Raw genomic sequence first — 115,343 nt, 5'->3', positions numbered from 1 at the left:
CTTAGGTTTTCTAAGCACAATGAAGTGCGTGAGTTTTTTGTCGAAAGTGATGATTGCTCTTTAAAAGAGCTCATTGTTAAGACTCTTGAAAGAGCAAAGAACTCTAAAAGCCAATTATTAATTGAAATTGAAGATACTCTTAGGCAAAACGCACAAAAGTCACTAGAGCTATTTAGCTTATACAAAGAAGTATTAAGTTACTTCTCTCCTAATCAACTTATGGCCATTGATACAGAGAATACTCTGTGTCGATGTTTTGGTGTTAGTCGCAGTGAAGTTGCTGCGCTAATAGAAAGGGGAGCAAGTGATGCTTTAACTGTTACGAACCTATCAAAGGCCGCAGGTGGATGTGGTTCTTGTCTTTCAGATATCATCCCAATGTTTAAAACAAGCCGCGAAGAAAAAGTAATTCCAGCTGTGAGTTTCAATGCCTTTAAAAAAGATATGGTAGCAGGTAAAAGGCCCTATCAATTTCTATTAGAAGATATTTACCCTTTAGCTGAAAAGCTTGGAGGAATTAGTATCGAGGGACTTATTGGCCATCATCTCTATATTATTGGTGACGAAGAGGCCATGAGTTCTAAAGAGTTTGTTTCTCAAATAACGGCACAGGACTCTGAGTTAAGTATTTTCTTTATTTAGTTTTTTTACATTTCTTTAATATGACATCAATATTTTCTAGAGAACCATAAATTTTTAATAGGGACTCCTTTGAGCCTTTTAGAGTTGAGAGACCTACTTCTCCTTCAAGGTAGCGATAGCGAGCATAGAACTCTTTTAATCCTGGAATATTTTGTTCAAGGCAATCAGGACTGCTTGCTTGTATTTGAATTTTCGCAAGGTATTCGATAAGAATCTTAATGGACTTCAGACGAAACTCATTATAAGTCGACATCGAATATTGAACACCAATACCTCCGTCTTCTTCTTTAAAGTCAAAGATTTTTCTCTGGCCTGTTGTTAAGGCCTTAAGAAGCTTTAAAGTTGGTGACTTACTTGGCTCAGAACAGAATTTATTGAAATAACCCTTTGAGAACTGAGGGTTACCAACAGAAGAAATCTCATTGATCATAATTTGATTTAAATGATAACGTGGCCCCGTATCGTGCCTCTTGGCATAGTAGCTTTCTTCTTGTCCTAGACATAGTAATATCGTCTTGGCCTGGGCCGGAAGAGTAATCATTAAATTAACAATAAAAATTAATAATGGGTATTTCATTTGTTCTAACTGTGTTAAATTATTAGTATCAATTTATTTTACTTTAAGTATGGATGGAAAACTAGGGTAAGTTTTGAAAGAGATGGGATTAATTGACCATTTAGAAGAGTTACGCTCTGCGCTTATTAAGATACTAATCATCATTTTAGTATCTTTTGTTGTTTGCTATGCCTATGGTGACCTTATCCAAGAGATTTTACTAAGACCACTTAGAAACGCTTTAGGAGATTCAGGTGGGGGCAAAGTTGTTTATCTTGGACTACTTGATAAGGTACTTTCTCAATTTCAGGTAGCATTTTACTCAAGTGTTATTGTTTCTTGTCCTTTATGGTTTTACCAAGTTTGGAAGTTTATCTCGCCTGGTCTCTACGATCATGAGAAGAAGGCCGTTAAGCCTTTCCTTATTATAGGCCTCTTTCTTTTCGCTACTGGTGTAAGCTTTGGCTACTTCATTGTCTTTCCTCTCACATTTGAAACGTTAATGGGATTCGGAGTACAGAATGTAGAAGCAACAATTGGCCTTAAGGATTATCTCGTTCTTTCAAGTAAGGTTCTCGTTTTTCTAGGACTTATTTTTCAATTACCAAATATACTTCTTATTCTCGGTTTTATGGGAATAGTGACTAAGCAGTCGTTAGCAAAAATGAGACGCTATGTATACGTTGGTTTTGCTCTGGTCTCTGCCATGCTGACTCCTCCTGATGTAATTACAATGATGGGGCTTTGGGTTCCACTTGTTGCTCTTTTTGAATTGGGGATCTTGGCCGTTGCGTTAATTGTTCACCCATATCTTTCTCGTCATCACATGAAATAGGCGGTATGATTTCTTTATGAAATCACTACTAAAGAAACACGTATTATTAAGTTTAATTTTTGGCGTCTGCCTTTCATGGTTTTTTGCAACGGTCTTTATTGACTTCATTGCAGCTCCTAATATCTTTCGAAATGTTAGCTCTTTAAAAGAAGCGGGGACTCTCGGTGGGATTATTTTCACTTCATTTAATATCATTGAAATGATCTTTGCCGTGCTACTTATCATCGCTACATTTCTCTATAGGAAAAAAGGTAAGACAACTTTTATTATGAAGTTCATCGCTGTAACAACTCTCGTTCTAGCAATCGTGTATACGACTCAGCTTTCTCCTGGTATTCGAGACTCACAGATTGCGAAATCAAACTACACTCATACTGATGAAGAGTATCAGGTTTTCGAAGATAAACTAAGAGGTTATCACAAGCTCTATGTTCGTCTTGATAGCTATAAACTCCTGGCCCTTTTAACAATGTGTGGAGTCTCTCTTGCAGCTCTAATGAAATTAGAAAGCAAAGAAGGTGAGGCGTGATTCTAGTAACTGGTGGCGCTGGCTTTATCGGAAGCGTTCTCGTTGCTAAGTTAAATGAGCTTGGACGTGATGATATTATCATTGTTGATCGTTTTGATCACAATGAGAAGTGGAAGAACTTAAAAGGCGTAAAGTATGCCGAGTACTTTCACGCCGATGAGTTTATCGATATTCAACTTGAAGAAGTTCATAAACAAATTTCTTGCATCTATCACATGGGTGCCTGTTCGTCGACAACTGAAATGGATATGGACTATTTAATGACTAATAATGTAGGACATTCAAAATTCTATTTTGACTTGGCCTGTGATTTAAATATTCCTTATATCTATGCTTCCTCTGCCGCTACTTATGGTGATGGTGAGCTTGGCTACGAGGACAAGGAAGAGGAAGTTGGAAAACTTCGTCCACTAAATCCTTATGGATATTCAAAACAATTATTTGATGAGTGGGTTCTAAATCAGACTGATCGTCCAAAGCATTGGTTTGGATTAAAATTCTTCAATGTCTATGGCCCTAACGAGTATCACAAAGAAGAAATGCGCTCTCTTGTTCATAAGGCCTTTGAACAGATAAATGAAGTTGGTAAAGTTAAACTTTTTAAGTCTCATAAAGAAGGCTATGAAGATGGTAAGCAGCTTCGCGATTTTGTCTATGTTAAGGATGTAGTTAATGCGATTATCGAATTATCAGAGAGGGAGATGGCCAAGCACTCTGGTATTTATAATATCGGCACTGGCCGTGCAGACAGTTTTCTTAATTTAGTTAATCAAACATTCATTGCTATGGGACGAGAGCCTAATGTCGAATTTATCGATATGCCAATGCATCTACGTAATCAATACCAATACTACACGCAAGCTGATATGGATAAATTTAGAAAGATTCTTCCTAATTTCGAGTTTCGTATTGTTGATGAAGGTGTTGCCGACTATGTTAAGAATCACTTGATGAAGGACAATCCATATGTCGAAAAACTCTAAAGAGTCTGGATTTGAAGCAATTCTTGAGGCCATCTCTTTAATGAATAAAGAAGAGAAGGAAACCTTAATTACAAATATTACAAAAATGGATTTTGATTTAGCTGATAAATTGCGTGCAAGTATGTATCGCTTAAAAGATTTACAATTCATCACACCACAAATGATGAGTGAATTCTTAAGGGAAGTTAAGACTGAAAGCTTAGCAAAGGCGTTAAAGCTTGAAGAAGAAGAGGTTCGCGATGGTATTCTTGCAAAGCTACCTAAGAGTATTCGTGAAGACATTCTTTTTTTTATCCAAAAAAAACTTCCCAAGTCTCAGGCCCTAGAGGCCCATCAAGAAGTTATGTTAATCTATTCAAAGATGATTGATGACGAACGTCTAATTATCTCGCGAGATGATAAGCTCGTATAAACTCAACTAAAATTAACGACTGGTGCGTTCTGACAGTGTCAATACTGGCCTTGTAAAGTCAGACTGGCACCAAAATCCTCTCTTGCACCATCTAATTCCATAAAATTTATCCGAATAACCGACTAAAAAGTTGGCACGGTCATTGCTTTATAAATAGCAGAGAAAGGAATCTCTCTAAAGTTATCAGGAAGAAGGCTTTAGGAAAGATGTAATGGACTACTAATTTTTAGATTGAATGGAGATATTATGAACAATGAACAAAAAGAACATTTCAAAAACTTATTCATTAATCTTAAAAATCAGCTGGTCAGTGCAACAGGAAGTGTCGAGCAAGTACTAACTAATCAGACCAGTGGTGACATTATCGACCAAACTTCAAATGAAAGAGATGCTCAACTAAAACTTAAGCTTATGGGAAGAGATAAATTTCTACTGAACAAAGTTGATCGTGCTCTTGAAAAAATCGCTAGCGGTACTTTCGGGGAGTGTGAAGAGTGTGGTGATGAAATCTCAATCAAAAGACTTCATGCAAGACCAATCGCAACTTGTTGCATTTCTTGTAAAGAAGAGCTTGAAAGAGAGGAGAATTCTCGTACATATGAAAAGCGTTCTCATACAAATGGAAATGCAATGAGTGCACATAATAAGAATGTAGCTTTTAAGCATGCCGATGGAATGGATGAAAATACAAATGTTGTTTCTATTGAAACATTCGCAAGAAGCTTTGATGAGAAGAATGCAGCATTTTAAAAGATAACTTTAAGCAAAGGATACATATAAAAAAGGCCAGTTTGTAACTGGCCTTTTTTTATTTGAAAATTTATTTTGATAGTACAACATAAAGAAGAATATCTGCTTCTTCATTACTTAACTCTTCTCCAGAAGAAATCTCACCAGCATTCTCTAATTCGTATCTAATAAGATCTCTTATCGAATCTAGAGTGTCTTGATCTTCTCTTTCAATTGCTCTTTCCACCTCTTCTCGATTTAGGTTGTTAATTGTATTTGCTGTAACCTGTAGGGAAGAGACACTTACTGCAAATGAAGTTTGAAGCCCTAGTGTTACAGTCATCTCAGTATAGAGGCCAGCTGCATAAACCCAACCGGTTGTTACCATTGAGCTTGTATCAAGAAAGTCTTTTGTTGCCTCAAGGGCATTGGCCGAGTTAGTAATTGTTAATGCCATAAGAATTGATAAAGTAAGTTTTTTCATTTTATCCCTCAAATTTATTCTTCTGATTCGTTTGGTATATAAAGCGCGACATTGATAAGCTGATCAACATCTTCATCAGATAGCTGCTCAAGGCTTTCAATTTGTCCCCCTGCTTTTAGGTCTTCTCTTACCATGTCTCTAAGAGAGTCAATAATATCGATATCGCGTCTTTCAATAGCACGCTCAATTTCTTCTCTGTTGTAAATTCCTAGGGATTCTTTTGTCATCTGAACTGCCTCAGATGGATTAAATACTGCAAGAGAAGCTAGAAATGTCGCATGAGTTACCGAGCCTACTGCTTGAATAGCAAATCCGATTGGTGCCACTGTTATAGCTGTCGCAACAGATGTAGATGGCATATCTTCATACATTAGACTTGGCATTGCTTGCGCACTATTAGTTAAAGTAGCCGATACTACAGTTGTAAGAAGTATTCTCTTCATTAATCGTCCTCTCTTGATATTGCATCTAGATTTATATACGGCCAAATATAAACGAAAAGACTGTGGAAGGGGTAAGTTTTGAAAATTATATAGAGGTACACGCCACCTTTTTATATTTTAAGCTATTAACTTCTTAAAATCACGAAAAGGTGGCGCGTACTATTTAATTGATTTGATTAGATAATTCGCTAATAAGTTCTTGCGAGCGTTTAACGAATACATCTCTTTCTTCTGGCTTTAGCCCCTCGCTAGAAATTCCCGCTAGGTCTTCAACATGCTGACAAAGCTTCTTTGCTAGGTTTTCATTCTTTCCACTGGCGTGGATTTTAAATGCACTTTGAACAAGTGGGTTCGATGTATTTACAACAAGAGTTTTCTTTACCGGGAACTGCTGCCCACCACCCATTGATTGCGTCATTTGAGCAAAACGCTTCATTGACTCATCAACTTTAAAGTATGCAGGAGTCTGAGCATTGGCCATACGACCGATTTCAAGGCCCTTGCTTGCTGGCGCTTCACCTTCTTTTTCTTCAAGCTTGATATCAAGAAATTTTGCAAACATCTCTTTAACTTTTATATCGTCTTCAGAAGTTGTTTCGCTTCCTAAAAGGTTTTCAATTTCTGAGTCAACACTTACGAACTTGATTTCAATTTCTTCTTCACCCTTCTTGAATTTCTTCATCTCCGAGTGTTGAATAAAGTGTGGATCAATATGGTTGTCTGTTTCAAGTGCCCAAATACCAGCTTCTTTAAGTTGAGTTAGTAGAGATTGGTTTGCCGCATCCTTTTCATAGTATAAAATTTTTCCGGTCATTTTCTCTGCGTACTCTTCAGGTACTGACTCTAGGTATTGGTTAAGTGTAACAAATTTTCCCTCATTTGTTTTAAATAGGGCGCGTTCACGCATAATTGCATCAAATTTTTCATCAGATACACAACCGTATTTTACAAAAAGTCCAATGTCTTCCCAGATACTCTCATACTTTTCTCTATCTTTCTTATTAAGAAGTTTAAGTGCTTCGGCAACTTTCTTAACGATATAATTAGAGATTTTTCTTACGTTTGGATCACCTTGTAAAGAAGAGCGAGAAACGTTTAGAGGAATGTCATGTGAGTCAATAGCACCTTTTAGAAGGCCAAGAAACTCAGGAATAATATTTTTTACGTTATCTGAGACAAAGACCTGACGACAGTAGAGACGGATATTCTTATCTCCAACTGGCTTCATTGGATTGTACTTAGGGAAGAATAAAATACCATTTAATGTAAACGGGTGATCAACATTTAGGTGAATCCAAAATAGAGGCTCGCCATCCATTGGAAATAGTTTGCGATAAAGGCTCTTGTAGTCTTCATCTGTTAATTCTTTAGGATCACGCTTCCAAATTGGATTTGTATCATTGATAACTGTTGCGGCCTTCTGAGTTCCGTCTTCATCTTTCTCATTAACATCACTTAGTGCAATTTCATATGGCATGAAATCACAATGGTTAGAAAGAGTTTCATTTAGCTTCCATTTATTTAAAAACTCAAGAGAGTCTTCGTTAATATGGAGAGTGATTGTTGTCCCAATTTCTTTTTTATCTGAATCTGAGAAAGTGTATTCAGTATCACCTTCACAAGTCCACTTTGTGGCCGTAGCGCCTTCTGTCATTGAGAGTGAGTCAACTTCTACTTTTCCTGCAACCATAAAGGCGGAATAGAAACCTAGACCAAATTTACCTATGATATCTTTATTCGATTCGCCACCAGCATCTTCCATTTTTTTGATAAACTCTTCCGCACCAGAGAAGGCGAGTTGTGCAATATACTTTTCAACCTCTTCTTCAGTCATCCCAATTCCGTTATCTGTAACGGTGATGGTCTTTGCTTCTTTATCAACGGCCACCGAAATCTTACCTGTTGGTAGTTCTGCTCCTGTTTGACGCGCTAGAGTTGACCTCTTTGTAATAGCATCACTTCCGTTGGCAATTAGCTCGCGGATGAAAATATCATGCTCTGAGTAAAGCCATTTCTTAATAATTGGAAAAATGTCACTTGTAGCAACGGAAATTTGTCCTGTGCGATTAGTCATCGATACTCCTTCATATATAATCAAGTAGATAATTGTCTTATGTTTCAAAGATGGGAGCTAAAGCATCTACGTCAAGGGTAGAGAGTAAAAAAATTACTTAAATTCTTAAAATCATTTAAAAAATTAGGTATAAGATAGGTATTCATAATTTATAGAGAGGAAAGCACATGGAAAACCATGTTCACGATATACAATTAATTTCAACAGGTGGAACAATCGAGAAGTCATATAGTGAAAGTGATGGATCTTTAAAGAATCGCGATTCCTTTATACGCCAGACCATTATTGATCGCCTTAGGCTTCCATACACTAAGCTTCATATTACAAATATCATCAATAAAGACTCTTTGTATTTTACAGACTACGACCGTCAAGTGCTGCTAAAGACAATTAAGGCACAGTTGGAGAAAAATATTCCACTTATCGTTCTTCACGGAACTGATACTATGGCAAAGTCTGCTAAATTTGTTTATGACGCTCTAGACGGTGCAAAGGACCTTCAGGTACCGATTATTTTTACTGGTGCTATGAAGCCAATGGGCTTTGTTGATAGCGATGCATTTCAAAATGTTACAGAAAGCCTATATGCTGCTAAAATAGTAGAAGCTGGTATTTATATTTCATTTCACGGCCAACTATTTAAGGTTCCTGGTGTTAGAAAGAATCATGCTAAGCGAACTTTTGAATATATTGAAGATTAGATCAAAGGGGAATGCAAATGGACATGGATCATGAAGAGGGATCAATTGAAATAAGTAAGAATTTTTCTTTTATTGATTCAATGTACGAAGCAATAAGTGGGATGAAGGGAAAGCTTCCTCATTATCTACCTCTATTCTTCCTTTCATTTGCGCTTAAGGCCTATGGCCTTGCATACTTTAATGTTCGAGATGATATGACAGTTATCACTGTCGCGGCCGTTAATGTCATTGGGACAATTATTCAATCAGTGTTTATTCTAAACTTCTTTTTCTTTGCTTTTGAAAAACTACAATATCGCGTATCTAAAGTTCTCTGGGATATTCCAACATATATGTTCTATGGCTTTTTAACATCTCTTTTGATGTTTTTAGGTGCCGTCTTCTTTATTATTCCTTTTTTCTACGTGGCCTACTTCTATAGCTTCGTGGCCATGACGGCAATTCTCTTTGATAAAGAAGGTGAGTCAAATTTTGCTATCACAAAGAAGAAAGTTTCAACTCTTGGGGGAACGTACTTCTTTTATCTGGTGATGGTTTTTATCATTTCTGGGGTCTCTCTGGTTGTTACGAATTATGCTCCAGGAACAGGGATTGCTATTGAATTAATTTACGTGATTTGTCTGTTATTGACTCTTATTCAAGATGTTCTTACAGGTGTCATTGTATCTTTATTTAGAAAAGCCTAGTTTTTTACACAAACTCTAAAATTTACCCATATTTTGGGCAGCTTACTAAGGATATAGTTCGTAAACTCAGTTACTTAGAGACTCATCGGCATTTTTTTCAAGTTCAGGGTTAATATTTACTAAGGGTTAACTTAATTTTTGCTCATTTCGATAAGTAGAGTGAAGATTATTAACTTAAGGCCTAATTAATGATGAAGAATGTCTTAGTCTACCTATTCACACTTTCCCTTCTTGTCTCTTGTATGGAGCAGCCTCGTTCTGTGCGCGATCTTGTGGAGAATCCTTCAGAGGAAGTAGGTAGTGGTGATAATGGAAGTGGTGGTTCATCTGGTGGAAATAATGCTACCGATGGTGACAATGATGTTGTGACAAGTATTCCTGAATCGACGGCCGTTGAAATCACCCAAATTATTGATCCAAATACTGGATCTTTTAAAAAGAAAGTTTCGATCCCAAAAGACTTTAGAGGAAAACTTCACCTAACAGGTCTAAATATTTCGTCACTAAAGAATCGTGTTGTTAAAGGTCGTTTTTACTTTGGACGCGAGAGAACACCAATTGTTTTAGATGGTGTTGTTGGACAAGTTCCTGGTTCTGGAATTACTGAATTTTCGACAATTAACGTTATCACATTCGATTTAGCAGACAAGAAGTTTAACGATATTAGACTTCTGTATGACCTATTTGACTACAATGATTATGATAACGATACGGCCGAAGACATTGAAAGTGATGCAACAAATGCTGGTCTTTACTGTCGTGGTCTCCGCTTAGAAGATGACCCAACTTTTACCTCTTCAATTAGTCATCCATACTGTAACCAAGCAGGGGATGTATGTCTTTACTCTTATGCTAAGATTAAAGATCAAACTCTTTGGTATGATGAAATTGTAAATGCGGAAACTGTTTCAAAAACAAATACTCCTGTTTTTGAACAAATTGATATTGAAGGTAATCTTCTTGCAAATGAATCACTAGAAACAAATCTTTATAAGTGTCTTCCTGATAAGAAAGACTCGGCAATGTTTCAGAGTCTGTTTGGTGTAAATCATCCATCGGCCGTAGGGACAGCTCTGGCCCTAGGTGGTGGAGCATATGACTACAGAGGTCCATATCGTATTCATAACGAAGACGAGTGGGAAATTAAAGGAGCAGCAGTTTATCAGTCGGGTACGACTCCTAGTGCAATTTTTAAAGCTCCTCTCGCTGGTGCAGCAGACTTTACAAATATTGCTTCAGGTACTCAAGCATACCTTTTCCCACGTGCTGGTAAGATTAATTATCAAACAACAGGAATTCAATACCTAGGCTCTCAAGAACCATTTGCAAACCGTTCAGTTCAAACTTTGAATGCGGCCGGTGATACATACTATATGGATGGATGTAATATTAGAGCTAAGAATTATAACGCCACAACAGGTGAGACCGTTTCAAGTTGTAATGTTACAGGAACTATTGAACTATTTACAATGGAAGATGGCTTCGAAGTTCAAATTGCTGAAACAAAAGAGATTAAATTACAACTTCTAAAAACTGGTCTTGGTGCCAAAGATGGTTACGATTTCAATTCTCTTAAGTCATGTAGTGCAAACCGTGAATGTGGATCAGGAGAGTGTTGTTTTAATAACCGCTGTTTTTCACGCTCAATTGTAGGGCAGTGTAGTGATGATTTTGATCCAACAGGAAACCTTCCAACTGGAAATAGTTGCGGTTCAGATTTTGACTGTGCTTCACTCTGCTGTGATGGGACGACTAATACATGTCGTGATCATATTAATAATGACTTTGAACAGGTTCTTTGTTCAAAAGTTCCAAACCAGAGTTGTGTCTCGAAAGAGTTCTGTCGTATCGAATACGTTAGGCAGTGTTACCTCATTCGCGTCAACGACCCTAATAACGCTCTTTCTTGTGAGAAGAGATGTTATTCAGTTCCAACTTTTGGCGATTGTGTAAATGGCCTTTGTAAGCCACCAATTACACCTCAAGAGCCAGCAACTCCAACGACACCTGCCGATTGTTCGGGTGAGAATGTTCTGGATTCGCCACCATTTAACTTGAGTGATCTGTAAGGTTGCTCAAGTTTGCTGACTTTTCTATAATACTTAAAAACGATTAAGTAAGAAAAGTGGAGAAATCATGTTTAATAAAGATTGTTTCCTAGATCATATTGCGATTGCAGTTGAGAATCTAGATAATGCCGAAAAAATTTATCGTGACTTAGGTTTAGAGTTTAATCACCGAGAAGTGGTTGAAGATCAACAAGTGACGACTTCTTTTGCTCATATTGATGAAAATGCTCATGTTGAATTACTTGAACCAATTAATGGTCAGGGCCCAATTGCTAAGTATCTTGAGAAAAAAGGCCCAGGGATTCACCATATGTGTTATCGCGTTCCTGATGTTGTAAAAAAGTCACAAGAGCTTAGGGACTTAGGTTATAATCTTCTCTATGAAGCGCCACGCAAGGGAGCGAATAATTGTTTAGTCAACTTTATTCACCCTAAATCAACAGGTGGAGTTCTCATCGAAATTGCTCAAAAAATGTAAGGAGAAAGAATGCAAAATATTTATCTGCCGCCATTAACAAAGGTAAACAAGTATCTCATCGGGATTATTGTCGCATCCTTTGTCATTAGCGCAGTCTTTGCACAATTTCTAAATATTTCTCTTGTTAATATTTTAGGCCTCAATGTTTCGGCACTAAGGATGGGCCTAATTTATAAGATGGTAACTTATCCATTTGTAAATACGGGCCTATTCAATGTCGTCTTCACAGGACTTCTTTTCTGGTTTCTTGGAAGTGATCTTGAAGCACGCTGGGGAGTAAGAAGATACGTTCAGTATCTTATCATAGCAGTTTTTGTGAATGCTTTTGCTTACACTCTCTTTGCACTTTTTATGGGTGGGGCAACGATCAACTATCCATTTCACGGGATGGCATTTTTATCATCTGCAATGTGTGTGAGCTATGCTTGTATTTATCCGGATCGTATTTTTCAATTCTTTATGATCATCCCGGTTAAGGCCAAGTACTTCTGTTTAATTCTGGCAGGAATGAATGTATATCAAGGCTTCTTTACTCCTGGTGGAGCACAGGCTTTTGCAAATATCGCTTCGATGATCTTTGGTGCTGTGTTTGTCTTAGGTTTTAGGGCCCTTGGTAATTATATTCGTAATCAAGGTCCTCGTATTTCCCCTAAGAGAGGTGGAAAGAAGGCAAGCAAGAAAAAGAAGAGTCATCTGCGTCTCGTTGATGATGAGGAGCGTCCAAATCCTGATGAGCCTAGGTTTTGGCAGTAGGCTTTTTAAGTCCCTGATATTTTTAGGGGTTTCCAAAGCAAATAACACATGATATAAAGCTACATTAATATAAATATATCAATCGTTAATTTTTTAAATAAGGAAATTCAATGAGACTTTCAAGAGCGTTACAAGAGAAAATTTTAGACCTAAGATTAAGAGATAAGCTTATCGCAGAAGGTAAAGTAACTAAGGCTCAGGTTGAAGAATACCTAAATGGATTAGCTGACGAAGAGTCAAATGTTACGACAACTGACGAGTCAACAGCTCCAGGAATGAAGCAATAATTCAAATTAAATTTTTTATATAAAGGCCGCTTCTCAAGCGGCTTTTTTTTATTCTTCTTAAATATTTTTTGTTAAAAATTCAAACAAACTAGAGGCCACTGGACCAAGCTTTCTAGCATTTAAGTAGGCGAGGTTTAACTCGTTTATCATATGTTCTTTTGAACCCTTAAAAAGCATCAGTCTTGATTTGTTATCAGAGCGCTCAATTACGTGCAGAGGTAAAACTGAGATACCAACACCTGCAAGCGTAAGACGTAGTACCCCTTGAACGTCCATTAGTTGGGCCTTTGGCTGTTTGTGGAAGTTCTTATTTAAGTGGTACTTGAACCAACTAGTGATAACGGGAGAACCTTCAAGGTAAGCAATGAAGTCTAACTCGTCTGCTTTCTTAAATTTTGCATTCTCACTCAATCCATGTTGGGTTGCATATTCATTTGAGCAGCAAAGAATAAGTCGCTCACTTGATAAATTCTTTGTTGCAATCTGTTTTGGAAAGTTAAAGCTATCCGTGATAGCAAAGTCTAATCCACCATTTAAAAGAAGTTGGCTTTGTCTAGCGGCATGATCATAGTTGATTTGAATAGATACTTCTGGGTGTAATTTTAACCAATCGGCTATAATAGGTAAGAGTCTATTATTACCAAATTCAATAGGCATTCCAATATGAAGTGTCCCTTTTAGAGTATTTTTCTTTGCAGAAACTTCTCCAAGCGCCTTCTCTAAATTTTCAAGAATTTGGCGACACTCTCGGTAAAGCCAGTGGGCCTGCTCTGTTGGCAAAACCTTTTTATTGATTCGGTCAAAGAGTGATATTTGCAGTAGTCCCTCAAGGGATTTAATGTGCTGAGAGACTCCAGGTTGAGTCATGGAAAGGTTTTTCGCCGACTGAGACATATTCATCGTTTCATAAACTTCGATGAATACACGTAAAGTAGGAATAGAAATATAGTCAATATTCATAAATTCAGTACCTTAGCTAGCGTGGCAGTATTAAAGCATAACATATCTTTATGGATAATGATTATTATATATAATTTTTACTAATTTATTCTTTGGTCTATAACTCCTTTCACAAGATAAGACTTTGAATTTTTAAAAGTGTTTAGGGAGTAGGATTATGAGTAAATTAATTTCAGTTATTTTTCTTGCAGTAATAGCAATGAATGTAAGCGCAAAAGAAATTATCCTTAATGGTGATCTATTAGATTCTCAATCATTTAGAGGAAGAATCTTCAAAGTTATTATCACTGAGCAAAATGAAGAAATCGAATTAGTTAATGAGTACTTTGAAGCTCAAAGCTGTGAAGATGGACAATTTGCTCTTAAGCAGCAAGGACTAGGTAAGTATAAGCTTGAGGCCGTTCTTAACTGCAAGAACTGGGTTGATGAGCCAAGACAACTTAAGGTATGTCCTGAGATTTTCGCTCCTGTTTGTGGTGCTGTTAGTGGTATCGACGGTGAAGCGTATATTAGCTTTCCAAATTCGTGTGAACTATATCGTGCAAAGGCCATTTATGTAAATGAAGGCCGCTGCGAGTAATTTAAAAATTCCTTTTTTAAATTCCCATGTGTTGTTGTCTTAAGGCCCGCTTCCCTCGCGGGCCTTATTACATTTAAGTAAGCAGTTTACATATTAATAAACATTCTTCGAAGCCTATTTCCGTTGCTATAGCGTGAGTCCTTCGAGTTTGTTCCTTTTATCGCAAAGTGCTTTTGACGAAAATTTTCTTTTTGACGTCGCTTTCCTTTTTTATAAAGCCGAGTTTTCTTTTTTAGTTTTTGCTTTCGCGCGGCCAAGTCGTACTCAGTAGAAATATTTTCTTTATTTTTTCTTCGTGTATCAAAACGAGCTTCAAATACAGGAAGCCCTAGTCCTAGATAGAATAGTAGTAAGTAAGATCGCATGGAGACCTCTCAATTTAAAATTGTGTAAATGGAAAAATGAATTTTAAATGTGAGAAGTGTTCACGATAATCACCTCGGTTAATTGATTGAAATAAAGGAATGGATTTCTAAGTGATTATAGATTCATGATTTCTAAACTATAGCATAGATTTGAGTATCGTGGTTATTGAACAACGAATTTTGAATAAAATACTTCTTTAACAACTTTCTTCTTCACTAAGTAGTTGATTCGCTTTTTGATTCTTCCTTCAAAAATCAATTTACCTGAAAGAGAGTTGAGCTCATCTGGTTCAATTGATGCAGCAACATCAATAATGATATCGTAAATTTGAGGCCTGATTGAATCAAGAACCTGAGAGTCTTCTTCGCTGAAGAGAACGAGGTTTATTTGAACATCGAGAAATCTAAGACGACGAGTTGCTGAGTCGAGGTTTAGCGTAATTTTGTCCAAGACATATGTTGTCGGGAAGTTAATTTGCTTGAAGTCAGTCTTTAATGCTTGCATTTCTGTTGCACTATTTGGCAGTTCTTTTTTGTAGATAATATTGGTGTAAACGAAGACACCAACAGTGGCCAATGTCGTTAATAGCAAAAGTGCAATAATAATTTGATCAAGTAATTTTCTTCCTGTCATAATACTATAATATCATAGTTATTTTGGTGATTTAACTCGCTTGTCGCTAGGTAGAAAATACTTTTTTATGGGTGTCGTATTCCGAGTGGAGCACTCGGTCTATGCACTTGCTATAAAATTTGTATAAAATACTTTGCCTGTGATTATTTATGGAGGATGAAATGGGTAGGTCTAATAAGAATAAACGCAATAAGAAGTATGTAACAAATCGCAAAGAAGTTAAGAAAAGCTCAGCAATAAATACTTGGATTCTTCTGGCAATTACTGCAATTGGTGCATCTGTCGTTATTTACTTGTCATAAGTAATTTAAAAATTAAACAAAATATTCAGCACTTGACGCATATCTAATGTGTGCGCATCGCTTCATTTTGTCTTAATTTTTGTGATTATGGTTCAAATTTGCTAGCATTTCACCCTTCACATATGAAAAGAATTTAAATTAAAAGAGGGAATATGTTTAAAACTTTACTCGCAATCGCTGCGGCCATTTCTACTTTCTCAGCACAGGCCGAAATCTCAGAAATTTCAGATTATCAATCACTTCAAAAAGATTACGTAGGTACAATCAATCCTAATACATTCGTGGAAGATGAAATTACTGCTGGTGGTTTTAATGAGTTAATGAAGTACGTTGTTGCGGCCCCGGCTCAAGAAGATGCTGGCTCATGTCTTTATATGTCCCACACTGGTGTTGTGGAGTGGTGGTATAACCGACTTAATAACCTCGAGGGTGAAAAGAAAATTAATTTTGCAGAACGCTACTATATGTCTTTAAAGACAAATAAGACCAACCAAGAAGAAATCGAAAATTGGAGAACTGATAATATCAGAAGAATTAATAAAAGTTCTGTGATGTTTTCAAATAAGGACTACCGTTTCACAAAAGGTAATTTTAAGAAGGTTGATGGTAAACGTGTTGTAACTGATGCTAAAGATGAAGACGGATCATATGGAACTCAGTTTAACTGGATTGATTTAACAGATACAATTGATAAAAATGCTGTTGAATATAAGCTTCCAAATTTTAAAAGAGAAGTAATTCACGTTGATTCTGATATGGACCAATGGGCCGTAGCAAAAGCTCCTGAAGATATTGTAGAAAGAATTAAAAAAGCACTTCATAAAAGAAATGCACCAGTTTTGGTAATTTATAATCATAAGGGATTTTGGCACGCAAATTATATCTTTGGCTATAATGACAAGGCCGACACTAAAGGGTGTCCATTCGTTTCTTCTTTTAAACCACGTATGGAAGAAAAACGTGACTACTACCTGGAAAAGGCAGAGAAAACAAAGAGTGAAACTTGGCGTAAGAAATACTTAGCTAATGCTGAAAAAGTTATGGCAAAGGGAAATGCAGTTCAAAAACGCTTTGAAGAAGTAGGGTGTGCTTCTAAAGGTGTTTTCTACGTTCGCGATTCAATCTATCCAAATGAGAATATGCCAAAATATGATTACGACCTTTTTCAAGAAGGTGAAGAAGATTTCTTAAATGCTCCACTTATTGCAAGAGAATATGCTTGGGTACAAACAACGCTAAATCATGCAATTCAGATCTACCCAGAAGGTATGGAGTAATTTGAGATTATTAGTTCTATCTTTACTATTTCTCTTATCTTTTAATACTAGTGCTACTTGTGGCACTAGTGACTCTCATGAAATTCATGACGTGGTCTTTATTCACGGGATCGCTAGTAATAAAGGGGCCTTCGGTTACTGGGCCGAGTACCTCAATAAATATCATCCGAATGAGTGCATAAAGTCGCACTTTTTTGAATATGATACCGGTAATAATAAGTTAAATCTCGATGATTTTATTCAAAGTTTTGATTCTTTTATTCACGATCGATTTGAGAAGAGTCATTCTAAGATATCAATAGTCGCTCATTCTCAAGGTGGTCTGATAACGTTGTTTTGGCTTCGAAATATGTTTCAGGCCCAAGACCCCATCCATCATAGAGTAAAAAATATTATGACGATGGCCACACCATATTTCGGGGCAATCATAGCAAACCTTGGCTATTCCCTTGGTACATTTATTTTGCCGATTCTTGGAAAAAAGGAATTAAAGAATATGAAGATCGGCTCTAAGAAAGTCGTCGAAACCATGGAGTACTTTAAGAGTTATCAATTTTTTGAAATGATTACAGATAAGAATTATGTGACTATTTCTGCAACCTTGGCACCGAGTCTCTTTGATATTGAAGGTGATTTTGCTGTTGCTCCATCAAGCTCCAATCCCAACTTAGTAGGTGAGGATAAGGTTTCAACTCATTATAATATTGATGGTGTACATTTACGCTTTCGACTATTTGGGACTCCGGCCACAACTCTTGTTTCAAAAAAATGTCTTATTTCACCATCGCGTTGTGAAAATTCAAGTTTAGCAATTTTTGAAAAAGAATTTTTAAGTAATCAAAAAGTTAAAATAAATTATGCGAAAGATATAAATACGTTTGCAGTGTATTTAAGAACTAAGGAGAGGGGGCCTATTTGGGTTCATTCTAAAAATATTCAAAGAGGCATGCGTTTTAGCTTTATACATATTAGAGATGATCTCTACTTTTATAAGGGCCACTTGTCAGATGGTGACACTAGTGGCGAGCTCGTTATTACTCAAGGTCCAAAAACTTCAATAATTAAAATTAGCTCGGGGCAAACGAGTTACCTTACTCATTAACATAAAATTGAAATTCACTATATTGTGAACTAATTAAATCAAATACTTCTTTTAGTCGGTAATAATCTTGACCTAATTTATTTTGCGCATCTTTAGTATTTGACCAGTATAAACTTAAGTTTTTATCTGTATAGGTTTGAATGAATTCGTAGAGTTCATCGATATTATTCGTATAAAAGCTTGGGAAATCAAATAAGCGACCACACTCAACTAAGTAGTCATCAAGTGTATCAAGTCCATTGGAATTTAATTCAATCTCTCTGCGCATTTATTTCTCATTGCTAAAGGAAAATATATTGTTAGAATCAATTTATGACTAAGTTAATGAGTTTATTCGTATCCTGTCAATTGCTGTTTGGCCTAAGCTCTTATGCTTCTCATTCAAAGCATGAGCTTGCGAGTAGATATCTCAAGGCCCGCAAGCAGTATTTATTAGAGTACACAACTTTTGGTGTTGATGAGTGCTTGAAGTTGCATGCTAGTAAAATTACTCCTAAAGAGGATGGTTCCGGCCGTATTGTTATTGGGACACCTCGTTATTTTCAATTACTTAGCTCTTGTTTTAAAAATATCACTGATTCTTGCTACGGAGAGAATTGCATAGTGTCACGTTCTATGTCCAAACGTTTGAAGAATGTCGACCATGTGGATTCGATTTTGAACACCCTATAATTTCAATTGTTTTTCCCGAAAAAAATCGACTTAGAAAGTGTCATTTCCTATTTATAAAGCTATAATATCGCTCAACTATATTATAAAAAAATACGTTTAATTACCCAAAGGAATTTACATGACTGTTCGTGTTCGTTTTGCACCTTCTCCAACTGGCTACCTACATATTGGTGGCGCTCGTACTGCTCTTTATAGCTACCTATTTGCTAAGGCAAATGGTGGAAAATATATTCTAAGAATCGAAGATACTGATCTTGAAAGATCAAAACGTGAATATGAAGAAGCCCAGATTGCAGACCTTAAGTGGATGGGGATTGAGCATGATGAAGGTCCAGATAAGGGTGGTGACTTTGGTCCATATCGTCAGTCTGAAAGACTTGAAATCTATAAAGATATTGCTTGGGACTTTGTTAAGCGTGGACTAGCTTACCCTTGTTTTCTAACAAGTGAAGAACTAGAAAAGCTAACTGAAAAAGCAACAAATGAAAATAAGGATCCACACGCATACCATGGCCAATACCGTGATCTTGATCCAACTCAAGCGCAAAAGAGAGTTGATGCAGGTGATGAGTATGTGATTCGTTTTAAGAATCCTGGAAAGACTTGGGAGTTTACGGACCTTGTCAAAGGACACGTTAAATTTCCAGCGAATATGGTAGGGGACTTCGTTATCTTAAGAGCTAATGGAATGCCTGTTTATAACTTCTGTTGTGTTGTTGATGACGCAAAGATGGAGATGACTCACGTTTTCCGTGCGGAAGAGCATTTAAACAACACATGTCGCCAGTTAATGATTTACGATGCAATGGGAGTAACTCCTCCAAACTTTGGACACGTTTCACTCCTAATTGGTTCAGACCGCCAAAAGCTTTCTAAGCGTCACGGAGCAACTTCAGTTACTCAGTACAAGGATCAAGGCTATTTACCAGAGGCCCTTGCAAATTATCTTTGTCTTCTTGGTTGGTCACATCCTGATGAGACAGATATTTTTGACGTAAACGAACTTGGTGAAAAATTTGGCTACGAGAGATTTTCAAAATCATCAGCAATGTACGATATTACAAAGCTTAACTTCTTTAATGAGCAATGGCTTAGAAAGTTAGATGATAAGGATATTGCCGCTGGCTTTGATCGCTTTATTCCAGAAGCAAGTGAGTATCACAAGCAAGATGAAGCTTGGAAAGTTAAATTTGCAGGCCTTATGAAAGAAAAGGTTCAACTCTTTAGCAATATCAATGAGCACCTGCCAATCTTCTTTGATGCATCTGCTGAAGCTGATGATCAGTACAATGAAGCTATTGGATGGGAGACAACTCCGCAGATTAAAGAATACTTAAAGGCTCAATTAGCTGATCAGGCAACGAATGTTACTGAAGAACAAGTTGGCGAGTGGATGAATTACCTAAAGAAAGAATTAAAAATTAAAGGGAAGCCACTTTTTATGGGGACTCGTGTTTGTCTAACTGGACGAGCTCACGGGCCAGATTTAAAAACTGTTGTGGCCCTTACGCCAATTACAATTATTAAAGAGAGACTAGTATAATGAATTTTTTTGAAGAATTAGAAGCAAGAGGAATCGTTAATCAATTTTCACATGAAGAGTTAAAAGAAATCTTAAATGATAAGAAGATTTCTTTCTACTGTGGTTATGATCCGACAGCAAAATCTCTTCAATTAGGGAATCTTTTCGCTGTTATCACAATGATGCGTCTACAGAAACAAGGTCACAAGCCTTACGTTCTTGTTGGTGGTGCTACTGGAATGATTGGTGATCCAAGTGGTAAGAGTGATGAAAGAAACCTTCAAACTGAAGATCAGGTTCAAGAGAATCTGGCCGGTCAAAAAGCGCAGCTTCAAAAGCTTTTAAAATTTGAGGGTGAGAATGCTGCTGTTATGGTTAATAATATTGATTGGATTGGAAAGTTCTCTTTCCTTGAGTTTTTGAGAGATGTTGGAAAGAAGTTTCGCGTTGGTGAAATGCTTTCAAAAGACTCAGTTAAGTCACGTATTAGTTCAGATGCTGGTTTAAGCTATACAGAATTTACTTATCAAGTAATTCAAGGTTACGACTTTGCGCACTTAAATGAAACTTATGATGTAAGCCTGCAAATTGGTGGAGCTGACCAATGGGGGAATATGACTGCTGGGATGGATCTAACTCGTAAGATGTATCAGAAGCCAGCTTTTTGTATGACAATCCCTCTTCTAACTGACTCAAATGGAAAGAAGTTTGGTAAGTCTGAAGGTGGTGCGATTTATCTTGATCCTACAATGACGTCTCCTTATAAGATGTATCAATTTCTACTAAATTCTGATGACTCTTCAGTAATCAAATATCTTAAAACTTTGACTTTCTTAACTCTAGAAGAAATTGCTGAGTACGAAAAATTAGTAGAAACTGAACCTCACTTAAGAGCAGCGCAAAAGCGTCTTGCTGAAGAGATCGTAACTCTTGTTCATGGGAAAGAAGGTATTGATGCAGCTCTTAAAGCAACAGACTTCTTTTTTGGAAAGGTTATTGAAAATACAACTGATGCTGAACTTGCTGGTATTTTTGATGATGTTCCGTCGGTAGAACTTGAAAAATCACAATTAGGTGAGATTAATTACTTAGATATGTTAGCATCCACTCCTTTATTTAAATCTAAAGGAGAGGCAAGAAAAATGGTCTCTCAAAATGGTGTTGCTATTAATAACATTAAAAATGCAAATGTCGAACACATAATAACGACCTCGGATTTGGCGAGTGAATCTTGCTTAATTCTTAGAAAAGGGAAGAAGAATTATTGTGTAGTAAAATTCGTATAAGACGTAATTAAACAATATATGAACACACAGCAACTCATTAATTTATTAAAACTTGGTAGTTTTGAAGAACAAAATGTTCGAGTTGCTGTATTTGATGAAGAGGCACGCTTCCTCTATGTTTCAACAACTCTTTTTGGCTTTGCTGAAGATTATATAGGCATGAGTGTCTATGATTATTACAAGGGTCACTTAAGTGAAAGTGAAGTAGAGAAAGTTCGTAATGCTTTTGCAAAGGCCTTGAGAGGTGAAGTCGGACGAGAAGAGATCGTCCTAACAAATCGTCTTAACCGCGATAGTATTACTTGGGATGTCGAATTTAACCCCTTTGTTGACGACGAGGGAAATAAACGCGTTCTCTCGCAAATTAAACCTCGTGAAGTCAACCTCACAACGAGTTCAACGAATTTCTTTATACGAGAAATGGTTGAACAAAGTTCTGATGTTTTCACTGTATTTGATAAAGATTATAATTTTGTCTATGTCTCAAAAGTCGACGCAACTTGGAATGATAGGCCTTTAGTAGGACAGAATATCAAAGACGTCGTTAGTGGAACGAATCTTAAGAAATTCTACCAACGTGCAGAACTTGCAAAAAAATCGGTTGGAGAAATTATAACAGATACTGTCTTTATCGAAATTGATGAAGATGAAGAATCTGTGTTTGAATGCTCGATGGAATATCATGATTTTAATCAACTCGGGCACTTCTTTCTTGATCGCACTGCCGATGTGACAGATAAGTTTCGTCGAAATCGAGAAATCGATTCACAGAAAGCTACAATTGATAAAATGAGCAAGTGGACAGCTCTTGGTCAAATGGCCGCAAATATAGCCCATGAGGTAAATAACCCTCTCGCTATCATTGAGCTTCAAGTTCAGGCAATTGAGCGCCGTGGTGAGAGTATTACTTCTGAACAACTACTCGATAAAATTCGCTCAATTGGTGAGCAGAAAAATCGTATCGCTAATATTGTTAGTTCTCTAAATATTTACTCTCAAGATGATCGTTCAATGCGTGAGATGACCAGTCTCTCTTCAATCATTCATGATTCAATTGCATTATTTAAAACAGGCCTAGTTGACGAGAGTTTGCGTATAGTTTTTTCAAATGATGCGGACTCAGATCTTGTTACAATTAACTCTTCAGAAGTTATTCAGGTTCTGATCAATTTATTTAATAATTCACATGATGCTATTGCTGGCCTTAAGGAGCAATGGATTGAAATCAACCTTCTTGATGATCGAGACCATGTTATTGTTGAAGTTCTCGATAGTGGGCAAGGAATTGAAGAGGAAGTTGCACAGAAAATCTTCAATCGCTTTTACACTACTAAGAGTAAAGAAAAGGGGACAGGTCTCGGCCTAAATATCAGCCGTGAGATTATAATGGACCACGGAGGTACCCTGACTTTCGATTCTGACTCAGAGTACACTACTTTTATGATCACTTTACCTAAGTCTGAACTTCTTTAGTTCGTACTGCCTGTGTGAATCCCTAGTACTGAGCAAGAGGCATTTGCCATAATCTGGTCGTCTTCAGTTCCAAATACGTGAAACCATCTATGCTTTTTATTTGAATTGAAAACAAGTAGATCATACTCGATAGTCAGAGTTTCTATGGTATCGACTTTGTCGTTGTATTTAATAATATGCCCAGTCGTTCGAACTGTCATATCATCACTAATTAAGCGAATATATTTTTCAACTTGTGAAGTCTCTTCAATCGTTAAGTCCTTATCTATAAGATAAATAAAGGTAATCTCTGCTTTATGAGACTCTGCAATTTGCTGTGCCGCCTGAATCAGGGTGACATCATTAGAGTTCTGATCAATGAGAACCATAATCTTTCTCATGTAGCGAACACCGTTGTCTCTAAAGATAGCAAGGTGACAATTAAGGTGCGACCTAAGCCATGCAACCGGACTTTGAGTTGTAAAAGTGTCACGAAGTCGTCCTTTCCACTCCATAAAGAGCCAATTACAATGAAGTCTTTGGCCAATCTCAAAAATAGACTTAGATAGGTCGTGAGTAACGATAGGGTCAAAGTTAATAGGGGTGCTCTTTTCAATGGCCATCGCAATTACTCGACGCCTAAGTGATCTTAACTTAGGGTCCTCATCAGTAAAGTCATTTAGGTCAGTTTGTTCAGGTGCCTCCGTTAAGTGGGCGACTTCAATATGCTCTCCACCAGCTAGAGTTGTTCCCATATCTATTAGCATTTCAGGGGATCTCTCGTTACCAATAAGGGCAACGACAACATTGGCATCTTGATCAAGGCTTAGCTTCTCAGACGCTGCGGGTGCTGGAAATAATGCTTCATTAACGAGATCAGTTCTCTTTCCTCTTATTCCAAGTACTCCTTTTCGACTCACTCGTCCCTTCGCGTAGAAGAGATAGATTAAGATGCCTGGTACAGAAATCGAGACGAGGCCAATTACGGCAAGATCCTTCATCATAACAAGTAAGTAGAGAGTTGAAAGAATTCCAAAAATTTGAACATATGGATAAAGAGGTGATTTATAAGTTGGCTTATACCATTGAATATGCGTCTCTCTAAGAGCAATTACTGCGATATTCTCAATCATGTAAATTGTTAAAATAAAGGCCGAAGCAAGCTTTGCAATTTTAGCAATATTTAAGAAATAGATTGCGCAGGCGACAACTAAGCCTGAAGCAAGAATACTCCATACAGGTGTTAAAAATCTGCGATCAAGGTGACCAAATAGTCTAGGGATTAGGTAGTCACGACTCATGGCAAATGGAAAACGAGAGGCTGCAAGTAGGCCTGCATTTGCCATTGAAGTCATTGTGAGAATGGCAAGTATGGCCATTATCATCCCAAACCCCTTACCACCAAATTCAAAGGCCAAAGTATAAATAGGTCTTAGATTATTCTTTAGCTGTTCTATTGGTAAGTACTTAGCAAGGGCCAGAGTTGTGATACAGTAAAGGAGTGTGACAATTAAAAGTGATAGCAGGATACCTCTAGGAAGGTTTTTTTCTGGTGTTTTTATTTCTTCTGCAATGGCCGCAACTTTCGTTACGCCTGCATACGAAATAAAAACAAGACCTGCTGCCAAGAGGATAGAATCCATATGAGAGAATGAAAATGGAATACCTGTGATTACTTGGGCCGTTGAGAGAGTTCCAATATTTAAAACAGTAAGGCCAATTGTAGAAAGAAGGACAACAGCGATAAGAAGCCCACTAACTTTTCCAACACCGACAATATTTAAAATCGTAATAATTGCTGTGAGAATGAGGGCGAAATTTTTTAGGTCGAAACCTGCACTAATAGCGCCAAGATAGGCACCAAATCCCATTAGAGCAAACGCTGCCTTAAGCAGGAGTGAGATCCAAAGGCCTAGTCCAGCAATCGTTCCGGCCATTGGCCCAAATGTTCTTTCGATATAAATATATGTACCACCAGAGGCCGGCATGGCCGTGGCAAGTTCTGACTTTGAAAGTGCTGCCGGAAGTACACAGAGTCCGGCCAGTAAATATGAGACCCATACGTATGGACCTGTCACTTCGAACGCAAGTCCTGGCAGAACAAAAATTCCAGATCCAAGCATTGATGCAATACTGATTGAAATAACTGATGAGAGTCCTAAGTTTCTTTCAAGTTTCTTCAAATAAACTTCCTTATTCTATTTTGAGTATTTTGGCATTATCACAAAAAAGATAAGGATTGTTAATAAAAATAGATATTTAGACTATAACTCGGTTAAAACCTCTTCTAGGGTTTTCTTTACTAGATGGCGCTTTGAGTCAAGGTCTTGATCAACTTCAAAGGCTTTTAGAGATGCTCCGATTTTTAGGAAGTTATAGCATGAGAAGCTACCGGCCATTTTGTGAAGGACTTGGCGCAGCTCATTTTCTTGCATCGTTGCAATTTTTGGCAAGAGGTAGTTAATTTCTGTTTTCTTAGATTCCTTAAACTTGGGAAGTAGTTTTTGAATATGTGAATTGAGACTCTTTTCCATGATATCACCTTGTGGGATATTTGAGGGAGCATTAGGCTCCCTCTTTAGTAGTCGAGTGCTATTTTTTTGCTGTTTTCTTTTTCACTTTCTTTGCTGTTTTTTTAGCGGCTGCTTTCTTAGTAGGGGCTTTTTTCGCTGTCTTCTTTGATGCGGCCTTTTTCGCAGGAGACTTCTTTGCTGTAGCTTTTTTCTTTACAACTTTCTTTGCTGTTTTTGCCTTCTTTTTAATTGTCGCTTCGGCCTCTTTAACTTTCTTTGTTGCTGTTTTCTTGGCCTTCTTCATTTCATCTTTTAGATACTTATCAAGTGTCTTTTGAAGTTTTTGAACATCTTTAATATGTCCATCTAGGTACTTCTTTGCGGCCTTAACTTCTTTTTGAATCGTTGAATCCACAAACTTTTCAACTTTCTTCTTTTCTTTTTGTAGAGTCAGAACAACTTTCTTTACGTCTTTATCCATTACGTTTCGTGCTTCTTTCTCGACTTGACCTATAAAGTTCATGACGTTCTTTTCAACTTCTTTTACAGATTTATTAGCAATAACATTATCAACCATTGCTTTTACATCATCGAAAGAATTAACTACTTTTTCAAATGTCTTATTCATCTTTTCATACTCCCTAAATCAATAGACTAGTCTAAATTAAATTCAACTTTCTTACATATCGGCACCCGTCTTCCAAAACCAAAGCTTTTATCTTTAAGTTTTAAAATAGGACAGAACTGCTGCCTTTTGTACTCACTATTTAATATCAGTTTAATGACTCTTTCAACTTCAGTTTTGTTTAACCCAAGCTTAAGAAGGTCTTCCATGTCATAGCGATAAGAAAGGTATGATTCTAATATCATATCGAGGGTATCGTATGGGGGTAAAGAATCTTCATCTTTTTGTTCGGCCCTTAGTTCCGCACTTGGTGGCCTTTCAATAACGGCCGTCGGAATAAGATTGTTGAAGTTCTTATTGATATGCTTAGATAGGGCGAAGACCTCACTCTTATAGAGATCCCCAAGAATGCTAAGTGCCCCAACAGAGTCACCATATAGAGTCGAGTAACCAACAGCTAGCTCAGACTTATTAGATGTATTAATAACCATCGCCCCAGTTTGATTTGAGCGCGCATATAACAGGGCCCCTCTAAGACGTGATTGAATATTTTCATCGGCCAGCCCTGAGAGTGGTTCTAGCAAGTCTTGAAATAGGTTTTGGACTGATGAGTGGAGAAACTTAATTGGTACATTGTGAAGTTTAACTCCAAGATTCTTGCATAGCTCTTCGCTTATTTCCCAGCTTAGGCCTGCTGAGAATTTTGAAGGCATATAGATGGCCTCAACTTCTTGTCCTGGACGTAAAAATAATTTAACAAGTGTTAAGACAAGGGCCGAGTCAATTCCACCCGAAAGGGCCACAAGGAATTTGTTCATTCCACATTTTCTGGCATAGTCTTGTAGACCTAGGTTGATGGCCCCTAGAATCGCATCGAGCTTTTCTTCACTCAGTGGCCTAAGCCTTGCCCCATTTGGTGTCTTTTCAATATGAGGGCCAAAAAGAGATTCCCAAGAGTGTTTCCCCTGAGGTGCCGACCCAAGTGTTCCTATTTTTACAGATGCTCCTACTTCAACTTCCATAATGTCGGCAACGAATGACCTGGCCTTGGCAATGACTGTTTGGCCATTGACGACGAAACTTGCACCATCAAAAATAATTTCATCTTCTGCACCCACTTTATTTACATAGTAAAAAGGGATACCAAACACTTTAGAAATTTCGCTGGCCCTTTTAAGGCGTTTCTCTTCTTTATCAATATTCCACGGCGACGCACTTAGATTGATGACTCCGTTTAAGCTCTCTCCTTTGGCCTTGTCCATAAGAAGCTGGAGAGGATCAACTGTATATTGTTTTGAGTGCCACATATCTTCACAAATAAGCAGACCGAATTTATAGTCTCCTAGAGTCCAAATTGTCGCAGAGTCTCCTGGCGTATAGTATTTCGTTTCATCAAAAATATCATAGGCCGGCAGTAGACACTTTTTATAAATATCTTTTAAATTAGCGTCTTTAGTCACTTCATAAACGACGTTATAGATATTTGAAGGAATCTCACTATTTTCTTCAAAATCATAACGGAGCCCTCCGATTAACAAGGCCGTATGATTATCAAAGTTTGTCTTAGCAAATAAATCTTTGAGCGCACCTAGCATTTCGTGGTAATCGCGAATAAATGATTTTTGTAGAACTAAGTCTTGTAGGGGATACCCTGTTAAAAATGTCTCTGGAAAGATATGAATTTTATTTTGAAAGCCTTGGGATTGAACAAGATTCTCTATGTATTTGTAAACTTGTGTAAAGTTGCCAATGGTGTGTTCAGTTTGATGAATGACTATTTGCATTGCGTCGTCTCTATGTTAATAATATACGTTAAATACTGGTAATTAATGGACTTTATAGCATGTTTGCATATATAAGGTCTATATCATCATTTAAGTATATTAAAGAGGTTGAAATTGTCTAATTCGCAAAAAGTAATTGTTATTGGTGCTGGAATGGCCGGTAGTGAAGCTGCCAACTTTTTAGCAAATCATGGTGTTGAAGTTATTCTTGTAGAAAATAAAACGATCCAAAAGAATCCAGCACAAAAAATCGATGCATTCGCAGAATTAGTATGCACGAACTCACTTAAGTCGATGAACCCTGCTTCTGGGCATGGACTTCTTAAATATGAGATGGATGCTCTTGGATCAATTATTCTAGATTCTGCTAGAAAGCATGCGGTTCCAGCAGGGGATGCTCTTGCGGTAGATCGTGATGGCTTCTCTGGCGAAGTAACTGATCGTCTTCATAAGAATGAAAATATCACAATTGTTGCGCAAGATGCATCAGATCCTCAGGCGCTAATGGCCGAGTATCAGGCAGATGCTTGTATTATCGCTTCAGGTCCTCTAACGACAGAAGGCCTTTCAAACTGGATCGTTAAGAATATTTCTAATGATGACTTCTATTTCTACGATGCAATTGCTCCTGTTGTTGATGGAGACAGCCTTGATTATTCAAAACTTTATTACAAAGATCGTCACAAACCGGTAAGCGAAGAAGAGGGAGAGGAAGCAGATTATCTTAATGCTCCAATGAATCAGGAACAATATGAAGCTTTTATTGCAGAGCTTGTTAAGGCCGAAAAAGTAGCGGCCCAGAATTTTGAGGATTATAAATTCTTTGAGTCGTGTCTACCGGTTGATATTATGGCAGAGCGTGGTGTTGATACGGCCCGTTTCTCATGTATGAAGCCTATTGGACTGGAGCTACCTGATGGTACTCTTCCATATGCATGTGTTCAGTTGAGACGTGAAAACCTACTAGGCTCGGCCTTTAATATGGTTGGATTTCAAACTCGTTTAAAATACCCTGAACAAACACGTGTCTTTAAAATGATACCAGGTTTTGAAAACGCAAGTTTTCTACACTTAGGCTCTGTTCATAGAAATTCATTTATTAACTCAAGAACACTGTTAGATTTTGATCTTAGTGTTAAGAAGTTTCCTAATATCTACTTTGCTGGTCAGATTACTGGTGTTGAAGGTTATACAGAATCAGCTTCCATGGGACAATATGTAGCACTTCAACTTCTTAAGAAGTTAAGAGGTGAGGAAGTAAAGCAATTTCCTGTGGAGACAGGTCTAGGGGCCCTCGTAAATTATATTATGACTGTACCTAAGCCTACACCTTCAAATATTAACTTCGGTCTTCTTCCTCCAGTTACTCTTACTAAGGAACAAAGACGTGATCGTAAGAATCGCAAGAAAGTCAAAAAGCAACTTGCATCTGATCGTGCCAAATTAGTATTTGATGAATTCATGAGTGGGTACTTTACGAAGTGAAAGGTTTAAGCTTTATTCTCATTGCTTGTTTCATTTGGGCGTTGGATACGCTTATTCGATATCCTCTACTCTATAAGTACAATAGCAGTGAGATCATTGTTTTTGGGGAACACTTATTTCTTACCATTCTCTTTCTTCCGACGCTTTATATTGCAAGAAAGAAAATCTTAAAGATGAAGCCATTTGAAATGCTTTGCTTTTTTATGATTGGTGCGATGGGGTCGGCCATTGCAACGTTAACTTTTACAAAATCGTTTGCTCTCTTAAATCCCTCATTAGTTATCCTCTTACAAAAATTACAGCCATTTATTGCTATAAGCCTCGCTTATCTTATCTTAAAAGAGCGTATTACTAAGCGTTTTCTTTTGTGGGCAGCTGTTTCATTATTTGGGGCAGCACTAATTAGCTACCAAGATATTAATAGTGCTATTAATTTGATTAAGACTGGGCAGGTTAGCTTCGATCGCTCATCTCTGTATGGGCTTTGCTTGGCCCTCATTTCTGTTATGAGCTGGGGGAGTGCGACTGTATTTGGGAAATACCTAATGAAGAAAAACTGGCTTGAAAAAGAAGTGATGTCACTTCGCTTTGCTGTTGGTCTTCTTGCTATTATTCCTTTCATGATCGGAACAGGTACAGGACTTAGTTTTCCAATTGAGTTATGGGGAAAGGTCAGTATCTTGGCCCTCATTTCTGGAATTTTTGGAATGTACTTCTACTATAGGGGACTAGGGCTAGTATCTGCTAAGGTTTGTACAATTGCCGAGATGTCTTTTCCTTTTTTTGCGGTCATTATTAACTGGCTTGCCCTTGATCAGAAGCTTAGCGTGGTTCAGCTACTGGGAGGAGCATTTTTACTGCTGGGATCAACGATGCTACAATTAGCTAATAGAAAACACGAATTAAATATACAAGTTAATTAGATATATCAGGAGTTTAGATGAGCCAATTACCAATGGAACATAAAGGTAAGAATTTTTTAATTGCAGGAGCAGCTGGATTTGTTCCTTCAACAGTTGCCCAGCTTTACCTTGAAAAAGGTGCAACTGTTTATGGATTAGATAATTTTATTACTGGTTCTAAGTCGAATGTTGAACTTCTGTCTAAGTATAAAAATTTCCATTTTATTGAGTGTGATATTATTAATGGTCTTCCTGATTTTGGTGACGTGAAATTTGACTTTATTCTTTCTCTAGCATCACCTGCTTCACCAATTGATTTTAAAATAATTCCGTTGGAAATTATGATGGTAAACTCTATTGGAACACAACATCTTCTTGATCTTGCAAAAGATCACGGTGCAAGGTTCTTAGAAGCCTCAACTTCTGAAGTTTATGGTGATCCTGAGATTCATCCGCAAGTTGAGGACTATGTTGGCCATGTAAATCCAATTGGGCCAAGGAGTTGCTACGATGAAGCTAAGCGTTACGCTGAAGCTTTAACAATGACGTATTTCAGAAAGTTTGAAGTGGATACTCGTATCATACGTATCTTTAATACTTATGGACCTCGAATGCGCCCTGACGATGGCCGTGTTATTCCAAATTTTATTAATCAAGCACTTGAGGGTGCAGACATCACTGTTTATGGTGACGGTAGTCAGACACGCTCTTTTTGTTATGTAACGGATCTGGCCAATGCGATCGATCACGTTCTAATGCTAGGTGATCATATGCCATATAATATTGGAAACCCTGATGAGTATACAATTAAGGAGACTGGGGAGCTAATCGTAGAGGCGCTTGAGTCAGATTCAAAGCTTTCTTATCAAGATCTACCAAAAGATGATCCAAAACGTAGAAGGCCTGATATTAATCGTGTTATGAAGTTAGGATACCTACCAAAAGTAACTTTTGCTGAAGGTATTGAGAAAACTGCTAAATACTTTAGAGATTTAAAAGATAGGTAAAGAGAATATTATGTTAAAAGTTGTTGTCAGCTGTGATGCTGTAATTGAAAGAGATTATTATATTGAGTGTTTAGAAACAGTTCTTGGTGTTATTGGTGATAACGTAGAGCTTTATACTCTTGTTCATAGACAAGGCCAAGTTTTAGGGCCAGTTGAACAAAGAAAAATTCACTCAACTTTTCTTAGTCGTTTTGTTAAATCGTGGGAAGACCTTGTTGATAAGTCCCATTTAGTTCACGGTGCTGCAAGAGGTTTGTTTATCCCATGTAGTGTTGATCTTGTAGTTAATATTTCACGTGGGTTTTCTCAAGAAATCAAGATGTGTGACGATACTTATCTCTTCACTTACTTTGTTGAAGATATTAATGCGATTAAGAAGAAGTCCTCTTTCAAGGAATTCTTTTTCAAGGCATTTACTCGAACGAAGCAGAGAAAATACTTAAAGAGAGCAAATACTCTTTGGTCAAATGAAGAGGTAGTCTTAAAAGAGTTCCCAAGTGCAACACAGGTTACACCGGCAATTGCTCTAAAGGATTATAAGATTCTACCTGAGGGAATGTTTAAGCGTGATTATTTTTTAATTAACTGTGAGCCACTAACAAACTCGGACGTTTATAAGATCATCGATATTTACGGTGATAAGAAGTTTAAATTTATCGGAAAGCATGATCACTTAGGACAATATGCTACTAAGTATCCAGAACTTTTTTTCGGAGATCGTTGCTCGGGTGAACTCGCTCCACTTTTAGCTGGAACGAAGTACCTCATTGATACGACAGATAAGTTTCCGCACTTTTCACTAAAGGCCTTAAGTTGTGGTAGGCCGGTTCTTACAAATGGAAATAAGTTCTTACCATTTGGTGTTGGAGTGCATGAGCTTCCTGCGGACTATCTTGCACTTAGATACCCTGTACAAGTTGGAATTCCTGACGAAGACCCAAAGAAGCGTCATGGTGTTTCAGCAAATTATGAAATGGTAAAATTTAAGCATATCTTTTTAAAAGAATTTAATAAAATTAGTGAAGTTATTGAAGCAAAGAAAGCTTCACAACAGGCTCAAAGTAATGATGGCCGCTGCGAAGCTTAGTTTATTATTCTAGTGTCTTTTTTAATTTTATAACATTGTAACGATTTGAAATAATTTTCCACAGGGACAACTTTGAGTCCTTGTGGATAGTACCTTTATCATCAATGATTTCTTCATCATTTAGCTGGTCAACTGCATCTTCACTTACTGTTGGATCAAAATTTGTTAGGGCCATAATTCCATCGTCATGTTCAAGTAGGCCTTCAAAACCATTTAACTGACTTTTTAATTTCTTAAGGTAGTCTTTTGATGAAGGGTCATGTTCAACTGCAAGACCTTCTCCTGTTCCTCTTTTTAGCTCTTGTGAGTTCTTTGCGATATCTCTGGCCGCATTACGACCTCCAGCTCTTCTATAGTTAAGCGCCATTTGAACAGGGGATACATGACCTGCGAGTGTATCTGCTAGATACTTAGAGTTACCTGCTGGATCAAGAATCGCATTAATTGCTTTCTTGGCCTTACCGCTTGTCTTATCAGATTTTGCTAAAGTTTTAAGAACACGATTGGCCGCTTTGTTAATCTTCGCAGCATTCTTATCAAGCGCTTCATTTACATATTTTGAGTTACCTGTGGCCTTTGTCTTATTGTATCCACCTTGCACTTCACTAAGCCCAATTGCATTAGCAAAGTTCTCTCCTGTTGTACCAAGTTTACCCATTTTTATATCCATCTTAGGAATTGTTTTAAGCTTCTCTGACTTTACTTCATCCACGTCGAAGGTAGCATCATTATTAGTCATCCCTAATCCCTGTGAGCCTGGAGTGGCCATTGCACTGGCAACAGATGTCTTTTGACTAGTGGCCGGATTGTATTGATTATTGTAGCGTGCGATGAGCTTTTTATGTACGACCTCTGTCTTCTTTCTGGCATTATTTGCACTTTTATAAGCTTTTTTAGCAGAAGATAGGGCCTGATTTTCAAGGGCCAATGCAACAGCACCGAGTCCTAGTACCCAATATGTACAGGGATTTGAGCCAGGACAACCGAAGATTGTTAGTGCAGCACAAATGGCCGCAATTGCAGTCGAGATTGTAATCAACATCATAATTCTTTTATGATGCTTCATTTTATCTTGTGCTGCTTTTTCCATATCTTTTAAAAGTCTTATTTCTGTTTCTAGTGCTACTCTTTGAGTTTGGTGATTCCATGATTTTTCATCTTTTTCATCAAGTTTTGCTAAGGCATCTTTATAGCCTTTGAACTTCTTCTTGTAGCCGTCACCCATTGCTGTCATAAGAGCTAGTGCAAGAATAATCGCCCCTGAAAATAATGTTCCAATCCCATCTGTTTGGCATGTTCCTCCGTACAAAAGAACACAACCTTGACCAATTTGTGCTGCTGCGGCCAGATAGCTCATAATATCAGAGCTTCCTTTTGGGCCACTTGTCTTATGGTTGGTAAATATTTTTGCATCGGCCTTTAAATCTTCCTGACACTTTTTATCAACTCCACAATTTTGGTATTCCATGTTGTAATTCTTATTGTCATTTGCATTTACACATTGTTCGAGGTGACAGTTGTAAACATTTCCACCATCACACTTCTGGTTTGTTCCATCGTGATAGCAGTAATTAGGGTCAGATTCCTTTTGTACTTGTGTGCGACCATCTTCTTCTGATTGAACTTGTTCCTGTTGTGTCTGTGTATTTGTATCTGTTTGTTCTTGGGCGTAGGCCATAGGAGTCAAAAGCATTGACCATGAAATAAGAGTTATTAATAACTTCTTGATAATTACAAATTGTCCGCTTGCCATTCTCATAGCGCTTCTCCTCACCTTATAAGAGTATTTTATCGAAAATAGGTCTATCTATTAACTATTATATAAGATTTGTTGCAATTATAGATACTTAGGCAGCTTTTACGACTTTTTGACTGTGTCTTTTTCGTGGCGTTTGGATTCAACTGTAGTCAATATTTAAAATTGTCCTAAGATTAGGCGTTATGTATAGAGAGTATGCAATAGACTATCTAAGTTGTTAAAAATGCATTATTAAGTTTGGCCTCTATGTTGCTCTTATTTCTATAAGTAGGAACATGGGGGAAGAAGTGAAGAAGATTTCGTCTTTATTATTTATTGTTGCATTATCAACTCAAGTATTTGGGATGTCATTAGAAGAGTATAATGCACAGGTTGATAAGATTAATTCGACAATAAAAGATGAGCAAATGCGCCTTCTAGTTAAACAAGAGCTGGCAAAAGAAATTGCTAAATCTCTTTCAACACAAAAAGTAGATGAAAAAGAAGTAGAGGAAGCACCTGCTGAAGTAGTAGAGGAGGAAAGTCCGAAGGAAGTGCAAAATACACAAGCAGTTCTAGTTTCTGATTTTGTAGAGGAAAAGGACAAGTTTAAATTTCAACTTGGAATCAATGCCATTGCATCGACATTGGACTTTTACGGAAGTTCTTTAAACCTAATAGGAAATGAACTTTCAATTACTGGAGTTAAGAAAGTTGATAATCATAAGTTTCGACTTGGCCTAGGTATTCGCTCACTTAAGGCCGATACAATAACACTTGAGAATGGAGCTGAATACAATATCTTAAATAAGATCGATTATTCTGGTGCAGGAGTGAATCTTTCTTATACTTATATGGTGACAAGTGGCTTTGGAGTAGGTGCTTACATGGCCTTTAATTATGGAGAGACTGATCTTTGCGAAGTTGATTATTGTTATAATCTTGATACAACAATTAGTGAATTAGGAGCACGTATAGACTTTAACTTAGCGGCCTGGAATCCTTACTTAACAATAGGTTATTCTTTATATAATATCGATGGACATGAGTTTGATGCAGCATCAGCGTATTTAGGATTATTAAACTTTGAATTTTAATTTTTAAGGAGAGTAATGAGTCAATTTAATCTCTTTGGTGCAAGTGATAATATGAAAGTTAACGAAGAAGTCGTCTACAATCTAAAAGACGGGACTGTCGTTTATTATCCAAATTTCTTTGCAAAGACTAAAGTTGAATTTAATGACTTGAAGAGTATCCTCAGATGGCAAGAAGGTGAAATTACTCTTTATGGTAAAACCCACGCGATTCCAAGGTTACATGCTTGGTATAGTGATGATAAAGATTATAGTTACTCGGGTGTTAAGCTACCTCGTAATAATTGGAATGAGAGCTTAAACATTTTAAAAGAAGAGATTGAAAAAATAACAAAGCATCAATTTAACGGTTGTCTATGTAATTTATATCGTGATGGGAGAGACTATGCGGCCTGGCATAGTGACGATGAATTTAGCCTGGGAAGAAATCCTGTCATTGCTTCTGCTTCATTTGGAGAGTCCCGTAAATTCGTATTAAAGCATCGCTTTGATAAGTCTGTTGAGAAAGTTGAGATAGTTCTTGAAGATAAGAGCCTCCTCATTATGAAAGGAGCGCTTCAACACAATTGGAAGCATCAATTAAATAAGACGGCCAAAGAAGTTGATGAAAGAATCAACTTAACTTTTCGCTATATTGTTGATTAGCTCTCCCAGCTCTTTAGATTCCAGTCATATAACTGGTAAGGAGTGTAACGAGACTTGTATCTCATAAAATCATTCTCTTCAATCCAGTAGCCAAGATAGTAATATTCAAGTCCCATATTCTTAGCATGCATAATTTCAGCAAGCGCACCAAGATGGCCCAAGCTCATTTTTTCAAATTGAGGATCATAACAAAAATAAACGCTACTTAATGCATTTTGGGATTGCTCTAAAATTCCAAAGGCCACCAATTTGTTATCATAGAAAACCTCACTTAGTAGCTGAGTACCAGTGAAGCGATAAAATGTTTCTTTAAATAGTATTTCGTTATCAATGATTGTTGCATCAATACTGTCAACAAAACGGTTTTGTCCATGTAGGCGGTAAATTTCAAAGTGTTTTTGTCTATATAAGAGCGGAGAAAACTTTACTTGCAGCCCTTTATTGTGATTTCTTTTTAAAAACTTAGATTGATTCTTTGTTAGCTTGAATTTTTTAAGGTCAACTCGAATGGGAATACACTTTTGGCAGTTGGGACATAAGGGCCTAAAAATGAATTGGCCAAACTTTCTCCAACCACGCTCAAGCAAAAAGTCTAATTCAACATCATTTAATTCAGAACTAAAGAAGAACTCATGTTGTTCCATTTCCTCTTTTAAATAAGGACACTGATCAAGATCGCTAACTCGAAGGCCTAGAATCATTTTCATTTGATTATGATAGCATTAATTGGGTTTGTGTTGAAAGGCTTCTTGTTGTTTTATAAGCTCTTTTAACGGCGCAAGAAGCTGATTTCTTTGATTTTCTTGAATCTCTCCTAGCATAAATAGAGTTTCTGTGATGGCCTCAAGAGTTGATAAGTGGGTCTCACCGCAAGACTTGCGAATACTTTGATAAATTGTCTTTTGATCACTTAGTTCCAAGTGAAAACAAGGAAGCTCACTCAACTGTGGCCATGTATGATAGATCTTTCTGGCCTTCTTCCAAGTTCCATCTAAAACAATAAAATTATTACTTTCTAATAAGTGAATATTTTCACTTTTTAGGGCAATTGATCCTTCATTTTTAAAAAGTAGAAATGGCCTTAGAAGCTTAATCTCTTGTATTAACTCTTCATTTATATTCTCACTAGTCACAAGTTCAATTTCTGGTGATACGAGCTTTGCAAGTCTGGCCGTGTTAAAAGGATGAATTGACTCCTTTTGATCCTGTAGAATGATTAGCCTATTTTCTAAAGGTACTTGTTCAATTGTGTGACATAGGCACTGGTTTTGTGGCCGTTGGCACTTGGGACAATGATTTCGTTTGGCCATAATTAGATATTTATTTCTTTATTATACTTGTCCATTAGAATTGGTTTTCTATAGTACATAATGAAGTAGATAATTGGATAAATAAGCAAATCAAATGCAAAATTCTCAGTTTTGTATTTAATATTATCTGTGATCTTTGTTTGGCCATTTTCTATAGCGCGAATATGATATGTATGGATCCACATTATAAATGGAAATGGAGTTTCAATGGCCTCTGTTCGAATGATAATTCCATCTGAAGTTTCCTTCTTCTGAGTTACTTCAATAACCCAAGATTGGTAGTGGCCAAATATTGAAGTGATTAAGTGAGTTTGATCAGATACAGAATTACCGTCGAAGCGAGGTACTTCTAAATTGATAAATGGAGGTGTTGCTTCCTGCATTGTATCGGCGTTGAAATTATTCAATATTTCATCGACTTTTGCATTAACAATGGTATTGATTACTAAACTCTTCATTTCATAGAATTATACATCTGATACTTGCTTAACTCAACAACCAGTCTCTAATGTTTAAAAATAATAGAAAAACTTAACACAAAGTTAATTTTCTCTTAGTTCGAAAATCTAAAACTATCTTAAGTTGATATGAAATGATTCATATGGCCAAATAGAATATAGTTGACCACTCAACCATGATGGCAAGGAGAAATCTATGAATTTAAAGGAAAGGTTAAAGCTCGAGGAGCAAGAGGCCAAGGACCTAGTAAAGGCATATTGGCACTTTTCAAAAGTCAAACCAAAGACAAAAGATGCTGTTAGTGAGGAGGATGAAGAGAAGCTGGGAAAGCAAGTAGGCCTAATGCTGAACGAGTAGGGGTTGTACGTGATCTGATGGAGAGACGTAAGCAGAAAGAGGCCTTAAAGAAGAAGCAAGAAGAACTTAAAAAGAAAACTGAAAAAGAACTCAAAGATTTTAAAAAAGAGTTAGAAAAGAAAGTAGGTAATGAATAATTATCTAAGAGCTTTTGTTACACAGTTTGTAAGTCTCTTGTCTCCAGGGTTAAACTCTTGGAGGCATTTTTCGTAGATTCTAGTCGATAATTCATCACAATTATCCATTCGCTCTTTTATACAATGGAAAGAAATTAGTTGTTCGATTTCAATTCGTTGTTCATTGGGATTAACAGGAATGACCGATGATTTTTTTTTAGGCTTAGGAGCAACTTTCTTCTTTCTTGTATCAACAGTAATTTTCTTATTCTTGTGATAGCGGCGTTGTTGCTGATTACGTTTTTTTGTAATTTCATCCCATTTGTATGCACGAAGCTTCTTATAGTAGAGAAGCTGTCTTTCTCTTTGCGTGAGAGGTTTTACTGGTGCTTGCTTTGTTGCACATGAAGCAATAAAGTTTGCAAAGACTAGTAGAATGGTAAGTTTAAAAATCTTTAATAGCATCAACTAGAGTTTCATCGTCGATAAATGGATTACGACTATTTTGAATTTCAAAAATTCGATTATTAATTTGTTCCTCAAATGCATCAACAGGATCATCATTATGCCACTTTCTCAAATAGAACTCCTGTGCTTCATCAATAGGAAGATTGTAGCGAGTTGAGAAGTAGAAAAGAGCTCTTGCGATATTACCTCTAATTTCTTCAGGTGGTTCAAATGATGTTGTTGTTTCATTTGCATAATCGACTTCACCAATATGCGAAACCTGACAATTAGAATTCACAACTCTTCCATTAACTTCGCCAAATGGGTGATTACTGCGTGATGAGTTTGCTCTTGAGTTTGCAGGAAACAAATGGTGAAGATCATTCTTTTGTGTATTGCGATTTTCTCTAGGGTTAAATCTTGATTGTGGCCAGCTGTGTTCACAATTCATGACTTGGTGGTTAGGTATTTGCATTCTACCAACACCATTTTCTTTACCAACTTCTTGGTTACAGTAAATATCTTTTACGTAGAGACCTTTTGTTGATGTTTGAAGATAGACATCTCCAAAAAGGTACTTTCTCGCTTCTTTATAATTACGAGGTGTTCTTTGCATAAAGCAATTTTGTCTATTTGTACAATCACTGGCCAAGGTGTCTTTTTGATTAGGTGTTCTAATATGAGCAGAAATTATAATTTCTCTTAGTTTTTCTTTAATTTTCTCTGAAGGGTTAAGATCAGAATTCTTCTTTGCTCTAATAAGGGTTCTTGAGATGAACTGAGTCGTATCCTCTGGGTAGTAGGAGTAATTCGTCAGCTGGGTTGAGCTATACGCTGCTTGCGTATTGAAACTCGTTAGAATGTAGATTAACACCAAAAGGTGACTAAGCTTAGTCATTTTAATTCCTTCCTTGGAATGATTATACTTTAACAAGAAAACATATCTTGGCCAATAAAAAAACGGAGCAAGAAATGGCCCATAAAAATCACATCGGGGCAATTTAAGAAAAATAAAATTGTAAGTGTCCTCTCTATCGCGTAGGCGAATCTTGTGATAAATTGAAAAGATATCATTCACCAATTCAAATGTAAGAAAATTTATGAAAAGGAAATACTATGGGTGTTTTGGCAAGTAAAATTATTGGTGTGGGTTCTTACGTTCCACCACAGGTTTTTAAAAATTCAGATATCGAAGAAATGATGAATACATCTAATGAATGGATTGTTCAGCGTACTGGAATTGAGCAACGTCATTGGGCCGATGCAAAGACTTCAACTTCAGATCTTGCTCTAAAAGCGAGCGAAGAGGCCATCGTAAATGCAGGCATTAATAAAGAAGATATCGACATGATTATCTTAGCGACTCTCTCTCCTGACTTTGACTTTCCGGGGACAGGTTGTTTCCTACAAGACAAGCTTGGCCTGTCTGAAATTCCTGCTATTGATATTCGTCAACAGTGTTCAGGCTTTCTTTATGCCATGACTGTTGCCGATAAATTTATTGCTAGTGGTTCAAATAAGAATATTCTTGTTGTTGGTGCTGAAGTTCACTCAAAAGGTTTAGATCAAACTCCAGAGGGGAGAAATGTTTCTGTACTCTTTGGTGATGGTGCAGGTGCTATCGTTATGAGTGCAACAGAAGTTAATGATAAGAAGACTGAACCGTGTTTTATCGATGCCTCTCTTCATAGTGAAGGAAAGTATGCAAAAGAACTTTGGCTTCCAGCTGCGGGGACTGGTTTTGATTCAACTGAAAGACTTTCACAGGCCATGCTTGATGAAAAACTACACTACCCACAGATGAATGGGAAAACTGTTTTCGTTCACGCTGTAAAAAGAATGACAGAAGCACTTTCAAAGCTAATGGCCAAAAATGGTGTAACAGTTGACGACGTTGATGTTTTCTTATTCCACCAAGCAAACTTAAGAATCAACTCTAAAGTTGCAGAGGTGATGGGAATTCCTGAAGAGAAAGTTTTCAACACAATTCAAAAATATGGAAATACAACTGCTGCGACAATTCCTCTAGGAATGCACGATGCGATGAAAGAAGGCGTTCTTAAGCCTGGTATGCTTGTGGCAAGTGCTGCATTCGGTGCTGGTTTTACTTGGGCCGCTTCTCTCTACCGCGTGTAAAAGGGTGCCATGCACCTTTGGTTTCGCAACTGCTAAAAAGCCTCCGTACTGGAGGCTTTTTTATTTCATAATTTCAGATAGTTAATTTGTGTTTCTGGTGTTTCGCTTAGGCCTGTGATTTTGTTCACAATTCTACTTCTTTATTCCGATATTTATTTATAATGATTTTTGAGAGGAAGTTAGATGGATAAAGAACTATTGGAAGTATGGAAGTTAGTCTTAAGTCTTATACATATGGATGGCGTTGTCTCTTCATCAGAAGAGAAGTGGTTTAAGAAAAAGATCGATGAATTAAAATCACACAAGCTTTTAAATGCGACTGAGGAAGATATTGTTGCTTTAGGACTTAGTTTTAATCGACCAATTGGTAACTATGCTGAAGCGATCTCTCAAATTAAGACACCTGCAAGAAGGTCTTTTGTTTTACACATGGTTCGTACAATTGGACATTTAGATAATAATTTTTGTGATAATGAGAAAAAGGTATTTAAAGATATTGAGAGTATTATCTTGAGTGATTTTAAAATTGAGGATATTGAAGCTCAGAATCTAAAAATGGAATTAGATAGTTATGAGTTTAATAACTATTATCAAATTGATGAAAGAGATTCTTTCATTACTGTTTTAGCAAAAGTTGTAGCTACATATCTATGATATTTAATTTTTTTGAAAACTTAATCGAAATAATAAAACAATTCACACCTGAGTTTTTACATCATGATCTATTTATACTTTTGATAATAAATTTGCTTATCTCTATCTTCGTAAATTACACAGTTAAGCTAATCTCAAAATACTCAAACAAGATAACTGATAAAAAAGAGAGGGATAAGAATACACTTCTTATTGCTTATCTCTTATGTTGCTTTATGTTTAGCTTCTTGTTACTTGATACACAGAAGGGAATATATATAATTTTGATAATTTATTTGGTCTTGGCTCTTTTGTTTTTCTTTATTTATATCGTTTCCCGACAGTATGAGAAGTGGGGCATACCAACTGAGTTTGATGGTGATTTAAGGCTTGTTAAGGAGCCACGATTTAAAGATTTCACGATTCTTGCATGTCCAAATTGTAAGACAAGAACAATTTCTTGGGTACATGCAGTTAAAGTACCTCAAACTTGTGGTGTGTGTGAAATGAAGTATAAGGGGATGGTTCCTGTTAGACTAGATAGAACTTTATTGATTGCTGCATTTTTGTTACTGGTTCTGGGAATATATCTTTTCACTGTACCTTGTTTGTCTAAAGTTACTTCAGCTTTAATTATGTGTAGTGGTTTTGTTGCACATATGATTTATCGAATTGTTCCTAAGGGGTTAGAGGAAGTTAAAGAAGATAAATGTAATTAATAAGTATGAATAAACATATGTCAGAGGTTTTGTTCTTGTTGTGTTAATTATTGGTACAGTTTTGTATGCCCAGTGACAAAGCAATTAGGGGATTAATTTAAGATTCTTTTTGCTGCTGATTAAGTAAGGCTCTATATCAGTTAGCTTTTTATTGAGTGTTCTTGTAATATCATTAGTATACTAAAGCTTCTTTTGCATGACCTAAAATTTGTAAATTTTCTTATAGATCATCGCTTTTGTACCGAGAAATATATTAACTTTATTTTAGAAATTAAGGGGAAAGTTATGGAAGATAGTTTTAAACTAGCATTGAAAAATATTGCAAGATATGGGGATACAGATATTTTTCCTTATCCTGTAGAGAAAGAAATTTTACGACTTTGAGTCAGATTGTGTAAATATTTTAAAAGATATGCAAGATAAATTTAGTGTAAAGTTGAATGATTGCCCCCTTTGAATAAGAGTTTACTCTGTCCTGTAGGGTATACTGGCTTTCGTTGGGCAACTCAAAATTGAAATCATAGAATAAAAAAAGCCTCCGAACGGAGGCTTTGTATTTTACTTTTTTATTGGCAGTAGTTGTAATCGCGGAAATAGCGAGCACAGAAGTTTTGTGGGAAGCGACAGTCATCCATATTGCTTGACCAGTAGCTTGCACTTTGGCAGTACTTTGTGTCTTGTTTTTCAACATTAACAATGAACTTTCCAGTTGCAACTTCGCGTCCATTTTTTTCTAGTTTGTACTCGATTTCATTTTCACCGTAGTAGTTAAGTAGTGGCCTTTGAAGTAGAGTGTAGATCCAAAGATTGAACTTCTTTGAACTTTCACCTTTTTCAGCATCAAATGAAGATGACTTCGATTTCTTGCGTCCTTTGTGATCTTTGTAGTATAGAGTTACTTCGTCTGCATCGACTTTTTCACCTTCTTCTAAAACAAAGCGCGAAAATTCTGATGGACTTAGGTAATTGGCACTACAATTTACATGGCGAATTTCGTGTTGGTTTCTCTCATTACAAGTTAAGCGGATACTACCTTCAACAGGATTAGAAGTTAGCTCGTTTCCAATCTGTAGTCCTGCACCGAAAGCAGGCAGAAGCATTAGTAAACTAATTAGTACTTTCATTATAAACTCCTTTTTATAATCTTATTAATAATATTAAGGAGTTTTAGTTTATGCAATTCTATCTAGCTTAAAGATAGAACTTGTAAGTTGATGCGTGGCATGGTTTACTGGTTTGCATTTACTTTTGTTGTGTGTATAATCTGACTATGCTTGTAAGGTTTTTGTATTTACTCTCTATTTTCACATTCTTAAATACTTCAGGAATTGAAGTAAGTAATGTTAATTCTGAGATGAATTCATTTAAGACTCAAGACTCTCATATGCATCCTACAAATATTGGGATCTTTGAAACTGACGATTGCGAAGATTGTCGAGGTGAGGATCGTGATGAAGATGCTGATTGCTGTAAAAAGCTTTGTTCATGTGTTTCAATTTCGATCGTATCCCTTAATGATAGTCACGTAATGTGTTCGGGATTACCTTTTTTAAATACACAAGAATGGGAAATTCCCATTAATTATAATTCCCCATTTCCAGATCAGGCCTATAAGCCACCTCTTTTTTCTTAATTTATATTTAAGTAGTTCAAATTTTAATTAATTATCAAAGAGTATAATATGAAAAAGATCATACTAGTAATTCTTGGTATGCACTTTTCCTTTATGGCCTTAGGCTCTGGCGAAGTTCGAGAACATAAAAGAAATCGCCATATCCATGGTGCCCACAAGGAATGTTCATTACCTAAGAGTACACAAGACATTATAAATTGTGCGTTAAGCTTTCATCCTAGTGTGAAACGACAAGAAGGGAAAGTTTCATCAGCGGCCTTACTCGAAGACAAGGCTGGCCAATATCCTAATCCGAAAATATCAGCTAGATATGTACAAGGTGATAATAATGGCGAGAAGACATCAGAGCTTGAAACTAATCTAACTTTCACAATTCAGTTAGGTGGTAAAAATAGTGCTAAAACAGGGACCGCAAAGGCATATCATCTGCAGGCCCAGGCAAGTGCCGAGGCCATAAAGTCTCAAATAAAAATGAATACAATTTTAAATCTTTATCGACTTCGTCAAGTTGTTGATGAAAAGCGAGTGTTAGCGGAAACATTAATGGCATTTGAAAAAGTGATAGGACAATTGAAAAAACTGCCACGTTTGGCGGCCGAACAAGAAGCTTCTTTAACACTTTTTGAAATTGCATTTGAAGAAGCAAAGGTTAATGAGTCTGAGCTATTTGAAGAAGAGAGAAAACTCGAACACTTCTTTCACATAGCAACAGGACATTCTTTTAAAGAGATTTACCCTTATTTGCCAAGAGCTGTTAAGTCTTGGCCTAAAGTTTCTGACGAAGGCACTGGTAAAGATTCTCCTGAACTGAAAAAATTAAAGTCTCTTTCTCAACTTGCTACTGTTAAGTTAAATGATCAAAAGGCGCAAGCATGGCCAGATTTACAAATTGGGCCATCTTTTAGTGTTGATAAAGATGGGAGTGAGGAAGTAAAGAAATTAGGAGTTAATCTGCAAATTCCGATTCCTCTTTTCCAGGTCAATGGAGGTGGAAAGGCCCACGCACGAAGTGAGCTTTTACGTTCCCAAAGAAATATTAAGTTAACAAGGGCCGAAGAAAATCACGAACGTTATGAACAATTGCAAGTCTATGAAAGTTCTACTCGGATTTTATCAAAAACTCTAAAACAGGATGTGATTGAAAAGAAGCATAAGCGTATCGAAAGGCTTTACCAAAGGGGAGTCGTTTCAAGTTCAACCTTCTTGGATTCACTCAAACAAAAAGATAGTTATTTAAAAAGTCGTAATCATAGAGAGTTAACCGCAGTTAAAGCGCTATGGAATATCTATATGTATGACGGAAAAATTTTTGAGGTAAGTTTATGAAATATATAATTGTATTATTATTTTCTTTTATCATATTTGGTAGTGAGACTACTGTTGAATTAAAGAAAGGTGGGGCAGTCACAGCGTTTACAAAAGAAGATGGGTTTAAATTAAGTGATAAGGCCATCAACAACTTGGGGATAAAGTTTTCACCAATAAAAGGAAGTGGTCCATGGGTTGTTCCTAAGAGTGCTCTTGTTAGAATTAAGTATTCTACTGGCGTCTATCGTAAATGGGATAATTGGATAACACTTGTACTTGTAAAGGTTCTCAGTCAGACGAAGAATACTGTGACGATTAGATCTGTTGATCTAGAGGCACAAGATTTGGTGGCCATTAGTGGTGTGACATTTTTAAGAATGACAGATGCTGACTTAAATTCTGATACTGTCGACTCTTGTGCGCACTAAGAGGAGGATAAAATGATTTCTAAAATTGTTAGATTCTCTATTAATAATAGATGGGTTGTCATTTTATTAACTTTTCTTATTGGGTTTGCCGGTTGGGAGAGTTTTAAGCATCTACCTATTGATGCGGTACCAGATATTACAAATATTCAGGTACAAATTAATACACAAGTTTCTGGCCGTGGCCCAGACGAAATAGAAAGAACGGTTACATATCCGTTGGAGACGGCCATGAATGGTGTCCCTGGTGTAACACAAGTTCGCTCAATAACTCGTTATGGTCTTTCTCAAGTTACTGTTGTCTTTGCTGAAGGAACTGATATTTATAAAGCTAGGCAACTTGTTTCAGAAAGGTTACAGGCAATATCAGGCCAGCTTCCTAGCTTTGTAGAGCCTGTACTTGGGCCAGTTAGTACGGGCCTTGGTGAAATTTTTCACTATGTTATCGAGGCCGACGATTTTGCCCAAGGTGATGAGCGACTTAAGCAATTAACTGAAATTCGTGCGATCCAAGATTGGTATGTGAAACCTAGACTTCTGACAGTTAAAGGCATTGCTGAAGTTAATACAATCGGAGGATATGAGAGACAGTATCATATCAGTCCAGATCCTGCTCTAATGGCAAAGTATGGGCTTCACTTTGATGATATTGAAAATGCGATTGCTAGTGTTAATAAGAATGCTGGAGGGGGCTATGTTGAACAAACTGCAGATCAATTTATTGTTCAAGCGTCGGCCCTTTTTGAATCTCTTGATGATATTAAAGATGTTCCTGTTAAGAGATTAGCAAATCTAGAAGTCGTTACTATAAGTGATATCGCTGAAGTTGGGTTTGGTAAGGAACTTCGAACTGGAGCGGCACTTCATAATGGACGTGAAGTCGTTCTAGGTACTGTTCTTATGCTCTTAGGTGAGAACTCAAGGGATGTAAGTCTACGCGTTTCTGAGCAAATTGAAAAAATAAAGAAGGGACTTCCTGAAGGCTATCACATTGAAACGTTATATAATCGCTCCAGCCTTGTTAATGCGACTCTCGATACGATTAAACACAACCTTTTAACGGGAGCAGCTCTCGTTATTGTTATTTTATTTCTCTTAGTAGGAAATTTAAGGGCCGCACTTATTACTGCTATCGTAATTCCAATTTCTCTTCTCATTACATTTATACTTATGAGGAAATATGGAATTTCTGGGAATCTCGTTAGTCTTGGTGCACTCGATTTCGGTATTATAGTTGATGGCGCTGTTATTGTTTTAGATAATTGTGTAAGGCATATACAAGAGCGCTCTAAAGGACTTGGGCGTAAACTTACCTCACATGAAATCAAAGATACTATTCATACGGCCACAATGGAGATAAGAAAATCTGCAGGTTTTGGTGAATTAATTATTGTTGTTGTTTTCTTGCCAGTCTTTGCCTTTGTGGGCATTGAAGGTAAGATGTTTATTCCAATGGCATCTACTTTTATATTTGCTCTGCTTGCTGCTTTAGCTCTTTCTTTTACATTTGTACCAGCTCTGGGATCACTTCTTTTACAAGGTGATGTAAGAGATAAAGAACCACTTCTTATGAGATGGTTAGAAAGAGTTTATTCACCAGTTTTAAACTATTCTCTAAAGGCTCGAAAGCTTGTCTTTACTTTTGCTATTGCTGCTGTCATTTGTGGGAGTTACTTCTTTAGCCGTCTTGGAGGAGAGTTCTTGCCAACTCTTAATGAAGGCTCCATTGCCGTTCAAATGATTAGACCTGTATCGGTTGGTATAAATCATTCTGTAGCACTAGAGGAGAGGTCGCAAAATATTATCAAGAATATACCTGAAGTTGCTCATGTATTTAGTCGTATTGGAACGGCCGAAATTTCAATGGATCCAATGGGACCAAATATTTCAGATAGCTATATTATGCTTAAGCCTGAATCCAAAAGGCCTAAGGAAGAGATCGTGGCCGATATCGTAAAGCAACTTGAGGCAACAACTCCAGGACAAAGAATCCTTGTCAGCCAACCTATTCAATTGCGCTTTAATGAACTTATGGAGGGAACTCGCTCTGATGTATCTTTAAAAGTGTTTGGAGAAGATCAAGAAGTTCTAACAGCAGAAGCTGAAAAAATTGCAGCTGTTATTCAGTCGATTGAAGGTGCGGGAGATGTTGAACTCGAGGCCAAGGGAAAAATGACTGTTCTTGACATAAGACCAAAGTATAAGGTCCTTAAAGGGCTAGGTCTTTCTAGCTCCGAAGTGCTTGAGACTGTTGGAATAGCAATAGGCGGTGAACAAGTTGGAATTTTTTATGAAGGTATGAAAAGGTTCCCAATTATTGTTCGATTAAGTGACTACAAAAGACAAAGCATTGAAGAAATTAAACAACTTCCCGTAGGACTTACTGGAGGCTCTACTATTCCTTTGGAAGATGTTGCAGAAATTAATTTTAAAGATCATTATAGTTCTTACAGCCGAGAAGAAACAAAGCGAAGAATTGCTGTTTTAATTAATCCACGTGGGCGAGATACTGAGTCGTTCGTTAAAGAAGCTCAAAAAGCTGTGGAAGAGAAAATTAAATTACCACCTGGTTATTATATGGAGTGGGGAGGTAATTTTAAGAATTTAAACGAAGCAAAGAGTCGATTGGCAATTCTTGGACCTTTGGCCTTAGTATTCGTTCTCATTATGATTTATGCAGCTTTTAGAAATGTTTTTGAAACAGTTCTAATCTTCTTATGTGTTCCTTTTGCCCTGGTTGGGGGAGTCATTGCATTGATCGTTAAGGGGATTCCGTTTAGTGTTTCTGCTGGTGTCGGATTTATTGCGCTTTCAGGTATTGCCGTTTTAAATGGAGTAGTACTTGTAAATAACTTTAATAACCTTAGAGAAAAGGGAATGACTGGTGTAGAGGTTATAAAATCTGGAGCACTCTTGAGGCTTCGCCCTGTTATGATGACGGCCTTAACTGATATCTTAGGATTTCTACCGATGGCCATTGCTTCTGGCCTAGGTGCTGAAGTTCAAAGGCCTCTTGCCACTGTTATTATCGGTGGAATCATTTCCTCAACCATTCTAACATTAATTGTTATACCTGTTTTTTATTCTAGTTTAGAAAAGTGGATTTTAAAATTTAACCAAGAAAATATTTAAAGGAGAAAAGTTTATGAAAATTTTATTAATGGTATCATTTTTACTTGGAAGTTTAAGCTACACAGCAACTTCCGTTGCTAGTACTGATTTAAATAGTGTAATTGAAACTAAAGATGAAAAACGTTCTACGGAGAAAAAGCGCAGAAGAAAAAAAGTTGAGATGTGCAATGATTGTGGAAAACCTGAGACAGAATGTGACTGTGAAGGTCATGGAGATAATAAGTCTGATGATGATCACGGTCATCACTAAATAATTTAATAAAAGGCCTGTGTCTTATTATAATTCACGGGCCTTTAGTTTAGCGTAGTTGTAGATTAATTCACGCCAGTTTTGCATAAGGGAAGGCGCCGTAAGCTTAACAAGTTTTGGATCGCTTGGAATATAGTCGTAAAGAAAGTATTCCATGGCAAATTGTATTGTCTGCATACCAATATATAATTCAGTAAAGAAGTCGATATCACCTTTTTGATAATAAACGATTAATTCGGCCACGTCTTGATGGTATTCACACGAGCCGCATCCACTACACATTCCGTAGTTTTCAACAAAGGCCAGGTGCTGTTGAGTTTGAGTTGCGATAACTTGCTCCCTTTCATCGGCATCTGCGCTAAAGCTCTCAACTAATTCAAGTGCACGCTCTGGATGCTGATTAATTGCCATGAAAATGCGCTCATAGAATGTAGCATATAGGGAAGTAAAAATTGAATCTTCAATTAGGTAATAGAAGAAGTCTTCAGTGGACTTTGTACCAGCTTTCAAGTTTTCATAACTAGCAAGGGCCATCTTGAGAGGTGCATCTTCAAACTCTTCTAATTCAAAGAAGACTTTTGCAAGCTCTTGTTTGCCAAGATCAAATTGACTTTTTTGCTTAAATTTTGAAAACATGAACGCCTCCACATAAGTTCTTGTTCTAGATTTTATCAAATTAAATTAAATCAAGAACTTATGTGGAGTGAGTGGCAGAAAGTACCAGCTCTATGGACAAGGTATAGTAAATACCTTGTGTATTTCTTCGATACGATTAAGAGTATCACTATCAAGAGTCACTTCACTTGTGGCAAGGTTTTCTCTTAACTGCTCCATCGTCGTTGCACCGATAATATTTGAAGTATTAAATTCACGCTTGTTTACAAAGGCAAGAGCAAGAGTTGCTGGAGAAAGCCCAACATCATTAGCAAGTTCAACATATGCTCTAATCGCATTCTGCGCATGTTCTGATGAGTAGCGTGTGAAGTATTCACCATATTCAGTTAGGCGAGAGTTTGCTGGTCTTTTTCCATCAAGGTATTTTCCAGAGAGTGCCCCAAAGGCAAGTGGAGAATAGGCAAGTAGTCCTATTTTTTCACGGATGGCCATTTCTGAAAGTCCTACTTCAAATGATCGATTAAGTAGTGAGTATGGGTTTTGAATTGAAACAGGACGCGGTGTATTTGTTTCCTTGGCCGCTTCAAGATATTTCATGACTCCCCAAGGTGATTCATTTGATAGTCCCCAGTGTAGAATCTTTCCTTCTTTTATTAGTTCATTTAAGGCTTCGACTCTTTCATTAAAGCTGACTTCAATTTCAGGAGTGATATGCTCGTAATTTAGACGCCCAAAGAAATTTGTCACACGCGATGGCCAGTGAATTTGGTATAGGTCTAAGTATTCAGTGTTAAGCCTTTTAAGAGAAGCTTCACAAGCTGTTTTAATATCACTTTTTGAAAAGGCACTCTTTCTAATGTCACTATTTCTAATATAGCTATCCATTGATCCAGGGCCTGCAACTTTTGAGGCGAGAACAAACTTGTCTCTGTGAGTTTGCATTTTATTCCATTTTCCAATGAACTGTTCCGTTTTCGTGTATGTATGTTGTTGACCAGGGACTGGATACATTTCTGCTGTATCAATAAAGTTAACACCGTATTCAAGTGCTAGATCAAGTTGTTCATGAGCTTCTTCAATCGTATTTTGCTCACCCCATGTCATTGTCCCAAGACAAATTTCACTTACTTTTATATCTGTATTTCCCAGTTGATTAAATTTCATAATCCCTCATTTTTATTTGGTTTTATTATTGTAGCTTAACCATTTCTTCTAATGGAAGCTGCGTTTGTTTCTTGATGTAATTAACTAATGTAAAAATAATAATCACTGTCACAATTAAAGTTGGAACAGAGATAACTGGAAAACTTAGTGCAGTCATTCTTCCTAAGCTTTCATTAAATTCAACCGTTCCTGGTGCTCCTTTAAGGACGATGACAGCTAGGACATAATTTAGGAATGCAGACAGAAAGAATGTTGATGAGAAGAAGAATCCTGCGACGTGAATCTTTTGTTTGAGCTCGTCGTGTAAACCTCTTGCTTCAAAGGCAAGATGGATTTTTTCCATATCAAAAATTTGCTCAAATAAAGTTCTAATAAGTGGCTTCTTTGTAAATTGCGATGCTAGTACAAAGAGACCAATCACAAGTGGAACAGCAGTTTCCTTAACGATCATCCATGTGCGATCCAGTTCAAGCAATCCGATTCCACCAGTAAGAAGTACACTGACAAGACCTATGGCCGCAATCCAGTTAAACTTTCGTTTTGAGATAAAGTCCCACGCTCCATATAAAAGTGGAAAGCCAAGAGCAATAATCAGAGCATTTACTTGGCCTAGCTTTTCAGGCCCAGAGAACTTAGTGAGTATCACTGATGGAATCACAACATTACAAAGAATGTTGATGAACGGATTTTCATTTTTTTCGTGGTTAGTTTTAACGTTATTCGTTTCAGTTGTATCTGACATTTATAATCCTTTACTAATTTGCACTTCATAATACCTAAATCAATAAAGTAGGAAAAGGCTTAAAAAGACCAATGTGAAAACTCGGGTATTGTAACAACTTCTTACAACCTAAAATCTGAACTTGTCTTAAGAAAATTTAAATGAAATTATTTTTATCCGAATTACTTTTGATCACGGATGAACATAAGGATAAATTATGAAAAAACTATTTCTTGCACTAGGTATGACGTGTGCGCTGAGCGTTTCAGCTCAAAACTACAATGGTTACATTGTAAAACTAAAACCAGGTTACGAATCTTTTGTTAACACAAATATGGCCGATGCTCAGGTTAGAAAACTAAGCTTTGGTACATTTGCTGTCGTTAAGCAAAAATTCGAAGGTCTTGTTCAAGACCCTGCGGTTGAGTATGTTGAGAAGAACTGGATTATTAACTTAAACGAATTCTCTGCACCTCAGCAAGATGACTCTTCGCTAACTGAAAATCGCGATGAGCAATTTTCTAAGCAGTGGGGACTTCTAAATGATGGAAGCAACTCAGGTGGTTGGTTCTCAAGAGGTAAAGCTGGTGAAGACATTAATGCATCTGCTGCATGGAATGTTGAAACAGGTAATCGTGACCTTGTTGTAGCTGTTATTGATACAGGTGTTGATTATACTCACGCTGACCTTAAAGCAAACACTTGGAAGAATGAGGGGGAAATCGCAGGAAATGGAATTGATGATGATGGAAACGGATTCATTGATGATGTATACGGATATGACTTTGCAAATAAAGATGGTGATCCTATGGATGGTCACGCTCACGGAACTCACTGTGCCGGTGTAATTGGTGCTCGTCACAATGGAACTGGAATTATGGGTGTTATGGCAAATGTAAAAATTATGTCAATCAAATTCCTAAGTGACAGTGGTTCAGGTGAGACAATTGATGCAATCTCTTCAATTGACTATGCTGTTGCTAATGGTGCAAAAATCCTTTCAAACTCTTGGGGTGGAGGAGAATACTCTGAAGCACTAAAAGAGTCGATTGAGAATGCACGTGATAAAGGTGTTCTTTTTGTCGCTGCTGCAGGTAACTCAAGAATGAATAATGACTCTAGGCCAACGTACCCAGCAAATTACGAAGTTGAAAACGTGATCACAGTTGGTGCAATGGATGGTAAAGGTAATCGTTCATCATTTTCTAACTATGGACAAGAAACAGTTCACGTATTTGCTCCAGGATCAAATATTCTTTCAACTGTTCCAAATAACCGTTATAAGAAAATGTCTGGGACTTCAATGGCAACGCCAATGGTTTCAGGAGTTCTTGGGCTTCTTCTTTCTAAAGAAGATGGACTTTCTTTTTCTGAAATTAAAGAAAGAATCTATTCTACTTCAGTACCTAATCCAGGACTTATCACAAAGGCCAAGTCTGGGCGTATTGAAGCTTACCGCCTACTTAACAATATCCAAAACTAGTGATATATAAAGAGGGGAGTTGCTACAAGAGCGACTCCCTTTTTTATTTATGAAAATTAAACTACCAGAACTCCTTATTCGAAAATTTAAAATGACTCCTTATCATAAACTAGGTGGCGCAGAGGGCGTTCAGGAACTTGTTAATAATTTCTATGAGATCATGGATACTGACCCCAAGGCATCAAAGTGTCGTGCTACTCATGCAAGATCACTAGAGAGTGCTAATAAGAAGCTCTTTATGTTCTTGTCTGGCTGGTTAGGTGGGCCAAGTCTATATATTGAAAAGTATGGCCATCCGAGAATGCGTAAGCGTCATTTTCCTTTTAAAATTGGTTTTGCTGAGCGAGATGAGTGGCTCTATTGTATGAGAAAGGCCATGGATTTGAAGAAGTTAAAACCTGAGTTTGATAAAGAACTCTGGGGTGCTTTCGAAAGATTCGCTGAGCATATGAGAAACCAAGACTTTTAGCTCTTTGATTTCGATTCCACAAAAATTTTCATATTGTAACTCATTTAAGAGTTCGAGGCAGCGTTGAAAATGTGTTCTAAATGCACTTTCTTGCTTCATTTCAAGTTTTAATAGCCCTGCTGCAATTTTGATTATGGCCTTAAATAAAATGGCAAAGTCATCCGTGCGGTTATGTTCATTCCACAGAGACTCTAGGTAGGCATGGGCCTCCCAGAAATAGCCTTCATTTACTAAGTCTATGGCAAATAAATAATCTTCATTAGTTTTAAAAGCTTCACTAGAGCTTAGGCGAGCTGTTTCTGGCTCGCCGCTTTTTTCCATATGACCACCAGCTTTTAAGGGGTGAGGATTCACTCCTGGACGAAACTGATAAGGCGGAAGTGCTCGAGTCGAATATCTTATGAAAGTCTCCAATCGAAATCAAAGAGAAGTTTTCCTTCATCAATATGAACTTGAGAAACAATCTTTGACCATACCTTTTCATTTGGGTCCCACTGAAATCTTGCACGTGCTACTTTATGCTTAATTGCATTGAATTTTTCAACTTCTTGACGGTTTTTCCAATTTGGTGCTTTTAGTTCTGCAACAATACGTACCTTAGGGGCACTTGCTAATTTTGCCATTCTTACATAATCATAATGAGAAGCTATCTTAAGCATTGCTAGGACATCTGTAACAGCTCTATGTGGAAATGGATTAATAAAGCCATGTGAGTGCTCTAAAAGTGCCATCGATTTGTGAGTGATTCTTCTTGGGTACTCAACATCTTCTTGAGTATCGATCCAAACTTTATTTGGCATCTCGATCCCATATCTTTTAAACATGGCCGTTAGCATTGGTTTGTCATACTTTGCGCCATTGTGGGCCATCATATAATCGGCCTTCTTCATAAGTAGGGCAACTCTTTCAAGGGCCATCTTGATTTCATCTCCGCGACGTCCCCACTCAGCAAGTAATTGTTCGTCAATGCCTGTAAGCTCAATAACTTCTTCTGTAAGCTTTAAGCGATCTTTTTCATCGATAAGTTCAGAGAAGACTCTAACTGGAGAGTTGATACGTGTGTCCCAAAGAACCGCTCCAATTTCTGTAACGCGGTCAACTTCAAGATTTACACCTTTTTGCGTTAAATTTTCGTTAATACCTTCTAAATCAACTCCAAGAATGAGCATTTGACGTCCTTTTGTTGGTCTTGCTGTGTGCCATAAGATTAATTGACAATATTCTGACTTATTTAGGACAATTATTAACGATACGTTTAATATTGTAAATGCTGGGATTACTTAGATTTAATGAAACCTTATATTGTACTTATATTCACGGCGTTAATTGTGGCCTTCTTTTCTGGAAGTTTTGTTTTAAAAACTTTCGCTCCTCGTTTTGCCAGTCAGTATCAAATTGACGAAATTAATGAGCTAAAAGTTAAGATGCAGACCACGATTACTCCTTACGCCATCGTAAATTTCTCATCACTATATTACTCCGATGAGCAATTCCAGCTTCTTAATCCGTCTCTTGCAATCGAAGAATTTGATGCATCTCTACTTTCAAGTTCAAAGGGTTGTTCAAATATTGAAATTCTTCAGTCTCAATTAACTGGAACACGCAAGAAGGGAGTATGGGAGCAAATTCGCTGTGGTAGAATTAGAAATATTCCAAATTGGTTTGTTAAATCTCCCCCTTATATTCACGAGTCAGGAGTAAGTTACGCTTATCTCTTATTTCAATATCAATTGGCCACTGGACAGGCCTCTCAGACGTCTTGGGTAAGGCGCAGACTTTCTTATTTTCATGTCTCGGAACTTGCTCAACTTCAACGTGAGATTGGGCCACTTGGTGGGATCTATGGACTTCTAGCAAGTCTTTCACAAGAAACTCTTCAGGATATTATTAATGAAGAGGGGACAATCCTTGCTAAGAATTTCTTACTTGCAAGGATTAAGTATCCAAGACAGTATAATGTCTTAGAATACCGTTTCTATGCCAATGATTCCATTGAAAGATTCTTAGATCAGACACCCTATCAAATCACAAGAGCACGTGCTGGAAAGTGGTGTGTTTATAATGATGGACCAATCTGTTGGAGACAAAACACGAGACACCTCTTACAGTCTGTTTCGACATCAACCCTGACTTCATTTACAGGTATTATTGTCATCTTCTTTATCATTCTTTGGCTGCTCTTTAGTAAGATTAAGGATGATAAGGTAGAAGAGAGTCGAAAGAAGATGGCCCTTCAAGTTCTAACTCACGAGTTTAGAACTCCTGTTGCATCTCTACTACTTATCGTTGAAAAAATGAATCGTTCACTGGGTTCTTTGCCGGAAGATCAACAAGAAGATGTTCTGCGTATAGCAGGTGAAGTTTATCGCCTACAACGCCTTACGGAGAAGTCTAAGCACTATCTACAAGGTTCAAATGCTTCAGGTATGCTAACTTTCAGTTATGAAAAGTTAGATCATTTGGATGACCTTATTTATGATACAATCATTCCTATTAAGGAAACTTACGATAAGGAAATTGAAATCTTTATAGATGTTCAGGATACAATCTTTGTTGATTACTATTGGTTTCAAATTTTAATAAAGAATCTGGTTGAAAACTCTTTTATTCATGGTGCAGAAGAACATTATTTGAAGATCTATGAAAAGGACAAATTCTTTGTTGTTGAAGTTGGTGATGGTGGTGAGATTACAAAGGATCTCGATACACTTACGAGTGAGTTTGTAAAAGGTTCTAAGAGTTCTGGTACTGGTTTAGGTTTAAATATTATTAAAAATATTGTTGATGAATGGGGCGGGAAAATTGAGTTGGTAAAGAAGCCGACGAAATTTATTATTACGCTACCTAAAAGGAAGTAAATATGGATAAGATTCTATTAGTTGAAGACGATGTTTCATTGGGAAAAGGAATACTTGATTTTCTTAAAATGGAAGGATTTGACACAACTTGGGCACAAACTCTTGAAGAGGCTAGAAAAATTGATCTAAAAGGATTTAATCTTATCATTCAAGACTGGATGCTTCCTGATGGGCAAGGGATCGACTTTCTTAAAGAGATTCGTGCCAATAATAATAACACGCCAATGATTATTCTAACGGCCAAGACTGATCTTATTGATAAAGTCGTAGGTCTTGAGTCTGGTGCAAATGATTATATGACTAAGCCATTTGAGTCTCGCGAGCTCCTTGCTCGTATCCGTGTTCAGCTTCGTATTGGTGATCAAGGGGCCATGGCCAAGGATATTGATACAAAAGGTGTGTTAACTCTTGGAAAACTTAAAATTGATAATGATACAAGAGAAGTAACTTGGGACGGAAGCTTAGTCGAACTAACTAAAATGGAGTTTGATTTCTTAAAGCTTCTTGTTGAAAATCCAAACCGTGCTCTTTCTCGTGACGAAATTTTAAATAAGGTATGGGGATATGAATGCTATCCATCAACTCGTACAGTGGATACACACGTTCTTCAATTACGTCAGAAGTTTAATGAGAATTTAATTGAAACAGTTCGTGGAATTGGTTACAAACTTCGCCCGCAATTTGCTCAATAAAATTAAAAACGTCGAATAACTGATAAATAGGGGGCTTTATAAGGCCCTTTTTTTATATTCTTTTCAAAGATTTGACATAACTCTAACGTAGAGTGAATAAAGCTTGGCCATAATATTACGAAAGGTTTGTTAACAAAAGTAACGATAACTACTAGGGGCCAATTATGTCTAAGCGATTAACCATTCCATTTCTTTTTGCCTTTATTGCGCTATTCTTGGCATCTTGCCAGTCAAAGCAATCAGCAAGTGATCTTCAAAAAACATTGGAGAAGAATCCTGAAATCTTAACTGAAGTCATGAAAAAAAATCCACAACTGTTCATGGAAACACTTCAGAAGATGGCCTCTCAAATGAGAGAGAAGGCCCTTGAAGATCGCAATAAGAAAGAGCAAGAGATTTTAGAAGCAGCTTTTAAAAATCCAATTGAAGTTGAAAAACACAGCGAAGACTTAATTATTGGTAATCCGAATGCAAAAGTTATTATTTATGAATACTCTGATTTTCAGTGTCCATTCTGTTATCGCGCTCTAGAGACTGTTAAGCAGGTTCTTGATGATTATAAGGATGACGTTGCTTTTGTCTATCGTCATCTACCTATTGATTCTATTCACCCTAATGCTAGACTTGCGGCCAAGTACTATGAGGCCATTCGAATTGAGTATGGACAAAAGGCATTTGATTTTCATGAGACTATTTTGAAGAATCAAAATAAGGTTCGCCATGGTGAGAAGTACTTTATTAGCTTAGTTAAAGAGATGAAGTTAGATGTTAACAAAATTAAACGACTCGTAAATTCTAAACGCGTTGAAAATAAGATTGCTGCGGACGTAGCAAGTGCAAATAAACTGGGCTTTAGTGGCACTCCTGGTTTTGTCGTGGCCGGTGTTCCAGTTAAGGGCGCATACCCTTATTCTCATTTTAAAATGATCTTAGACCGTCGCTTGAATGGAAACTCTAAGGATCCAGCAAGTGAAATGGCAAAGATCAAATAATTAAAGGTCCGTTAGCAAATCAATTAGTTCAGGGTAATCGATAAATGGATTACGGTTGCCCTGATACTTTTCTACTTCATCATTTCTAAACTTTTCAAATTCTGATACTGGGTCTAACTTATCCCATGCTCTTAGAAATTCTTCTTCACGATCATTGATCGGAAGCTCATATGTGACAGCAAAGTAGAATAGGCCACGAGCGATATCGCCCTTGACTTCATTTGGTGGCTCGAATAAAGGCATTGTTGGGTACTTTTTATTCTTTCCAAACTTTGACTGCCCACAGTCTTGAAGCTTATTTTCATCAACTTCTCCATAGTGGTATGAGGCCCTCATGCTATTAACAAAGGAGTCCGTTGGAAAGAGGTGGTGCATATCTGCAACCATATCGTCATACTCATTCTTTCCGTGCTCTACAGAGTCTCCGTATTCGAAGAAACGAGATTTTGGCCACGTATGTTCAGTATTGATGATATTTCCATCAGGAAGGTTCTCTTGATCTAAGTGAATATCAACATTATTTTCGTATTCTTTTCCACAGTATAAATCTTTTAGATATTTGTTCTCAGAGCCGTTTTTATTATAAGCGTAGATATTATTAAATAGATAAAGTCTTGCCGTTTTATAGTAGAGTGTTCGCTTTTGCTTTTTCAAAAGCGCAGATAAACGCTTTCTGAATTCCGTTTGGTTGATTTGTTGGCCAGTGTCTCCATTGGCCTTGAGGTCAATTGGTTGGGCCACTGTTAGTGATGTAGTTAAAATTATTAGAGTTGTACGTAACATACTTTGCTTTTACGGTAATTCATGAACAGATGGTAGGAGATTGTAGAATTTACTTGAAATATCGTCCCAATAAAAAAACAGGACCTCAGTGAGGCCCTGCCAATTTAAGAATCAAGCTCGTTATTTAAGCTACTTAGGGGACGACTAAGCAGCGTTATTGTACTCTTCGTAATCGTTATCACTATCCATATTTTCTTCATCTACACTTTGCCTAAGGCTTGTTAAAAGCTTCTCTAATTGAAGTCTTTCAGCAACACCAAGTTCGACAAACTGTACCCCCATTCCTTCTGGGTAGCGTCCGACAGCATTCGATTTTCTAACGACCTTGGCCTTTAGTTCTAAATCTGTTCCGATATTGAAAGTAAAAGTATCTCCACAATTAAAGATATCTTTCTGTGTTGGTGTATTATATGAAATATAGGCACCTGTTCTAGAGATATCAAATGTTTCACCAAGGTTAATTGGAATATCTGTTGAAGATACCTTTGTTGGAAGTGGCGCTTGGTAGCGAATTGCTGTTTTCCACCACTGAGCAGCAGGTGAGTTAATAACATTCGTTTCATGACTCAAAATGAAGTATGAAGTCATAAGGATATAGGCAAAAGTTGATAGAATAACTGAAGCAGCTTCAAAGTCATTTCCATAAACTAAGACAATTGAATTATTTAAACAAACGAAGCCAATCGATAATGGAAAGCTCCACTTGATGTCATCTTGTGCTGTAAATGAAAAGTAAGCATTAAGAAAACAAGAGGCCATAACCATAAAGTTAAAGACAGTCATTTTTGACCAGATGGCACCAATATCAGTTGCACCATGTCCATAGAGGAACATGACTTGAATTGGGATACTAACTGCAATTGCAATAAATACAAATGCATAAATATTAAAGATTAATGGCTTGATCTTCATTGATGACTCCTTGAGTGTCATTTTGTGTAAAGTGATAACAATAACTATTTACGCGATTAATATAATTCTTTGCTTCTTGAAGGCGATCAGAGTTACGCCAGTCAGTCTCTAGTTTTATTAATTGAGACTTTACTCTAAATGGACCAGAGTTGTAGCTAGCAAGGATCAGGTCTGTAAAGAGTTGGCTTTTCTCAAATGTCTTAAGGTTTTTGATTTTTGGATATGACTTTTGAACAAGGTCAATATTGCCACGCCAATACTTCTTTAGGTATTCAATATACTCGAGTCCACCTATCACAGATTTTTTTCGATTAAGTCGCCAGTCATTTTGATGATTAATCTTCCCCGATCTAACCATAAACTTTACTAGTCCATATGGAAGTTTTTCAATTCTCTTATCAACTTTCCATGTGTCATATTTCTTTATTACGTGCTGGCTAGCTGCATCGGTAACTTGTGTAAGGCCAATTGCTTTTGCTGAACTTACAGAACGATAGTTAAAACCAGACTCCTGGGCAATAATACCAAGTAGCATTGAGGGATTAGTATGGACTTTAGATGCTTCTTTTTTTACTAGATCAATAAAGCTCGATTTTACATTGAATGGATCAGTTGTTGTGATTGTTGTTTTGTTATTGGCCGCCGTAAATTGTTTACATGAAGGCTCTTCATAACGATAGAGCGAGCGAATCTCTCCACGGTATTGATAGCCAATTTTTATATCAGTCTCAAGCCTTGCTGGAAGACTTAGGCGGTTAATCTTGTAGATAATATTTTGGTCGTCTTCATAAATGACTTTATTATTATTTTTAAAACTAGAAGTAATATTTTTACCATTCCAAAATATTACGATATTTTCAGAATTAAGTTTTCCACGAGTTGAATTGATCTTAATATAAAGATCATAAATAGTGTGACGATTTTGTTTCTTTGGAAAAAATTCGATACCTATTGTACTCGTTCCAACGTTATCGAAGTTTAGATGAGTATCTAAGATATTAGTAAACGCCTCTAGATTTTCGAAACTATCTCCATCATTAATAATTGAAAGAGTTTCACTTCCGAATGGATTCATTGGCCCAGCACATGAAGTAAATAGGAGAGTTGCTGCAAAAAAGAGTAGCGAAAAGCTTGCTCTTAACAAAACTCTTACAATGTGCTGACGAAATGTTGGTTTAAGTGCCATGTTCATTGACACTATTATGACAATTTTGGATAAGTCGCTGAAGTAGTGGAGTAAGTATTCCTGTTAAATCAGTAACTTAGGCGAGAATTACTATAAAAACTATAGTTGTCAAAATCCGTAAATTTCGCCAACTTTAGAAGCCATAGAAAAAACCGTTATTGGCATCTGTTAAATTCTTCAAAAATTGATATAAATCCGAAGACTTACTGAAGTTCTTTGCCCCAACTCCAATGGCATTAATTTGTACTTTTCTAAGATTGTTCTTTGTAGTGATATCCCTAACAATATCGTCGATATTATCCGGTGAGGTCGTTCGCCCAGACTTTGTCGGGGAACCATCACTAAGGAGAACTATATCAGTAAGTTGTGGATATTGGTCAATGACATACTTAAGCGCCGCCCTCGTTGGAGTCGCACCATAGGGTTTTAGACTTGCTAGAAATTCGTAAACCTCTTCTTTTATCTTTAGGTCCCTAAGGTCTTGTAAAACACCCCACAGCGCATATTGTGAACTGCGATTCTTTCCTGGAAAATAGATAATGTCGACATAGTAATCCTTACCCATTGAGGCAATAAGCATCTTAAGCCCTGCCTTTACTTGGCCAATGCGATCATCTGTCCCCATTGAGCCCGAAACATCAATGAGGAAGGCCACGCGTTTGCCTTTAAAGTTAAATCCTACATCAGCGCTTTTAGAAACAGGAGCAGTTGTCGGTTTTGGCTCAGGCTTTGGTTCTGGTTTCGCCTTAGGTGGAGTAATTTGGGCCGTTAGTTCTTGGATGACTTTCTTTTGATCTTTGACAAGCTTCTCACATTGAGAGAGTGCCTGAGAATTATCAACACATACTTCTTTTGGCTTTTCAGCAACAGGAGTTTCATTCTTTGGAACAACAATAAAGAGGATGATGACCGCTCCTAGTGCTCCTGAAAGTAGATCGAGAAATGAAATATTAAAAACGTCTATAGACTTTCTTTGGCGCATTCTTTGCTTTCCTACATCTCAATCTTATTAACAAGGTTTTCAATAACATATTCTTTTGTTTTCATATGAAATTGATCAGTTGCTTTTTGTAAGTCGTGAAAAAGCCACATCAGAACGATGCTTAAAATAAGTGCAACAAGTGTTGTATCAAAGGCAACACCAAGAGTTGATGTAATTAGCTGCATGTCTTTAGAGTTTGCAAGCATCAAGGCGCTCGATATACCAAGTACAGTACCAATAAAACCTAGAGACGGTATCGCCCATAGGAGATAGCGTATATTGGACTGTTCAGTTTCCGAGTTGTCACGATGTAGGTCAGTGATGATATTAATAACCTCAAGAACTTCAGAAACATTTTTCGTTGAACGAAATTTTGCACAAGAGTTTTTAATGAGTTGAGTTAAAAGAGTCTTTGAGTACTTCTTCTCGAAGTCTTTCACTTTCTGACCAATTTGAACAACATCGTCAGACATTAGTAGGTGCTTTTCATCCGTAGGCAGCAGGTTTGCCTTAAAGTAGGACTTTTCTGCTTTTATTTGGGCCTTTAATGCTTTAATTTCTGAGATTGACCAGAAGAAGGCCATATATGTTAGCCATTGAATGTAGCCGCCTTTGATGAAATTTCCACCTAGGAGAATTAGCAATCTTGAAACTATTCCATCCTGTGGGAAAATACCAGATAGATACACTCCATTTAATACTGCAACAGTAACACTGCTGACTACTACAGCTTGTCCAATGAGTTGCAATTCTTTCTTTTCTAGCATTGAATGACCTTTTACTTTAAAATTATAGGTATATTTTATAATTATTATAACTGACTTTAAAAGGATATAAATGGTGGGAAAAAATAGTGAAAATGAACCAGTAGGAGAACTATGTGTTCGTACACTAACAATGCCTTGTGATACAAATCATAATGGTGATATCTTTGGAGGTTGGGTTCTTTCGCAAATGGATATCGCCGGCGCAATCTATTCTGGAAAACGCTGTCGTGGCCGTACCGCAACTATCGCAATTGAAGCGATGAAATTCATCCAACCTGTTGGGGTTGGGGATATTCTATGTTGTTACTGCTCAACTGTAAGAGAGGGAAATACATCTCTTGCTGTAAAGGTTGAGGCTTGGGTTATTCGTAAGTTCGATACTGAGCGTGTCAGAGTAACTGATGGTATCTTTACTTATGTGGCCATTGATGAACAGAAGCGTCCACGTAGTATTAATTCTAAAACAATTCTCGAAGAATAAGGATTTTATATGAGCGTAATTAACGTTGAAAATGTCTCTAAAAGTTATAGAGACCAAAAGGCATTATCTGACTTTTCATTGACTGTAGAGCATGGTGATGTTGTTGCTCTTTTAGGACCAAATGGTGCGGGGAAGACAACTTTTGTAAAGTGTATGTTAAATCTGATTAGTGCAGATAGTGGAAAAATTTCAATTTATGATATCGATTCTAATGATCCCATGTCACGCACTCGACTTGTATACTTACCGGAAAAGTTCACTTTTTATAATTACTTTACTGTTGAGGAAACACTAAAGTTCTTTGCTGAATTTCATCAGGTTGAAAAGTCTCAAGTCAAAGATAGAATTAAGGAGGCCTTGGCTAAGCTATCAATCGGAGAGTTAGGTAAGAAAAAACTTAGTGAGCTGTCCAAAGGACAAATGCAACGAGTTGGGCTATGTATCGCAATTGTCGCAGATAAAGATCTAATTATTTTAGATGAGCCTTTCTCTGGCCTCGATCCAATTGGGATTAAAGATGTGAAAGATATTTGTCTTGAACTTTCAAGCAAAGGGAAAACTATCTTAATCAATTCTCACATTCTTTCTGAAGTGGAGAAATTTGCTAAGAAGGTTATTATTTTAAATCATGGAAAAGTCCAGGCCCAAGGCCTAATTGATGATGTTCGTGATGGTATGTCTTTAGAGGATCGTTTCTACACACTTGTGAAAGGAACAAAAGAAGAAAGTGGTGAAGCTCATGTTTAATTTTACGTTAATTAAAAATACAATAGAAAAAGAAGTTAGAAATAAGTCTGTCATCTTCTTATTTGCTTTGACTGTTGTCGTTATGTATCTAGGTAGTGTTTTAAGTAATTTATTACAAATCGAAATTCAAGAGTCGGGTTTTAGCACTTATCTAGCAACAGCTAGCATGACAGTCGTAATTTGGATTATTAGCTTAAGTGCAAAATTTGTTGCAGCTCTTGTTTCAGCTAATATTTTTCGTAGTGATTTAGAAAGTGGTGTCATTTCCCAAATCTTAGCACTGCCGATTAATCGCTCTTCTTACGTTATCAATCGAATGCTAGGAGGTGCTCTTTTAAGTTTTCTTTACTTAGTATTCATTCTGGTTATCGGAATCATTATCTTAATATCTAATGATCTTGTTCCTAAGGAAGTGGATTTCTCTATGATAAAGATGGCCGCTTCACTAATTCCACACTTCTTACAAATATTAATTATTATGTTTGTTAGTTGCTTCTTTAGTTTATTCTTTAATAAGATCGGAACATTACTTTTGACATCTTTTTATGTTATTGCCTCAGTCGGTGTTTACACTTATATTCAAGCGGGAAATCCAGCTCTTTCGGGACTTAATCTTTCATCTATCTTTGGGCTTATCTTTTATTGGCTTCTGCCAAGAATTGGAGAAATTTCAGGACTTGCAGATATGTTATCTTTAGGTGCGGAATTAAATATAGATATCGTTAAGAGTTTTGTCTTTGGCCTAATCCACTTAGTGACAAGTTTAGCGATATGGGGATTTGTTTTTAACTCTATCTTTAAAAGAAGATCGTTTTAATGAGAAAATTGCTAATCATTCATTCAGATGAGCGCATTCAGTCTAGTGTAAGAGAGTACTTAACAAATGAGTACTCTTTTGAGATTGAATGTCTTGAGAACTCATCTTTTTTAAAAAGCGCGGATGATTTAGCAAGTTTTGATGGAGTTATATGCGAAAATAAGTATATCGATAATGAAGGTAGGAGTATCCCTGGTGGTCAAAACTTTGTAAATTTTATGATCGATCACACGATTAAAAAGCCTATTGTTATTTTAGGAGAGATGGAAATTGATTATGGGAACTTTGTATCTCTACCATCAAGGTTCTCTCTTAGAGATATTAGTCTTCAGTTAATAAAGAGTCTGAATATTACAGATGAAGAACTAAGACATTTAAAGATGCCTGACTTTGTTAGTGTTGAAATTGCTAATTTTTATCAACTTTCAAATCCATGTTGCGATATCTATATTAAAATGAAGAAGTCAGGTGTGGAGCATTTTGTAAAGCGTATCTATGCTAACGATGTTCTTGATAAGGATATCGTAAGGCGCTACGAGCAAAATAATCTTACTCATTTCTTTGTACAAAAGGAAGATTTTGAAAGGCTTATGGGACAAATCTTGTCTCAGTCTTTAACTAAAGTCGTTAAGGCCTTTAAGCAAGACAAAAAGGTGATGGAGGTGAGCAGTGATACTTTTGAAATTTCTCAAAACCTTCTCAACGAAATTGGAATTACTCCACAAACAGTGAAACTTGCTAAGACGTCAATTGTTGCTATGACAAAGACGGTAAGTAGCTCAAAGAAGCTCTCAACTTTACTTCGCTCTCTTTTAGAGAATGAAACAACCTACGCATTCAAAAGAAATTATCTATCGAGCCTGTTCTTCTATCAAATTATTCCAAACCTTGGATGGGGAAGAGGTGAGCAGCTTAAGCAAACCATGGATAAGGTTTGTTATATTTGTTTTTTTCACGATATTCTTTTACGTGAAGAGAAGCTCTTAAAAATTCACTCTCTCGACGATCTGGAACAGGTAGAATTAAGCGACTCAGAAAAGAAACTTGTTTTAGACCATGCCAATCTAACTACAACTTTACTTCAAGAGATATCGGGAATACCAACAGGGATAGATGTTATTGTTCGCCAGCACCATGGTTCATTAAATGGTGTCGGATTCCCTGATGTTTATACGTCAAACCTCTCACCCCTAGCGATAAGTTTTATCGTAATTGAAAAGTATGTTGTGGAAATACTTAAATGCATTGAGGGACGTGAGAAATTAAAATTAAATACGATACTATCAGAGCTGGAAGAGTTTTTTCACTTAAGTAGTTATCGAAAAATAATCTTCGAACTAAAAAGCCTTATAAGTTAAAAGGCAAAATAATAAAAGGAAAACTTATGGAACAAAGAAAAGTTTGTATTATTACGGGATCACGTATTCCATTTGCAAGATCTGGTACAAAGTATCAGGGTGTTTCTAATAAGGAGCTAATGACTGCTGCTTTAAAAGGTTTAGTCGATAAGATGAATCTTAAGGGACAAGAAGTAGGTGAGGTTGTTCTTGGTGCAGTTAGTAAGCACGCCTATGATTTCTCCCTTGCTCGTGAGTGTACTATTGAGTCTGGGCTGTCTTTTCACACTCCTGCTACAGATATTCAAAAAGCTTGTGGGCTCTCTCTTGAGGCCTCAAATATTATTGCTATGAAAATTGCAACAGGTCAGATTGAATGTGGTATCGCTGGTGGTGTTGATACGAATAGTGATATCCCTGTTGAGTTTTCTAAGAATTTCTCAGATGCCATGAGCCGTGCAAATTACGCTCGCACAACAGGTGATCGAATCAAGGCCCTTTTAAGTATCCGTCCGGCCGATCTTAAGCCTACTTTCCCTGCTGTAAAAGAGCCTCGTACAGGGCTATCAATGGGACAAAGTTGTGAGCTTATGGCCCAACGTTGGAATATTGCGCGAGAGGATCAAGACCAACTTGCGTGGGAGTCCCATCAGAATGCAGAGCGCGCATATAATGAAGGATTCTATAGTGATCTTGTTGTGCCATTTAAAGGCCTAGAACGTGATGGAATTCTAAGAGCTAACACAACGGTGGAGAAAATGGGGTCTTTAAGAACTGCTTTCGAAAAATCTGAAAAAGCAACTTTAACAGCGGCCAACTCAACACCACTAACTGATGGTGCTTCAGCAGTTTTCTTATGTAGTGAAGAATATGCAAAAGAACACAATTTAGATGTTTCAGCTTACTTTACAACGTGTCAGTCAGCGGCCGTTGACTTTATCGACGAGGAAGGACTTCTAATGGCCCCTGTTTACGCCGTTCCTAAACTTCTAAAACGTGCAGGTCTTACTCTACAAGACTTTGACTTTTACGAAATTCACGAAGCTTTTGCAGCTCAAGTACTTTGTACTTTAAAAGCATGGGAAGATGAAGAATTCTGCAAAACAAAGCTTGGCCTAGACTCTGCCCTTGGATCTATTGATCGTTCAAAGCTTAATGTTAAAGGAGGCTCTCTTGCTCTTGGGCATCCATTTGGTGCAACTGGTGCAAGAATTGTCGCAGGCCTTGCTAAAATGCTTCAAGAAAAAGGTGGTGGACGCGGACTTATCTCTATTTGTACTGCAGGTGGGATGGGTGTTGTTGCTATCGTTGAAAGATAGGGTGCCATGCACCTTTGGTTTCGCATATGCTAAATAAAAAAGGCACCTGATAGGTGCCTTCTTTATTTGTACATATTTATTTAAATTATTTTTCAGTACAAGTTTCGTAGCAAAGGTTTCTTTGAGCTTCGTCTTGTACAAGTGCACACTCATCAAAACACCATGGCATAGACTTGTTACCTGATTGGTACATGTAGTTATCAATACAGTAGTCACGTACTGAATTAAAACATGTGTAGAAATCTTCTTTGTTTGTTAACTCTTTACAAGTTTCTTGAGCTTCCATTGCACAAATTTTGATTTGGTTTGCGCTTGCGTTTACAGAAATAAAAAGAGTCGCAGCTAGTAATAATTTTTTCATATTTTTTCCCTCTATCGATTAAAGATCATAAACACATGAAGCACTATTTCCTGTGATCTTTTCAAGTTCACTTAGGGCCGCTTCATATTGATATGAGTTTAGTTTTCCATTTTCTTTTAAAGTATATTTTGATTTGTTATTACCTAGGTCTTTCTCAGCTAGAACCTTGAAATAGTCTGAGTAGATAATATTCTCAAGATCAACTAGGGCATGATCCGAAATACGGGCCCAGTTGACGATGAGATTATATTGATGAAGCTTAGTATAGCCTGTGGCATAGTAAGCGTTTTCACAAATTTCTCTAATATTACTTGAAGCTTTTGCATTAGATGTAACTGCAAAAAGCATTGCTAGCGTAAAAAGCACTGATTTCATATATCTCTCCAATAGCATTGTGTGAGAACTTATAGCCAAGGGGATACGAAAATTAAAGTGATTTTATGAAATATGTAATTTCTGCACGCTAGGTTTGAAGCATGGATTCCACAAAGTGACGTACGCCTTGCGTTGCAACCTCTGTGATGGTCTCATCAAAGAGTTCAGCGTTATTTGTTGGATGAGGATTAATCTCTATGCAGTGGGCACCAGCGCTCTTAGCGATGGCCACAAAGTTGGCAGCAGGGTAGACAAGACCTGATGTTCCAATGGAAATGAAGAGGTCACACTTTTGAAGAGTCTCTTGTATTTCGTCAAGATAAAGTGGAACTTCACCAAACCAAACAATATGGGGCCTTAAATTCCCCTTTGTATGACAACACTGACAGCGGTCTTCAACTGTAAGATCATCGTTGCATTCATAGATTTTCTTAGTATTTTTACAGCGAATTTTTAAAAGCTGACCATGCATGTGAAAGATGCTTTTTGAACCAGACCTCTCATGGAGGTTATCGACATTTTGAGTGATTATTGTTGTTTCAAATTTTCCTGACTTTTCAAGTTCGGCCAGAGCGAGGTGAGCATCGTTAGGGTGAACCTCACTTGATAGTAGTTGCCTTCTTCTTTGATTATAGAATTCATGAACTAAATTGGGATTATTGTTAAAGGCCAAGGGGGATGCGACTTCATAGATATCGTGATTCTCCCATAGTCCATTTTGGTCTCGAAAAGTCTTTAACCCCGACTCTTTAGAGATGCCGGCACCAGTCAATAGACAAATATTTTTTATGCCAGCAAGGAGTGCTTGGTCTTTTAAAAACTTCATTTAATTATGGTAACATATACTTGGTAAATACATAAAGTGAGGATTTTAGTGGACCCATTATCACAGGCAGTACTTGGTTCAATGGCAGCTCTAGGAGCGACCAAGGTTAAGTCAAAGATACAAAGAAAGAAGCATGAACCAAAAGAGGCTAAAGGGGTTAAAGAAGCGCCTAGTTTAAAGGTGATAGCTCTTTGGGGTGCTCTTGCTGGAATGGCCGCTGACCTGGATATTCTCATTCGTTCATCAACGGATCCACTATTCCATGTTCAATTTCATCGACACTTTACTCACTCGCTCTTTTTTATTCCTATCGGAGCTTTAATTGTTAGTTTATTTCTTAAACTATTTAGGGTTCCCGTTAAAAGGAGTTATCTCTATACTCTTTGCGCCTATGCTACCCATGGGGCATTGGATTCATTTACAAATTATGGGACTCAGCTTTTTTGGCCTCTTTCCTCAACAAGAGTTGCTCTTAATACTGTTGCTGTTGTAGATCCTCTTTGTACCATTCCACTTGTTATTCTAGTTCTACTTTGCCTACGTACGAAAAATTTAAAATTTAATACTGCTGCAATCATCTATGTCGTTGCTTTCATGTCTCTTGGTTTCTATCAAAGAGAACGTGTGACAAACTTTCTTACAACGAAGGGACTTATTAATGAGCATACTCAACGCAAGATGATTAAGCCTACGATTTTTAATAATGTGGTTTGGCGTGGGATTATTGTTGACCAAGATCAGGCAAGATTCTATGCCGTTAAAAGTATTCCTTTTGGTAAGATTAAGCTCTACCCAAAAAGTGAGAGCGCATCTATTGTTAAAAATAATGAAATTGAGAATCTTTTAAAACATTATAAGTCAGAAAAGTTTTCTTATGACTATGAGAGATTTAGAAGTTTTACAAGTGGCTATCTTCACTGGGGAAAAGGCAATACTATTGTTGACTCTCGTTATAGTATTCTTCCTTATTCGTCAGAGTCCATGTGGGATATTGAATTTCATAAAGGGGAAGGGCACGTAACCTTTAATACATCTCGTGCTGTGGATATTAATTCAAGAAAAGAATTTTTAAAGCTTTTATTTGATTTCTAGTAGATAGGATTCCAAGACTTTTATATTTTCTGGTGTAATCTCATGAGAGTTAATTTCAAAGCTTTCGAATCGAGCATCAGCTATTTTCTTTCTTAGTTCTAAAAAGCTATTGTGAGAGTTTTTAAATTCGACAACAGGGTCACCTTCGTTATGAATTGAAAGGTGCTTAAAGTTTAAGTTCTCGCCAAGCTTATCGACACGTGTATTTGCATTTATTGCAATAGAAGTATGGATTCCTGGCAAGTAGCTGGCCATAATCGGTGCAAGGTAGCCTCCTTGCGAATAGCCAATGATAGTTACATTTTTAAATTCAATAGCTTTTGCTTTTAATAAATTCCCAAGGGCCTCAATAGGTGTATTCATGTCGATATAATAACTCTGTCTTGTGTGATCATAGAAGTACCAACTATAGCGATATGTAATTTGATTCGGCCTTATTTTAGGAATTGGAAATATCCCATTTGGGATGAGTATACGAAAATTTTCGACAATTTTTGATGATAATTTATCAATAATATTCTCTTTGATTTGTTCGTTATTTTGAGCAAAGCCATGGAGGACTAAAAGTGTCCTTTGTGCTTTAGGGTTACCCATTTCAATAGAATCAATCGGGAGATTTGTACCAACATTTGTGCGACTAGTATTATTTTCCATATGTTCTATAATAGATGGGGCGAGGGGAATTTTAAAGTGAATTCTAAAACCGATAAGAACCTACAACATGATGATATGGATTTGGCCAAAGAAATTATCTTGGAGAATATATCATTCTTTGAGTGGATGAATATGGAAAATCTCCTCATCTCAATCAAAAGTGAGGATCTTACTCTTCTTGATGAAGTGAATATGGAAGTGCTTGAGTCCTACCTAAATGAATTTATCAAAGAAGGTCTTGTGGAAATAAAGCACGAGGCCAAGAATGAAGCCTTCTATCGTCGTGTTCAAATTAAGAAAAAGAAATTTCTAAAATTCTTTTAGAATCCTGTTATAGAAAGATTGCCATAAATAACCAAAGGGCCCCTGCTGTCGATAGAGGAATCGTAAGATTGTCATCGATTTTAAAGTCCATGAAGTCGACGGCCGTCACTACAAGTGAGCTACATATTGTTACAAGTGCAATTCTTATATTAAATTCATAGACACTTAGAAGAACCATTAGGTGTATGACAACTGTTGCAATTAAAAAAGCTAGTGTTCCCTCAAGAGAGCGGTTATCTTTTAACTTTGTCTTTCCAAAGCGAATACCAATAATGGCACTTAAAGGATCACAAACTGCAAGTGTGAAAACAGCAACAAGTGTAATGGTTTTTGGAAATGTTAAGATCGTTAGAAGCAGTCCCATTAGATAGGGCATTGAAGCCGATTCCTTCAGTTGCTCTTCAGCACGTAAAAGGTAGCGGCTTCCTAATTTCATTAAGCGATTTTCTGGGTAGTTGATTCTAATTTGTTCAAGAATATAGAAAACGCATGTTGCAACACCAAGGATGTGTACGGCCTGGGCGTGAGTCAGAAAATGCTTATAAATCATCCCTGCAATGAGACCCATCGAAAAATGGAAGATCCTACGTGGCATATGTAGGTCTTTTCTTGTCTTTGTAATTTCTTCTTTTGTTTCATTTTCTTCTTGTGAAACTTGCTCATTTATATCTTTAGTCGATGCTTGCACATCGCTATCTTCATTCTTTGAAATTATTGTATCCATATAAGTATCTTAACTCAGGTTGTTAATCCTGACAAAATTATTTTCTTAGTCCTGAAAGGCTGTTCGAGATAAAGTCTTTAGTTATTTTGAAAATTGAACGGCGATCTTGTCCATAATTAAATTGAACATCGTTTAAAGACTCTTGAGATACCTCGCCACTGCGTTTTAGTGCTTCCTTAAGGATAAGAGGACCTGCTATTTCAAAGATAAATATACTGGAAATTATGGTTTGAAAAATAATTGCACTTGTGACGTGGGGGATCTTTTGGATAGTCATGGCAACAGCAATGGCCGTCCCAGCGTGTGAGTAGAGGCAATGACCTAAGGTGTTGTAATTATTGCTTGTTACTCTTTTGGCAAAGTATCGATGGGCCACAAAGATAGATAGTGTTCGAACAACAATATACATTATTACAAAGAGCGCATTTTCAGAAATTAGTCCTGCAATATTTATATGTGTACCAGCATACACGAAGAAGATTGCATAAAGTGAACTTCCAATATCTCTTACTGTTGTGTGAATGAGTCTTCCTTTCGAAGATGCCTGAGTCACTGTAAACCCAAGAACTAGTGAAATTAGTAGAACATTCAATTTTAAAAAATAGGCAAGGGTTTGGGAAAAGAGAATCATAGTAAGAATTGAAAAGAGGAAGTTACCAATCTTATTTTCAAAATTTTCAAGCCATGTCAAAAGAAGCCCAAGAGCAACTCCAATTGCAATAGAGCCAAATACTTCCTTGGCCATGGCAAGGATCGCTTGATAAGAAGAAACTGAGGAGGGCCAAAGTCCCGTCGCTTGAAAGATTGAAGTAAAGAATAAGCTACCAACAATAGTTAGCCCTGTAACTACTGCAAGGTGGATCATTATGGCGTCAGTTATTGGTCCATGTGTATTATATTCTTTCATAACAAGGACTGTTGTAGGTGGCGCTGCTTCGATACTTATTATTCCAAGCATGATGGATATAATTAGTATATTGGCGGCAGAGAGCCCACTAAATATAAATAAACAGGCCGCAAAGAGGGTGCTGCTGATAAGAAACATGAGAAAAACTTTAATGTGGGTCTCTTTAATGAGCTCGTTACTTAGACGACGCAAAAGGTACTTATTAAACTCACCACCAATATTGAAGAGGATAAGCCCCATGGCAAGATCAGAGAGGTAATTAGTTTTCTCTAGAAATTCATGAGTGATAATGCCAGTCACATATGGCCCTAAAATAATTCCAAGCATAATAAAGCCACTTACCTTAGGGATTCCAATGAATTTAGTAAGTCGAGCTACCACCAGGCATAACAGTAGGCATAGGCCTAGGATTGGAATAACGGCCTGAGTATCTGTTAAATCGATGAAGTCGAACACATCTAGCCTCGCTCTTTGTATTTGTAGAAATTTAACGCACACAGGCACCATATAAAACTTAAGAGGTATAAAAAAGCGTTAATATGATTAAGTTTTTACAAGTAATGATGTAAATGGCTACAATAGAGACATCAATTATTAAACGAGGTTGTTCACTTGAAGAAGAAAATATATTTCACACTTTTTATTCTGGCCATTATTGCAGGTCTTCTTGGTTGGGGGATTCTAAATTATCCGAAATCTGATGGGACTCGTTCTGGAAAGTTAGTGCGTATTACAAAGAAAGGTGTCTTCTTTAAAACATATGAGGGAACAATTGATCTTGGTAGTGGGGATCGACTGACTTGGGGATTTTCTGTTCATGACAAGGCATTGGGTGAGCAATTAGTAGCTCAGGCCGGTAAGAATGTAAAACTTGAGTATAAAGAGCTTTTTTTCAAATTTATCTACGAGACAAATAATGTTGTTGATGGTTGGTCAATTGTTGAAAGTGCCGAGGATAATGTCTTCTTATGCCGCTTAGTTCGTATCCTACAAGAAAACTCTTCTATTGTTGAATACCTAAGACCTCGAATTCAAGAACAAGATAGCGAGCTACTTCAGCGAATGCGTAACTGTAAATAAGGGTGCCATGCACCTTTGGTTTCGCACCTGCTAAATAATCTCTTTGTACTTTCGTATTTAGCAGATGCGAAACCAAAGGAGCATGGCACCTAGGTGGCACCCAGGCTGGGCAGTTTGCAAATCTTTGACACTAAATCAGGTCGATGGCCGTTATTTGAACTCTCAATAGATTACATTTGTAAGCCTTTAATATTACTTAGTTTTGTAAATGGTCTCTTTAGTTAACCTCGCTAAATATTAAAAATTGTTAAGAAAATTAACTTTATGTCGATAAACTTGTTTGAGTAACGAAAATTATTTAACAGGTTTGATATCGATGAATATTCTTTTTCTTTTAGTTGTATTAGCTTTTAGCTCCTGTTCGAAGATCAAGTATTCTATCTTTGATGGTGGAAGTATTACAATACCGACAGTTTCACTCTTAGATACTGACTCAAGTAGTGAGGAACTTAGTAATGACTTAACTGTTGGCATTAATATCGCAAACACTAGTGGGGCGATAAAATATTGTATTTCCGAGACTCAAACAACTCAACCTTCGGATACTGTAACTTGTAATGGTGGTGCTTGGACAACGACACCTCCTGCAACTTATACATTTACACCTGGTGAAGGAAGTCGTGACCTCTATGTTTGGACAGCTAATAGTGCTGATGAAATCTCTGAAGACCCAATTGTTGGAACAATTGAACTTGACACCGTTATACCAACAACGGCCATTTCAACACCTCCTACTACCGTTATTGATGAATCGAATCAAACAAGTTTTACACTTAGTGGAACCTGTAGTGAAGATGGTGGAGAGGTTGAGTTAACAAATTCAGTAAATGCTACAACGACTTGTTCTGGGGGAGTGTGGAGTGTTGATGTCGATACGTCAGCAATTGCGAATGGAAATTTAGATTTTGATGTTGTCTACACAGATATTGCAGGGAATTCTTCTGCTCAAGAAACAATTACACTGACAAAGAATGTTTCGATGCCTGATCCAACTCTTACGATGTCGTCAAATGATTCAAACGATTTAACAGTTGGGCTTAGTGTTGGAAATGATACTTATGCAACTATGTGGTGTTTATCTGAAACTCAAACTACTAAACCGGCCGACACTTCTACTTGTGCAGGTGAAAGTTGGGTGACGACAGAGCCTTCTGATTTTACTTTTTCGGCCGGTGCCGATGGGCCAAGAACAGTTTATGTTTGGACGGCCACAACAGGTGACTATATCAGTGATAATCCTGTCAGTGCCACCGTTAATTATGATACTTCAATTCCAAGTGTGACCATTACAAATTCTGCAGGTGAAGTCTTAGGCCCTAGTGCAACTTTATCTGGAACATGTTCTGAAGATGGTAATGTTACCTTAAGTGGAAATGTTGTTACCAAGTCAACTGCCTGTACGGGAGGTAATTGGAGTGATAGCTTTGACTTTAGTTCTCAAGCCGATGGTACAGTAACGGTAAGTGCGACAGTTACAGATAGTGCAGGAAATATTTCAGGCCCAGAATCTAAAAACTTCTCAAAAACTTCAAGCTACTTACATTCTCTAAATGTCGATACAATTAATAGCTACGATATTGATCTTAGTTATGCAGTTATTAACACGAATAATCTTCAAACTTTTAAATATCAAATTGCAAGTGGAACAACGGCACCAATCGATTGTAGCGCAGGTGTTGATTTTGGAAATACTAATCTTTCCCAATCTATTACTTCACTTGATCCTTCAACTCAATATAGCGTAACAGTTTGCTATATCGACACTTCAAATAATACGATTGGCCAGCAGAGTACAACATTTACAACGGCCACAATCTCATCTTCTGGAACGAGCCTAACTTGTTCTGGTGGTGGTGATGTCAATACAACATGTTATGTAAATGATCTTCAAACGATGGCCGATGCTACAGTCATTTATATCCCAGGTAATCTTGTGATTCAAAATGGTGGTGATATTTCTTCAAATGCAGTTGAAAAAATTATTATGCAGGTTGATGGGAGCACGACGATTGAATCTGGTGGAGAGATCTCAGCAAACCTAACTCTATTAAGTACCACAACACTTGATATTCAGGCTGGTGGTAATATTGATGTTTCAAGTAAAGGATATGCAGGAGGAGCAAGTGGAGCGGCCAATGGAGCAGGTCCCTCTGCTGGTTTTGGACATGCTAGCTCTAGTGCTGATCCTGGAGGTGCTGGCCATGCCGGCCCAGGCGGTAATGGACGCTCTAGTGGTGGAACAACTATTTACGGTTCAAGAACTGAACCTGTCGATTTTGGTTCTGGTGGTGGAGCTGGTGATGCTCAATCAGGAGGGGCCGGTGGTGGTGCCGTAAAAATTATTGCGACTAATTTAAATATCGATGGAAATATTCTTGCTCAAGGTGGAACTGGTGTTCAATCTTGTTGTGACCAAGGTGGAGGTGGCTCAGGTGGGTCACTGTGGATTACTTCTCAAACCACAATTACGGGAAGCGGAACGATTTCTGTAAATGGTGGTTCAGCTGGAGCAGTTTCTGGTGCACAAGGGACTGGAGCTGGCTCTGCTGGACGTCTTGCAATTTATCAAAACTCTGGTGTTTATACATTCAATGGTGCGATTGGTGTTTCAGGTGGAAGTGTCGGAACACATGCCTCTGATGGTAGCTTCTACTTAGCTCTTGCAAGTAATGATCAACTTTGTGATAGTGGAAACTTTTCTTCAACATGTATTATCAATACTTCCAAAGTTATTGGTGGTGATACGATTATTACAAGTGGTAACTTAACAATTGATACCACTGGAAACCTAAGTATCAGGGGGCTTGATTCAGACTTTGCCTTTAACAATGCTGCGGGTGATTTTACGATTGCTTCAGGTGGTGTTTTATCAAAGGATGCAATGACGGCCATAAGCAATATTGTTGCTAATAATTTTACTATGGCCGGGACATTAAACGCTAATATTTCAGATTCAACTATTTCAAACGCAACAATCTCTGGTTCTATAAATGTAAATTATAAGGGTTACTTTGGTGGCCGTGCGATGGGCAACGGTGGAGGCCCTGCTGGTGGTATTGGAACAGATGATAACGGTGGTGGCGGTGGTCACGCAACTGATGGGTTCAATGGTAATGCTGGTACGGCCGGAACTCCTGCATACGGTTCAATTAGCTCCCCTGTCGACTATGGCTCAGGTGGTGGTGCTGGTGGTTCACGTATCGGTGGTAGCGGTGGTGGTGCCGTTAAGTTAAGTGTGACAAATACTTTAGATATTTCAGGAACAATATCTGCTAATGGTGGTAATGGACAGGAGAGTTCTGATATTTCAGGTGGTGGTGCCGGTGGCTCAATTTGGCTTTCTGCCGACAATTTAATTTTGCAAGCAACAATTACTGCAACAGGTGGTGATTCTGGTCATACGAATTCTGGCGGAAACGGTGCAGGAGGTAGGGTCTCTATAATAGCTAACCAAGCAACAGTTGCTACAAGTATTATTCAACTTGCTGGACGTGGTGTTGCCGATGGTACTTTAAATGTAAATATTCCTAATATTTATCCAATTTGTAGTGGTGGTGGAGATGTTCTAACTACATGTTTTATTAATGATACACAAACTTTAATTTCGAACGTAACATATACGATTTCAGGAAATTTAACTCTTCAAAGTGGTGCACTTATTCAAACCCTAGATGCAACTAGTGCCGAGCTTGATATTGGAAATGATCTTGTGATTGAATCTGGCGCAACATTAGCGGCCAATTTATCAGAACTTAATGCGACAAATATTGATATTCAATCTGGTGGTGCTATTAATCTTAATGGCCGAGGTTACACTGGCGGCCGTGATGGTGGTGAAGATGGAAAAGGCCCTTCTCCAGGTATGGGCAATGGTAGTGACGAGTCGGGTGGTGCTGGACACGCATCTGTTGGTGCTAACGGAGAAGGTGGATCAACGACAGGTGGAAGCGTCACTTATGGTGTCGCAAGTGCACCTATAGAGTACGGATCAAGTGCTGGCGCATCATATGGGCGAGATGGTGGAGATGGCGGTGGCGCCATTAAAATTATTGCAGATAACCTAACAGTTAATGGCTCGCTAACTGCTAATGGTACTGATGGGGCATCTAGTTCTATTTATGCAGCAGGTGGTGGAGCTGGTGGTTCCATCTGGCTTCAAATAAGTAATTCTTTTTCTGGAACTGGACCGATTTCTGCACTAGGAGGTGTCGGTAAAACTTATAATTATGGAGCAGGAAGTGGTTCCGGTGGACGCGTTGCTATTGAGTTTAATGGTTCTTCATATAACTTTTCAGGAAGTGTTTTAACGACAGGTGGGCTTGGAAAGAAAAGGGCCGGTGATGGAACGTTTTATTTAGCTCTAGCAAATCCTGCAGCGATTTGTGATAGTGGCGATCTCGTTTCAACTTGCTTTATTAATCAAAATAAAACAATTGGTGCAAATTATACAATTAATGCAAATAACTTAGAAATTGCAGATAGTGTCTCACTTTCTGTTGATGGCCTAAACCCTGGAGTTGCACTTGATCTAACTGGCAACTTAACTCTTAAACCAAACTCTAGTATCACATACCTTGCCAATGCTCGCAGTATTGAACTCCTTGCAGATGGAAATGTGACATTAGAAACAAATGCAACTATTCTAGCTAATCTAAAAAATCTAGAAGCGCAGACTCTTGAGTTGCAAACAGGATCAAGCCTCAATGCAAAAGGGCTTGGGTATCTTGGAGCAGGAATTGGCTACCAAGATGGACTTGGAATCTCTCCTGGACTTTCAAATAATACAGACGAAGCTGGTGGTGGTGCTCATGCCTCTGTTGGTGGTAATGGAGAAGGCTCATTGACGCTTGGTGGACAATCTCCTTATGGTAGTGAAACAAATCCTGTGGATTATGGTTCTGGTGGTGGAGCATCTAAAAATGTTTCTGGTGGTAATGGTGGAGGTGTCATTAAGATTGTGGCCAATGATATTATCCTAAATGGAAATATACTTGCTCAGGGAAATGATGGAGCTGCAACTTCTATTTATGCCTCTGGTGGTGGTGCCGGTGGTTCTGTTTGGATTCAAGCGCTCAATTCAATAGTTGGTAATGGAGATATCTTTGTTTCAGGGGGAGAAGGTAAGATTTATAACTATGGAAGTGGTAGTGGTTCAGGTGGTAGGCTCTCAATCGATCTTACTGGTAGTACTTATAACCTAACAGGTACAGTAAATACCCAAGGTGGCTCTAGCGGTAAACACGGTGGTCCTGGAACATTTCATTTAGGGCTTTCTAATAATAATGCAATTTGTGATACTGGGGATTTTTCAACAACATGTACGATTGCTGCAACAAAGCCACTCGGGAATAATATTGTTCTTACCGGAACAAATCTTATTCTATCTCCAAGTGCCGGACTTGCAATTCAAGGTCATAATGGGAATTTCTCAATTGATTTAACGGGAAGTCTAAGCCTTCAAACAGGTTCAAGCATTTCTTATACAGAATATCTTCGTTCAATTTCTATTTCGGCAGATACGGCAATTACAATTGAGAATGGATCATCAATTAATGCAAACCTTTCACTTCTTGAAACCTCTGCTTTTGATCTTCAGTCAGGTGGTCAAATAAATGCTGTAGGACTAGGGTACTATGGTGCTAGAAGTCGTCTGGAAGAAGGTTTTGGCCCTTCTCCCGGACTCACTAATGGCAATGATGAAGCAGGAGGTGGAGCGCACGGTGGAAATGGTGGAAATGGTGAAAATGCAACAACAACTGCTGGTGGAAACAGTCCTTATGGTAGCTTAACAGCTCCAGTCACTTTTGGCTCTGGTGGTGGGTCTTCAGGGAACTATCGTGGTGGTACTGGTGGTGGTGCCATTAAAATTATTGCAGACTCTGTAACTATTGATGGTGAGATTAAGGCAGATGCCAATGCTGGTGCAGGTGGAAGTATTTACGCTGCTGGTGGTGGTGCAGGTGGTTCCATTTGGATTACGGCCAATACAAGCTTTACTGGGACTGGAAGTATTCAGGCCAAAGGTGGTGACTCGGGAGGGCGTGGTGCTGGATCTGGATCTGGAGGTCGATTATCAATTGATATGACAACTTCAACTAATACATTCTCCGGAATGTTCTATTATGGGCCTGGAGCTTCAACTCATCCCGGTGATTCTGGTACTTTAAATCTAACCTATACAACATTAGATGAATTCTGTGATGTTGGAACAAGTGCTACGACTTGTGAAATTAACAATGTTAAGTGGCTTCCGAGTGATCTCTTTGCAGGGAATTTAACGTTAAATAATGATGTCTATCTTTTTGATAGTACAACAAATATTACAGTGACTGGTGACCTTCTTGTTAAATCTGGAGCAACGATTCAATCACAAAATCGTGATAAGTATACATTTGATATTTCTGGAGATGCTACGATTGAGGCCGGTGCCACAATGAAGGTTAATCTTGCTGATTTTATTGCAACAAATCTCGATCTTGCTGGAACAGTTGATGTCTCAGAGAAAGGATATACAAGTACATCAGGCCCTGGTGGAGGTAAAGACTCTAGTGGTGGAAATAATCCTGGTGGTGGTGCTAGCTATGGAAGTATTGGCGGCCAAGGCTATAGTTCCAATACTTGGGGAAATCTATATGGAGATGAAACTGCTCCAACTGACTTAGGCTCTGGTGGTGGACGAGAAACTAATGCTGCTGGTGGAGATGGAGGCGGTGCTGTTAAATTTAGTATTTCAAATTTAACTAATTTTACAGGATCAATTTTATCAAATGGTGGCGATGGAGAAAATAATGGCGATCGATCTAGTGGTGGTTCTGGTGGATCTATATGGATCAATACCGGTTCAATTACCGGAAATGGTTCAATGGCCGCTCAAGGTGGTTCTGCAAGTGGGTCTTCAAGTGGTTACGGTGGCGCGGGTCGAATTGCTATTACCATGACAGATATTAGTGGCGTCTATCAATATGGTGGAGCAATCGATATGAAAAATAATGACCTTGGAATTGATGAGGGCTCATTCTATGTTTCATTAATGGACCAGGATTCAATTTGTACAACGGGTGGCTTTGGTTCAACTTGTACTGTTAGTAACGACCTAACACTAGGTGGTGTGCAAAGCTTTACAGGTGCCGGAAACTTTATTCTTGATACAGCTATGACTCTTAGAGTTTATGGAAATAATACAGATGTAGGTTTTAATGTTAATGGGAATTTCTCAACAGCAAATTCTAGTTTAATTTTTGCAAGTAAAGATATTACTCAAATCCATTCAGGTGGTGTTGTCACTTTTGATGGAGCTGTTGAAGCGGGACTTCCAGACGTCTACGCTGTCGGTGATATTAATGTGAATGCTCCAATCTCTTCACTTGGAAAAGGGGAGCTGCCAGGGCGTCTAGGTCATAATGGTTATGGAACGGCCGGTGGTGTTGCTTGTTCAAGTGGTGATAACCCTGCTGGTGCAGGTGGGCACGCTGGTGCTGGTGGTAATGGATATTGTGCTAATAGTGGAGTTACATATGGTAGTGCTACCGAGCCTAATACTGCTGGCTCAGGTGGTGGAAGTGATGATGATGGTGACTATAGTGGTGGTGCCGGAGGTGGTGTAATTTGGTTAGTTTCAGATGCAAATGTTAATATTGCAGCATCTGTTGATGCTAATGGTGTTAACGGAAACTCTACCGGTGGAACAGGTGGTTCTGGTGCCGGAGGGTCGGTTTACGTAAAAGGGCTTACTTGTGATGGCAGTGGAAATATATCAACAATTGGTGGATCCAATACAACTGGCTATCGCGGATCAGGTGGCGGTGGTGGCCGTATTCATGTAAATTGTGGAACGAATAATTGGCTTGGACTTGCTGATGCTTCTGGTGGACTTGGTGTTGATGCTGGTCGTGATGGTGGAGTTGGTAGCGTTGATTATACAGTTATTCCGTAAGCGTGCCATGCACCTTTGGTTTCGCACCTGCTAAATAACCTCTTTGTACTTTCGTATTTAGCAGATGCGAAACCAAAGGAGCATGGCACCCTCTTACCAAGACCAGTACTTAACTGTTAAAGCAACGAGTAGGCAAGGAAAGAGGATGATCACAGTGAAGAGCAAAAAGTTAAATGCATAGAACTCTGGATCTTGAAAAAATTTAGTTATCATTTTCTTTAGTGACATGTTGGCGCTCCTGGCGCTGGACTCCACATCATATACACGCGGTAGACGATTGTAGCAGTTCCAATAATTAAAAATAAGTAAGGGACACCAGCTTGAATTCTGCTTGGGAATTTTATCCTTCTAATGGCAGTTGGCCCAAGGAGAAGCCCAGGAAGTGTTCCTAGCCAAAAGAAGAAGACAAAGAGTGCCGCTAGTACAGGGGAGGCCGCACTTATCGCTAGTGCTAACATTGCCCATAAAAGCCCACATGGAAGAAGAACACTGATGCTCCCAATTGAAAAATTAAAGAGGTGAGGTTTATTTCCAACTTTCTTTGAAATCTTTGGCCAAAGCTTGGCATTCAAGTTGTGTAATTTTTGAGAAACTATTTGAGCAAATTTGAAATTTGAGAATTTAAAAAGTCTTTTAAGCCCCATCCAAATTAAGATTAAACCAATACTTAAACCTGAAAATAGCATAAGATATGGGTTTGATTTGATATCTAAGATTGTAAAGCCAAGCACTGGAATAACCAGTGCTGTGGCCATGTAGCCCAAAAGCCTTCCTACCTGGTAGGACATATTTTGACTAAAGGACTTTGAGACGGCCATGGTAATTCCGCCACACATCCCCACGCAGTGGAAATTAGCAACAAGGCCCATTGTAAGAGCTGCGCTTATGATAACGTATGGTGAGATTCCCTGTAGACTACTTAACTGGTCCAACGAGTACCGCCTCTTTAATGATCTCTTCATTTGTGTCGAGATCTTTTATGATGAAATTAAATTTTAAGCTTCCGTTAGTTAGTACTTCATTGTTAAAAACGATGAAGACAATTTTTCTTTCGTGATTTGACTTGAGAACGAAAGGGTTTCTCGGTATTTTTAATTCGTATGAGCCTTCTTTTATTCCTTGGACTGCAATTTCGATATTTCTTTCGACAATATCACCACTCTGCTCAATAACGATATGAAAGTGGTTTCTTGTTGTTGTTGGTGAACTTACTGTAAACGGTACTCCTGCTCCTCTAAGAACTGTCGTTGTGATTCCTTGCGATAAAGAAAGACTATAGATAAATCCGATGACTAAGCCTATGAGGACAAGAAGATAGCCTATATTTCTAATTGAGAATATATGGCGACCTTTCCCTTCAATATTGCTTTGAGTATCGTAACGAATTAGCCCCATTGGTCGATTCGTTTTTAACATAATGTCATCACAAGCATCGATACAATTTGTACAAGCGATACACTCGAGTTGTACGCCACGTCTAATATCAATACCTGTTGGACAGGCTTTTACGCAAGCATAGCAGTTGATGCAATCTCCATGCTCTTCTGGTTTCATACCTGGCCGACGTCTTGGTTCTCCACGTTTTTCATCGTAGAGAATTGCTAGTGAATTCTCGTCCATGATGACAGATTGCATTCTCCCATAAGGACAAGCAATAATACAAAACTGCTCTCTAAACCAACCAAAGTCTAAAAGGACCGTTGTTGTGATAAGAAGCATAATTGTAAACAGCGTGAAGTTCTCTGCAGGGTTTTGAAAGCTTACAGAAAGTAGGTGATGAGTTCCTACAAAGTATCCAAGAAACGTGTGTGAGATATGAAGAGATACGGCCAGAAAAGCAATCCACTTAAGTGATTTCTTTATCACTTTCGCTGTCGTCCATGGCGCTTCTGCTAATTTCTTTCTCGCTCTTGGCTTCCCTTCAATAAGTGCCTCGATCTTGAGGAATATAGAGGAGATGAATACTGTTTGAGGGCACGCCCAACCACACCAAACACGCCCAAAAATACTTGTGATAAAGCCTATGAAAAATAGAAAGCCGAGTATCACAAATATTAATATAGGCGCATTATGGGCATAAAATTTGTATGTAAAGAATGAGAACTCTCTGGCCGGAATATTAAGGAGAATCATTTGTTCTCCCTGAATATATATCCATGGCAATACGAGATAGACAAATATCAGAAACCAATAGAATATCTCACGCCTGGTTTTCCAGATACCTTTTACTTCTTCTGGGAACAGGAAGACGCGGTGTCCACTGTCATCAGTTGTACCTAGTCTTGATTCGTGTAATTCAAATTGTGATTTTTTTGCCATTTCTTTCTCTTTCAATTCTTATTCGCTAAGTAGCTCACCTTGTGGCTCTTTAGCTTTTGCAGGTGTTGTTCCTTGCAGTGCAATTACATGGTCAGTAACCGCCATGATGTCTTCCTTACTTAGAATATCTCCCCAAGCAGGCATACCCATATCTTCATTTCCATGTACAACAAACTTATAGATTTGTTCTGGATCAAGTTTAGTAATATTAATCCAATGTTTATCTGTTAAGTTTGGACCGATATCACCACCACCATCATCAAGGTGGCAAGCTGCACAGTTTTCAATAAAGACAGTGTTACCAAGCTCTTTTGCTGCAGGTGTTACTACGTAGCTATCATATGCTTGAATATCAAAGTTTGCAGTATTTGCTGCTTCAGCATCGATTATTTTTTGCATTTGTGCCATATCTATTTTGTATGTATCCAATAGAGTTGGCCCGTCCATCAGGACGTAGTACATAAAGTAAGGGATAGAGAAGATAAATGAAAGGGCCCAAACTCCTGTCCACCAGCTAGGTAGGGGATGGTTGAGCTCCTGAATACCATCGTATTCATGATCCATAACAAGATCTTTCTCATCTTCAAGTACGATATTTTCTTGTTTCGATTTATTATTTTCATTAGTCATTGTTACTTCCTTTGTTTTCATTAACGACTGCTTCGCCGTCAGAAAGTGCATTGTTGGCAACTTCTTCATAAAGCTCTTTTGAGCCCGGTCTCATCGACCAGAAGAAGGCGCCCAAGAAGATGGCCGCGAAAATGAATAGCGACACTGCTGGCATCCATTCCCACGGCATATTTTGCATTACTTCAGATTTCATCTCTATTCCTCTGACTTAGTTTCTTTTGTATCGATACCAAGTCTTTGTAGATACGCAATTAGTGCGATGATTTCCTTATCTTGCATTTTCATTGGAACTCCAAACTCATTTAACCCCTTAGTGATTTGAGTTGCTTGCTCCATTGCAAGATCAATTGCATTTGTTACTTCATCTTCGCTATATGGTGTACCTAGAGCAACCATGACATCCATTTTCTTCGGAAGCATTTTGAAGTTAACTTTCTTTTTAGTTAGCCAGTCATAATTAGGCATGATTGAGCCAGCTGTTACTTCACGTGGGTTGATCATGTGACGGTAGTGCCACATATCATTATACTTTCCACCAACGCGAGCTAGGTCAGGTCCAATTCGACGTGATCCCCATTGGAATGGCCTATCGTATACAGATTCTGCAGCAGTTGAAGGGTTTCCATAACGTAACTTCTCAGCAACTGTTGGACGGATTTGTTGAGAGTGACATACGTAACATCCTTCTTTTACGAAGATATCTCGTCCCATAAGCTCTAGTGGAGTGTATGGCTTCACTCTTGGATCCACTTCGACAAATTTATTTGAAAGCATTGAAGGGATAATTTCGATTGCTCCACCAACAATGATTGCAACTAAAGTTAGAACAGTAAAAGTTACAGGAAGTCCCTCTAACTTTCTGTGAGTATCAGCATTTGAGTCTTCAGGGTGGGCCGAAATTGGTGCCGCTTTAAACACTTCTTGTGATTCTTCTTTGTCTTTGTTTGCATTCTTAGCTTTCTTATAAGTCATCCATAGGTTGAAGATCATTAAGAAGAAACCAAGTAGAACAAATACACCACCAAATGCACGTACCCAGTACATTGGAATAACTTTAATTACTGTTTCAATGAAGTTAGGATATACAAGTTTTCCTGTTCCATCTACCGCACGCCACATTAGGCCCTGAGTAATTCCAGCAACCCACATTGACATCATATATAGTAGTAGACCAATTGTTGCTAACCAAAATTGAGTGTTTGCAATTTTCTTAGAGTAAAGCTCAGTCTTCCATAGCTTTTCAACACAGTAATACAGGACACCAACAATTAGCATATAGTTCCAACCAATTGTACCGGCGTGAACGTGACCAACAACCCAGTCCGTGAAGTGACCGATATAGTTCACTGATTTAATTGAAAGAAGTGGACCTTCAAATGTTGCCATACCGTAGAAAGTAACAGCAGTAGCAAAGTACTTTAAGATTGGTTCAGTTCTTACACGATCCCATACACCTCTAAGAGTTAGAAGAAAGTTGATCATCCCACCCCAAGAAGGCATCCATAGGATAATTGAAAAAGTCATACCAAGTGTCTGTACCCAATCTGGAACAGATGAGTATAGAAGGTGGTGAGGACCTGCCCAAATATAAATAAATACTAAAGACCAGTAGTGGATAATCGAAAGTCGATAAGAATAAATTGGTCTATTAGCAGTTTTTGGTAAGAAGTAGTAGATGATTCCTAAGAATGGAGTTGTTAGGAAAAAGGCAACCGCGTTGTGCCCATACCACCATTGAACAATCGCATCTTGAACACCAGCGTAAATAGGATAAGACTTTAAAAAACTAACTGGTACAGAAAGTGAGTTAAAGATGTGAAGGACAGCAATTGTTACAATTGTTGCAATGTAGAACCAAAGGGCCACATACATATGACGTTCACGTCTCTTAATTAGGGTACCAATGAAGTTTACTGCAAAGACAACCCAAATAACTGCAATGGCAATATCAATTGGCCATTCTAGTTCGGCATACTCTTTCCCTGTTGTAATACCCAGTGGTAGTGTTAGTGCTGCTGAAACAATAATCAGTTGCCATCCCCAAAAGTGTACCCAAGATAAGAAATCTGAAAAGATTCTCGCCTTACATAATCTTTGAGTTGAATAGTAAACTCCTAGAAACATTCCGTTTCCAACAAATGCAAAAATTGCAGCATTTGTGTGAAGAGGTCTTAAACGGCCAAAAGTTGTCCATTCTATACCTAGGTTAAGTTTCCAATAGGCCAATTGAAAAGCGATGAAAACACCCATAAATAGTGCAATCGCTCCCCAGAAAACTGTCGCCATTAGAAAAGCTTTCGATATCTTATCGTTATACGAGAACTCTTCTAGATTGGCATTCGTACTCATGCTCATAATCATTCTTCCTTTTTTTGGTTGTGAACAATATTATTCTCTTCTTCAAATAAAACTCTAATGGATGGTGTATCCAAGTCATCATACTGACCTGACTTAGTTGCCCAAATAAAAATCAATAGGAATCCTACTGCTAAGAATATTGCAATTGGCAATAAAACGATAATGACTTCCATCAGCTTTTCCTTTTATTTTTAAACATTCTCTTATCAAATCCAATTAATGGCAATGTACTTGAGAAAAGAACAGTTAAAGAACTGATAGGCATTAAGATCGCAGCATGCAGTGGGGTAATGATATGCATAAGTGCTAAAGTAATTCCTACAATATTATATGTAACTGCAAACATTATATTTCGGCGTAAAGTGCCCTTCACATTTCGTGCAACTTTAAATAGGACCTTTATTAAGTTTAAATCTTCTTGGGGGAGATAGATATCACAGCTTCTCAGTGCAATATCAGCTTGTGCTCCAATGGCAATGGATACATTAGACTTAATCATCGCCAAGGCATCATTGTCGCCATCTCCAACAAAGACGACGTTTTTTAACTTGTCAGCAAGCTCTAGTTTTTGTTCTGGGCTTTGCTCGATATAAAGGCTGGACTCATCTATGCCAGCTTCATTTGCGATCTTCTTGGCCATCTCAGAGGCATCGCCAGTAGAGAGATGAATGTCGATATTATGATTTTGTAAGAAGCTAACTAGTTCCTTTGATTCAGGCCTAATACTGTCTTCGATCTTAAAGGTTGCAATGACTTTGTTATTTGCATAAAGTGCAATCTCGCCGTCAAGAACACCCTTGCCGATAAAGTAAGTTATTTCATCTATTGTTGACTGAACCCCTTTTCCTGTGATGACTTGTGCAACAATGTCCTTGTACTTTGAAATCACTTCATTCGCTACTTTATGTTTTGAATATTTTTTGAGTGCAAAGGCGATTGGATGCTGGGCCGCTCTTTCAAGTGTGAATGTTATGGCAAGAACTTCTTCATCACTCAAGTGCGAGTGATTTGAAAACGAACTAACCGCAAACTTGCCTTTAGTCAGAGTTCCTGTCTTATCAAAGATGATATTTTTGGCATTATTCAACTCTTCAAGACTCAATTCATTTTTAACGTAAATACCGTATGATTTAAGTTTATTAATTCGAGTTGCAACTACGATTGGTGTGGCCATGGCAAAGGCACACGGACAACCAACTATTAATATTGCTAAAATTACCTCAAACGATCTTGAAAGATTTCCTGTAAATATGCCCTGTATAAGGGCCACGATACTAAGAACGATAATTCCAATCGTAAAATAGCGTGAGATCTTCTGAGCCCAAACATTGGCAGGATTTTTAACAATCGTATTATTTTCAATAGCTGAAAGATTCTTTCCTAGTTTTGTTTGTGTTCCAATGGCGCTAATTTCAAGTGTGAGCTCATCGCTTAAGCTTACAGCTCCTGCTGCTATAAAGTCACCTTTATTGACTACTAATGGTCGACTTTCTCCAGTGTTGATAGAGTTAAGTATAAGTGCCTTTTCACTCGCAAGTTTTCCGTCATAGATTATTCTTTCATCTTCTTCAAAGATTATTTGGTCACCAATTTCTACTTCGTTAGAAAAAACATGCTTAATTTCATCGCCAATAATCTTCTTCACACCTGTGTTGAGAAAGAGTGAAGAGATCCCCTTTGTTGACATGGACTTTTGAGTCAGCATTTTTACAAAATAGCGAGAAAGTAGAATTAGAAAGACAAGTGTTGTAATTGAATCAAAGTAAACTGGGCCAGACTCTCTAAAGAAATTAATCGCAGACAATAGGAAGCCAAAGACTATGGCCATTGCTAACGGTATATCAACATTTGTACTTCTTAGTCTTATCGCGCTGACACTATTAACCAGAATTGGTTTGGCACTATAGAAAATTACAGGAAGACAAAAAGCAAAACTTATTCCATCAAATAGCTTAACATAGTCGCCAGTTGCCCCTGCATAGTTGGATACTGCATAAATCATGATATTACTCATGGCCGAAGCAGCGACTCCTATTTGCAGGATATCACGTCGATCACTGAGTTTTTTTTCCTGATCTTTTTCAATATTAAATGGGTGAGGAGTGTAGCCAAGTTGGGCAAGTGTTGTAGCAAGCTTTGCAATCGAATACGGCCTCTTTGTATCAATTGTAAAGCTTCCTAAGTTATTTCCAATGTTGACCTGAGCCTCGATGACGGAGTTTTCTAATTTTGAAATTCTTTCAATCAGCCAGATACAAGCAAAGCAGTGGACACCCTCTAGTAAGAAATGAATCTTAAGTTTGTCTCTTTCGATAGTGACGTATTCACGGATGAATGACTCACTATCCATATATTCAAATTTACTTTTTGAATTACTAGACTGCTGTTTCAGACTATTAGCTTGTGAACCTTGCTCATTTTGGTAACGGTAAAAATCTTCAAGATTATTACTGAGAAGGAGAGAGTGAACGCTCATACAACCATAGCAACAAAACTTTTCTAATTTGCCTTCTCTTTCATTAGTGATAAGCTCACCAGGGGCAATTTCTTCAGAGCAGTGAAGGCATACTTCTGCCTCACAAGACTGACTCTTGCTTGTGATACTTTGGATATCCATCTCTATATTCTTGTTTGTTATTTTTTTTTATAAACTTAAAATAGTAAAACTTTAATAAACACCTTCAGCTCTTTTTTCTAATTCAGCAGCGTCTTTGATGATGATTAGTTTGCCATTTTGGTCAATCAATCCATCTTTTCTGTATTCAGAAATAATGCGAATTAGAGTTTCATTGGCCGTACCAATCATCGTGGCCATTTCTTCTCTTGTTAGCTTTAGTTCGATTTGAACATCACCGTTGATAAGAGTTTTACCGTGTGTCTTGGCAAGGTCGAGAAGAAGCCTAGCAATTCTCTCGCGAACATTCTTTTGGTGAAAAGCACTTGAGCGCTCTTCAGCAATTCCCATGTCGCGACTTAATTTATTAATCAGTTCAAGAGCGATTGCCGGTTTATCATTTATTAATTTTAATAGGCTTGGTTTATCAATGAAGCAGACAGAAACATTGTCAATGGCAGTTGCCGTACCATTGAAGTCTTGAGCAGTAAAAAGTGATCTGTGACCGATAACATCTCCATGTTGAGCAATTCTTACAATTGTCTCTTTTCCATCAGAGCCTGTCTTTGTCAGTTTTATATTACCTGACTGAACACAGTAGATTCCAGCTGGGCGATTACCTTGAGAAAATAGCTTTTCACCACGCTTAAACTTTAGAGAAGTAGCTGTAAGTGATACTTTAGCGGCTTCATCATTTGATAACCCACAAAAGATTCCTAGCTCTCTTGATGGGCAGTCTACACACTGTCTCTTTTCCATAATCTATACCTTTTCTTGGTTAATTCCATCTTATCACTTCATATATCTAAATTAAATAAGTTATAGGGGAAATAATATGATGAATATCATGTTTTCGTGCTGGAAGTGCTTTTTCTTCTTAATATTTTTTGTTATTTACTGTCATGTAGTACAAACTTTAGATTTAGGTTAACAACTTATGTTAAATAGCTTAAATTAAAGGCTTATTTGATATAATGGCGGACATATGAGTGACAAAAAACACGAAGGCAAATTACCAACAACAGATGTAATCTCTTTAATCCTTAAGGAATCTAAGGCCTACACTTCAATGGAGCTTGTAAATAGTTATATCTCAAAAGGAGAAAGCCTTGAAAAACTTCCTGTTCAGCCTCTTTATGTATCTGTAAAAGCACTGCCAATCGAAGTAAAGTCTCACGCTCTAAAGCTACTTTCTAAAGAACAAAGAGAAACTTTCTACGACATTGACCTTTGGTCAAAAGATGAACTTGATGTAAATGAGTTCACGTCTTGGGTGAGTACTGTTGCCAAGTGTCCAGATGAAGAAATTCGCTACGAATTCGTTAAATCAGACCAGTTCATTCTTTTTCTTAAAGGTCGCTTTAATGTATGGACTTTTGATGTTGAAGATCCACTTTATCCAGATGATCATGATAACTACTTCTTAACAGAAGATAACCTACTCCTTTTTGAGTTCGATGAAGACTGCGATATTGTTGACGAGGTTCGACAGCTTGTTAAAGACCTTTATACAGAAGTTGGTGTTGAGGCAGCTTACCAACACCTCTTTAAGATGATCTCTGAAGATTATATGATTTATAATGAGAATCAGTATCAAGATAAGAAAGAGAGACTTAGAGACTACGGTTTTGTTGATTATTTTGAGGCCCTACAAGTTGTTAATCCATTTCCTTCAATTGGCCATATAGACCTTTTCATCAATAAGAAGCGGCCATTAACTGGAAATATTACGACTAAGGGAAAGATGCAAACCTTGCATCAAAACTCTATTATTGCCTTTGAAAAAAATGCTCAAAGTATTCATGAAGAACTCAATAAGGTTGAAGATGAGAAGCGCTTTAGCTACCTACACTTTAATTTTATTCGTATGCTAAATGCTAGTATGGAATACTACGGTGTTTTAAAAGATGGCCCTGTTGCCATGACTCGTATTGGTAATCAAAACCGTGAGCTTATTCTTTTAGGAATGTCTTATATTAAGGATATTCGAAACTTCGCTGACGAAAGTATTTTTGAGTACTTTGACTTTACTGATATCTATAAGATCGGAAACTCACTAATTCGTATCTTACAAAAAGATGTGAAGAAGGCCTTAAGAAATCACCTTTTTGAGGATTCAGATGAAAACTTCTTAGGTGCTTCATTTGATCTATTCTTAGATGACTTCTTTAGTGATCTTGTGAAGTATCGTGATAACGATAATAAAATTGTTGTGGTAAATAATGTTGAGGTATGGAAGAAACTACAAAGTAAGTGCAAACTTCTTATTGAACTGATGCCTTTCATTAAGACATTAAAAGAAACTTATCTGTCTCTTAAAGACGATGGTATGCTTTCTGATAACTTCTATTTGAATTACGATATTAACTCGATTGACTTTGAAGCAATTATTCTTTCTACACTTATCAATTATAGCCTTGATAAATTTGACAAAGATGACTCACGCAAGATGGGGGTTTCAATCGAAGAGTTTAGAGAGTTTTCAAAGAAGTCTAACCTAAGCTCTGGTATCTTTAAGAATGATTATATTACGCAAAAGGTGGCCGGTTTTGCTCAAACCTTCGGCCTAGATCAGATTGAGAATATTAACGAGTATATCCTGAAAATATTACACGACCATTTATCGGGTTATGAATTCGCCGATCTACGTGATGATGAATTCAAACATGTTGGTGGGCCTATTATTTTTAATACCTTAAGCTAGACTAATTCTTGTTATTAGGCGTACCTAATGCTTTGGCACGTGTATTTCTTGCTTAATTGTAAAAATTTCCCTCCCATTAACATGTGATTAATGGCAATATGCCTTATCAAATTGAGAGGGAGATGAGTATGAAATCATTACTGAAATTACTTCTTTTAACCGTTGTTACCACAACTTCACTTATGGCAGCACAGGTTAAACTTGTTCACATTACAAATGATGAGGATGAGAGCTTTTATCACTTAGGTGTGAATGTTGACGAGGAAATCGGAGAGGTTACATCTGTTTACAAGAAGGAATTCTCAGATAAGGGTAAAATTATCAGAACTGACACTTATTCTCTAGAGCAGATGATGAGAGGTGTTGTCTTAGTTAGCAGAAGTGATCGCGACGTTGTTAGAATTACTGTTAGTAACTTAAACCCGTCAGATGGTGGTGATATTGAAATTGATACACTTTATAGTGGTGTAAATGATACTCGTAAGAGGTATTCGGCATCAGTTGAAAGAGTCGGAGAAGACTGGCTTTTTAATTTTGAAAATAGAAAGACTAAAAATCTTCATTTTATTTCTAATAAAGTATTTCTAATTGGCGTTGTTGGAATTAAGGATATTAAAAGAAAATAATAAAAAAAGGCGAATATTGTTCGCCTTTTTTATTTCGTTTCTAATATCTTAATAAATTCTTTTAAAAATACAGGCCTATTCTTATAGCTTAAAGTGGTCATATAGATATTCATATTTTTAAGTCCACTAACAGGCTCTGTAACAAAATTATCGTGCTTAGAAAGTGTATGGTCAGGAACAACAGCTATTCCAACACCATGCTTTACAAGGGCCTTGATACTCTCAAGTGAGTCCACAACAATTTTCTTAGATGGTGCCTTCGTCGAGAGTTTATGAAGATGATCTAATTCACTAAAAACAATCCACGTATGCTCGTGAAGCTTTCTCTTGTTAATTGCTTCATTTGAAATAATGACGAACTTCTCTTCAAAAAGTTTTAAGGAAGAAGTGAGGTCTGATTGGAAATTATCAGTGGAGAAAATGATATCAAAAATACCATCTTCGATTCCACGCCTTAGTGCCGGGCTGTCGGCCACGTGAATGAAGATATCTCTTTTATAATTTTTTGCGTACTTTGCAAGAATAGGATTAAACCAATTAACAAGAAGCCCATCAAGAATACCAATATGTACTGGGCGCTCCTGAGTCGTTTCAAAAATATTTCCTAGGCTATCTTCAAATTGGTCAATTGATTTAAGTAGCTGCTTGGCCTTCTTCGTAAGAATAACCTTCTTACTTGAGCGAATGATAAGTTCTTCTTTCATTGACTCTTCAAGGAGTTTAACTTGTCTTGAAACTGCTGACTGTGCAATTTTAAGTTCTGCGGCCGCTTTTGAGAAGCTTAAGTATTTTGCAGTGAGTGTAAACGCCCTGAGGTAACGATAGTCCATGCTTTATAGAACCCCGGCCTTTGGTGGGATCTTTGTTTTGTCTTTTCGCCAAAACTTCCCTTGGAACTCTTCTTGTTGTTTATTTGTAACAATAAAGCCTTCTTCATCATTGATATAATTAAATTGATAATCAATGAGAGTTTCACCTAGATAGAAGGCCGTAAATGGATCGATAATAACTTCAATATCCATGCTTGGAACAGGAATAAGAAAGTCGTCGTCGTTTAAGTTGTGAAATCCAATTGAGTACTTGAAGCCTTCACATCCTTTACCGCTAATAAGAATTCTTAAGTATTTTCCCTGTAGAGTGAAATCATTTTCAAGCATAAGATTAAGTTGATCTTGTGCTATTTGCGTGAAAGTCAGTTGCGGGAGAATGATTTGCGAGCGGTCGATGTTATAGTGCCCAGACTGCTGTGCGTTGTCAGATTGATTTTCCATTATGATTTTCCATTAAATTGTGTTGTTAGAGGGCTTTTAGCAAGTAAACGAATCCTTTTCAAGAGGTTTTTCTTGAAATAAATTGGTGGTATAACAAAGTTTATAAAAGGAGCGTTAAATGCTTAAATATATAATCGATATTCCAAAACCTCATACTCACTTAGTTAATATTACTTTAGACGCTGTGCTTGATAAAAAGGCGAACGAGGTATGTTTCTACATGCCATCTTGGTCTCCTGGTTCATATTTAATGAGAGAGTACGCTCGAAATATCAAAGAAATTAAAGTCGAGGACTCAAAGGGGAGTCGTCTTTATCATGAACAGATTTCAAAGAATGAATGGAGAGTCGATCTTACTCATCCTAGTTTTCAATCGGAATCATTTGGTGAAGATGGAAAAATTAGAATTGCCTACACGATCTATTGTCATGAATTAACTGTACGTACTTCCCATGTTGATAACACTCATGCTTTCTTACATGGCCCAAGTGTCTTTATCGGTATTGATGGTGAGACAGGAAGCTCACAAGTAGAGATTAAAATTAACCCTTTGTGGTCCAAGGTGACTACGGCACTAAAGGATATTTCAGAAAAAAGGGACCACTTTATCTATGAGGCGCTCGACTTTGATGAGCTTCTGGATACTCCAATCGAAATTGGTTGCCATGAAACTTATGGTTTCATGCACCAAGATAAAGAGCACCATATCGCTTTCTACGGAGACTTTGCGCATGCTGAGTCCTCACAGAAAGTGATGGATAAGCTTAATGACGATATTAAGAAAATCGTTGAAGAGACGGCAAAGATCGTTGGTGATGAGCTGCCATATGATCATTACTATTTTATCACTCATTTAAGTCCAAATGGCTTTGGTGGACTTGAGCACTTAGACTCAACAGTTCTTCAATTTTGTCCTTACCACTTAGCTAAAGAGAAGGGGTACAAAGAGTATATGGAACTTGTTGCTCACGAGTACTTTCATCTTTGGAATGTAAAAAGAATTCGTCCTATTGAACTAGGGCCTTTCGATTATAAGAATGAAAATTACACTCGTATGCATTGGTTAACGGAAGGAATGACAAGTTTTATTGACCAATTAATTACTTACCGTAGTGGCTTCTACTCTCTCAAAGATTATTTAGAATGCATGAAGAAGAATATTAATAATTATTTGGGAACTCCTGGTCGCGGCTACCACTCCCTTGAGGACTCCTCATTTAATGCATGGATTAAGCTTTATCGTGCAGGTGAAAACTTTAAAAATTCGTCAGTTAGTTATTACTTAAAGGGTGGACTTGTTTTCTTTATTCTAAATACTTTGATGAAGATTGAGGGCAAGGGGATAAATGATCTTGTTCGTGCACTGTGGGCCGACTATAAAGAAAGACCGGCCATCGGATTAACAAAAGAAGGGTTCTTTGACATTCTAGAGGGCCTTGTATCTAAAAATGTAAGTGATGAATTTAGACTCTTTGTTGAAGGTGTGGAAGAAATTGATTTTGAAAATTATCTAAAGCGCATGGGGGCAAGTGTTGAGTGGACAACTCCTAAGCTAGATATAGGCGCAAATATCGCTGAAGAAGGTGGTAAGCTAATCATCAAGTCTATTCGCCAAGATAGTTGTGGATATAAGGCCGGCCTTAATGCTGGAGATGAACTTATTGCCATTAACTCCCTTAGACTTGATAAGAAGGCCTATGACTCTATTCCTGAGATGTATAAGGAAAATGATCAGATTGATTTCTTAATCGCTCGCACAGGAAAGCTTATGACTCTGAGGGTGACTCTTGGAAATGGCCTAAAAGAGATAAAAGAAATAAAAATTGAAGACGAAAAGAAGTTAGAAAGTTTTTTAAATTAATACTCTGTCAGGGCAAGCTTAAATGGTCTGCCCTGATATTCTTCTTCGATAATTTCATAGCTAAGCTTACTATCATTTGGCCCTTGTAAAATACCTTGTTCGGTTATTACAAAGTCTGTTAGGACGAGAATCTTTTCTCTTTCATCATCGTGAAATGGAGAATAGGCCTTAAAGGCAGCTTCTTTAATACACCAGATCTCAAGTGGAGAATGGAGCTTAAGCTCTCTTTCATGAGAGACAAAATATTTGAATGTACCCTCTCGCATCTTACGATCGGACCACTCAATATCGATACCGACAGATTTTACTTTGGGGTTTGTGCATAGCGCACAAGCAGCCAGCTCTTTGGTATGGCTAATTGAAACTAGCTTGTCCTTATCACTTTCTAAATGTAAGTGGTTGATTATAGATATATCTTTAAGGCCTGTTAGTGAAGATAAGCAGAAGCGACTTAATCTGAAGTCGTTGCGCTTGTCGGCCATGAAGCCCTCTGGAAGCTCGCTTTGGCCTAGGTATAAAAATGTACTACGCATGAATTTTTTATTGCTCATCAGCATTTCTTTTGCCATTATGCTCTAATATTAAGTCAATTAAATTAGCCTAAACTTTTGGAGTTAGCAATGTTACCACCGGATGCATATGAAGCAATCGTAAAAATGATCTTTGTTTTAATGGCAGGATGTGTACTTTGTATGTCTAAGATTAAAGCAGCTGAATTCGACTATAATCAGGTGTTTGAAACTGAGGTCATCTCCCTACAAAAATAAATTTTCATTGGACACAAATCCTCTTTATTCCTTATAATATAGGCAGTTATCCATCAATACTGCCACGGAGAGGAAGTAAATGAGTGTCCCAAATAATCTAATCGAAGGTATAAATTTTCTACGTCCTAGAGATAAATCAGGTAAGCATCAAAAAGTAACAGATTACTATGGTGAGAATACCTTTGATATTCAAACGGCCGAAGAAATCCCTGACTCAATTAAGGACGAAATTAACGAGGCGATTCACTCAAACTCTCATATCTCTAAAGCGCAGGCGGAAATCGTTGCTAAGGCCGTAACAAAGTGGGCCCTCGATAAAGGTGCTACTCACTTTTGTCACTGGTTTCAACCGCTAACTGGATCGACTGCTGAAAAGCACGATGCTTTCTTAGACTTTGATTATTCAACAGGAAGACCTATTGAGAAACTATCTGCAAGTCAGTTAATTCAAGGTGAGCCCGATGCTTCATCTTTTCCAAATGGTGGATCGCGCTCGACATTTGAGGCCCGTGGCTATACTGCATGGGACTTAACTTCACCCATGTTCTTAATTGGAACAGGAGAGTCAAAAACTCTTTGTATTCCAACGGCCTTTGTTTCATACCACGGTGAGGCCCTTGATATTAAAACTCCACTTCTACGCTCGGTCTCTTCTCTTGGTGAGAGTGCAAAGAAGTTCTTTCATTTATCTGGCGAGACGAATGTTGATCGTGTGATTGTAACGTGTGGAGCAGAGCAAGAGTATTTTCTAGTTGATAAGAGCTATTATAATTTAAGAGAAGATTTGGTAATGACTGGACGTACACTTTTTGGTGCGCCTTCAACTAAGAATCAACAATTAGATGACCACTACTTTGGTGCTATTAATGAGCGCGTTTTGGCATTTATGGAGGAGCTTGATTACGAGCTTCATAAACTAGGGATTCCTGCTAAGACTCGTCACAATGAAGTTGCACCTGGTCAATTTGAACTTGCACAAATTTTTAGAGATGCTAACGTTTCAGCAGATAATAATCATATGGTTATGGCCACGATAGAAAATGTGGCCATTCGTCATGGGTTCGTCGCTTTATTGCATGAGAAACCATTTGCTGGCATCAATGGTTCTGGTAAGCACCTTAATTGGTCTCTTGCTAGTGATACTGGAATCAATCTTCTTGACCCAGGTAGTGAGCCACATCAAAACTATCGTTTCTTGGCCTTTACTTCTATTGTTATTGCAGCAGTACATCGCCATGCTAAGCTTCTAAGGGCCTCAATTGCTTCTCATAGTAATGATCATCGACTTGGTGCTAATGAAGCGCCTCCTTCGATTATTTCAGTGTTTACAGGTTCAACAATTGAAAGAATCTTTAAGGCCATTAAAGAAGGAGAAGAGTTCTCTCCAGAGTCACAAACAATTCTCGACCTCGGAGCAGGTGCACTTGCTAAGCTTCCAAAAGATAATACAGACAGAAACAGAACGTCGCCATTTGCCTTTACTGGAAATAAATTTGAATTTCGTGCATGTGGTTCAGATCAATCGATTGGATTTCCATTAACTATTCTTAATGGTGCAGTTACAGCAGTTTTAGATGAGGCCAATAATTTACTTGAAGCTAAAATACGTGATGGTGTCTCAATTGATCAGGCCCTCCTTGATATTTGCCATACTTTTATAAATGAATCTTGGGATGTTATTTTCAATGGTGATGGTTATTCTCAAGCATGGCTTGAAGAAGCGCATAAAAGAGGTCTTCCAAATCTCAAGACAACAGCTGATAGCTTAAATGTGCTTGTTGATAGGAAAGAGACAGCGTTTTTAACAAAGCATGGAATTTACCGTGAATCAGAACTTGATACGCGCTACAATGTTCTTCTTGAAACCTATATAACAAAACGTAGTATTGAGTTTAATACACTTTCAAATATGGTAAATCAGCTTGTTATTCCTGCGGCCCTAAATTATAAGGCCAAACTTACTTCATCTATAGCCGCATCAAAGGCCATTAAGATTGAAGCGTCTGTAGAGACAGAAATTTTAAAAGATCTCCAATTCTCTTTAGAGGCTGTTTTTGAACAAAATAGAAACTTAAAGAATGCTCTTGCTGGCCTTGTAGACGTACACGACGAGGAGAAGGTTGCACATTCATTAGCATACGATCTTATGCCGATTAGTGAAATGATTGCAGATCACTGTGGCCGTTTAGAAAGTATTATCCCTGATGATCTATGGCCTATACCAACTTATTTTGAAATGTTGTTTTTGATTTAATAATGTAGAAGGCCGCCAAAAAGGCGGCCTTCTTATCTAAAGCTTTCCTTGCTCATTTAATTCTTCTAATTTATCTCGTCCACCAATTCTTTCACCATTGATAAAGATTTGAGGAACCTTTGTTTGCCCTGTAATGGCAAATAGAGATTGATTAGATGTATGTTGGCCAAGAATAATTTCATTATACTTATGGCCTTTTTCTATTAGAAGCTCCTTTGCTCGGTGACAATGAGGACAACCTGGGCGTGTGATAATTGCAATTGCTTCTGGTTTCTTTGCTTCTGGGTTTAGGTAATTAAGCATTGTATCCGCATCTGAAACTTCAAATGGGTCACCTGGTTTATCTGGCTCGATAAATGACTTTTCAACAACTCCATCATTAACGACCATCGAATAGCGCCATGTTCTTGTTCCAAATCCGATATCTGACTTATCAACTAGTAGGCCAATCCCTTTGGAGAAGTCACCATTTCCGTCTGGGAGTACACCGACTTCTTCAGCGTGTTGATCTTGGATCCAAGCATCCATAACGAAAGCGTCGTTTACGGAAAGGACGTAGATTGCATCAACTCCTTCTTTCTTAATTGCGCCAGCGAGTTCATTGTAGCGTGGAAGGTGAGTAGAGGAACATGTTGGTGTATAAGCACCGGGAAGTGAGAAGACCACAACTCGTTTACCTTTAAATACTTCATCATATGTTAAATCTACTAATCCACCATTTTTAAAAACTTTAAACGATGTCTTAGGGACTTGCTTTCCATCAATACTTTCAAATGTCATTATTATTCTCCTTGATTTTGTTTAGTTAGCTTAATTTGACCATTTTAATTAGTCATCTCATTTATCTTATATTCATTATCGTCGGCCAAAGCTTATAAATCTATTAAATTAATATTAACTTGAGATAAGTAAAATCTATCAATATTTTTGGGTAACTATTCAAAACTTAATAAATGACAATAAATAATAAGAAAATCTTGCAATGCGTCGAATAATGAACGTAGAATCCCTTTTAGGCTAAAAGAATCTGTATTGCACGTTCGTTCCCGTTTCTTTTCCGCTAGTGGGCCTTGGGTATTGGGTGGTCACTAAAGGGGGACGTGGTGAACTTTATAAGTAATACAGAGGAAAGAGTGAAGAAAACACTTATTCTCTTAATTTTTACATTTTTATTTCAAGCAAGCGCAACAAATGTCTTTGCACAAGAAGATATAGTTGAACCTGTTACATTTTCTAATTTCTCAGTAGATAATCATAAGTTAGAATCTGAGTTTTCAGATACTGATCTTGCTGATATTTCTCCAATCTATCGCCAAATCTATGATAATTACCAGGCCAATTATCAGGCAATCGGTGATCGTCTAAGTCATGATGCCAATGGCTTCTTTGGTGGAGTTAATCTTGTTGGCTGGCAGCATGCTGGTGACTTTCATGGATTTAAAGTTCTCTTTAATCGTAGTGCGGCACCATCTTTATTTGATGAAGATCGCTATCTCGTTAATGATGAAATGGTTATTGAGATATCTGCTCGAAATTTCCTTGGAGCACTTCAAGCGAAGGGGATTATTAATATCTCTCCATCTGTGCTTAAGTCCTATAGTAATCTTTCTTTAAAGAGAACAATGAGATTTAATCACTTTGCTAATAATGTGGAAGATGCACTTCAGACAAAATTTGATCGACTTTTTTTCATGTATAAATATCTTAGGCCAGAAAATTTTTCTAAGCTTGGAGACTATGATTTCATCAAAAAAGAAGATGCTCTGACTTTTGCTGCAGGGGCCGCCGCGACTGCATCATATAGTGGAGTTGGTGTTGCCGCTGGTGCATTGGCCAAGTATGAAAGAAAGTCGACTGTTGAAATCCAACGACTAGGGCCAGCTGATAATGCTAAGGCCAATGAGATTATTCGTTTAAGTGCGGAGGATTCAAAGTTAATCTCTGCCGGTGCGAATGTTACATTAATGGCAGACTTTTTAAACCTTATTAAGTTAACTTTATTTCGTTATGACTTTAATTATAGCTTTGAGAAATCATACAAGGCCTATATGTCTTTATATGTCGATGATCTTAGAAATAATGAAAAATTAAATGAGCTTATGGGGGTTGTGCGTTTTGGTAAATTCAATTACTCAACACTTGCAGATAATATTACTTCTTATGAAAATCGTAAAAAAGAGCTTAAGGAGTCAAAATATTTAGCTTTCATTATAGGCGGGGTAAAAAGCTCACAAACAGAATCAACAGAAGTTGTAAAAGACGGGCGAGTTTATAAATTCTTCTCTCATCGTTATGAAAGATTATCGTATACACAAAATATTTTTTCAAAACTTCTCGGTGCCGTCTTAGGTAAGCTTATTGGTTATAATCAATTAGTTTCTAATGATCGAGTTGAATCAAAGAAAGTTAATATTAATTATCAATCAGAAGAAGAGCTTATTCATGCTAGACGTGATTTTGATATTTTTAGCAATAATGTCTTCACTATGACTTTTGATCAACAAAGTAAGGTTAATAGAGACTATCGTTGGGCGGTATCTAAAACCGAAGATAAGATGAAGGATCTTGTAAGAGCACGTACTAATAGTTATGGGAATTTTGCAACAATGTTTGATCATTACCAAGTTCGCGCTCCAGCTGAGTTTACTTCGACAATCACTATGGATAATTCAAATATCGCTAACTTCTTAAATCGAAATTCAGATGAAATCTATGGCGTGTTTAAAGAAGCCTGCGGTGGTAAGTCTAAGAATTTCTTTGTCAGGCTTCGATCGCTATTTAGCAGTTGTCGTCACAAGCTTTATAAGTCATATGCTAACTTCTTAAAAGAGTGGTCAACGGGGAATTATACTTCTGAGATTAAAAAGAAGTGTGAGAAGAAATATCGTTGGAAGTATATTTTTAGGCCATCTAAGAGAAGGTCTATGATTGCTGCTTGTATGGAAATTGGGTCTAAACAATTATTTGCAAAGTACAAGCATGAACTACCTCTATGGCGTTTTAAAGATATTGCTTATAATGTTAACAATCAGGTTAAAAATGACTACCTACTGACACGTCTTTTCGGATCTCATCCAAATAAGGGAAGTGTTAGCGCAAATTTAAATGGGGATATACCTTATCAGAACTTCTATTCTGAAGGGAGTAATAAGGAAAATATCTTTACACAGTTTCAAATTAAAGAAAATCTTAGATCACCAGCATCACTATAGTTTGGTAAATTTATAGACGCCCTTTTTGAGGGCGTCTTATATTTTTGGCAGATTTTGATATTATTTTCAAAGTATAAATTAGCTCTATTTATTAGAATTTTATTAAGAATTTGGTTGTTGTATCCCGTAGCAGCTATTCATGTTAATATTTCTTCCATGAACGCATTTTACCTATTCTTCTACCATCCAAAGCTTAAGGACCTTCTCTTAGAGGAAATAAAGCTAAAGCATCCAGAGCTTCATCTAAGCTTTTCGAATAAAGAGTTTGTGAGTATGAAGGGCCCTAAAGATTATGAAGCACAGCTTGTAAATAGGCCTGTTGTTTTTGCTCGTAGGCAGGCCATATTCATTAATAAATACAATCAAGAACCTGTTGAAGGTGAATATACTAATGTTGGTGAAAATCAATTTTGGCACTTTAAGACTATTAAGACGCCAGTTGATACGTACTCCATTGATGAGAGTGTAATTAGTGATGAAGTTCCGGCCAGGGCCTTTCATAAGGCCTGTCAGGCATTTAGGCTATTTGAAGTGGAAATAACTTCTGCCGATCAAGTTATTGAAATAGGTAGTGCTCCAGGGGGGATTTCTTACTATGTTCTTGAAAGAGGTGCAAAACTTGTATCTGTCGACCCCGCTCTTATGTCACCAATTATCGAGTCAAAATTTGGAGAGCAATTTTCACATATTAAAAAGAGTGTCTTTGATGTTACGAGGGCCCAGTTACCAAAGCATTGTGATTGGCTCATTTCTGACTTAAACCTCAATGGAGACCTCAATACAAATCAGTCTCGTCGTATTATGGATTTTTATAAGAATATTAAAGGTGCTTTCCTAACAATTAAGACACCTGTAATAAATGATCTTAAAAAAATTGATGAATGGATTAAGGTATTTACTGATGATAAGAAGTACGAAGTTTCTGTTTGTCATCTTCCTTCACACCGTAGAGAAATTGGAATGTTTATAAGGCCACGCAAGTAACGTGGCCTTGGTTTTTTATTATTCAGCGTTTAAAACTTCAATTGCTTTTTCAATCCAACCTGACATGTAGTTTGTTAAGTCCTCTTTGGTCTCAACATATTTTATGTCTGCTTGAACTGGAACGTTTTCAGAATTTAACTCATAAGCAGAGTCGATTCCTAGTAGGTCTCCAAATTGATGGCCCTGAACTCCGTATCCAAATAGCATATTTGGAATCTGAGTCGAAAATACGTTGTAGCGGTCCTTAAATTGCGTGTTATACACGTCATTTGATCGGTATCCAGCACCAGTGCCATTTGCATGAGTTCCGATTAATTTCGCTCTTTTTGAGCCTTGTAATAAGATACTTGTAATATCACAAGCTGAAATACAATTTGGAGAAACTAGGGCAACAACCTTACCGTCAAATCCACCAACTAGTGGGTCTGCTGTAATGTCATAGTTTTGAGTTGCACGTGAAAGAGTTCTACCTTCATTTGCTGCTTCAAAGAATGCATCTGATTGCATTGTCCAATCGCTTCCACCAATATCTTTAAAGATTTCTTCAACTCCGTAGTACTCAATAAGTTGTCTCATATAACGAGTTACTGCTGAGGCCCAAGTTGCGTTAGGGTATGCTTGAGTTTGCTCTGTTAACATGGCCAGAAGTTGAGCTGGGTAACTACCATTTCCACCACCGTTATTTCTAATATCTAGAATTAGATCTAGGTTTTGCGCCTTAAAAAATTTGATATTTTTTCTTAGGGCCTCAATGAAAGAAAGTTTCTCACCTTTAAAGTATACTGTTGATACAGAAAAAGAGTTAACTTGCATATAAGCGTAAGCTTTTGCTTCTTTCAGAATTAGAGCAGAGCGAACTATTGGACTTCCTCCACCATTTGCAGATGTCCAATTCTCTAGCTCAATTGCTCCTTTTGGTAAACCTTCTGGGAGAGTTTCTACTTTTAGGCTTGTATCTTTTACGAAAGTTCTTCTTTGATTATCCCATTTAAAGCGTAGCTCCTTAAGTTTTAAGAAGCCTTTTTGATCGAGATAGAAAGAGATATCTTTCTTTCTTACGATACTTGTGTCACCTGAGTAGTATAAAGGTAGACGAACTTTATGAGTTTCTTTTGTTTTTGCACTTTTAAACTCAATGTCAAAGTATGGTTTTGTTGGGTATAAGAAATAGCGCTCAATTAACATCGCCGCTGCACGTGATTTTGCAAACGCTGGGCTTGAAGCATCGATATATGGCATAAGAGCATCAATAGCGTCACTAACCTTAACACCATCAACACTAATAAGTTCGTCACCTAATTCAATCTTATTAAGGTAGTAGTTTTGTGTTTCAATTACTGACTTCTCAATTACCTTTGAATACTTAGATGCGATGATAACCTTTCCGCTATCTTCAACTAGCTTTGTATTAAAACCTGATACAATCCAAGGAGGTGCAATATGAGTGCTAAGTCCAAAGTGCGTATCTTGAAAGTTCGCAATTAGTCTTCTTGCACGGTCATAGAATTCCATATTGCTTCTAGACTGTGAAAGAGCATCATCAACATCAGCGATGGCCTTTTCGGCTTCAATTGCTTCATTGAATATCTTATCACCATCTACACCGATGCGCTTCTTCTTTACTTCCCATAAGGCGTATTCAGCTTTTGTCTGCTTATATAGGTCAGTAATAATCTCAACTCGATCGATTTGATCGATATACCAGAAATTCTTGCCAGAAAATGCTGATTTATTAATTTGTGCTCCATAGCTAGAGACGGCCATGAAACTTAATAGTAGTAGGGACATTATCGTCTTCATTTTGCTCCTTTTGTGAATTGGGAAATCTAACAATGGTGTAGATGCAAGTCATGTCGTATAGCGTTAAATACTGAAATTATTCAAGAGTGGACATATTCGCAAGGTGGCACAATGACACTAATAATTGTTGTAAATATTATTCTTTTGACGGAATTTCTAAAAACTGTTGTTAGAAATTGAATAAGATTTCACCAGGCCCTTTCTAAGGGTGCAAATTTATAGGTATTATTAGTTTGCAGGATGAACTTGGGGAAATTTTAATAATCTTTTGTGATTTTACTGATGCTTAAGCTTATTTCTAAGATGTCCCCATCAAAAACTCTAACAGGAGAGAGTAATGATTAGACAATTAGCTGTATTGCCAGGTGTTATTGTTGGAACGGGGCGTCGTGTTAAGCGTGTTTATCGCTCGGAGCTTAGGTGCATAAATGAGCTTGATGAGTTACAAGAGTTTCAGCAACTCGCATACCAAAGAATAGGTGTTAAATTTCCTTTAGATTTTCTTGCTAGAAATAAGACATTTGCTTTGTTTAATAAACACGGGCTAATGTGTGGTGGTTTTACTTTCGCGCTGGGAAGTGATTCTCGTGTTGTTAAAAGCTTACCTGACGAGGCCTTAGCAAAATTACAAAAAGACGTGCCGGATTTTGAAAATGATTTATTTGAAGCAACGGCGCTTTGGATGTCACGTTATCAACGTTGTCGTATGCTAGGAGTTTACTTCTGGTTAATGATGTATATTGAAGCATCTCGTATGGGACGCAATTTTTATATTTACGCATACTCAAGTGCCAAGCCAAAGCTTGGAGAGATTTATAATACAATACGTCCGTTTAGACTTTATAAAGGTTACACTAAAATGCTACCTGGTATGAGTGAGCCTGATGATGAAGTGATTGAGTATGGAACTATGATGAATGTACACCTTTCATTTGGACGCATTGTCATGTTCCTTTTAAAGAGACTACTAAAGGCCCGCTCAATCAAAAAAGTTAAATCTTATAGCTAGTCTCGCTAGCAAGGAGCGTTTGTATGTTGACCTTGGAAGAGGTCGTTGCCCCTTACTCACATATAAGGCTGGCAACTAGAGAAGATAACGAAGGGATCTTAAATTTCTATAAAGATATTCATATGGAAACTGGAGATGAGGCATTGTCTTTTGATCGCGGCGATGACTTTTTCAGGTTTTATGAAAGAAGAGGCAATCACTTTTGGACTTTCTTATTTCTAAATGAAAATTTAAGTATTTGTGGAGTCGGAACAATTGTACGACACCTACGCTATGTTGATGGTATTTATCGTCCAGTGGCCTACTTTTGTGACCTAAGAGTTTCACCTCAAGGTGGACGTCGCGCAAAAGTCCAATGGAGGAAGTGTTTTGCCGATGTTATCTCTGCTTTGCCTAAGCTCTCAGATGATCTACGTTGTGAGATGGCCTACACAGCTATTCTCTCAGATAATGAAAAGGCCATTGCTTCTTTAACAAAAGGTGGCCGTGGTTATAATTATCGTTATATTAATAATTATCATGTTTACTCCATTGTAATCCCTGCTGTTTTTAATCCAACATTTTATAATGTTAAAGAGATTTCATATTCTGACTTTTTAAAATTCTATGGCCAAGAGGCCCATAATTTAGATTTGATGGAAGAGATAGATGATGTTGAAGGTAGTTCTTATTATGGTGTTTTTGATGGTAACGAGCTTTTATCAATCTTTATGATTTCAAATCGTGATCTTGGACGCTCTTATAAATTATATAATTTAAAAATCGCTAAGAAGTTTTTAACTAATATAGTTGAAATGATGGGAAGACCTAAGGTCGATAATGGAATTTTAAAAACATTAGAAATACAATATCTTTGTTTTGAATCACAAATGAGTAATGATACGAGAAAAGATATTATTTCAGCTATCATTAAATACTTGAAAGATTCTAAAATTTTAAATCAATATCATATTTGTAATCTCTATACAGGTCAGGATGCAATTGCGTTTTCACCATTAATTGACGGGGTAGTCGTTGAGAATACTGGACATATGTTTGAAATTCACAGCGACGAGAATCAAGGACTGTGGCCTAAAAGGTCATTTCGTTTTGAAGGAAGTCTTCTGTGATCTGGCCCTTTAATATCTTATCAAAACGCTACTTTGGCCGAGACTGGGTCGGTGTTTGGTATGAATTATTAAAAGAAAGGGGAGAAAACGATCAATGTGTTATTGGCCGAGCAAAGTGGCATGAGGGGAGTCTCTTGTCACCTGAGTATTTCGAGTACTCGCACTCTTTGATGGATGGAAGTGCTTCTATACCATATTATCTTACTCAGTTAGGGGCCAAAAGAGGGCCGGTTTATTCTAATTACAAGAAGAAGATATCATTTTGGCAACACGTGAAACTAGCGTTAAAAGCAACCGATATTTCTCCTGAAAAAACTCCGCAGTGGAAAGAACATCATGACATTAGGCCCAAGGATAATTATGAGTTTGAGGTAGGGGTGCTCAGTCATGATGTGACAAAGGCCTTTAACGACTTTCTTAAGAAAAATAAACTCTCTCAAAATGTTGTCCTCTTAGAACTTATTAATCTCCATGTTTTTTCACTCATCAAAGCTGAATGTCAAAATGAGCGCTACTCGTGGCTTCTACCGATTAATATTCGAGGGATTGTAAATAAATATAATCCTTACGAGAATCATACTTCTTTTGTTCAATTACGCCTAAATGTAAATTCTAATTATAAAGAGATAAGAAATAGCTTTTCTGAAAAAGTTAAGACTCTCAATCACATTGGCCTCTGGTGGGTTCACCACATCGGAGTTTTATTTGGTAGAAATTATATGGCCAAACTTTCTAGAAATTCTGCAACAAAGAATTTTTGGATTGGGACCTTTTCAAATATCGGTGCTTGGAATGTTGAAGATGAAAGTTATAAGTCACTTGGAAAAGACGAAGTTTGGTTTGCCACGACTCCTGGATCTAAGAACTTTCCTATAGGAGTTGTAGCGATGGAATTTAATGGTAGACTAAGTCTTTGTATGAAGATTCATCCTTCTATCGCAAAGGATAATAGAGGAGTGGCCAAAGCACTCCTCGCTAAAATTATTGATGATATTAAAATTAATTACAGTTAAGAACTTGAACGGCCGGTGTTGAACCTTGAAGTTCACTTGCAACATTGGCCGGAAGACAGTAAACGTGAGCGTTCCACTTTAGGCCTTCTAGAAAGTAATCCACGCGACCTAATTCATTATCTTTATCAGTATTCTGCATAAATCGCTTAACATTCCCAACACCAGCAGCATCCGCATCAGCAAGTGTCTCCTCTGGAAGTCCGTATTGGCCATGGGCCAGACCAAATCCTACATAACCATCAGCACACATACTTTGTTGACATGCTACGATTGCAAGTTTTTCACGATCTTTCATATGACCAGTCATTGGTTCAAAGTCTGAGTCTGGAAGATTTTGAAGTTCACTTGATACATAACGATTCGTATATGCGGATACGTTGGCATAGTTCTTTAACTGACACTTATTGTTTTGCGGATTGATATAGCCTGTACAACAAAGGTTCGCATCATCACCGGCCTGCATTTGAGTTCCTGCTGGCATACAACAAGCAAACTCATCACTTTCAAATACTGGCTTGAATTCGTTTGCTTTTGATAATGGTTCATAGTCGATAGTGTCCGCAATCATATAACCGTCTACACCATACTCTGGTGTTGCTGTGTCATCACGATAAATTGGCTTATTACATTTATTATCACCCATATCGACAACACCCGAGATATGATCTTTGATAACGATATTAGGGATACCTGTTAATTCAAAATATCCAAGCCATTTCGTGATATCTTGAGCAATTGTATCTGGGATATCTACTAGTGAACAACTTGATGTGTTTTGCGCTTGGGTAGCACTACAGTCTTGCTTAGATTGATCAGCATAATTATAACATTTAAAGTCTTCAAGAGAGTCTTGTCCATGATCTTGCATTTTATTTGGGCCCCACTCATGTCCACCACCATTTACTTCTTTGTTAAAGCTTCGAACCCAGTTTTCACTACAACACATTTTCTTTCCATAAGTTGATAGGGCCTTAAACTGAGAGTAGGCACTTGCTTCTGGAATACCAGCATCCTTAGTTGCCATTGTCATAGTGTTGATACCATCTGTTTGTCTTTCGTATTCAGTCAGGACATTACCTGAAAAACGTGTTGCAGTCTTTGCGCCAATTTCTGCTCCTGGTACTCTTGTTAAATCAACACCATCATTATTTGTGATTGTAGAATCATTTGAAATAGGTCTGCCAAAGATATCAAGAGTTGGGACTTTAAATGTATTTCCCATCTCTGTACAACAACGATTATTTCTGATGTCATAATCATCATCGCCAACACGTGCAGGTTGTGAACAAACTTGCTGCGTTTGCCAGTATGAAAGCTCGTACTGACTTGTTGCAGTTATGAGATCATCAATTGAGACACCCTTTGTATTATCAGTGACAAATTTAGATGCCGAGCAATCAAGGTCTGTAAAACACGTTGATCCTGGAGCTCTAAGACATGCATTTACTGGAAGCGCTTGCGAATCAACGTATGGCGCATCTTCATCTTCAAGATCTTTTAGAAGTTCATTATTAGTTAAACCATCAAAGATTTCTAAGAAGTACGTACTTAGGTTCTGTGATCGAGAGAGTAGTTGTAAGTCAGCTGTTCTAGTTGTGACATCATTGATTCGATCAAATGCGACGTAATCACCAGTTGTATCAAATGTAGGACAACTTAGGAATGTGTTAAGGTTAATGTTATTTTGTAAATCAGTAACTGTATTTCCCATATTACCAATAAAGTCTGGAACAAGAACTGATTCACGATCCATAGAGACTACAATGTCTTCTAAGTTTGCATCGCGCCCTGGTAGACATAATCCTTTCACATTATTTAGTAGTAAGTTCTTCTTTGCATTTGAATTTGGAGCTTCATTACCAATATAGCTAAATGGACGGCCAATAGCAGGAGCCTCTAATCCAACTGTTGAAACAAGGTCCTCATCTGTATCAACTTGACCATTTTGGAAAGTAAGTGAAGTTGCTTTACGCGAAATTCGATTATTGAATTTATCATTATTGGCACCTTCAAGCGGCTGACAGTGATTGTTAAATGAACAACCATGTAGTCTTTTAGAACCAACTGTTGTGTAAGATTGAGAAGAGTTGTTAACAGTATTATATTCTGGAAGACAAGCTGCTCCACGGCCTCTGTAAACACATCTTTTTACTCCACCTGAGAATGTACCTGTAAGGGAAAGCAGGCGGTCAATATCACTTTCTTGTGGGATCTCGTTTCCATTGACATCAAAGTTTGGAAAAGGTGATGATAGTGTTGATATATTCTCACAAGCATAATCCCATCCTAGTGCTGAAACACATTCATTATCAGTGTTACAAGAATGAACTTGCTGGCAAGTCGCTCCATCTGTTTGATAATCAGTAGTAGGTATATTCGTACTGCCATTGATTACAGAGTCTTGTACTGTAACTGAATAACTATTTTCAACTGTTTGATCAGAGAATTTTGCATTAATTGCTAAAAAGAGTTTATTACTTGATGCCTTTATTCTTCTTTTTGAACCAACTGCAAACCATTTTACACCATCGAATGATCCAATTACTGATCCGTAGTTGAATCCATACCAGTCGCGATCATAACCGTTAGCAACCATGAAGTGTTGCGCCTTCATACGATTAAGTCTTTGATCCTGTTGGTCTTCGTATGGTTGATGTGTCCAAGCAAGCATTGTTGCTGGTACAAAACAGGCACGTCCAAAGAGAAAATCATCAGAACGATACTTTGTCGTCTTCTTTCTTGATGAAGTGGTTAGGTCTGGTTGATAACCAGCTGGTCCATTTGTGAACTCATTTGGTAGATATTTTAAACTTGAAGCGTAGTAATCATTTCCACAAGATGAACAACTTGAATAATTTCCACCTGAAACGAAGATATCATAAGTTGTCCCTTCATTAACTGAAATTTCTTTTGCTGCTTTTGCTGCAGAACTTGTCAGGTCAAAGCTTCCATAGATTTCATTAAAGCCAACGTAATCATTCAAATTATTAGGTTTTGACTTATCTCCACTTGTATAAGCGAATGCTGTCCCTTCTTGCGCTAAGTTTGGCTCAAGGATTACATCTGTTAATGTTAAGTCCTTTTTCGAGACACCGTTACTATCAAAGTACCTTTGAGGAGCAGTTTTTGCTGAAAGGTAAAAAGATTGTTGTAGAGGGGCCTCCGGTTGATTCGAAACTAAATAACATTGGTAATTAACTACCACATCATTTGTATCCCTAACTTCTTCAAGTGCACATTGTGTAAGTGAACATTTACAATATGTAGCGATTTCTTGTTGGGCCGCTTCTTTAGACGTCAGGATAGTCGGATAAGTGGTTAAGTTAACATAGAAGATAATCTTAACTGTTTGTGAGTCTTGAACAATATAGTTTTCTCCAAAGACAACCTCATTGATTGATCCTGTAGAAAGTGTCCATGAAGTATTCTGTGTTCTTGTGACTTCATCAACTTTAACAACTAATTTATTACTTAGGTTTGCGTAATACGGAATTTGAAAGCGTTGTGTTCCAGGATAATGATCTGTGGCCATACCCTCATTTTGCCCTTGATTGTAGACTTTATAGCATTGGGCCTGAAAATTGTTTATACGCTTACATGAAACATCCGTGTAGGCATCAATTTCTAGATTTTTATACTTATTAGTATCACTATATGGAGTTGTGATTTTAAGTTTTGTCGTGTCTGTTAAATTATCATTTTCACCGGAAATACTCACTGTACCAGGAACAATTGCAGAACCATCTTTGTAGATAACTCCATTTTGATAACGTACTTCGTGAACAGAGTTAGCAAAAGGTTTTGTTCCTTTATATGTAGTCGCAAAGTTTGTGTCATCAATATTCGTTTCGTAATTTTCTTCTAGGTCTGTGCGAGCACCCTCATAGATTGTAGTACAAATACCACGCTCACCATCAAATGGAGTTGTACACTGATAAAGTTGTTTTAAACGATTAAAGCGAATCGCAGCTTCTTCATCTGGAGTATATTCATCATCAGGATCATTTCCAGGAACTGTACCTGTTGTACAAATATTATAGTAATTAGGGTAGTTGTAGATTGCTGATGGATTCAGGTCAATCTCATTTAATACTGTACTTGGAATACTCTCTGTTTTTGCTGATAAATCTTGAACACATTGTCCGTTTAGACAGCAGTAGTCACTTCCATTACTTGTACATTGAGAGTCTTGCGAGCAAAGGTTTCCATTATCAGGTGTTCCGATATACGTGAAGAACAATTTAAACGAAATACTGTTTCCAAGTGCTGTTGTGAGATCCTCACCTGCGTTTGTTGTTAGAAGAATTGGGGCCGATGTAGTAGTGATATTTGAACATGTTGGACAAATATCATCGATATCGTATTTTACTTTTGTTGAATTTAGGGCCTTTGAAACAATAAATGATTGAACATCAAGATTGTCACAATAACTTTGAGTGATTGACTTATCAATTGTACGATATGTAAATCTTAAGAAATATTCTTTAGAGTTTTCAGAGACATTGATTGTGTACTGCGGAAATCCTACTGCAACAAGAGGGGTACCACTTTCTATACTAGTGAAGTTAACGATAGCACAGTATGTTTTATTGAGATTCTCTTTCACATAATTGTGAATCCCACGACCTCTGAGTGTGAGCTTGTCATCAAAGTAATTATCCATTTCAAATACAGAATCATAAGCATTTCCTGCATATTGAATATAGGCCCTTGAGTCTTCAAAGCTCGGGTCGTTGATCTCTACTTCTACACCATCGCTGTCACTGCTAGATGTAGAGCGATTATTAGCTGCCTGAGGTACGCATGAGCTTGCCATCATAAGCAATAGCGTCAACATCAGAATGAATTTAAACTGTTCCATGTATTTCTTCATTTACTATCCCAAATAGTTATCGTCTCAATCACGTAACTACTTAAGATTAATATAAAGTAAGGTTAAAATATGCCGCAGTAATAATGAAATAAAATGAGTTATTAGGTGGTTAGGTGATAAATCGATAAGAAATAAATTGATCGCATGACTCAGATATTGGGCAGCGGCCTCTATAATTTACGTTGGCCACAATATTTGTCACTTTTGGTGTTCAACTTGCAAGTTAGTTTTTGGCAACAAAAATGTTCTTTTACCTAGTTAAGTTCGTGTAAATATTTAAGTTAGTCAGATAATTCTTATGGCCACAGGCCATTGTCTTTAACAAACTATAGAAATCGCTATCCTATGATCTGTTCGAGGGTAGGATTATGAAAAGAGAAGAAAGAAAAGACGACGGATCAATCTGGAGTTCATATTCAGATATGTTTACAACCGTTGCAGTTGTATTCCTAGTAATGTTCGTTTTTGCCATGATTAAGGTTGGTGTTAAGTCTCTTCAGCAAGCGCAAGAAAAGAAGAAGCACGAACAACAACTTGAAGGAATGGTATCCAAAGAACAAAAAATCAAAGAAATTAAGGCCAAGAATGAAATTGAGCAATCCATCACTGAGGTTACTGATTATAAGAACGTGATTAATCAGAAAATGGTCGAGCTTTCTAAGTTTGTTGAGAAACTTGAAAAGAATAAGAAGATCATGGAAGAGATGGTTGAAAATCAAACAAAGAAAGAATCAATTGTTGAAAAAGTTGGAAAGCAGCTTGATAAAGAAAAATATAAGTCTAAAAAGATCACACGTGAAAACACAGAATTAAAGAAAGAAATTAACGAAAAAGCAAAAGAAATGAAGAAGCGTCTTGAGGAGATTCGTAAGAATCAGGATGACCTTCGTTCTAAAGAGGCCCAGCTTGATAAACTATCACGTATGATGGAGAGACAAAAGAAAGAAGAACAAGAACTTCAAAAGAAAATCCAGCAAATCGTAAAAGAGATGAAGCAAAAATCTCAAGAGAATGAAAAACTTTCAAAAAATCTTGAGCAAACCAAAGAAAAAATTAAAGAGCAAGAAAAAGAACAAAAGAGAATTAAAACTGTTCTTGAATTCAAAGAGAAGTCTCTAGTGGATCTCGAAGAACAGATTAAAGAACGTGATTCAATGCTTGCAAAGGCGCAGGATAAGAATAATATCTTATATACTAAAGTTGGTGAGCTAGATAAGAAAAAGAAGCAAGTTGAAGAACAAAAAAAGAAAATCCAAGAAACACTTTCAAGTGTTGAGCAAGTAAAAACTCAACAAGAAAAGAAGCTTAAAGAGTTAGAACAGGAAATTACTAAGCAAAATAAAGATATCAAACAAATCACGCAGGTTAAAACTAAGCTTGAAACAAAGTTAGAAGTTGAGCAGAAAAAAGTACAGGAGCAACAAGCTGAAAACAAACTCGTTAATAATGAAATTGTTAAAGTACGCTCAAAACTTGCAAATACTCTTCAAAAGGTAACAGAAGACACAAAGAAAATTCAAGAACTTCAACAAGTTAAGCGCAAGAATGAAGAAATTATTGCTAAGGCCAATCGTGAAATCAAAGGTCGTATCATTGCTCAAGAAAAGCTAGAGCAAGAGATTGTTCAGCAAAAGAAAGCACAAGAGCAGCAGGTTCAAAAGCTAAACCAAGACCATACATTAAAAGTTGATAACCTTAATAAGAAATACGCCAATATTATCTCAACGAAAGAGCATGAGATTAAAACCCTTAATTCTGAACATCAAAATAAAGTCGCGGATATTACAAAGACTTTTGAGAAACAAAAGCAGCAACAAAAAGCTGGTTACGAGAAACAAGTTGCTGATATGAATAAGAAGTTTCAGGCAGAGCTTGATACTAAAGATAAGCAACTTGCGGGTCAAAAGAAAAACTCGCAAGAGACAATTGCTCGTCTTAACTCTGATCATCAAAAGAAAGTAACTGATTTAACAAAGACTTATGAAAAGCAGCAACAAAATACAAAGATGGGTTATGAAACCCAGATCGCTGACTTAAATAAGAAGTATCAAGGTGAACTTGATGTTAAGGAAAAGCAACTAGCAGGTCAAAAGAAGCAGTCTCAAGAGACCATCGCTAAATTAAACTCTGATCATGCTAAGAAAGTTAATGACTTAACAAAGACATATGAGAAGAAGCAACAAGATACGCAAATGGGTTATGAAACTCAAATTGCAAACCTAAATAAGAAGCATCAGTCAGAGTTAACGAGCAAGCAACAACAATTAGACGGACAAATTAAACAGTCTAAGGATACGATTGCAAAACTTAATTCTGATCACGCTAAAAAAGTTGATACCATCACGAAGTCTTATGAGAAGAAACAGCAAGACACAAAAATGGGTTATGAGACTCAAATCGCCAATCTTAATAAGAAGTTTCAGTCTGAACTTACTTCAAAGGACCAACAACTAGCTGGTCAGAAAAAGCAGTCTCAAGAAACAATTGCTAAGATGAATGCAGATCATGCAAAGAAAGTTTCGGATCTAACAAAGTCATATGAGAAGAAAGAAAAAGATACGAAGATGGGTTATGAAACTCAAATCGCTAATCTTAATAAGAAGCACCAGTCTGAACTTGATACAAAAGAAGCTCAACTTGCAGGAACGATTAAAAAGTCTCAAGAGACTATTGCAAAGTTAAATTCTGACCATGCTAAGAAGGTTGATGACTTAACAAAG

General features: G+C 37.4%; 109 protein-coding genes (1 of these 109 only partly in view). 59 read left to right on the top strand and 50 right to left on the bottom strand.

What is annotated here, in order from left to right; genetic code table 11:
* On the top strand, positions 1 to 642 hold the 3' portion of the coding sequence (locus tag M902_RS05185) for a (2Fe-2S)-binding protein (protein WP_021266954.1). Its footprint begins 57 nt before the window's first position; 642 of the gene's 699 nt are visible here — the last part of the coding sequence; its start codon lies off the left edge, out of view; the stop codon is at positions 640 to 642.
* On the opposite strand, the gene M902_RS05180 is transcribed toward M902_RS05185, so the two are convergent.
* Positions 635 to 1,219: a hypothetical protein gene (locus M902_RS05180; RefSeq protein WP_040314159.1), complete on the bottom strand. Its 585-nt coding sequence runs from the start codon at positions 1,217 to 1,219 to the stop codon at positions 635 to 637. The two genes, M902_RS05185 and M902_RS05180, sit on opposite strands and share 8 nt — an antisense overlap.
* 82 nt (positions 1,220 to 1,301) lie before the next feature.
* Between M902_RS05180 and tatC the strand changes: the two genes are divergently transcribed.
* The 5 genes from tatC (at position 1,302) to M902_RS05155 (ending at position 4,707) form a co-directional block, all read left to right on the top strand.
* Entirely contained in the window at positions 1,302 to 2,033 is a 732-nt protein-coding gene (gene tatC / locus M902_RS05175; protein ID WP_052607397.1) for a twin-arginine translocase subunit TatC, read from the top strand.
* A 16-nt stretch (positions 2,034 to 2,049) separates the two neighbouring features.
* Positions 2,050 to 2,562, top strand: coding sequence for a DUF4149 domain-containing protein (locus M902_RS05170; protein ID WP_021267105.1), 513 nt, complete (start codon positions 2,050 to 2,052; stop codon positions 2,560 to 2,562).
* Positions 2,559 to 3,545, top strand: coding sequence for an ADP-glyceromanno-heptose 6-epimerase (rfaD, locus tag M902_RS05165; protein ID WP_021266688.1), 987 nt, complete (start codon positions 2,559 to 2,561; stop codon positions 3,543 to 3,545). Before M902_RS05170 ends, rfaD begins: the two co-directional genes overlap by 4 nt.
* Positions 3,529 to 3,957: a FliG C-terminal domain-containing protein gene (locus M902_RS05160; RefSeq protein WP_021266607.1), complete on the top strand. Its 429-nt coding sequence runs from the start codon at positions 3,529 to 3,531 to the stop codon at positions 3,955 to 3,957. Before rfaD ends, M902_RS05160 begins: the two co-directional genes overlap by 17 nt.
* Positions 3,958 to 4,203: 246 nt before the next feature.
* Positions 4,204 to 4,707 carry a TraR/DksA family transcriptional regulator gene (locus M902_RS05155; protein ID WP_052607396.1) on the top strand — a complete coding sequence of 168 codons (504 nt, stop codon included), beginning with the start codon at positions 4,204 to 4,206 and terminating at the stop codon, positions 4,705 to 4,707.
* A 70-nt stretch (positions 4,708 to 4,777) separates the two neighbouring features.
* Here the strand turns inward: M902_RS05155 and M902_RS05150 are convergent, their stop codons facing one another.
* The 3 genes from M902_RS05150 to htpG all read right to left on the bottom strand — a co-directional run bounded on the left by M902_RS05150 (position 4,778) and on the right by htpG (position 7,687).
* Entirely contained in the window at positions 4,778 to 5,170 is a 393-nt protein-coding gene (locus tag M902_RS05150) for a hypothetical protein (RefSeq protein WP_021266604.1), read from the bottom strand.
* 14 nt (positions 5,171 to 5,184) lie between these two features.
* On the bottom strand, positions 5,185 to 5,613 hold the full coding sequence (locus M902_RS05145; protein WP_021267103.1) for a hypothetical protein: 429 nt from the start codon (positions 5,611 to 5,613) through the stop codon (positions 5,185 to 5,187).
* Positions 5,614 to 5,776: 163 nt separating this feature from the next.
* The gene (gene htpG / locus M902_RS05140; protein WP_021267045.1) at positions 5,777 to 7,687 is read right to left on the bottom strand and encodes a molecular chaperone HtpG; all 1,911 of its coding nucleotides are present in this window, start codon (positions 7,685 to 7,687) and stop codon (positions 5,777 to 5,779) included.
* A gap of 167 nt (positions 7,688 to 7,854) precedes the next feature.
* Here htpG and M902_RS05135 point away from each other — a divergent pair, with 167 nt between their 5' ends.
* From M902_RS05135 to M902_RS16460, 6 genes are all read left to right on the top strand, one after another.
* Positions 7,855 to 8,388 carry an asparaginase domain-containing protein gene (locus M902_RS05135; RefSeq protein WP_021266989.1) on the top strand — a complete coding sequence of 178 codons (534 nt, stop codon included), beginning with the start codon at positions 7,855 to 7,857 and terminating at the stop codon, positions 8,386 to 8,388.
* Between the two features lie 17 nt (positions 8,389 to 8,405).
* Entirely contained in the window at positions 8,406 to 9,074 is a 669-nt protein-coding gene (locus M902_RS05130) for a hypothetical protein (protein WP_021266911.1), read from the top strand.
* Positions 9,075 to 9,262: 188 nt separating this feature from the next.
* Positions 9,263 to 11,143, top strand: a complete 1,881-nt coding sequence (locus M902_RS05125; RefSeq protein ID WP_021266868.1) for a hypothetical protein — start codon at positions 9,263 to 9,265, stop codon at positions 11,141 to 11,143.
* A gap of 67 nt (positions 11,144 to 11,210) precedes the next feature.
* On the top strand, positions 11,211 to 11,621 hold the full coding sequence (gene mce, locus M902_RS05120; protein ID WP_021266740.1) for a methylmalonyl-CoA epimerase: 411 nt from the start codon (positions 11,211 to 11,213) through the stop codon (positions 11,619 to 11,621).
* 9 nt (positions 11,622 to 11,630) lie between these two features.
* Complete coding sequence (locus M902_RS05115; protein ID WP_021267003.1) at positions 11,631 to 12,374, top strand: rhomboid family intramembrane serine protease; 744 nt, start codon at positions 11,631 to 11,633, stop codon at positions 12,372 to 12,374.
* Between the two features lie 110 nt (positions 12,375 to 12,484).
* Positions 12,485 to 12,661 carry a hypothetical protein gene (locus tag M902_RS16460; protein ID WP_021267089.1) on the top strand — a complete coding sequence of 59 codons (177 nt, stop codon included), beginning with the start codon at positions 12,485 to 12,487 and terminating at the stop codon, positions 12,659 to 12,661.
* Between the two features lie 57 nt (positions 12,662 to 12,718).
* On the opposite strand, the gene M902_RS05110 is transcribed toward M902_RS16460, so the two are convergent.
* A complete protein-coding gene (locus M902_RS05110; RefSeq protein ID WP_021266859.1) occupies positions 12,719 to 13,621 on the bottom strand; it encodes a LysR family transcriptional regulator in 903 nt (300 codons plus the stop codon).
* A 157-nt stretch (positions 13,622 to 13,778) separates the two neighbouring features.
* On the opposite strand from M902_RS05110, the gene M902_RS05105 reads away from it, so the two are divergent.
* Positions 13,779 to 14,201 carry a Kazal-type serine protease inhibitor gene (locus M902_RS05105; RefSeq protein ID WP_021266766.1) on the top strand — a complete coding sequence of 141 codons (423 nt, stop codon included), beginning with the start codon at positions 13,779 to 13,781 and terminating at the stop codon, positions 14,199 to 14,201.
* An 86-nt stretch (positions 14,202 to 14,287) separates the two neighbouring features.
* On the opposite strand, the gene M902_RS05100 is transcribed toward M902_RS05105, so the two are convergent.
* Entirely contained in the window at positions 14,288 to 14,566 is a 279-nt protein-coding gene (locus M902_RS05100; RefSeq protein ID WP_021266689.1) for a hypothetical protein, read from the bottom strand.
* A gap of 163 nt (positions 14,567 to 14,729) precedes the next feature.
* Positions 14,730 to 15,200 (bottom strand): flagellar basal body-associated protein FliL, encoded by a 471-nt coding sequence (gene fliL / locus M902_RS05095; RefSeq protein WP_021266682.1) that lies wholly within the window; start codon positions 15,198 to 15,200, stop codon positions 14,730 to 14,732.
* A 161-nt stretch (positions 15,201 to 15,361) separates the two neighbouring features.
* Here fliL and M902_RS16455 point away from each other — a divergent pair, with 161 nt between their 5' ends.
* The 3 genes from M902_RS16455 to M902_RS05085 all read left to right on the top strand — a co-directional run bounded on the left by M902_RS16455 (position 15,362) and on the right by M902_RS05085 (position 17,881).
* Positions 15,362 to 15,502 (top strand): hypothetical protein, encoded by a 141-nt coding sequence (locus M902_RS16455; protein ID WP_021266567.1) that lies wholly within the window; start codon positions 15,362 to 15,364, stop codon positions 15,500 to 15,502.
* A 152-nt stretch (positions 15,503 to 15,654) separates the two neighbouring features.
* Positions 15,655 to 16,779: a hypothetical protein gene (locus tag M902_RS05090; RefSeq protein ID WP_021267073.1), complete on the top strand. Its 1,125-nt coding sequence runs from the start codon at positions 15,655 to 15,657 to the stop codon at positions 16,777 to 16,779.
* A gap of 1 nt (position 16,780) precedes the next feature.
* Positions 16,781 to 17,881 (top strand): triacylglycerol lipase, encoded by a 1,101-nt coding sequence (locus M902_RS05085; RefSeq protein ID WP_021266899.1) that lies wholly within the window; start codon positions 16,781 to 16,783, stop codon positions 17,879 to 17,881.
* Here the strand turns inward: M902_RS05085 and M902_RS05080 are convergent.
* Positions 17,871 to 18,149 (bottom strand): barstar family protein, encoded by a 279-nt coding sequence (locus M902_RS05080; protein ID WP_021266967.1) that lies wholly within the window; start codon positions 18,147 to 18,149, stop codon positions 17,871 to 17,873. The two genes, M902_RS05085 and M902_RS05080, sit on opposite strands and share 11 nt — an antisense overlap.
* A gap of 56 nt (positions 18,150 to 18,205) precedes the next feature.
* Between M902_RS05080 and M902_RS16450 the strand changes: the two genes are divergently transcribed.
* From M902_RS16450 to M902_RS05065, 4 genes are all read left to right on the top strand, one after another.
* A complete protein-coding gene (locus M902_RS16450) occupies positions 18,206 to 18,553 on the top strand; it encodes a hypothetical protein (RefSeq protein WP_156979722.1) in 348 nt (115 codons plus the stop codon).
* Between the two features lie 118 nt (positions 18,554 to 18,671).
* Positions 18,672 to 20,096, top strand: a complete 1,425-nt coding sequence (gene gltX / locus M902_RS05075) for a glutamate--tRNA ligase (RefSeq protein WP_021266593.1) — start codon at positions 18,672 to 18,674, stop codon at positions 20,094 to 20,096.
* Positions 20,096 to 21,361, top strand: coding sequence for a tyrosine--tRNA ligase (gene tyrS, locus M902_RS05070; RefSeq protein WP_021267070.1), 1,266 nt, complete (start codon positions 20,096 to 20,098; stop codon positions 21,359 to 21,361). The genes gltX and tyrS overlap by 1 nt, the downstream gene beginning before the upstream one ends.
* An 18-nt stretch (positions 21,362 to 21,379) precedes the next feature.
* Entirely contained in the window at positions 21,380 to 22,834 is a 1,455-nt protein-coding gene (locus tag M902_RS05065; protein WP_021266696.1) for an ATP-binding protein, read from the top strand.
* On the opposite strand, the gene M902_RS05060 is transcribed toward M902_RS05065, so the two are convergent.
* From M902_RS05060 to M902_RS05045, 4 genes are all read right to left on the bottom strand, one after another.
* Positions 22,831 to 24,996, bottom strand: a complete 2,166-nt coding sequence (locus M902_RS05060; protein ID WP_021267004.1) for an amino acid permease — start codon at positions 24,994 to 24,996, stop codon at positions 22,831 to 22,833. The genes M902_RS05065 and M902_RS05060 overlap by 4 nt on opposite strands.
* A gap of 81 nt (positions 24,997 to 25,077) precedes the next feature.
* Entirely contained in the window at positions 25,078 to 25,347 is a 270-nt protein-coding gene (locus tag M902_RS05055; RefSeq protein ID WP_021266636.1) for a hypothetical protein, read from the bottom strand.
* A 58-nt stretch (positions 25,348 to 25,405) separates the two neighbouring features.
* Complete coding sequence (locus M902_RS16605; RefSeq protein ID WP_021266871.1) at positions 25,406 to 25,954, bottom strand: hypothetical protein; 549 nt, start codon at positions 25,952 to 25,954, stop codon at positions 25,406 to 25,408.
* Positions 25,955 to 25,980: 26 nt separating this feature from the next.
* On the bottom strand, positions 25,981 to 27,735 hold the full coding sequence (locus tag M902_RS05045) for an NAD+ synthase (protein WP_021266940.1): 1,755 nt from the start codon (positions 27,733 to 27,735) through the stop codon (positions 25,981 to 25,983).
* Positions 27,736 to 27,849: 114 nt separating this feature from the next.
* Here M902_RS05045 and trmFO point away from each other — a divergent pair, with 114 nt between their 5' ends.
* The 4 genes from trmFO to M902_RS05025 are packed head-to-tail and all read left to right on the top strand — an operon-like array spanning position 27,850 to position 32,216.
* Entirely contained in the window at positions 27,850 to 29,220 is a 1,371-nt protein-coding gene (trmFO, locus tag M902_RS05040; RefSeq protein ID WP_021266957.1) for a methylenetetrahydrofolate--tRNA-(uracil(54)-C(5))-methyltransferase (FADH(2)-oxidizing) TrmFO, read from the top strand.
* Positions 29,217 to 30,143, top strand: coding sequence for a DMT family transporter (locus M902_RS05035; protein WP_021266876.1), 927 nt, complete (start codon positions 29,217 to 29,219; stop codon positions 30,141 to 30,143). Before trmFO ends, M902_RS05035 begins: the two co-directional genes overlap by 4 nt.
* 17 nt (positions 30,144 to 30,160) lie before the next feature.
* Entirely contained in the window at positions 30,161 to 31,129 is a 969-nt protein-coding gene (locus M902_RS05030) for an NAD-dependent epimerase/dehydratase family protein (protein ID WP_052607395.1), read from the top strand.
* Between the two features lie 10 nt (positions 31,130 to 31,139).
* Positions 31,140 to 32,216, top strand: a complete 1,077-nt coding sequence (locus M902_RS05025; protein WP_021266956.1) for a hypothetical protein — start codon at positions 31,140 to 31,142, stop codon at positions 32,214 to 32,216.
* A 4-nt stretch (positions 32,217 to 32,220) separates the two neighbouring features.
* Here the strand turns inward: M902_RS05025 and M902_RS05020 are convergent, their stop codons facing one another.
* Entirely contained in the window at positions 32,221 to 33,975 is a 1,755-nt protein-coding gene (locus tag M902_RS05020) for a hypothetical protein (protein WP_021266671.1), read from the bottom strand.
* 287 nt (positions 33,976 to 34,262) lie between these two features.
* Here M902_RS05020 and M902_RS05015 point away from each other — a divergent pair, with 287 nt between their 5' ends.
* Both M902_RS05015 and M902_RS05010 read left to right on the top strand, forming a co-directional pair.
* Complete coding sequence (locus M902_RS05015) at positions 34,263 to 35,051, top strand: hypothetical protein (protein WP_156979721.1); 789 nt, start codon at positions 34,263 to 34,265, stop codon at positions 35,049 to 35,051.
* A gap of 15 nt (positions 35,052 to 35,066) precedes the next feature.
* Positions 35,067 to 35,693, top strand: a complete 627-nt coding sequence (locus M902_RS05010) for an alpha-ketoglutarate-dependent dioxygenase AlkB (protein ID WP_021266993.1) — start codon at positions 35,067 to 35,069, stop codon at positions 35,691 to 35,693.
* Here the strand turns inward: M902_RS05010 and M902_RS15765 are convergent.
* From M902_RS15765 to M902_RS04995, 3 genes are read right to left on the bottom strand one after another with little or no spacing between them, the layout of a single operon-like run.
* The gene (locus M902_RS15765; RefSeq protein WP_021266959.1) at positions 35,690 to 36,400 is read right to left on the bottom strand and encodes an arginyltransferase; all 711 of its coding nucleotides are present in this window, start codon (positions 36,398 to 36,400) and stop codon (positions 35,690 to 35,692) included. The two genes, M902_RS05010 and M902_RS15765, sit on opposite strands and share 4 nt — an antisense overlap.
* Positions 36,401 to 36,415: 15 nt before the next feature.
* Positions 36,416 to 37,003, bottom strand: coding sequence for a tRNA-uridine aminocarboxypropyltransferase (locus M902_RS05000; RefSeq protein WP_021266783.1), 588 nt, complete (start codon positions 37,001 to 37,003; stop codon positions 36,416 to 36,418).
* 2 nt (positions 37,004 to 37,005) lie between these two features.
* Entirely contained in the window at positions 37,006 to 37,461 is a 456-nt protein-coding gene (locus M902_RS04995; protein ID WP_021266848.1) for a hypothetical protein, read from the bottom strand.
* 196 nt (positions 37,462 to 37,657) lie between these two features.
* Between M902_RS04995 and M902_RS16440 the strand changes: the two genes are divergently transcribed.
* Positions 37,658 to 37,819, top strand: a complete 162-nt coding sequence (locus M902_RS16440; RefSeq protein ID WP_021266625.1) for a hypothetical protein — start codon at positions 37,658 to 37,660, stop codon at positions 37,817 to 37,819.
* A gap of 137 nt (positions 37,820 to 37,956) precedes the next feature.
* Here the strand turns inward: M902_RS16440 and M902_RS04990 are convergent, their stop codons facing one another.
* Positions 37,957 to 38,400, bottom strand: coding sequence for a hypothetical protein (locus M902_RS04990; protein WP_021266981.1), 444 nt, complete (start codon positions 38,398 to 38,400; stop codon positions 37,957 to 37,959).
* Entirely contained in the window at positions 38,381 to 39,280 is a 900-nt protein-coding gene (locus tag M902_RS04985) for an endonuclease I family protein (protein WP_021266557.1), read from the bottom strand. The genes M902_RS04990 and M902_RS04985 overlap by 20 nt, the downstream gene beginning before the upstream one ends.
* A 218-nt stretch (positions 39,281 to 39,498) precedes the next feature.
* On the opposite strand from M902_RS04985, the gene M902_RS04980 reads away from it, so the two are divergent.
* The 3 genes from M902_RS04980 (at position 39,499) to M902_RS16435 (ending at position 41,870) form a co-directional block, all read left to right on the top strand.
* Positions 39,499 to 40,518, top strand: a complete 1,020-nt coding sequence (locus tag M902_RS04980) for a 3-oxoacyl-ACP synthase III family protein (RefSeq protein WP_021266658.1) — start codon at positions 39,499 to 39,501, stop codon at positions 40,516 to 40,518.
* A 183-nt stretch (positions 40,519 to 40,701) separates the two neighbouring features.
* Positions 40,702 to 41,172, top strand: coding sequence for a hypothetical protein (locus tag M902_RS04975; protein WP_021266585.1), 471 nt, complete (start codon positions 40,702 to 40,704; stop codon positions 41,170 to 41,172).
* Between the two features lie 290 nt (positions 41,173 to 41,462).
* Complete coding sequence (locus M902_RS16435; protein WP_156979720.1) at positions 41,463 to 41,870, top strand: hypothetical protein; 408 nt, start codon at positions 41,463 to 41,465, stop codon at positions 41,868 to 41,870.
* A gap of 566 nt (positions 41,871 to 42,436) precedes the next feature.
* On the opposite strand, the gene M902_RS04965 is transcribed toward M902_RS16435, so the two are convergent.
* Positions 42,437 to 42,994, bottom strand: coding sequence for a hypothetical protein (locus M902_RS04965; RefSeq protein WP_021267039.1), 558 nt, complete (start codon positions 42,992 to 42,994; stop codon positions 42,437 to 42,439).
* Between the two features lie 146 nt (positions 42,995 to 43,140).
* Between M902_RS04965 and M902_RS04960 the strand changes: the two genes are divergently transcribed.
* From M902_RS04960 to M902_RS04940, 5 genes are read left to right on the top strand one after another with little or no spacing between them, the layout of a single operon-like run.
* Positions 43,141 to 43,503 (top strand): hypothetical protein, encoded by a 363-nt coding sequence (locus M902_RS04960; RefSeq protein ID WP_156979719.1) that lies wholly within the window; start codon positions 43,141 to 43,143, stop codon positions 43,501 to 43,503.
* 48 nt (positions 43,504 to 43,551) lie between these two features.
* A complete protein-coding gene (locus M902_RS04955) occupies positions 43,552 to 44,829 on the top strand; it encodes a TolC family protein (protein WP_021266797.1) in 1,278 nt (425 codons plus the stop codon).
* Entirely contained in the window at positions 44,826 to 45,239 is a 414-nt protein-coding gene (locus tag M902_RS04950; RefSeq protein WP_021266727.1) for a hypothetical protein, read from the top strand. Before M902_RS04955 ends, M902_RS04950 begins: the two co-directional genes overlap by 4 nt.
* Positions 45,240 to 45,251: 12 nt before the next feature.
* The gene (locus M902_RS04945) at positions 45,252 to 48,368 is read left to right on the top strand and encodes an efflux RND transporter permease subunit (RefSeq protein WP_021266628.1); all 3,117 of its coding nucleotides are present in this window, start codon (positions 45,252 to 45,254) and stop codon (positions 48,366 to 48,368) included.
* 13 nt (positions 48,369 to 48,381) lie between these two features.
* Positions 48,382 to 48,618: a hypothetical protein gene (locus M902_RS04940; protein ID WP_021266558.1), complete on the top strand. Its 237-nt coding sequence runs from the start codon at positions 48,382 to 48,384 to the stop codon at positions 48,616 to 48,618.
* Positions 48,619 to 48,645: 27 nt separating this feature from the next.
* Here the strand turns inward: M902_RS04940 and M902_RS04935 are convergent, their stop codons facing one another.
* The 3 genes from M902_RS04935 to M902_RS04925 form a co-directional block, all read right to left on the bottom strand.
* Positions 48,646 to 49,254 carry a hypothetical protein gene (locus M902_RS04935; RefSeq protein ID WP_021267044.1) on the bottom strand — a complete coding sequence of 203 codons (609 nt, stop codon included), beginning with the start codon at positions 49,252 to 49,254 and terminating at the stop codon, positions 48,646 to 48,648.
* A 90-nt stretch (positions 49,255 to 49,344) separates the two neighbouring features.
* Positions 49,345 to 50,397: an aldo/keto reductase gene (locus tag M902_RS04930; protein ID WP_021267125.1), complete on the bottom strand. Its 1,053-nt coding sequence runs from the start codon at positions 50,395 to 50,397 to the stop codon at positions 49,345 to 49,347.
* A 25-nt stretch (positions 50,398 to 50,422) separates the two neighbouring features.
* Positions 50,423 to 51,139 (bottom strand): VC0807 family protein, encoded by a 717-nt coding sequence (locus M902_RS04925; protein ID WP_021266568.1) that lies wholly within the window; start codon positions 51,137 to 51,139, stop codon positions 50,423 to 50,425.
* A gap of 196 nt (positions 51,140 to 51,335) precedes the next feature.
* Between M902_RS04925 and M902_RS04920 the strand changes: the two genes are divergently transcribed.
* Entirely contained in the window at positions 51,336 to 52,601 is a 1,266-nt protein-coding gene (locus M902_RS04920; RefSeq protein WP_021266553.1) for a S8 family peptidase, read from the top strand.
* A 49-nt stretch (positions 52,602 to 52,650) separates the two neighbouring features.
* Complete coding sequence (locus M902_RS04915) at positions 52,651 to 53,070, top strand: group II truncated hemoglobin (RefSeq protein WP_021266761.1); 420 nt, start codon at positions 52,651 to 52,653, stop codon at positions 53,068 to 53,070.
* Here M902_RS04915 and M902_RS04910 read toward each other — a convergent pair.
* Positions 52,993 to 53,391 (bottom strand): DUF309 domain-containing protein, encoded by a 399-nt coding sequence (locus M902_RS04910; RefSeq protein WP_156979718.1) that lies wholly within the window; start codon positions 53,389 to 53,391, stop codon positions 52,993 to 52,995. The two genes, M902_RS04915 and M902_RS04910, sit on opposite strands and share 78 nt — an antisense overlap.
* Positions 53,392 to 53,468: 77 nt before the next feature.
* The gene (locus M902_RS04905; protein WP_021266815.1) at positions 53,469 to 54,239 is read right to left on the bottom strand and encodes a 3'-5' exonuclease; all 771 of its coding nucleotides are present in this window, start codon (positions 54,237 to 54,239) and stop codon (positions 53,469 to 53,471) included.
* A 120-nt stretch (positions 54,240 to 54,359) separates the two neighbouring features.
* Here M902_RS04905 and M902_RS04900 point away from each other — a divergent pair, with 120 nt between their 5' ends.
* The 3 genes from M902_RS04900 (at position 54,360) to M902_RS04890 (ending at position 57,612) form a co-directional block, all read left to right on the top strand.
* Positions 54,360 to 55,928, top strand: coding sequence for a sensor histidine kinase KdpD (locus M902_RS04900; RefSeq protein ID WP_021266905.1), 1,569 nt, complete (start codon positions 54,360 to 54,362; stop codon positions 55,926 to 55,928).
* A gap of 2 nt (positions 55,929 to 55,930) precedes the next feature.
* Positions 55,931 to 56,620 (top strand): response regulator transcription factor, encoded by a 690-nt coding sequence (locus tag M902_RS04895; RefSeq protein ID WP_021266599.1) that lies wholly within the window; start codon positions 55,931 to 55,933, stop codon positions 56,618 to 56,620.
* 164 nt (positions 56,621 to 56,784) lie between these two features.
* Entirely contained in the window at positions 56,785 to 57,612 is an 828-nt protein-coding gene (locus tag M902_RS04890) for a thioredoxin domain-containing protein (RefSeq protein WP_021267035.1), read from the top strand.
* Here the strand turns inward: M902_RS04890 and M902_RS04885 are convergent, their stop codons facing one another.
* From M902_RS04885 to M902_RS04865, 5 genes are all read right to left on the bottom strand, one after another.
* Positions 57,613 to 58,395 carry an endonuclease I family protein gene (locus M902_RS04885; RefSeq protein ID WP_021266698.1) on the bottom strand — a complete coding sequence of 261 codons (783 nt, stop codon included), beginning with the start codon at positions 58,393 to 58,395 and terminating at the stop codon, positions 57,613 to 57,615.
* Positions 58,396 to 58,539: 144 nt separating this feature from the next.
* A complete protein-coding gene (locus tag M902_RS04880; protein ID WP_021266870.1) occupies positions 58,540 to 59,307 on the bottom strand; it encodes a PilZ domain-containing protein in 768 nt (255 codons plus the stop codon).
* Complete coding sequence (locus tag M902_RS04875; RefSeq protein ID WP_084710455.1) at positions 59,282 to 60,499, bottom strand: transglycosylase SLT domain-containing protein; 1,218 nt, start codon at positions 60,497 to 60,499, stop codon at positions 59,282 to 59,284. The genes M902_RS04880 and M902_RS04875 overlap by 26 nt, the downstream gene beginning before the upstream one ends.
* A 127-nt stretch (positions 60,500 to 60,626) precedes the next feature.
* The gene (locus M902_RS04870; protein ID WP_021266719.1) at positions 60,627 to 61,475 is read right to left on the bottom strand and encodes a vWA domain-containing protein; all 849 of its coding nucleotides are present in this window, start codon (positions 61,473 to 61,475) and stop codon (positions 60,627 to 60,629) included.
* Between the two features lie 11 nt (positions 61,476 to 61,486).
* Positions 61,487 to 62,242, bottom strand: coding sequence for a MotA/TolQ/ExbB proton channel family protein (locus M902_RS04865; RefSeq protein WP_021266716.1), 756 nt, complete (start codon positions 62,240 to 62,242; stop codon positions 61,487 to 61,489).
* Positions 62,243 to 62,312: 70 nt separating this feature from the next.
* On the opposite strand from M902_RS04865, the gene M902_RS04860 reads away from it, so the two are divergent.
* The 5 genes from M902_RS04860 to M902_RS04840 are packed head-to-tail and all read left to right on the top strand — an operon-like array spanning position 62,313 to position 66,943.
* Positions 62,313 to 62,723 carry an acyl-CoA thioesterase gene (locus M902_RS04860; protein ID WP_021266805.1) on the top strand — a complete coding sequence of 137 codons (411 nt, stop codon included), beginning with the start codon at positions 62,313 to 62,315 and terminating at the stop codon, positions 62,721 to 62,723.
* A 9-nt stretch (positions 62,724 to 62,732) separates the two neighbouring features.
* Positions 62,733 to 63,470 carry an ABC transporter ATP-binding protein gene (locus M902_RS04855; RefSeq protein WP_021266874.1) on the top strand — a complete coding sequence of 246 codons (738 nt, stop codon included), beginning with the start codon at positions 62,733 to 62,735 and terminating at the stop codon, positions 63,468 to 63,470.
* Positions 63,463 to 64,287 carry an ABC transporter permease gene (locus M902_RS04850; RefSeq protein WP_021266958.1) on the top strand — a complete coding sequence of 275 codons (825 nt, stop codon included), beginning with the start codon at positions 63,463 to 63,465 and terminating at the stop codon, positions 64,285 to 64,287. Before M902_RS04855 ends, M902_RS04850 begins: the two co-directional genes overlap by 8 nt.
* Positions 64,287 to 65,645: a hypothetical protein gene (locus M902_RS04845; RefSeq protein ID WP_021266933.1), complete on the top strand. Its 1,359-nt coding sequence runs from the start codon at positions 64,287 to 64,289 to the stop codon at positions 65,643 to 65,645. The genes M902_RS04850 and M902_RS04845 overlap by 1 nt, the downstream gene beginning before the upstream one ends.
* 26 nt (positions 65,646 to 65,671) lie before the next feature.
* The gene (locus M902_RS04840; protein ID WP_021266862.1) at positions 65,672 to 66,943 is read left to right on the top strand and encodes an acetyl-CoA C-acetyltransferase; all 1,272 of its coding nucleotides are present in this window, start codon (positions 65,672 to 65,674) and stop codon (positions 66,941 to 66,943) included.
* Positions 66,944 to 67,028: 85 nt separating this feature from the next.
* Here the strand turns inward: M902_RS04840 and M902_RS04835 are convergent, their stop codons facing one another.
* From M902_RS04835 to M902_RS04825, 3 genes are all read right to left on the bottom strand, one after another.
* Positions 67,029 to 67,304: a hypothetical protein gene (locus M902_RS04835; RefSeq protein WP_021266765.1), complete on the bottom strand. Its 276-nt coding sequence runs from the start codon at positions 67,302 to 67,304 to the stop codon at positions 67,029 to 67,031.
* An 18-nt stretch (positions 67,305 to 67,322) separates the two neighbouring features.
* The gene (locus tag M902_RS04830; RefSeq protein WP_021266595.1) at positions 67,323 to 67,679 is read right to left on the bottom strand and encodes a hypothetical protein; all 357 of its coding nucleotides are present in this window, start codon (positions 67,677 to 67,679) and stop codon (positions 67,323 to 67,325) included.
* Between the two features lie 88 nt (positions 67,680 to 67,767).
* Positions 67,768 to 68,505 (bottom strand): NAD-dependent deacylase, encoded by a 738-nt coding sequence (locus tag M902_RS04825; RefSeq protein WP_021266843.1) that lies wholly within the window; start codon positions 68,503 to 68,505, stop codon positions 67,768 to 67,770.
* A gap of 48 nt (positions 68,506 to 68,553) precedes the next feature.
* On the opposite strand from M902_RS04825, the gene M902_RS04820 reads away from it, so the two are divergent.
* Positions 68,554 to 69,597 carry a metal-dependent hydrolase gene (locus M902_RS04820; RefSeq protein WP_021267001.1) on the top strand — a complete coding sequence of 348 codons (1,044 nt, stop codon included), beginning with the start codon at positions 68,554 to 68,556 and terminating at the stop codon, positions 69,595 to 69,597.
* Here the strand turns inward: M902_RS04820 and M902_RS04815 are convergent.
* On the bottom strand, positions 69,583 to 70,251 hold the full coding sequence (locus M902_RS04815; RefSeq protein ID WP_021267018.1) for an acyl-CoA thioester hydrolase/BAAT C-terminal domain-containing protein: 669 nt from the start codon (positions 70,249 to 70,251) through the stop codon (positions 69,583 to 69,585). The two genes, M902_RS04820 and M902_RS04815, sit on opposite strands and share 15 nt — an antisense overlap.
* A 36-nt stretch (positions 70,252 to 70,287) precedes the next feature.
* On the opposite strand from M902_RS04815, the gene M902_RS04810 reads away from it, so the two are divergent.
* Positions 70,288 to 70,575 (top strand): hypothetical protein, encoded by a 288-nt coding sequence (locus tag M902_RS04810; RefSeq protein ID WP_021267043.1) that lies wholly within the window; start codon positions 70,288 to 70,290, stop codon positions 70,573 to 70,575.
* A 7-nt stretch (positions 70,576 to 70,582) separates the two neighbouring features.
* Here M902_RS04810 and M902_RS04805 read toward each other — a convergent pair whose 3' ends face one another.
* Entirely contained in the window at positions 70,583 to 71,299 is a 717-nt protein-coding gene (locus M902_RS04805) for a diacylglycerol/polyprenol kinase family protein (RefSeq protein WP_021266929.1), read from the bottom strand.
* A 37-nt stretch (positions 71,300 to 71,336) separates the two neighbouring features.
* Positions 71,337 to 72,662, bottom strand: coding sequence for a cation:proton antiporter (locus M902_RS04800; RefSeq protein WP_021266752.1), 1,326 nt, complete (start codon positions 72,660 to 72,662; stop codon positions 71,337 to 71,339).
* A 156-nt stretch (positions 72,663 to 72,818) separates the two neighbouring features.
* Here M902_RS04800 and M902_RS15760 point away from each other — a divergent pair, with 156 nt between their 5' ends.
* Both M902_RS15760 and M902_RS04790 read left to right on the top strand, forming a co-directional pair.
* Positions 72,819 to 73,286 carry a hypothetical protein gene (locus tag M902_RS15760; RefSeq protein ID WP_021266728.1) on the top strand — a complete coding sequence of 156 codons (468 nt, stop codon included), beginning with the start codon at positions 72,819 to 72,821 and terminating at the stop codon, positions 73,284 to 73,286.
* 316 nt (positions 73,287 to 73,602) lie between these two features.
* Positions 73,603 to 81,219 carry a carboxypeptidase gene (locus tag M902_RS04790; protein ID WP_021266674.1) on the top strand — a complete coding sequence of 2,539 codons (7,617 nt, stop codon included), beginning with the start codon at positions 73,603 to 73,605 and terminating at the stop codon, positions 81,217 to 81,219.
* A 93-nt stretch (positions 81,220 to 81,312) separates the two neighbouring features.
* Here the strand turns inward: M902_RS04790 and M902_RS16745 are convergent, their stop codons facing one another.
* From M902_RS16745 to M902_RS04750, 9 genes are read right to left on the bottom strand one after another with little or no spacing between them, the layout of a single operon-like run.
* Positions 81,313 to 81,447 (bottom strand): hypothetical protein, encoded by a 135-nt coding sequence (locus M902_RS16745; protein WP_021266605.1) that lies wholly within the window; start codon positions 81,445 to 81,447, stop codon positions 81,313 to 81,315.
* Entirely contained in the window at positions 81,438 to 82,151 is a 714-nt protein-coding gene (locus M902_RS04785; RefSeq protein ID WP_198011868.1) for a sulfite exporter TauE/SafE family protein, read from the bottom strand. Before M902_RS04785 ends, M902_RS16745 begins: the two co-directional genes overlap by 10 nt.
* Positions 82,135 to 83,538 (bottom strand): cytochrome c oxidase accessory protein CcoG, encoded by a 1,404-nt coding sequence (ccoG, locus tag M902_RS04780; RefSeq protein WP_021266914.1) that lies wholly within the window; start codon positions 83,536 to 83,538, stop codon positions 82,135 to 82,137. The genes M902_RS04785 and ccoG overlap by 17 nt, the downstream gene beginning before the upstream one ends.
* Positions 83,539 to 83,556: 18 nt before the next feature.
* Positions 83,557 to 84,168 carry a cbb3-type cytochrome c oxidase N-terminal domain-containing protein gene (locus M902_RS04775; protein WP_021266734.1) on the bottom strand — a complete coding sequence of 204 codons (612 nt, stop codon included), beginning with the start codon at positions 84,166 to 84,168 and terminating at the stop codon, positions 83,557 to 83,559.
* Positions 84,161 to 84,361 (bottom strand): cbb3-type cytochrome c oxidase subunit 3, encoded by a 201-nt coding sequence (locus M902_RS04770; protein ID WP_021267131.1) that lies wholly within the window; start codon positions 84,359 to 84,361, stop codon positions 84,161 to 84,163. Before M902_RS04770 ends, M902_RS04775 begins: the two co-directional genes overlap by 8 nt.
* A gap of 2 nt (positions 84,362 to 84,363) precedes the next feature.
* Positions 84,364 to 86,517: a cytochrome-c oxidase, cbb3-type subunit I gene (gene ccoN / locus M902_RS04765; protein WP_040314309.1), complete on the bottom strand. Its 2,154-nt coding sequence runs from the start codon at positions 86,515 to 86,517 to the stop codon at positions 84,364 to 84,366.
* An 8-nt stretch (positions 86,518 to 86,525) separates the two neighbouring features.
* Positions 86,526 to 86,699 (bottom strand): cbb3-type cytochrome oxidase assembly protein CcoS, encoded by a 174-nt coding sequence (ccoS, locus tag M902_RS04760; RefSeq protein ID WP_021266598.1) that lies wholly within the window; start codon positions 86,697 to 86,699, stop codon positions 86,526 to 86,528.
* A complete protein-coding gene (locus M902_RS04755; RefSeq protein WP_021266677.1) occupies positions 86,699 to 89,143 on the bottom strand; it encodes a heavy metal translocating P-type ATPase in 2,445 nt (814 codons plus the stop codon). The genes ccoS and M902_RS04755 overlap by 1 nt, the downstream gene beginning before the upstream one ends.
* 51 nt (positions 89,144 to 89,194) lie before the next feature.
* A complete protein-coding gene (locus M902_RS04750) occupies positions 89,195 to 89,899 on the bottom strand; it encodes a Crp/Fnr family transcriptional regulator (RefSeq protein ID WP_021266757.1) in 705 nt (234 codons plus the stop codon).
* Between the two features lie 226 nt (positions 89,900 to 90,125).
* Between M902_RS04750 and M902_RS04745 the strand changes: the two genes are divergently transcribed.
* The gene (locus M902_RS04745) at positions 90,126 to 91,844 is read left to right on the top strand and encodes a DUF6178 family protein (RefSeq protein ID WP_021266947.1); all 1,719 of its coding nucleotides are present in this window, start codon (positions 90,126 to 90,128) and stop codon (positions 91,842 to 91,844) included.
* Between the two features lie 128 nt (positions 91,845 to 91,972).
* Positions 91,973 to 92,470, top strand: a complete 498-nt coding sequence (locus M902_RS04740) for a hypothetical protein (RefSeq protein WP_021266794.1) — start codon at positions 91,973 to 91,975, stop codon at positions 92,468 to 92,470.
* A 29-nt stretch (positions 92,471 to 92,499) separates the two neighbouring features.
* Here M902_RS04740 and M902_RS04735 read toward each other — a convergent pair whose 3' ends face one another.
* A complete protein-coding gene (locus M902_RS04735; protein ID WP_021266855.1) occupies positions 92,500 to 93,300 on the bottom strand; it encodes a LysR family transcriptional regulator in 801 nt (266 codons plus the stop codon).
* A 3-nt stretch (positions 93,301 to 93,303) separates the two neighbouring features.
* A complete protein-coding gene (locus tag M902_RS04730; protein WP_021266660.1) occupies positions 93,304 to 93,741 on the bottom strand; it encodes an iron-sulfur cluster assembly accessory protein in 438 nt (145 codons plus the stop codon).
* Between the two features lie 118 nt (positions 93,742 to 93,859).
* On the opposite strand from M902_RS04730, the gene M902_RS04725 reads away from it, so the two are divergent.
* Positions 93,860 to 95,602 (top strand): M61 family metallopeptidase, encoded by a 1,743-nt coding sequence (locus M902_RS04725; RefSeq protein ID WP_021266821.1) that lies wholly within the window; start codon positions 93,860 to 93,862, stop codon positions 95,600 to 95,602.
* On the opposite strand, the gene M902_RS04720 is transcribed toward M902_RS04725, so the two are convergent.
* Entirely contained in the window at positions 95,599 to 96,171 is a 573-nt protein-coding gene (locus M902_RS04720; RefSeq protein WP_021266991.1) for a 4'-phosphopantetheinyl transferase superfamily protein, read from the bottom strand. The genes M902_RS04725 and M902_RS04720 overlap by 4 nt on opposite strands.
* Before the next feature lie 51 nt (positions 96,172 to 96,222).
* On the opposite strand from M902_RS04720, the gene M902_RS16430 reads away from it, so the two are divergent.
* Positions 96,223 to 96,369 (top strand): hypothetical protein, encoded by a 147-nt coding sequence (locus M902_RS16430; protein ID WP_021266664.1) that lies wholly within the window; start codon positions 96,223 to 96,225, stop codon positions 96,367 to 96,369.
* A 79-nt stretch (positions 96,370 to 96,448) separates the two neighbouring features.
* Positions 96,449 to 98,623: a glutamine synthetase III gene (locus M902_RS04715; protein ID WP_021266710.1), complete on the top strand. Its 2,175-nt coding sequence runs from the start codon at positions 96,449 to 96,451 to the stop codon at positions 98,621 to 98,623.
* 36 nt (positions 98,624 to 98,659) lie between these two features.
* Here the strand turns inward: M902_RS04715 and M902_RS04710 are convergent, their stop codons facing one another.
* Positions 98,660 to 99,403, bottom strand: coding sequence for a glutathione peroxidase (locus M902_RS04710; protein WP_021266826.1), 744 nt, complete (start codon positions 99,401 to 99,403; stop codon positions 98,660 to 98,662).
* A gap of 323 nt (positions 99,404 to 99,726) precedes the next feature.
* Between M902_RS04710 and M902_RS04705 the strand changes: the two genes are divergently transcribed.
* Together M902_RS04705 and M902_RS04700 are read left to right on the top strand one after the other, a co-directional pair.
* On the top strand, positions 99,727 to 101,835 hold the full coding sequence (locus M902_RS04705; RefSeq protein ID WP_021266690.1) for a hypothetical protein: 2,109 nt from the start codon (positions 99,727 to 99,729) through the stop codon (positions 101,833 to 101,835).
* Between the two features lie 156 nt (positions 101,836 to 101,991).
* Entirely contained in the window at positions 101,992 to 102,819 is an 828-nt protein-coding gene (locus tag M902_RS04700; protein WP_021266655.1) for an SAM-dependent methyltransferase, read from the top strand.
* Positions 102,820 to 102,837: 18 nt separating this feature from the next.
* Here M902_RS04700 and M902_RS04695 read toward each other — a convergent pair whose 3' ends face one another.
* The gene (locus tag M902_RS04695; protein ID WP_021266701.1) at positions 102,838 to 104,619 is read right to left on the bottom strand and encodes a S41 family peptidase; all 1,782 of its coding nucleotides are present in this window, start codon (positions 104,617 to 104,619) and stop codon (positions 102,838 to 102,840) included.
* A 337-nt stretch (positions 104,620 to 104,956) separates the two neighbouring features.
* Here M902_RS04695 and M902_RS04690 point away from each other — a divergent pair, with 337 nt between their 5' ends.
* From M902_RS04690 to M902_RS04680, 3 genes are read left to right on the top strand one after another with little or no spacing between them, the layout of a single operon-like run.
* The gene (locus M902_RS04690; protein ID WP_021266764.1) at positions 104,957 to 105,628 is read left to right on the top strand and encodes a hypothetical protein; all 672 of its coding nucleotides are present in this window, start codon (positions 104,957 to 104,959) and stop codon (positions 105,626 to 105,628) included.
* A 23-nt stretch (positions 105,629 to 105,651) separates the two neighbouring features.
* Positions 105,652 to 106,737 (top strand): hypothetical protein, encoded by a 1,086-nt coding sequence (locus M902_RS04685; protein WP_021266831.1) that lies wholly within the window; start codon positions 105,652 to 105,654, stop codon positions 106,735 to 106,737.
* Complete coding sequence (locus M902_RS04680; protein WP_021266964.1) at positions 106,734 to 107,750, top strand: hypothetical protein; 1,017 nt, start codon at positions 106,734 to 106,736, stop codon at positions 107,748 to 107,750. The genes M902_RS04685 and M902_RS04680 overlap by 4 nt, the downstream gene beginning before the upstream one ends.
* Here M902_RS04680 and M902_RS04675 read toward each other — a convergent pair.
* Positions 107,737 to 112,623, bottom strand: coding sequence for a hypothetical protein (locus M902_RS04675; protein WP_040314144.1), 4,887 nt, complete (start codon positions 112,621 to 112,623; stop codon positions 107,737 to 107,739). The two genes, M902_RS04680 and M902_RS04675, sit on opposite strands and share 14 nt — an antisense overlap.
* Between the last annotated feature and the right edge of the window lie 2,720 nt (positions 112,624 to 115,343).

The sequence above is a fragment of the Bacteriovorax sp. BAL6_X genome (genome assembly GCF_000443995.1).
Classification (GTDB): Bacteria; Bdellovibrionota; Bacteriovoracia; order Bacteriovoracales; family Bacteriovoracaceae; genus Halobacteriovorax_A.
The sequence above is the reverse complement of the archived record's forward strand: the minus strand, read 5'-3'. Positions and strand labels throughout refer to the sequence as shown.

What these genes read in the sequence shown, in the direction of transcription:
- M902_RS05115 (WP_021267003.1), top strand. Translation starts at nt 11,631, where the DNA reads ATGCAAAATATTTATCTGCCGCCATTAACAAAGGTAAACAAGTATCTC.
- M902_RS05065 (WP_021266696.1), top strand. Translation starts at nt 21,380, where the DNA reads ATGAACACACAGCAACTCATTAATTTATTAAAACTTGGTAGTTTTGAA.
- M902_RS04710 (WP_021266826.1), bottom strand. Translation starts at nt 99,403, where the DNA reads ATGACATTTGAAAGTATTGATGGAAAGCAAGTCCCTAAGACATCGTTT.
- M902_RS04720 (WP_021266991.1), bottom strand. Translation starts at nt 96,171, where the DNA reads ATGGCAAAAGAAATGCTGATGAGCAATAAAAAATTCATGCGTAGTACA.
- M902_RS04715 (WP_021266710.1), top strand. Translation starts at nt 96,449, where the DNA reads ATGAGTGTCCCAAATAATCTAATCGAAGGTATAAATTTTCTACGTCCT.
- M902_RS04840 (WP_021266862.1), top strand. Translation starts at nt 65,672, where the DNA reads ATGGAACAAAGAAAAGTTTGTATTATTACGGGATCACGTATTCCATTT.
- M902_RS04895 (WP_021266599.1), top strand. Translation starts at nt 55,931, where the DNA reads ATGGATAAGATTCTATTAGTTGAAGACGATGTTTCATTGGGAAAAGGA.
- M902_RS04940 (WP_021266558.1), top strand. Translation starts at nt 48,382, where the DNA reads ATGAAAATTTTATTAATGGTATCATTTTTACTTGGAAGTTTAAGCTAC.
- M902_RS04700 (WP_021266655.1), top strand. Translation starts at nt 101,992, where the DNA reads ATGAACGCATTTTACCTATTCTTCTACCATCCAAAGCTTAAGGACCTT.
- M902_RS04860 (WP_021266805.1), top strand. Translation starts at nt 62,313, where the DNA reads ATGGTGGGAAAAAATAGTGAAAATGAACCAGTAGGAGAACTATGTGTT.
- M902_RS04740 (WP_021266794.1), top strand. Translation starts at nt 91,973, where the DNA reads ATGAAATCATTACTGAAATTACTTCTTTTAACCGTTGTTACCACAACT.
- M902_RS05000 (WP_021266783.1), bottom strand. Translation starts at nt 37,003, where the DNA reads ATGGCCAAACGAAATCATTGTCCCAAGTGCCAACGGCCACAAAACCAG.
- M902_RS04990 (WP_021266981.1), bottom strand. Translation starts at nt 38,400, where the DNA reads ATGCTATTAAAGATTTTTAAACTTACCATTCTACTAGTCTTTGCAAAC.
- M902_RS04835 (WP_021266765.1), bottom strand. Translation starts at nt 67,304, where the DNA reads ATGAAAAAATTATTACTAGCTGCGACTCTTTTTATTTCTGTAAACGCA.
- M902_RS04805 (WP_021266929.1), bottom strand. Translation starts at nt 71,299, where the DNA reads ATGGATACAATAATTTCAAAGAATGAAGATAGCGATGTGCAAGCATCG.
- M902_RS05025 (WP_021266956.1), top strand. Translation starts at nt 31,140, where the DNA reads ATGTTAAAAGTTGTTGTCAGCTGTGATGCTGTAATTGAAAGAGATTAT.
- M902_RS04950 (WP_021266727.1), top strand. Translation starts at nt 44,826, where the DNA reads ATGAAATATATAATTGTATTATTATTTTCTTTTATCATATTTGGTAGT.
- M902_RS04930 (WP_021267125.1), bottom strand. Translation starts at nt 50,397, where the DNA reads ATGAAATTTAATCAACTGGGAAATACAGATATAAAAGTAAGTGAAATT.
- M902_RS04995 (WP_021266848.1), bottom strand. Translation starts at nt 37,461, where the DNA reads ATGAAGAGTTTAGTAATCAATACCATTGTTAATGCAAAAGTCGATGAA.
- tatC (WP_052607397.1), top strand. Translation starts at nt 1,302, where the DNA reads ATGGGATTAATTGACCATTTAGAAGAGTTACGCTCTGCGCTTATTAAG.
- M902_RS05135 (WP_021266989.1), top strand. Translation starts at nt 7,855, where the DNA reads ATGGAAAACCATGTTCACGATATACAATTAATTTCAACAGGTGGAACA.
- M902_RS04690 (WP_021266764.1), top strand. Translation starts at nt 104,957, where the DNA reads ATGATTAGACAATTAGCTGTATTGCCAGGTGTTATTGTTGGAACGGGG.
- M902_RS04920 (WP_021266553.1), top strand. Translation starts at nt 51,336, where the DNA reads ATGAAAAAACTATTTCTTGCACTAGGTATGACGTGTGCGCTGAGCGTT.
- M902_RS04915 (WP_021266761.1), top strand. Translation starts at nt 52,651, where the DNA reads ATGAAAATTAAACTACCAGAACTCCTTATTCGAAAATTTAAAATGACT.
- M902_RS05100 (WP_021266689.1), bottom strand. Translation starts at nt 14,566, where the DNA reads ATGCGATCTTACTTACTACTATTCTATCTAGGACTAGGGCTTCCTGTA.
- M902_RS04870 (WP_021266719.1), bottom strand. Translation starts at nt 61,475, where the DNA reads ATGCGCCAAAGAAAGTCTATAGACGTTTTTAATATTTCATTTCTCGAT.
- M902_RS05010 (WP_021266993.1), top strand. Translation starts at nt 35,067, where the DNA reads ATGAGTCAATTTAATCTCTTTGGTGCAAGTGATAATATGAAAGTTAAC.
- M902_RS05125 (WP_021266868.1), top strand. Translation starts at nt 9,263, where the DNA reads ATGATGAAGAATGTCTTAGTCTACCTATTCACACTTTCCCTTCTTGTC.
- gltX (WP_021266593.1), top strand. Translation starts at nt 18,672, where the DNA reads ATGACTGTTCGTGTTCGTTTTGCACCTTCTCCAACTGGCTACCTACAT.
- M902_RS04815 (WP_021267018.1), bottom strand. Translation starts at nt 70,251, where the DNA reads ATGGAAAATAATACTAGTCGCACAAATGTTGGTACAAATCTCCCGATT.
- M902_RS04885 (WP_021266698.1), bottom strand. Translation starts at nt 58,395, where the DNA reads ATGTTACGTACAACTCTAATAATTTTAACTACATCACTAACAGTGGCC.
- M902_RS16455 (WP_021266567.1), top strand. Translation starts at nt 15,362, where the DNA reads ATGGGTAGGTCTAATAAGAATAAACGCAATAAGAAGTATGTAACAAAT.
- M902_RS04985 (WP_021266557.1), bottom strand. Translation starts at nt 39,280, where the DNA reads ATGACTAAGCTTAGTCACCTTTTGGTGTTAATCTACATTCTAACGAGT.
- M902_RS04745 (WP_021266947.1), top strand. Translation starts at nt 90,126, where the DNA reads ATGAGTGACAAAAAACACGAAGGCAAATTACCAACAACAGATGTAATC.
- M902_RS04695 (WP_021266701.1), bottom strand. Translation starts at nt 104,619, where the DNA reads ATGAAGACGATAATGTCCCTACTACTATTAAGTTTCATGGCCGTCTCT.
- M902_RS04735 (WP_021266855.1), bottom strand. Translation starts at nt 93,300, where the DNA reads ATGGACTATCGTTACCTCAGGGCGTTTACACTCACTGCAAAATACTTA.
- mce (WP_021266740.1), top strand. Translation starts at nt 11,211, where the DNA reads ATGTTTAATAAAGATTGTTTCCTAGATCATATTGCGATTGCAGTTGAG.
- ccoS (WP_021266598.1), bottom strand. Translation starts at nt 86,699, where the DNA reads ATGGAAGTCATTATCGTTTTATTGCCAATTGCAATATTCTTAGCAGTA.
- M902_RS04755 (WP_021266677.1), bottom strand. Translation starts at nt 89,143, where the DNA reads ATGGATATCCAAAGTATCACAAGCAAGAGTCAGTCTTGTGAGGCAGAA.
- M902_RS04880 (WP_021266870.1), bottom strand. Translation starts at nt 59,307, where the DNA reads ATGAAGATCAAGCCATTAATCTTTAATATTTATGCATTTGTATTTATT.
- ccoG (WP_021266914.1), bottom strand. Translation starts at nt 83,538, where the DNA reads ATGGCAAAAAAATCACAATTTGAATTACACGAATCAAGACTAGGTACA.
- M902_RS16605 (WP_021266871.1), bottom strand. Translation starts at nt 25,954, where the DNA reads ATGAATAAGACATTTGAAAAAGTAGTTAATTCTTTCGATGATGTAAAA.
- M902_RS04910 (WP_156979718.1), bottom strand. Translation starts at nt 53,391, where the DNA reads ATGGAAAAAAGCGGCGAGCCAGAAACAGCTCGCCTAAGCTCTAGTGAA.
- fliL (WP_021266682.1), bottom strand. Translation starts at nt 15,200, where the DNA reads ATGACAGGAAGAAAATTACTTGATCAAATTATTATTGCACTTTTGCTA.
- M902_RS05055 (WP_021266636.1), bottom strand. Translation starts at nt 25,347, where the DNA reads ATGGAAAAGAGTCTCAATTCACATATTCAAAAACTACTTCCCAAGTTT.
- M902_RS04790 (WP_021266674.1), top strand. Translation starts at nt 73,603, where the DNA reads ATGAATATTCTTTTTCTTTTAGTTGTATTAGCTTTTAGCTCCTGTTCG.
- M902_RS04955 (WP_021266797.1), top strand. Translation starts at nt 43,552, where the DNA reads ATGAAAAAGATCATACTAGTAATTCTTGGTATGCACTTTTCCTTTATG.
- M902_RS04945 (WP_021266628.1), top strand. Translation starts at nt 45,252, where the DNA reads ATGATTTCTAAAATTGTTAGATTCTCTATTAATAATAGATGGGTTGTC.
- M902_RS05105 (WP_021266766.1), top strand. Translation starts at nt 13,779, where the DNA reads ATGAGTAAATTAATTTCAGTTATTTTTCTTGCAGTAATAGCAATGAAT.
- M902_RS04845 (WP_021266933.1), top strand. Translation starts at nt 64,287, where the DNA reads ATGAGAAAATTGCTAATCATTCATTCAGATGAGCGCATTCAGTCTAGT.
- M902_RS04960 (WP_156979719.1), top strand. Translation starts at nt 43,141, where the DNA reads ATGCTTGTAAGGTTTTTGTATTTACTCTCTATTTTCACATTCTTAAAT.
- M902_RS05020 (WP_021266671.1), bottom strand. Translation starts at nt 33,975, where the DNA reads ATGAGAATGGCAAGCGGACAATTTGTAATTATCAAGAAGTTATTAATA.
- M902_RS05150 (WP_021266604.1), bottom strand. Translation starts at nt 5,170, where the DNA reads ATGAAAAAACTTACTTTATCAATTCTTATGGCATTAACAATTACTAAC.
- M902_RS05160 (WP_021266607.1), top strand. Translation starts at nt 3,529, where the DNA reads ATGTCGAAAAACTCTAAAGAGTCTGGATTTGAAGCAATTCTTGAGGCC.
- M902_RS16450 (WP_156979722.1), top strand. Translation starts at nt 18,206, where the DNA reads ATGAGTTTATTCGTATCCTGTCAATTGCTGTTTGGCCTAAGCTCTTAT.
- htpG (WP_021267045.1), bottom strand. Translation starts at nt 7,687, where the DNA reads ATGACTAATCGCACAGGACAAATTTCCGTTGCTACAAGTGACATTTTT.
- M902_RS05180 (WP_040314159.1), bottom strand. Translation starts at nt 1,219, where the DNA reads ATGAAATACCCATTATTAATTTTTATTGTTAATTTAATGATTACTCTT.
- M902_RS04830 (WP_021266595.1), bottom strand. Translation starts at nt 67,679, where the DNA reads ATGAAATCAGTGCTTTTTACGCTAGCAATGCTTTTTGCAGTTACATCT.
- M902_RS04900 (WP_021266905.1), top strand. Translation starts at nt 54,360, where the DNA reads ATGAAACCTTATATTGTACTTATATTCACGGCGTTAATTGTGGCCTTC.
- M902_RS05130 (WP_021266911.1), top strand. Translation starts at nt 8,406, where the DNA reads ATGGACATGGATCATGAAGAGGGATCAATTGAAATAAGTAAGAATTTT.
- M902_RS04980 (WP_021266658.1), top strand. Translation starts at nt 39,499, where the DNA reads ATGGGTGTTTTGGCAAGTAAAATTATTGGTGTGGGTTCTTACGTTCCA.
- M902_RS04770 (WP_021267131.1), bottom strand. Translation starts at nt 84,361, where the DNA reads ATGAAATCTGAAGTAATGCAAAATATGCCGTGGGAATGGATGCCAGCA.
- M902_RS16430 (WP_021266664.1), top strand. Translation starts at nt 96,223, where the DNA reads ATGTTACCACCGGATGCATATGAAGCAATCGTAAAAATGATCTTTGTT.
- M902_RS04825 (WP_021266843.1), bottom strand. Translation starts at nt 68,505, where the DNA reads ATGAAGTTTTTAAAAGACCAAGCACTCCTTGCTGGCATAAAAAATATT.
- M902_RS04855 (WP_021266874.1), top strand. Translation starts at nt 62,733, where the DNA reads ATGAGCGTAATTAACGTTGAAAATGTCTCTAAAAGTTATAGAGACCAA.
- M902_RS04905 (WP_021266815.1), bottom strand. Translation starts at nt 54,239, where the DNA reads ATGCTCATTCTTGGAGTTGATTTAGAAGGTATTAACGAAAATTTAACG.
- M902_RS04975 (WP_021266585.1), top strand. Translation starts at nt 40,702, where the DNA reads ATGGATAAAGAACTATTGGAAGTATGGAAGTTAGTCTTAAGTCTTATA.
- M902_RS04875 (WP_084710455.1), bottom strand. Translation starts at nt 60,499, where the DNA reads ATGAACATGGCACTTAAACCAACATTTCGTCAGCACATTGTAAGAGTT.
- M902_RS05045 (WP_021266940.1), bottom strand. Translation starts at nt 27,735, where the DNA reads ATGCAAATAGTCATTCATCAAACTGAACACACCATTGGCAACTTTACA.
- M902_RS04965 (WP_021267039.1), bottom strand. Translation starts at nt 42,994, where the DNA reads ATGAAAGTACTAATTAGTTTACTAATGCTTCTGCCTGCTTTCGGTGCA.
- M902_RS04775 (WP_021266734.1), bottom strand. Translation starts at nt 84,168, where the DNA reads ATGACTAATGAAAATAATAAATCGAAACAAGAAAATATCGTACTTGAA.
- M902_RS15765 (WP_021266959.1), bottom strand. Translation starts at nt 36,400, where the DNA reads ATGAAAATGATTCTAGGCCTTCGAGTTAGCGATCTTGATCAGTGTCCT.
- M902_RS04685 (WP_021266831.1), top strand. Translation starts at nt 105,652, where the DNA reads ATGTTGACCTTGGAAGAGGTCGTTGCCCCTTACTCACATATAAGGCTG.
- M902_RS05155 (WP_052607396.1), top strand. Translation starts at nt 4,204, where the DNA reads ATGAACAATGAACAAAAAGAACATTTCAAAAACTTATTCATTAATCTT.
- M902_RS05170 (WP_021267105.1), top strand. Translation starts at nt 2,050, where the DNA reads ATGAAATCACTACTAAAGAAACACGTATTATTAAGTTTAATTTTTGGC.
- M902_RS05030 (WP_052607395.1), top strand. Translation starts at nt 30,161, where the DNA reads ATGAGCCAATTACCAATGGAACATAAAGGTAAGAATTTTTTAATTGCA.
- M902_RS05080 (WP_021266967.1), bottom strand. Translation starts at nt 18,149, where the DNA reads ATGCGCAGAGAGATTGAATTAAATTCCAATGGACTTGATACACTTGAT.
- M902_RS05090 (WP_021267073.1), top strand. Translation starts at nt 15,655, where the DNA reads ATGTTTAAAACTTTACTCGCAATCGCTGCGGCCATTTCTACTTTCTCA.
- M902_RS04850 (WP_021266958.1), top strand. Translation starts at nt 63,463, where the DNA reads ATGTTTAATTTTACGTTAATTAAAAATACAATAGAAAAAGAAGTTAGA.
- M902_RS04725 (WP_021266821.1), top strand. Translation starts at nt 93,860, where the DNA reads ATGCTTAAATATATAATCGATATTCCAAAACCTCATACTCACTTAGTT.
- ccoN (WP_040314309.1), bottom strand. Translation starts at nt 86,517, where the DNA reads ATGAGTACGAATGCCAATCTAGAAGAGTTCTCGTATAACGATAAGATA.
- M902_RS04935 (WP_021267044.1), bottom strand. Translation starts at nt 49,254, where the DNA reads ATGTTTTCAAAATTTAAGCAAAAAAGTCAATTTGATCTTGGCAAACAA.
- tyrS (WP_021267070.1), top strand. Translation starts at nt 20,096, where the DNA reads ATGAATTTTTTTGAAGAATTAGAAGCAAGAGGAATCGTTAATCAATTT.
- M902_RS04890 (WP_021267035.1), top strand. Translation starts at nt 56,785, where the DNA reads ATGTCTAAGCGATTAACCATTCCATTTCTTTTTGCCTTTATTGCGCTA.
- M902_RS16460 (WP_021267089.1), top strand. Translation starts at nt 12,485, where the DNA reads ATGAGACTTTCAAGAGCGTTACAAGAGAAAATTTTAGACCTAAGATTA.
- M902_RS04925 (WP_021266568.1), bottom strand. Translation starts at nt 51,139, where the DNA reads ATGTCAGATACAACTGAAACGAATAACGTTAAAACTAACCACGAAAAA.
- M902_RS04750 (WP_021266757.1), bottom strand. Translation starts at nt 89,899, where the DNA reads ATGGAAAAGAGACAGTGTGTAGACTGCCCATCAAGAGAGCTAGGAATC.
- M902_RS04730 (WP_021266660.1), bottom strand. Translation starts at nt 93,741, where the DNA reads ATGGAAAATCAATCTGACAACGCACAGCAGTCTGGGCACTATAACATC.
- M902_RS05145 (WP_021267103.1), bottom strand. Translation starts at nt 5,613, where the DNA reads ATGAAGAGAATACTTCTTACAACTGTAGTATCGGCTACTTTAACTAAT.
- M902_RS04675 (WP_040314144.1), bottom strand. Translation starts at nt 112,623, where the DNA reads ATGAAGAAATACATGGAACAGTTTAAATTCATTCTGATGTTGACGCTA.
- M902_RS16440 (WP_021266625.1), top strand. Translation starts at nt 37,658, where the DNA reads ATGAATTTAAAGGAAAGGTTAAAGCTCGAGGAGCAAGAGGCCAAGGAC.
- M902_RS05110 (WP_021266859.1), bottom strand. Translation starts at nt 13,621, where the DNA reads ATGAATATTGACTATATTTCTATTCCTACTTTACGTGTATTCATCGAA.
- M902_RS04865 (WP_021266716.1), bottom strand. Translation starts at nt 62,242, where the DNA reads ATGCTAGAAAAGAAAGAATTGCAACTCATTGGACAAGCTGTAGTAGTC.
- M902_RS16745 (WP_021266605.1), bottom strand. Translation starts at nt 81,447, where the DNA reads ATGTCACTAAAGAAAATGATAACTAAATTTTTTCAAGATCCAGAGTTC.